Source organism: Pontibacter arcticus (assembly GCF_003284895.1).
GTDB lineage: Bacteria > Bacteroidota > Bacteroidia > Cytophagales > Hymenobacteraceae > Pontibacter > Pontibacter arcticus.
On record NZ_QMDV01000002.1, the window covers coordinates 749,731 to 865,073 of the forward strand.

At 43.9% G+C, this 115,343-nt stretch carries 94 protein-coding genes and 2 tRNA genes (2 of these 96 only partly in view); 37 read left to right on the forward strand and 59 right to left on the reverse strand.

Annotated features, from left to right (window positions below; genetic code table 11):
- On the forward strand, positions 1 to 182 hold the final stretch of the coding sequence (locus tag DP923_RS08435; protein ID WP_112305383.1) for an acyl-CoA thioesterase. 340 nt of this gene lie to the left of the window's left edge; only the last 182 of its 522 coding nucleotides appear in the window; the start codon falls outside the window, past its left edge; it ends in the stop codon at positions 180 to 182.
- 12 nt (positions 183 to 194) lie between these two features.
- Positions 195 to 803: a hypothetical protein gene (locus DP923_RS08440; RefSeq protein ID WP_112305384.1), complete on the forward strand. Its 609-nt coding sequence runs from the start codon at positions 195 to 197 to the stop codon at positions 801 to 803.
- Between the two features lie 235 nt (positions 804 to 1,038).
- Here DP923_RS08440 and DP923_RS08445 read toward each other — a convergent pair whose 3' ends face one another.
- The 3 genes from DP923_RS08445 to alaS are packed head-to-tail and all read right to left on the reverse strand — an operon-like array spanning position 1,039 to position 6,314.
- Positions 1,039 to 2,151 (reverse strand): TlpA disulfide reductase family protein, encoded by a 1,113-nt coding sequence (locus DP923_RS08445; RefSeq protein ID WP_112305385.1) that lies wholly within the window; start codon positions 2,149 to 2,151, stop codon positions 1,039 to 1,041.
- Positions 2,152 to 2,160: 9 nt separating this feature from the next.
- Complete coding sequence (gene gatB / locus DP923_RS08450; RefSeq protein WP_112305386.1) at positions 2,161 to 3,618, reverse strand: Asp-tRNA(Asn)/Glu-tRNA(Gln) amidotransferase subunit GatB; 1,458 nt, start codon at positions 3,616 to 3,618, stop codon at positions 2,161 to 2,163.
- 59 nt (positions 3,619 to 3,677) lie between these two features.
- Positions 3,678 to 6,314 carry an alanine--tRNA ligase gene (gene alaS / locus DP923_RS08455; RefSeq protein WP_112305387.1) on the reverse strand — a complete coding sequence of 879 codons (2,637 nt, stop codon included), beginning with the start codon at positions 6,312 to 6,314 and terminating at the stop codon, positions 3,678 to 3,680.
- 200 nt (positions 6,315 to 6,514) lie between these two features.
- Between alaS and DP923_RS08460 the strand changes: the two genes are divergently transcribed.
- From DP923_RS08460 to DP923_RS08470, 3 genes are all read left to right on the forward strand, one after another.
- Positions 6,515 to 6,862: a MerR family transcriptional regulator gene (locus DP923_RS08460; protein WP_112305388.1), complete on the forward strand. Its 348-nt coding sequence runs from the start codon at positions 6,515 to 6,517 to the stop codon at positions 6,860 to 6,862.
- 20 nt (positions 6,863 to 6,882) lie between these two features.
- Complete coding sequence (gene dprA / locus DP923_RS08465) at positions 6,883 to 8,004, forward strand: DNA-processing protein DprA (RefSeq protein ID WP_112305389.1); 1,122 nt, start codon at positions 6,883 to 6,885, stop codon at positions 8,002 to 8,004.
- Between the two features lie 69 nt (positions 8,005 to 8,073).
- Positions 8,074 to 8,892, forward strand: a complete 819-nt coding sequence (locus tag DP923_RS08470) for an aminotransferase class IV (RefSeq protein WP_112305390.1) — start codon at positions 8,074 to 8,076, stop codon at positions 8,890 to 8,892.
- 10 nt (positions 8,893 to 8,902) lie between these two features.
- On the opposite strand, the gene pncA is transcribed toward DP923_RS08470, so the two are convergent.
- On the reverse strand, positions 8,903 to 9,532 hold the full coding sequence (gene pncA, locus DP923_RS08475) for a bifunctional nicotinamidase/pyrazinamidase (RefSeq protein ID WP_112305391.1): 630 nt from the start codon (positions 9,530 to 9,532) through the stop codon (positions 8,903 to 8,905).
- Between the two features lie 31 nt (positions 9,533 to 9,563).
- Entirely contained in the window at positions 9,564 to 10,358 is a 795-nt protein-coding gene (locus DP923_RS08480) for a thymidylate synthase (RefSeq protein WP_112305392.1), read from the reverse strand.
- A 195-nt stretch (positions 10,359 to 10,553) separates the two neighbouring features.
- Between DP923_RS08480 and DP923_RS08485 the strand changes: the two genes are divergently transcribed.
- The 3 genes from DP923_RS08485 (at position 10,554) to DP923_RS08495 (ending at position 13,887) form a co-directional block, all read left to right on the forward strand.
- Positions 10,554 to 11,168: a hypothetical protein gene (locus DP923_RS08485; RefSeq protein WP_239020975.1), complete on the forward strand. Its 615-nt coding sequence runs from the start codon at positions 10,554 to 10,556 to the stop codon at positions 11,166 to 11,168.
- A 152-nt stretch (positions 11,169 to 11,320) separates the two neighbouring features.
- The gene (locus DP923_RS08490; protein WP_112305638.1) at positions 11,321 to 13,258 is read left to right on the forward strand and encodes an AAA domain-containing protein; all 1,938 of its coding nucleotides are present in this window, start codon (positions 11,321 to 11,323) and stop codon (positions 13,256 to 13,258) included.
- Between the two features lie 116 nt (positions 13,259 to 13,374).
- Positions 13,375 to 13,887, forward strand: a complete 513-nt coding sequence (locus tag DP923_RS08495) for an FKBP-type peptidyl-prolyl cis-trans isomerase (protein ID WP_112305394.1) — start codon at positions 13,375 to 13,377, stop codon at positions 13,885 to 13,887.
- A gap of 156 nt (positions 13,888 to 14,043) precedes the next feature.
- On the opposite strand, the gene DP923_RS08500 is transcribed toward DP923_RS08495, so the two are convergent.
- Complete coding sequence (locus tag DP923_RS08500) at positions 14,044 to 14,631, reverse strand: acyl carrier protein phosphodiesterase (protein WP_112305395.1); 588 nt, start codon at positions 14,629 to 14,631, stop codon at positions 14,044 to 14,046.
- A gap of 144 nt (positions 14,632 to 14,775) precedes the next feature.
- Here DP923_RS08500 and DP923_RS08505 point away from each other — a divergent pair, with 144 nt between their 5' ends.
- Together DP923_RS08505 and DP923_RS08510 are read left to right on the forward strand one after the other, a co-directional pair.
- The gene (locus DP923_RS08505) at positions 14,776 to 15,276 is read left to right on the forward strand and encodes a pyridoxamine 5'-phosphate oxidase family protein (protein WP_112305396.1); all 501 of its coding nucleotides are present in this window, start codon (positions 14,776 to 14,778) and stop codon (positions 15,274 to 15,276) included.
- A 110-nt stretch (positions 15,277 to 15,386) separates the two neighbouring features.
- Positions 15,387 to 16,121 carry a spheroidene monooxygenase gene (locus DP923_RS08510; protein WP_165838166.1) on the forward strand — a complete coding sequence of 245 codons (735 nt, stop codon included), beginning with the start codon at positions 15,387 to 15,389 and terminating at the stop codon, positions 16,119 to 16,121.
- Position 16,122: 1 nt separating this feature from the next.
- Here the strand turns inward: DP923_RS08510 and DP923_RS08515 are convergent, their stop codons facing one another.
- Complete coding sequence (locus DP923_RS08515; protein ID WP_112305397.1) at positions 16,123 to 16,782, reverse strand: DsbA family protein; 660 nt, start codon at positions 16,780 to 16,782, stop codon at positions 16,123 to 16,125.
- A 180-nt stretch (positions 16,783 to 16,962) separates the two neighbouring features.
- Here DP923_RS08515 and leuS point away from each other — a divergent pair, with 180 nt between their 5' ends.
- Complete coding sequence (gene leuS, locus DP923_RS08520) at positions 16,963 to 19,731, forward strand: leucine--tRNA ligase (protein WP_112305398.1); 2,769 nt, start codon at positions 16,963 to 16,965, stop codon at positions 19,729 to 19,731.
- A gap of 339 nt (positions 19,732 to 20,070) precedes the next feature.
- Here leuS and DP923_RS08525 read toward each other — a convergent pair whose 3' ends face one another.
- From DP923_RS08525 to DP923_RS08545, 6 genes are all read right to left on the reverse strand, one after another.
- Positions 20,071 to 20,571, reverse strand: a complete 501-nt coding sequence (locus DP923_RS08525; RefSeq protein ID WP_112305399.1) for a MarR family winged helix-turn-helix transcriptional regulator — start codon at positions 20,569 to 20,571, stop codon at positions 20,071 to 20,073.
- A 278-nt stretch (positions 20,572 to 20,849) separates the two neighbouring features.
- Entirely contained in the window at positions 20,850 to 21,200 is a 351-nt protein-coding gene (locus tag DP923_RS08530; protein WP_112305400.1) for an MmcQ/YjbR family DNA-binding protein, read from the reverse strand.
- Between the two features lie 5 nt (positions 21,201 to 21,205).
- Positions 21,206 to 21,376 carry a DUF6728 family protein gene (locus DP923_RS16680; RefSeq protein WP_165838167.1) on the reverse strand — a complete coding sequence of 57 codons (171 nt, stop codon included), beginning with the start codon at positions 21,374 to 21,376 and terminating at the stop codon, positions 21,206 to 21,208.
- A 103-nt stretch (positions 21,377 to 21,479) separates the two neighbouring features.
- The gene (locus DP923_RS08535; RefSeq protein WP_112305401.1) at positions 21,480 to 22,535 is read right to left on the reverse strand and encodes an acyltransferase; all 1,056 of its coding nucleotides are present in this window, start codon (positions 22,533 to 22,535) and stop codon (positions 21,480 to 21,482) included.
- Between the two features lie 90 nt (positions 22,536 to 22,625).
- Positions 22,626 to 24,599, reverse strand: a complete 1,974-nt coding sequence (gene ispG / locus DP923_RS08540) for a (E)-4-hydroxy-3-methylbut-2-enyl-diphosphate synthase (protein WP_112305402.1) — start codon at positions 24,597 to 24,599, stop codon at positions 22,626 to 22,628.
- 201 nt (positions 24,600 to 24,800) lie between these two features.
- Entirely contained in the window at positions 24,801 to 26,993 is a 2,193-nt protein-coding gene (locus DP923_RS08545; protein WP_112305403.1) for a glutamine synthetase III family protein, read from the reverse strand.
- A gap of 282 nt (positions 26,994 to 27,275) precedes the next feature.
- On the opposite strand from DP923_RS08545, the gene DP923_RS08550 reads away from it, so the two are divergent.
- The 3 genes from DP923_RS08550 (at position 27,276) to DP923_RS08560 (ending at position 31,596) form a co-directional block, all read left to right on the forward strand.
- Positions 27,276 to 29,117 carry an LTA synthase family protein gene (locus tag DP923_RS08550; protein WP_125047686.1) on the forward strand — a complete coding sequence of 614 codons (1,842 nt, stop codon included), beginning with the start codon at positions 27,276 to 27,278 and terminating at the stop codon, positions 29,115 to 29,117.
- A 437-nt stretch (positions 29,118 to 29,554) separates the two neighbouring features.
- Complete coding sequence (gene mtaB, locus DP923_RS08555; protein WP_112305405.1) at positions 29,555 to 30,874, forward strand: tRNA (N(6)-L-threonylcarbamoyladenosine(37)-C(2))-methylthiotransferase MtaB; 1,320 nt, start codon at positions 29,555 to 29,557, stop codon at positions 30,872 to 30,874.
- Positions 30,875 to 30,963: 89 nt separating this feature from the next.
- The gene (locus DP923_RS08560; RefSeq protein ID WP_239020976.1) at positions 30,964 to 31,596 is read left to right on the forward strand and encodes an OmpH family outer membrane protein; all 633 of its coding nucleotides are present in this window, start codon (positions 30,964 to 30,966) and stop codon (positions 31,594 to 31,596) included.
- Between the two features lie 112 nt (positions 31,597 to 31,708).
- On the opposite strand, the gene DP923_RS08565 is transcribed toward DP923_RS08560, so the two are convergent.
- A complete protein-coding gene (locus tag DP923_RS08565) occupies positions 31,709 to 32,950 on the reverse strand; it encodes an ABC transporter permease (RefSeq protein WP_112305406.1) in 1,242 nt (413 codons plus the stop codon).
- A 139-nt stretch (positions 32,951 to 33,089) separates the two neighbouring features.
- Here DP923_RS08565 and DP923_RS08570 point away from each other — a divergent pair, with 139 nt between their 5' ends.
- Positions 33,090 to 34,355 carry an asparagine synthetase B gene (locus tag DP923_RS08570; RefSeq protein ID WP_112305407.1) on the forward strand — a complete coding sequence of 422 codons (1,266 nt, stop codon included), beginning with the start codon at positions 33,090 to 33,092 and terminating at the stop codon, positions 34,353 to 34,355.
- A 195-nt stretch (positions 34,356 to 34,550) separates the two neighbouring features.
- Here DP923_RS08570 and miaE read toward each other — a convergent pair whose 3' ends face one another.
- The 3 genes from miaE to lpxK all read right to left on the reverse strand — a co-directional run bounded on the left by miaE (position 34,551) and on the right by lpxK (position 38,320).
- Positions 34,551 to 35,159 carry a tRNA-(ms[2]io[6]A)-hydroxylase gene (gene miaE, locus DP923_RS08575; RefSeq protein ID WP_112305408.1) on the reverse strand — a complete coding sequence of 203 codons (609 nt, stop codon included), beginning with the start codon at positions 35,157 to 35,159 and terminating at the stop codon, positions 34,551 to 34,553.
- Positions 35,160 to 35,268: 109 nt separating this feature from the next.
- Complete coding sequence (locus DP923_RS08580; protein ID WP_112305409.1) at positions 35,269 to 37,179, reverse strand: putative porin; 1,911 nt, start codon at positions 37,177 to 37,179, stop codon at positions 35,269 to 35,271.
- 79 nt (positions 37,180 to 37,258) lie between these two features.
- A complete protein-coding gene (gene lpxK / locus DP923_RS08585) occupies positions 37,259 to 38,320 on the reverse strand; it encodes a tetraacyldisaccharide 4'-kinase (RefSeq protein WP_239020977.1) in 1,062 nt (353 codons plus the stop codon).
- Between the two features lie 126 nt (positions 38,321 to 38,446).
- Between lpxK and DP923_RS08590 the strand changes: the two genes are divergently transcribed.
- The 10 genes from DP923_RS08590 (at position 38,447) to groL (ending at position 49,218) form a co-directional block, all read left to right on the forward strand.
- Positions 38,447 to 39,547 (forward strand): Nif3-like dinuclear metal center hexameric protein, encoded by a 1,101-nt coding sequence (locus tag DP923_RS08590; RefSeq protein WP_112305642.1) that lies wholly within the window; start codon positions 38,447 to 38,449, stop codon positions 39,545 to 39,547.
- Between the two features lie 5 nt (positions 39,548 to 39,552).
- Positions 39,553 to 40,284, forward strand: a complete 732-nt coding sequence (locus DP923_RS08595; RefSeq protein WP_112305410.1) for a zinc ribbon domain-containing protein — start codon at positions 39,553 to 39,555, stop codon at positions 40,282 to 40,284.
- Between the two features lie 148 nt (positions 40,285 to 40,432).
- Positions 40,433 to 41,719 carry an anthranilate synthase component I family protein gene (locus DP923_RS08600; RefSeq protein WP_112305411.1) on the forward strand — a complete coding sequence of 429 codons (1,287 nt, stop codon included), beginning with the start codon at positions 40,433 to 40,435 and terminating at the stop codon, positions 41,717 to 41,719.
- A 184-nt stretch (positions 41,720 to 41,903) separates the two neighbouring features.
- On the forward strand, positions 41,904 to 43,334 hold the full coding sequence (miaB, locus tag DP923_RS08605) for a tRNA (N6-isopentenyl adenosine(37)-C2)-methylthiotransferase MiaB (RefSeq protein ID WP_112305412.1): 1,431 nt from the start codon (positions 41,904 to 41,906) through the stop codon (positions 43,332 to 43,334).
- 104 nt (positions 43,335 to 43,438) lie between these two features.
- On the forward strand, positions 43,439 to 44,722 hold the full coding sequence (locus DP923_RS08610) for a sigma-54 interaction domain-containing protein (RefSeq protein ID WP_112305413.1): 1,284 nt from the start codon (positions 43,439 to 43,441) through the stop codon (positions 44,720 to 44,722).
- Positions 44,706 to 45,233 (forward strand): LPS assembly lipoprotein LptE, encoded by a 528-nt coding sequence (gene lptE / locus DP923_RS08615; protein WP_112305414.1) that lies wholly within the window; start codon positions 44,706 to 44,708, stop codon positions 45,231 to 45,233. The genes DP923_RS08610 and lptE overlap by 17 nt, the downstream gene beginning before the upstream one ends.
- Before the next feature lie 24 nt (positions 45,234 to 45,257).
- Positions 45,258 to 46,607 (forward strand): hypothetical protein, encoded by a 1,350-nt coding sequence (locus DP923_RS08620; RefSeq protein WP_112305415.1) that lies wholly within the window; start codon positions 45,258 to 45,260, stop codon positions 46,605 to 46,607.
- Position 46,608: 1 nt separating this feature from the next.
- The gene (gene secG, locus DP923_RS08625; protein WP_112305416.1) at positions 46,609 to 47,001 is read left to right on the forward strand and encodes a preprotein translocase subunit SecG; all 393 of its coding nucleotides are present in this window, start codon (positions 46,609 to 46,611) and stop codon (positions 46,999 to 47,001) included.
- 249 nt (positions 47,002 to 47,250) lie between these two features.
- Positions 47,251 to 47,541, forward strand: coding sequence for a co-chaperone GroES (groES, locus tag DP923_RS08630; RefSeq protein ID WP_207801954.1), 291 nt, complete (start codon positions 47,251 to 47,253; stop codon positions 47,539 to 47,541).
- 36 nt (positions 47,542 to 47,577) lie between these two features.
- A complete protein-coding gene (gene groL / locus DP923_RS08635; protein ID WP_112305417.1) occupies positions 47,578 to 49,218 on the forward strand; it encodes a chaperonin GroEL in 1,641 nt (546 codons plus the stop codon).
- A 96-nt stretch (positions 49,219 to 49,314) separates the two neighbouring features.
- On the opposite strand, the gene DP923_RS08640 is transcribed toward groL, so the two are convergent.
- Both DP923_RS08640 and DP923_RS08645 read right to left on the reverse strand, forming a co-directional pair.
- Positions 49,315 to 49,914, reverse strand: a complete 600-nt coding sequence (locus DP923_RS08640) for a hypothetical protein (protein WP_112305418.1) — start codon at positions 49,912 to 49,914, stop codon at positions 49,315 to 49,317.
- A 174-nt stretch (positions 49,915 to 50,088) separates the two neighbouring features.
- The gene (locus DP923_RS08645) at positions 50,089 to 51,504 is read right to left on the reverse strand and encodes a peptide MFS transporter (RefSeq protein ID WP_112305419.1); all 1,416 of its coding nucleotides are present in this window, start codon (positions 51,502 to 51,504) and stop codon (positions 50,089 to 50,091) included.
- A gap of 228 nt (positions 51,505 to 51,732) precedes the next feature.
- On the opposite strand from DP923_RS08645, the gene pckA reads away from it, so the two are divergent.
- The 3 genes from pckA (at position 51,733) to DP923_RS08660 (ending at position 54,909) form a co-directional block, all read left to right on the forward strand.
- The gene (gene pckA / locus DP923_RS08650) at positions 51,733 to 53,346 is read left to right on the forward strand and encodes a phosphoenolpyruvate carboxykinase (ATP) (protein ID WP_112305420.1); all 1,614 of its coding nucleotides are present in this window, start codon (positions 51,733 to 51,735) and stop codon (positions 53,344 to 53,346) included.
- Between the two features lie 151 nt (positions 53,347 to 53,497).
- Positions 53,498 to 54,214 (forward strand): 16S rRNA (uracil(1498)-N(3))-methyltransferase, encoded by a 717-nt coding sequence (locus tag DP923_RS08655; protein WP_112305421.1) that lies wholly within the window; start codon positions 53,498 to 53,500, stop codon positions 54,212 to 54,214.
- An 8-nt stretch (positions 54,215 to 54,222) separates the two neighbouring features.
- Complete coding sequence (locus DP923_RS08660; protein ID WP_112305422.1) at positions 54,223 to 54,909, forward strand: DUF4159 domain-containing protein; 687 nt, start codon at positions 54,223 to 54,225, stop codon at positions 54,907 to 54,909.
- 27 nt (positions 54,910 to 54,936) lie between these two features.
- On the opposite strand, the gene DP923_RS08665 is transcribed toward DP923_RS08660, so the two are convergent.
- Positions 54,937 to 55,446 (reverse strand): hypothetical protein, encoded by a 510-nt coding sequence (locus DP923_RS08665; protein ID WP_112305423.1) that lies wholly within the window; start codon positions 55,444 to 55,446, stop codon positions 54,937 to 54,939.
- Between the two features lie 255 nt (positions 55,447 to 55,701).
- Here DP923_RS08665 and smc point away from each other — a divergent pair, with 255 nt between their 5' ends.
- Positions 55,702 to 59,238, forward strand: coding sequence for a chromosome segregation protein SMC (gene smc / locus DP923_RS08670; protein ID WP_112305424.1), 3,537 nt, complete (start codon positions 55,702 to 55,704; stop codon positions 59,236 to 59,238).
- Positions 59,239 to 59,300: 62 nt separating this feature from the next.
- Here smc and DP923_RS08675 read toward each other — a convergent pair whose 3' ends face one another.
- The 5 genes from DP923_RS08675 to DP923_RS08695 form a co-directional block, all read right to left on the reverse strand.
- Complete coding sequence (locus tag DP923_RS08675; protein ID WP_112305425.1) at positions 59,301 to 59,645, reverse strand: MmcQ/YjbR family DNA-binding protein; 345 nt, start codon at positions 59,643 to 59,645, stop codon at positions 59,301 to 59,303.
- A 32-nt stretch (positions 59,646 to 59,677) separates the two neighbouring features.
- A complete protein-coding gene (locus DP923_RS08680) occupies positions 59,678 to 60,229 on the reverse strand; it encodes a 1-acyl-sn-glycerol-3-phosphate acyltransferase (RefSeq protein ID WP_112305426.1) in 552 nt (183 codons plus the stop codon).
- A 117-nt stretch (positions 60,230 to 60,346) separates the two neighbouring features.
- Complete coding sequence (locus DP923_RS08685; RefSeq protein WP_112305427.1) at positions 60,347 to 61,123, reverse strand: patatin-like phospholipase family protein; 777 nt, start codon at positions 61,121 to 61,123, stop codon at positions 60,347 to 60,349.
- Between the two features lies 1 nt (position 61,124).
- The gene (locus DP923_RS08690; protein WP_112305428.1) at positions 61,125 to 61,967 is read right to left on the reverse strand and encodes an MBL fold metallo-hydrolase; all 843 of its coding nucleotides are present in this window, start codon (positions 61,965 to 61,967) and stop codon (positions 61,125 to 61,127) included.
- 106 nt (positions 61,968 to 62,073) lie between these two features.
- Positions 62,074 to 63,024: an acetyl-CoA carboxylase carboxyltransferase subunit alpha gene (locus tag DP923_RS08695; RefSeq protein WP_112305429.1), complete on the reverse strand. Its 951-nt coding sequence runs from the start codon at positions 63,022 to 63,024 to the stop codon at positions 62,074 to 62,076.
- Between the two features lie 210 nt (positions 63,025 to 63,234).
- On the opposite strand from DP923_RS08695, the gene DP923_RS08700 reads away from it, so the two are divergent.
- Both DP923_RS08700 and DP923_RS08705 read left to right on the forward strand, forming a co-directional pair.
- Positions 63,235 to 63,308: transfer RNA gene (locus DP923_RS08700), tRNA-Asp, on the forward strand.
- A 58-nt stretch (positions 63,309 to 63,366) separates the two neighbouring features.
- Positions 63,367 to 63,440 (forward strand) — tRNA-Asp (locus DP923_RS08705).
- A gap of 374 nt (positions 63,441 to 63,814) precedes the next feature.
- Here the strand turns inward: DP923_RS08705 and DP923_RS08710 are convergent.
- The 23 genes from DP923_RS08710 to DP923_RS08825 all read right to left on the reverse strand — a co-directional run bounded on the left by DP923_RS08710 (position 63,815) and on the right by DP923_RS08825 (position 91,438).
- Entirely contained in the window at positions 63,815 to 65,140 is a 1,326-nt protein-coding gene (locus DP923_RS08710; protein WP_112305430.1) for a nucleotide sugar dehydrogenase, read from the reverse strand.
- A gap of 31 nt (positions 65,141 to 65,171) precedes the next feature.
- Complete coding sequence (locus tag DP923_RS08715) at positions 65,172 to 65,915, reverse strand: glycosyltransferase family 2 protein (RefSeq protein WP_112305431.1); 744 nt, start codon at positions 65,913 to 65,915, stop codon at positions 65,172 to 65,174.
- An 81-nt stretch (positions 65,916 to 65,996) separates the two neighbouring features.
- Entirely contained in the window at positions 65,997 to 66,566 is a 570-nt protein-coding gene (locus tag DP923_RS08720; protein ID WP_394341172.1) for a WcaF family extracellular polysaccharide biosynthesis acetyltransferase, read from the reverse strand.
- Positions 66,567 to 66,569: 3 nt separating this feature from the next.
- Positions 66,570 to 67,730 carry a glycosyltransferase gene (locus DP923_RS08725; protein WP_112305432.1) on the reverse strand — a complete coding sequence of 387 codons (1,161 nt, stop codon included), beginning with the start codon at positions 67,728 to 67,730 and terminating at the stop codon, positions 66,570 to 66,572.
- Positions 67,717 to 69,597 carry an asparagine synthase (glutamine-hydrolyzing) gene (asnB, locus tag DP923_RS08730; protein WP_112305433.1) on the reverse strand — a complete coding sequence of 627 codons (1,881 nt, stop codon included), beginning with the start codon at positions 69,595 to 69,597 and terminating at the stop codon, positions 67,717 to 67,719. The genes DP923_RS08725 and asnB overlap by 14 nt, the downstream gene beginning before the upstream one ends.
- A gap of 113 nt (positions 69,598 to 69,710) precedes the next feature.
- Positions 69,711 to 70,763 carry a glycosyltransferase family 4 protein gene (locus DP923_RS08735; protein ID WP_112305434.1) on the reverse strand — a complete coding sequence of 351 codons (1,053 nt, stop codon included), beginning with the start codon at positions 70,761 to 70,763 and terminating at the stop codon, positions 69,711 to 69,713.
- 48 nt (positions 70,764 to 70,811) lie between these two features.
- Complete coding sequence (locus DP923_RS16685; protein WP_165838168.1) at positions 70,812 to 71,675, reverse strand: O-antigen ligase family protein; 864 nt, start codon at positions 71,673 to 71,675, stop codon at positions 70,812 to 70,814.
- Between the two features lie 514 nt (positions 71,676 to 72,189).
- The gene (locus DP923_RS08745; RefSeq protein WP_207801955.1) at positions 72,190 to 73,287 is read right to left on the reverse strand and encodes a glycosyltransferase family 4 protein; all 1,098 of its coding nucleotides are present in this window, start codon (positions 73,285 to 73,287) and stop codon (positions 72,190 to 72,192) included.
- A gap of 64 nt (positions 73,288 to 73,351) precedes the next feature.
- Entirely contained in the window at positions 73,352 to 74,275 is a 924-nt protein-coding gene (locus DP923_RS08750) for a glycosyltransferase family 2 protein (RefSeq protein WP_112305437.1), read from the reverse strand.
- A gap of 536 nt (positions 74,276 to 74,811) precedes the next feature.
- A complete protein-coding gene (locus DP923_RS08755) occupies positions 74,812 to 76,002 on the reverse strand; it encodes a glycosyltransferase family 4 protein (RefSeq protein ID WP_112305438.1) in 1,191 nt (396 codons plus the stop codon).
- A complete protein-coding gene (locus tag DP923_RS08760; protein ID WP_112305439.1) occupies positions 75,999 to 76,928 on the reverse strand; it encodes a glycosyltransferase family 2 protein in 930 nt (309 codons plus the stop codon). Before DP923_RS08760 ends, DP923_RS08755 begins: the two co-directional genes overlap by 4 nt.
- Positions 76,929 to 76,936: 8 nt before the next feature.
- Positions 76,937 to 77,746, reverse strand: coding sequence for a glycosyltransferase family A protein (locus DP923_RS08765; RefSeq protein ID WP_112305440.1), 810 nt, complete (start codon positions 77,744 to 77,746; stop codon positions 76,937 to 76,939).
- A gap of 23 nt (positions 77,747 to 77,769) precedes the next feature.
- Positions 77,770 to 78,675, reverse strand: coding sequence for a glycosyltransferase (locus DP923_RS08770; protein WP_112305441.1), 906 nt, complete (start codon positions 78,673 to 78,675; stop codon positions 77,770 to 77,772).
- A gap of 52 nt (positions 78,676 to 78,727) precedes the next feature.
- Positions 78,728 to 79,897: a TDP-N-acetylfucosamine:lipid II N-acetylfucosaminyltransferase gene (locus DP923_RS08775; RefSeq protein ID WP_112305442.1), complete on the reverse strand. Its 1,170-nt coding sequence runs from the start codon at positions 79,895 to 79,897 to the stop codon at positions 78,728 to 78,730.
- Positions 79,898 to 79,950: 53 nt separating this feature from the next.
- A complete protein-coding gene (locus DP923_RS08780) occupies positions 79,951 to 80,958 on the reverse strand; it encodes an ATP-grasp domain-containing protein (protein ID WP_112305443.1) in 1,008 nt (335 codons plus the stop codon).
- 66 nt (positions 80,959 to 81,024) lie between these two features.
- Entirely contained in the window at positions 81,025 to 81,480 is a 456-nt protein-coding gene (locus DP923_RS08785) for a GNAT family N-acetyltransferase (RefSeq protein ID WP_112305444.1), read from the reverse strand.
- Positions 81,481 to 81,551: 71 nt separating this feature from the next.
- The gene (locus DP923_RS08790) at positions 81,552 to 82,634 is read right to left on the reverse strand and encodes a DegT/DnrJ/EryC1/StrS family aminotransferase (RefSeq protein ID WP_112305445.1); all 1,083 of its coding nucleotides are present in this window, start codon (positions 82,632 to 82,634) and stop codon (positions 81,552 to 81,554) included.
- A gap of 64 nt (positions 82,635 to 82,698) precedes the next feature.
- Positions 82,699 to 84,480, reverse strand: coding sequence for an ABC transporter ATP-binding protein (locus DP923_RS08795; RefSeq protein ID WP_112305446.1), 1,782 nt, complete (start codon positions 84,478 to 84,480; stop codon positions 82,699 to 82,701).
- A gap of 74 nt (positions 84,481 to 84,554) precedes the next feature.
- On the reverse strand, positions 84,555 to 85,667 hold the full coding sequence (gene gmd / locus DP923_RS08800) for a GDP-mannose 4,6-dehydratase (RefSeq protein WP_112305447.1): 1,113 nt from the start codon (positions 85,665 to 85,667) through the stop codon (positions 84,555 to 84,557).
- A gap of 196 nt (positions 85,668 to 85,863) precedes the next feature.
- On the reverse strand, positions 85,864 to 86,826 hold the full coding sequence (gene fcl / locus DP923_RS08805; protein ID WP_112305645.1) for a GDP-L-fucose synthase: 963 nt from the start codon (positions 86,824 to 86,826) through the stop codon (positions 85,864 to 85,866).
- Positions 86,827 to 87,301: 475 nt separating this feature from the next.
- On the reverse strand, positions 87,302 to 89,674 hold the full coding sequence (locus DP923_RS08815) for a GumC family protein (RefSeq protein WP_112305449.1): 2,373 nt from the start codon (positions 89,672 to 89,674) through the stop codon (positions 87,302 to 87,304).
- Positions 89,675 to 89,698: 24 nt separating this feature from the next.
- Positions 89,699 to 90,481 carry a polysaccharide biosynthesis/export family protein gene (locus tag DP923_RS08820; RefSeq protein ID WP_112305450.1) on the reverse strand — a complete coding sequence of 261 codons (783 nt, stop codon included), beginning with the start codon at positions 90,479 to 90,481 and terminating at the stop codon, positions 89,699 to 89,701.
- Between the two features lie 141 nt (positions 90,482 to 90,622).
- On the reverse strand, positions 90,623 to 91,438 hold the full coding sequence (locus tag DP923_RS08825; protein WP_112305451.1) for a DUF481 domain-containing protein: 816 nt from the start codon (positions 91,436 to 91,438) through the stop codon (positions 90,623 to 90,625).
- A 211-nt stretch (positions 91,439 to 91,649) separates the two neighbouring features.
- On the opposite strand from DP923_RS08825, the gene DP923_RS08830 reads away from it, so the two are divergent.
- The gene (locus DP923_RS08830) at positions 91,650 to 92,306 is read left to right on the forward strand and encodes an HD domain-containing protein (protein ID WP_112305452.1); all 657 of its coding nucleotides are present in this window, start codon (positions 91,650 to 91,652) and stop codon (positions 92,304 to 92,306) included.
- Between the two features lie 86 nt (positions 92,307 to 92,392).
- Positions 92,393 to 94,384, forward strand: a complete 1,992-nt coding sequence (locus DP923_RS08835) for a cation:proton antiporter domain-containing protein (RefSeq protein WP_112305453.1) — start codon at positions 92,393 to 92,395, stop codon at positions 94,382 to 94,384.
- A gap of 9 nt (positions 94,385 to 94,393) precedes the next feature.
- Here DP923_RS08835 and DP923_RS08840 read toward each other — a convergent pair whose 3' ends face one another.
- On the reverse strand, positions 94,394 to 94,987 hold the full coding sequence (locus tag DP923_RS08840; protein ID WP_125047688.1) for a DUF4136 domain-containing protein: 594 nt from the start codon (positions 94,985 to 94,987) through the stop codon (positions 94,394 to 94,396).
- A 189-nt stretch (positions 94,988 to 95,176) separates the two neighbouring features.
- Here DP923_RS08840 and DP923_RS08845 point away from each other — a divergent pair, with 189 nt between their 5' ends.
- The 4 genes from DP923_RS08845 (at position 95,177) to DP923_RS08860 (ending at position 103,899) form a co-directional block, all read left to right on the forward strand.
- Positions 95,177 to 96,466, forward strand: a complete 1,290-nt coding sequence (locus tag DP923_RS08845) for an acetyl-CoA hydrolase/transferase family protein (protein ID WP_112305455.1) — start codon at positions 95,177 to 95,179, stop codon at positions 96,464 to 96,466.
- Between the two features lie 67 nt (positions 96,467 to 96,533).
- Complete coding sequence (locus DP923_RS08850) at positions 96,534 to 97,355, forward strand: DUF1206 domain-containing protein (RefSeq protein WP_112305456.1); 822 nt, start codon at positions 96,534 to 96,536, stop codon at positions 97,353 to 97,355.
- A 368-nt stretch (positions 97,356 to 97,723) separates the two neighbouring features.
- Entirely contained in the window at positions 97,724 to 99,082 is a 1,359-nt protein-coding gene (locus DP923_RS08855; RefSeq protein ID WP_112305457.1) for a sigma-54-dependent transcriptional regulator, read from the forward strand.
- Between the two features lie 167 nt (positions 99,083 to 99,249).
- Entirely contained in the window at positions 99,250 to 103,899 is a 4,650-nt protein-coding gene (locus tag DP923_RS08860; RefSeq protein WP_112305458.1) for a PAS domain-containing hybrid sensor histidine kinase/response regulator, read from the forward strand.
- A 54-nt stretch (positions 103,900 to 103,953) separates the two neighbouring features.
- Here the strand turns inward: DP923_RS08860 and DP923_RS08865 are convergent, their stop codons facing one another.
- From DP923_RS08865 to DP923_RS08910, 10 genes are all read right to left on the reverse strand, one after another.
- Positions 103,954 to 104,775, reverse strand: coding sequence for an ion transporter (locus DP923_RS08865; protein WP_112305459.1), 822 nt, complete (start codon positions 104,773 to 104,775; stop codon positions 103,954 to 103,956).
- 96 nt (positions 104,776 to 104,871) lie between these two features.
- The gene (locus tag DP923_RS08870) at positions 104,872 to 106,224 is read right to left on the reverse strand and encodes a DUF2254 domain-containing protein (protein ID WP_112305460.1); all 1,353 of its coding nucleotides are present in this window, start codon (positions 106,222 to 106,224) and stop codon (positions 104,872 to 104,874) included.
- 140 nt (positions 106,225 to 106,364) lie between these two features.
- Complete coding sequence (locus tag DP923_RS08875) at positions 106,365 to 107,081, reverse strand: sulfite exporter TauE/SafE family protein (RefSeq protein WP_112305461.1); 717 nt, start codon at positions 107,079 to 107,081, stop codon at positions 106,365 to 106,367.
- Between the two features lie 3 nt (positions 107,082 to 107,084).
- Positions 107,085 to 107,552: a FixH family protein gene (locus DP923_RS08880; RefSeq protein WP_112305462.1), complete on the reverse strand. Its 468-nt coding sequence runs from the start codon at positions 107,550 to 107,552 to the stop codon at positions 107,085 to 107,087.
- 26 nt (positions 107,553 to 107,578) lie between these two features.
- Complete coding sequence (gene ccoG / locus DP923_RS08885; RefSeq protein WP_112305463.1) at positions 107,579 to 108,982, reverse strand: cytochrome c oxidase accessory protein CcoG; 1,404 nt, start codon at positions 108,980 to 108,982, stop codon at positions 107,579 to 107,581.
- Between the two features lie 243 nt (positions 108,983 to 109,225).
- On the reverse strand, positions 109,226 to 110,422 hold the full coding sequence (locus DP923_RS08890; protein ID WP_112305464.1) for a c-type cytochrome: 1,197 nt from the start codon (positions 110,420 to 110,422) through the stop codon (positions 109,226 to 109,228).
- Between the two features lie 2 nt (positions 110,423 to 110,424).
- Positions 110,425 to 110,619, reverse strand: a complete 195-nt coding sequence (locus DP923_RS08895; protein WP_112305465.1) for a hypothetical protein — start codon at positions 110,617 to 110,619, stop codon at positions 110,425 to 110,427.
- An 86-nt stretch (positions 110,620 to 110,705) separates the two neighbouring features.
- The gene (gene ccoN / locus DP923_RS08900) at positions 110,706 to 112,892 is read right to left on the reverse strand and encodes a cytochrome-c oxidase, cbb3-type subunit I (protein ID WP_112305466.1); all 2,187 of its coding nucleotides are present in this window, start codon (positions 112,890 to 112,892) and stop codon (positions 110,706 to 110,708) included.
- 180 nt (positions 112,893 to 113,072) lie between these two features.
- A complete protein-coding gene (gene ccoS, locus DP923_RS08905; protein WP_112305467.1) occupies positions 113,073 to 113,255 on the reverse strand; it encodes a cbb3-type cytochrome oxidase assembly protein CcoS in 183 nt (60 codons plus the stop codon).
- Between the two features lie 25 nt (positions 113,256 to 113,280).
- Positions 113,281 to 115,343, reverse strand: partial view of a heavy metal translocating P-type ATPase gene (locus DP923_RS08910; protein WP_112305468.1) — the 3' portion only. It continues 343 nt past the right edge of the window; 2,063 of the gene's 2,406 nt are visible here — the last part of the coding sequence; its start codon lies off the right edge, out of view; its stop codon occupies positions 113,281 to 113,283.

Consider the following 115,343-nt stretch of genomic DNA (forward strand, 5'->3'; position numbering starts at 1 on the left):
TCGTGGCCGTAGATCAGCTGGGCAACCCGATCGATGTACCGGAAGCGATACCGGAAACTGAAGAAGAGATCAAACATTACGAAGGGGCGCTGCGTCGTCGCCAGTTACGCCTTGTTTTGGCCGGCCGCATGAAACCAAGCGAAGCGAATGAACTGAAATCTATTTTCGATATCAAAGAATAAAACCACCTTTACATGGCAGGCTTGCAGGCAGATATTTTAAGCGAAGATTTTCTGAAGAACTTTCTTCCGGAAACGGTTTACCTCGTGCCCGAAGATGTAGCAGTTTATACTTCGGTTTCTGCTGCTATGCCAGCGCCAGATGCAACTCCTGCGCCAGTGCCGATCGTTTCTGAAGAAAAGGCCACGCCGGTTCTTCCTAAAAAGCCGGAAGTAGAAAGAATAACGCCAAAGGCTTTTGATGTAACCGGCCAGAACCGTAAAGGCATTGTAGTACTGGTTACGCTGCCTGACCATGAATTTAAAACGTTACCCAAACTTGAGTTTCTGCAGAAGATATTAACTGCGATTGGCCTGCAAACAGAAGATGTGGCATATGTCAATAATATTTCCGGGCAAATTGCTGTGTTTGAAGAACTGCACCAATTATTGCCTGTAAACTACATCATCAGCTTTGCCAGCCGCATTAACACTTACCTGCCACACGATAAATTCACCTTATACACGCCCGTAAAAGTGGCGGATGTACCGGTGGTTTTCTCGCAAAGCCTGGCAGTAATAGAAAGTGATGTGGAACAGAAAAAACAGCTCTGGAATTCGTTGAAAGCGACGTTTGCTTTGTAGTTTGATTTTAATAAATTGAAGTTGTTGAGAGCTTAATAGAAATTGTTTCGGCAACCCTTGCTGCGTGTTTTCATCAGCAAGCGCCAATCAGTTAATGTATAGTTGTCCGTGAAAACACCAACAACGGCGGGTTCAGGTGAAGTATCGTTTGTTGCCTATTTCATTCACCAAAGTATAAAAAGAAAGCCTGTGCAAAAAATGCACAGGCTTTCTTTTTATACTTTAAACTCAGTTTTTACTTCAATAGCGAAGCCAGTTTTGCTTCCAGCTCTTCGCCGCGCAGGTTTTTTGCAATTATTTTACCGTTCGGGTCCAGCAGAATTGTTTGCGGAATAGCTGTTACATTGTACAAACTCGCAGCAGCACTTTCCCATCCTTTCAGATCCGAAACCTGTTGCCAGGTAAGACCGTCTTTTTCGATAGCTCCCAGCCATTTTTCTTTCGATTGATCCAGAGAAACACCGTAAATCTCGAAGCCTTTGCCTTTATACGCATTGTACATGCGCACCACGTTCGGGTTCTCTTTGCGGCACGGTCCGCACCAACTCGCCCAGAAATCGATCAGCACATACTTGCCCTTCAGGGAAGAAAGCGTTTTGTTTGATCCGTCCGGCGATGGCAGGTTAATATCCGGTGCTGTAGCGCCAATAGCTGTGCTGCTGTAAGGTGCCAGTCGGTTGGTTAACATTTTGGTATACTTCGATTCCGGCATTTTTTCCTTGAACAAAGTTGCCATGCTATCGGCAAAAGCAAAATCGTTAACCGGATCGATCAAAGTAGCCGTACCGAAAGCAGATACTACAGAACCAGGATGGGAAGCGATGAATTTTTTCACGCCTTTCTGTATATTCATATATTCTGCTCTGGCTACTTCTGCTTCGGCCGTTTTACCCTCCGACATCGCCTGATTAAACTGTTGCTCCAACTGCGATTGCTTCAGTTGCGATTCGTTCACGAGCTTATTCAGTTCCTGAAACAGGATAGATTCTTCGGAGCCTTCGATCTTAGCAGTGCCATTCATGTCTTTTGCATCTGCCTGAAATCTGATCGTGCCATTTTCAAGTACCAGCATTACGCCGTTGCGCTCATCTGTAGAAACACGATAAAGCGTTGGCTCCGTTACAGTTCCTTCAAACTTAAAGCTGCCATCTTTGCCAATTTCTGCGGTGTCGCGGGCTACCAGTTGTTGCTCGCCCAATTCGTGCAGGTATACTTTGCCTTCGGTCTGGTTCTGCAATTTACCTTGTATGATATAGCCATCGCCGTTCGCGGATGTGGACTTATTTCCCTGACAACCGGCCAGTATACCGGTGGCTGCAAAGGCTAAAACTAGATTATTATACTTCATGATCTTAAATTAAGCGTTAAGGGCATCGCGCAGCAACTGGTTTGTTAACTTCGGATCTGCTTTGCCCCCTGTTTTTTTCATGATCTCGCCCATAAACATACCAACTAAGGATTGTTTACCGGCTTTATACTCCGCTACCTTAGCCGGATTTCCAGCTAAAACTTCCTGCACAAGCTGTGCCAACTCACCCGAATCAGATTGCTGTAATAGGTTTTGTTCTTCGGCTACTTCCTGAGCTGTTTTAGTTGGATGCTCCAGTAAGTATGGGAAAATCTGCTTGGCTGCCACCGAGTGGCTTACCTTATTTTCATCTACCAACGCGATGATCTGTGCGATTTGTTCAGGTGCCAGCGGGAAATCGTGCATGTGCAACTGCAGCTCGTTCAGGTAGGATTTTACAGGACCCATTACCCAGTTAGAGGCAGCTTTATAGTTTTTTGTCTCCTTACATACTTCATCAAAGTATAAAGCGATCTCTTTAGCATCTGTTAAAACCGCAGCATCGTACTCCGGCAAGCCGAATTCGTTTACAAAACGCTTATAAAGTTCCTGTGGCAAAGCAGGCATTTCTTTTCTGATGTTTTCGAGCCACTCCTGCTCAATAACCAACGGCGGCAAATCCGGCTCCGGGAAATAGCGGTAATCGTTCAGGGTTTCTTTGGAACGCATGGCGGTTGTCGTACCCGTATTTGCATCAAAGTTTCGCGTTTCAGAATCAATCACATTTCCGTTCTCAAGTTCCATGATCTGACGCTCGATTTCGTGCTCTATAGCGCGCTGCACGTTACGGAAGGAGTTCATGTTCTTCACCTCCACTTTTGTGCCCCATACTTTCGCATCTTTCAGCATCACCGAAATATTGGCATCGCAACGCAGCGAGCCTTCTTCCATGTTACCATCGCAAATGCCCAGGTACATCACCAGCTGCTTTATCTGCGACAGGTAATTATAGGCTTCCACCGAATCACGGATATCCGGCTCCGATACAATCTCGATCAGGGCTACACCGGCACGGTTAAAATCTACCAGCGTTTCGATCTCACCGGGTAAGTGCATCGATTTACCGGCATCTTCTTCCATGTGGATGCGCGTAATTCCGATCTGCTTCTCGTTGCCTTCCGCATCTTTTACCATGATGTGGCCTTTGGTACAGATCGGCGTTTTATCCTGCGTGATCTGGTAACCCTTCGGAAGATCGGGATAGAAATAGTTTTTACGGGCGTAAATGTTATGCTTCGTGATTTCGCAGTTAGTTGCAAGGCCCATCTTGATCGCCATTTCCACTACCGTTTTGTTCACGCGCGGCAACGTGCCCGGATGGCCCAAGGTAATTACACTCAGGTTGGTGTTCGGCAACATGCCATACTCCGTCGAATCCGAAGAATAGGCTTTGCTTTCGGTTAACAACTGTGCGTGCACTTCCAGGCCGATAATTGCCTGGTATTTGTCTCTAATGCTTTTATCCATCTTATATCGTAGTATAAATCCCAGTTAAAAAATATACTTAGGGAGGCTATACTTTCTGATTATCCGTTGATAATTGATTTTACTAATTCCACTGCTTTGGCAGGTACAGCCTGCAAGCCGGCTACATTTTTCCCCCCTGCTGTGGCATAGAACGGTTGTCCGCCGCCGCCGCCTTGAATCTCTTTTGCCAGTTCGCGTACCAATTGGTTCGCATTCAGCTTTTTATCTGAAACCAGGTTATCCGAAAGCATGACCGCAATTTGTGGTTTCCCTTCAATTTCGGCAGCCAGCACCAGTACCAGATTATCTACTACCTGACGAAGATCGAAGGCCAGTTTTTTCAGATAATCGGCGTTGCTTACCTCAACCTTTTCAGCGATTAGGTTAATGCCGTTCAGTTGCTGTACACGTTGCGCCAGGGTATCTTTCAGGCTATTTACTTGTTTCAGTTCGAATTGCTCCAGTTGCTTTTGTAGCAGCTTATTATCATCCTGTAGTTTTTGAACAGCTCCAGATACATTGCTTTGCGTGTTTAAAACTTCTCGCACGGCATTTAACTCGTTTACCTGCTGCTGCATAAAATCATCGGCAGCTTGTGCTGTTACTGCTTCGATACGGCGTACACCTGCTGCTACCGAGCTTTCTGCTACGATTTTGAAGTAACCGATATGGCCTGTGTTGAACACGTGCGTGCCGCCGCAAAGCTCCACCGAGTACTCTTTATCGAAGGTAATCACGCGAACAAACTCGCCATACTTTTCGCCGAACAAGGCAGTAGCTCCCATTTCTTTGGCCTCGGCAATCGGTACGTTGCGGCTTTCGCCTAACGGGATAGCCTGGCGGATGCGTTCGTTCACAATTTGTTCTACTTCACGCAGTTGCTCGTCTGTAACTTTAGCAAAGTGTGAGAAGTCGAAACGCAGGATTTTTTCATTTACCAAAGAGCCGCGCTGCTGTACATGGTCGCCTAATACTTTTCTTAAAGCGGAGTGCAGTAAGTGTGTAGCTGAGTGGTTTTTACGAATAAAATCACGACGTGCTTTATCGATCTCGCTTCTGAAACCAGCCTCTAAATTCTGAGGAAGTTTGGTAGTGATATGAAGTATAAGATCGTTCTCTTTTTTGGTATCAATTACCTCGATCTGCTCCGAATCGGAAATAAGGTAACCGGTATCGCCCACCTGTCCGCCGCTTTCGGCATAGAACGGGGTTTTATCCAAAATAATATGGTACTCGCTTTTCGCTTTGGTTTTCACCTGGCGGTAACGCACAACATGAGAATCGGAAGCGTCGCTGTCGTAACCAATAAACTCGTTCACAATATCCGGCTGCACAATTACCCAGTCGGTTTGCTCGGAAGCAGATGCGTTGCGTGAGCGGTTTTTCTGTTGTTCCATCTCCACGCCAAAACCGGCTTCATCTACAGCCAGGCCTTTTTCGCGGGCAATAAGCGCCGTTAAATCCAGCGGGAAACCAAACGTATCGTAGAGTTCGAAAGCAGTTTTGCCGTCAATGGTATTGTTGTTTTCTTTGAATTTAGCTTCCAGCGCATCCAGTCTTTTCAGTCCATTCTCCAATGTACGTAGGAAAGCATTTTCTTCTTCTTCGATCACGCGCTGCACAAAACCAAGCTGCTGCTTCAGTTCCGGGAATACGTTTGCCATCTGATCAGCGAGAACTTCAGCTAACTTGTATAAGAATGGTTTCTTGAAGTTAAGGAACGTAAAGCTGTAACGCACTGCACGGCGCAGGATTCGACGGATTACATACCCGGCTTTGTTATTGGAAGGCAACTGTCCGTCGGTAATAGCAAAGGCAATGGCGCGGATATGGTCGGCCATCACGCGGATAGCGATGTCTACCTTTTCGTGTTCGCCATAAGTTACGCCGGCTTCTTTGGCAATAAACTGGATCAGCGGCTGGAAAACATCGGTATCATAGTTGGAACGCTTGCCCTGAATGGCCATGCACAAACGCTCGAAGCCCATGCCTGTATCTACGTGCTGCGCAGGCAGTTTCACCAGCGAGCTATCCGCCAGACGGTTAAATTCCATGAATACGTTGTTCCAAATCTCCACTACCTGCGGGTGGTCGTTGTTCACGAGGCTTTTGCCATCCACAGCGGCGCGTTCTTCATCCGTTCTAAGGTCAACATGTATCTCAGAGCAAGGACCACATGGACCGGTATCGCCCATCTCCCAGAAATTATCCTTTTTGTTACCCATCAAGATACGGTCTTCTGAGATCATACCTTTCCAGATATCAAAGGCCTCCTGGTCCATCGGCAGGTTCTCAGACTCATCCCCCTGGAAAACAGAAACATACAGCCTGTCCTTTGGCAATTTGTATACTTCCGTCAGCAGTTCCCACGACCAGGCCAGCGCTTCTTTCTTGAAGTAATCGCCAAACGACCAGTTGCCCAGCATTTCGAACATGGTGTGGTGATAGGTATCATAGCCTACTTCTTCCAGGTCGTTGTGCTTGCCGCTTACGCGCAGGCATTTCTGGGTATCAGCCACACGCTTATAAGGCGCTGGTTTATTGCCCAGAAAATAATCTTTAAAAGGTGCCATGCCCGAATTGATAAACATCAAGGTAGGGTCATCTTTAACAACCAAAGGGGCGGAAGGCACTACCTGATGTTGCTTGGAAGCGAAGAAATCCAGGAACTGTTGTCTAATTTCAGCTGAGTTCATGTATGATTATTAAGCCTTTAGATACTAAATGCTGTACTTGTTGTTTAAGAACAAAAAATAACGAATTTTTGCCTTTCAGAAATATACTTTTGCAGCACAACCAGTAGCGTTACGTGCGTGCAAATTAGCATTTTTTAGCCGGAATATAGTGCATCTGGCTAAAATAAGCGCACTTTCTGATTCATGTTAACTAGAAAAGTATGCCTTATAAAGACAAAGAAATAGAAAAACAGTATTACAGCATTGGTGAAGTAGCTGCCATGTTTGAGGTAGCACCCTCACTAATCCGCTTTTGGGAAACAGAATTTGAGCAGCTTCGCCCACGTAAAAGCAAGAAAGGCAACCGCCAGTTTACGCCGAAAGATATTGAAATACTACGCACAGTATACCATTTGGTAAAAGAGCGCGGCTATACCATACAAGGTGCCCGCGAAATGCTTAAGAACAAGCCTGTGCAGACAAAAGACAAAATGGAGATGATCCAGTCTTTAGAGAAAGTACGCGCGTTTCTGGTAGGTATAAAGCAGCAACTGAACACCAAAGCCTAAAACCTGCGTAAGCCTTGCTTATGACGGAAGAGCAGAACCTGTACGAAGTAGCCCTGACCAAACTGCCCGGAATCGGCGCGCAACTTACGCGGCTGCTGGTTAGTTACTGTGGCTCTCCAAAAGCTGTTTTTCATGCTCCGCCGGGTAAGCTTCTTAAAATTCCCGGGTTCGGAAGTATAACCGTTAAAAATATTCAGGAAAATGCGAAAGCTGCACTCCGGGAGGCCGAAGTCATTGTAAAAAAAGCGGCAGAACAAAACGTACAGCTACTTTTTTATACTTCGCCCCACTACCCCGACCGGCTAAAACAGATTGCGGATGCACCGGTCCTTTTATACTTCAGAGGCAATGGCAATCTGAACCAACGGCGCATCATCAGTATAGTAGGCACCAGGCAAATTTCCAGTTACGGCCAGGCGGTCACAGAACGCATTATTGAGGAGCTGACACCTTATAATGTACTGATTGTAAGCGGACTGGCCTATGGCGTGGATGTGGTGGCGCACCGTGCGGCACTACAGGCGGGTTTACCAACTATCGGCGTTATGGCCAACGGACCCGACAATATCTACCCGGCTGTGCACCGCAAGTATGCCGAACGGATGCTGACGCAAGGCGGCATTCTGACTGAAAACAGTTTTGGTACCAAGCCTGATGCACCCCGTTTTCCGGCCCGTAACCGCATTATTGCCGGCATGTCTGATTGCACGCTGGTTATAGAAGCGGCGCTTAAAAGTGGCACCCTCATTACCGCCGACATTGCCCATAGTTATGACAAAGAAGTCATGGCTGTGCCCGGCAACATCACCTCACCTGTTTCGAAAGGCACCAATTACCTTATCAAATCCCTGAAAGCGGCGGCTTATACTTCGATTCAAGACCTGGTAGAACTACTGAACTGGGACCTGGAAGATGAACAGCTCGCAAAAAAACAAAAACTAATCGCTTATACTTCTGAAGATTTTACTGAAGAAGAACTGAAAATCCTGCAGCTGCTACAACAATCAAAAGAAGAACTGATGGATAACCTGAGCTGGAAAACTCAGATTCCGGTTAGCCAATTGGCTTCGCTCCTGCTTGGCCTTGAGTTCAGAGGCGTGATCCGGCAGTTGCCCGGCAAAAAGTTTGTGCTGGTGCGTTGAGGTTAAATTTATATTTTCATTTGGAAGCGAATCTATACTTTTACAAAGTATAAACCCTGACCTTAGTTTATGAAACTCCTTTACAATGGCCAGCTCCTGAACGATGATGAAGTACAACTCTCTTTAAGCAACAGGGCTTTCCAGTTTAACGACGGCTTTTTTGAAACGGCAATTATAAAAGATGGGCAGATCAGGTTTTGGCCTGACCACCTGCAACGCCTGCACGATGCCGCTAAAACTCTGCAACTAGCGCTCCCGGAAAGTTTATTTCATATTTTAAACGGCACCGCTATACTTGATCTGGCTCAGCAAAATATAGCGTTTAATCATGGGCGCATCAAACTGAAAGTATGGCGTAGCGGCTCCGGTTTATACACTCCCGAAACCAACCATGCAGACTGGCTTTTAACTGTTACGCCAATAACTTCATCAGCACAAACGCCACTTAAAGTTGGCATTTGCGAAGCGGTTTTTACTAGCTATACTTTCTTCTCTCATTTTAAAGGACCTAATTCGCTGGTCTACGTTTTGGCAGGGCTGGAGAAAAAAAAGCGAGGATATGACGATATGCTGGTGCTAAGTCGGGATGGTTTTGTTTCGGAACTGATCTCCTCGAACATTTTCTGGATCAAAGACAAGGAGCTGTATACACCGGACTTACAGACAGGCTGCATCAATGGCATACTTCGCCGGAATATTTTGCGCTGGTGTGCCGCTAAAAATATAAATGTGCATCAGGTACAGGCAAACTTAGAAAACTTGATTACTGCTGAAGCTGTATTTGCTACTAACGTAACCGGCATCCGGTTTATCAAAGAAATAAACGAGTACCAGTTTGCCGGTATGCATGAGTTAATCGGTGCTATTCAGGAGGAATGGCAGCTTTAAACGTATAGGTTTATACTTTTGTAGGCGTGGTGGTTATAATATCCTGGCTTTGGATAATTTTTCCTCCTTTAGCAATGATCTCTTGTTTGGCGAGCTCAAAGTTTTCCGGGCTTAGCGGGCGGCAGGCATCCTCGATCAGGTAAGTATTAAAACCAGCCTCCAGTGCATCAATGGCCGTAAAGTAAACGCAATAATCTCCGGCAAGACCAGCAATGTATATTTCCTGCACTTCGTGTTCGCGCAAAAAATCTGCTAAACCAGTAGTTTGCAGATGGCCGTTGTCGTAAAAGCCGCTGTAACTGTCAATCTCCGGGTTGGTCCCTTTCCGGATAATGGTGCGAATCAGTTCTGTTTGCAACTCCTCCGATAAGTCCGCTCCGGGCGTATTCTGCACACAATGGTCCGGCCAAAGCACCTGTTGTATCCCGTTCAGATCAATTACATCAAAAGCATTCTTGTTAGTATGGTTGGATGCGAAGCTTTTATGGTTCTGCGGGTGCCAGTCCTGCGTAGCTACTACCAGATCAAAACCTGGTTGCAACTGGTTTACCAGCGGAATAACCTTATCGCCATCAGGCACAGCCAACGACCCACCGGGCAAAAAATCATTCTGTATATCGATCAGTAAAAATGCTCTCATGTGTAGCTTATACTTGATACCAGCCTATTTGTTATATAGCCACCACTGCTTTAATGCCCGGGTGCGGGTTATAATCTACGAGCTCAAAATCCTCAAATTTGAAATCGAAAATGCTTTTTACCTCCGGGTTCAGTTTCATGGTGGGTAATGGGCGTGGTTCGCGGGTTAATTGCAACCTGGCTTGATCCAGGTGGTTGGTGTACAGGTGCGTGTCGCCGCCAGTCCAGATAAATTCGCCGGGCTCCAGGCCGGTAACCTGCGCCATCATCAGCAACAGCAACGCATACGACGCAATATTAAAGGGCACCCCCAGAAAAACATCGGCGGAACGCTGGTACAATTGACAAGAAAGTTTGCCGTCGGCTACATAAAACTGGTAAAAAGCGTGGCAAGGCGGCAGTTTCATGTTTTCGATCTCCGCTACGTTCCAGGCGCTAACAATAATTCTACGGGAGTCCGGATTGTTTTTAAGCTGATTTACAACTTGCGTGATCTGATCGATGTGGCGGCCGTCGGGTGTTGGCCAGCTGCGCCACTGCGAGCCGTAAACCGGGCCAAGGTCGCCGTTCTCGTCCGCCCACTCATCCCAGATCGAAACGCCATTTTCCTTTAAGTACGCAATGTTCGTATCGCCTTTCAGGAACCAGAGCAACTCATGGATGATGGATTTAAGGTGCACTTTTTTGGTGGTAACCAACGGAAAACCATCGGCCAGGTTAAAACGCATCTGGTAACCAAACACACTCAGGGTGCCTGTTCCGGTTCTGTCTTCCTTTTTTGCCCCGTTGTCGAGGATGTGCTGCATTAAATCCAGGTATGCTTTCATGGAGTGAGATCGCTTTTGAATTTCAAATTTAGAAATTGAATTTCAACTTACGACTTATCTTTTAATAAATTAAACGCCATTCATTTTAAAGTATACTTTGGTGCAGTTAAACGTTAATTCTACTCCTAAATCACTTAAACCTGAAAATCAAAGGTTATATTTGTGAGTTAAATGAGATAAAAATTTAGAAGTATAATGATGCATAAGCTAATCCTGCTCGCCTTTTTCTGCCTTTCCGTGTTTGGTGCACAGGCCCAAACAACAACGGCACAGCCTGAAACAGCCCAGAAAACCACGCCGTCGCCGGCCGATGAAAAACTGAACAGGCTGATGAACGAGCGCGAGCAACTTGTTTTGGAATACCAGTTTTATAACCAGCAGAACAGCAACTTCTGGGGGAAAAAATCGAAAAATGACCTGCTGGCCATTATCGAAACGCTGAAGAAAATCATCAATACCGATTCTGATTTAATTGCAGCCGTAAAAGAAGCCAGCATCCGTAAAATTGCCGAAAGTACGGTAGAGAACCAGCGCAATGGCAAGATCATACTTGGCGACGAAAGCAACATCAGTGCTCAGATTGCTGATTACCAGAGCCAGATCAGAACGCTGCAAAGCAATCAGAAAAAGCACGACCGCAGCCTGAAAGACCTTCAGGACCAGTTGGATGCAGCAAACGAATTGCGTTACGGCAAAGATAAAGTAATAGCTATACTGGCTGTGGGCGCATTTATACTTTTGCTTTATGCTGTGTTCCTGCAAGTACGTTTACAAAAGGCTGGCGCTAAGTCAAAAAAGAAAAAAGCCTGACATTTTATACTTTAGATTAAAGTTTAGTCTGGTATTCCGAAGTTATTTAGACATAATTTTTTTTATACTTTGCTTACCTTAGAGTAAGGTTTTAACAGCTAATAAAAAAAATGAAAGGGCTGGTTTTCGTATCCAGCCCTTTTTTGATACACATGAGCGAACTTTTAGATGAATTAAAGCTGGTACAGGAACTGCTTAAAATTGAGCAGGAAGAAGACCGCCAGCAATACAAAATCAAAAGCCTGAAAAGCACCATCGCCGAGCGCAAGGAAATGGGCTTTTGCTGGTACCCGGTATCGGTAATTAAAGAAGAAATAGGTTTTGGCAGCAAAGTAGTAATTGAAGTGGAACGCACCCGCGACCACGACCAGCTCCACCTTTTCCAGACTGGTAAAACAGCTGCCATTTTCAGTAATAATGGCGAGCGTCAGAACCTGAGTGGTGTGATTGTGGGCCTGAGCCGCAACAGAATTCAGCTGGCTACAAACAAAGAAGACATTCCGGACTGGATCTACGAAGGCCGCCTCGGCATCGATCTCACCTTTGATGAGATGAGCTACCGTGAGATGGAAATCGGCCTGAAAAAAGTGATGGAAGCCAACAACTCCCGCTTAGCCGAACTTCGTGATATATTGCTTGGTGCTGCACCTGCTACTTTTACGGAAGATGCCGTGGCTGACATTCCGGCACTGAACGATTCTCAGAACGAGGCTGTGCGTAAAATTGTGCAGGCAAAAGATGTAGCCATCATTCATGGTCCTCCGGGCACTGGCAAAACAACCACGCTGGTACAAGCCATTCTTAAAACACTGGAAAGTCAGAAACGCCTTTTGGTTACGGCTCCATCTAATACGGCTGTGGATTTACTGACGGAGAAACTGGCAAACGAAGGCGTCAATGTGATCCGGATCGGGAATCCGTCGCGGGTATCAGATGTGTTGCTCGAGCACACGCTGGATGCGCAGATCATGTCGCACCGTTCGTACAAAAACCTGAAAGAGTACCGTAAATCGGCCCAGGAGTATAAACGCATGGCTTCGCAGTTCAAGCGCAAATTCGGACACGAAGAACGCATGCAACGGCAAATGTTTAAAGCCGAAAGCCACCGCATGCTGGAAGAAGCCGACCGCGTAGAAGATTATATCACGGAAGATCTGCTGAACCATGTGCAGGTGATAACGTGCACGCTGGTTGGTGCGGCCAACAAAGCCATTCGCCACTTAGAGTATGATACCGTTTTTATTGATGAAGCGGCACAAGCACTGGAACCCGCCTGCTGGATTCCGATTTCCAGAACGAAACGCGTAGTGCTGGCCGGCGACCATTTCCAGCTGCCTCCTACTGTTAAATCTTTTGAGGCGGAAAAAGGCGGACTTGGCAAAACCTTGTTTGAAAAATGCATTGAGCGGCAACCGAAAGTCGCGGTCATGCTGAAAACCCAGTACCGGATGCACCACCATATCATGGAGTTCTCGAACCAGCAGTTTTATGGCGGCGAGCTGATGGCGCACGAAAGTGTACATAGCTCGGATCTGCATACCTTTAACCCGGTTTTTGCAGCTGGCTTGGCTGTGGAGTTTATTGATACCGCCGGTTGTGGTTTTAACGAAGCTGTGCGTCCCGAAAGCCAGAGCTCTGCCAACCCCGAAGAAGCTGATCTGTTGGTTTCGCACCTGGTAAACCTCCTGAAAAGTTACGAGCCAACTGAAATGGAAGAACACCTGAAGATTGGTGTGATTGCGCCGTATCGTGCCCAGATCAATTATTTACAGGATAAAGTGGAACATACGCCTTTGCTAAACGAGCTGCGCCAAAAACGACATCTTACCATCGGCACCGTAGACAGTTTCCAGGGGCAGGAGCGCGACATTATCTGCATCAGTATGGTGCGCAGCAACGACCAGGGCGAAATCGGTTTCCTGGGAGACCAGCGCCGCATGAACGTAGCCATGACGCGTGCCCGCAAAAAACTGATTGTGGTAGGCGATAGTGCTACATTAAGTCAGCATGAGTTTTACGCTTCGTTCCTGAATTACGTGGAAAGTATAAATGCCTACCGCAGCGCCTGGGAATTAACTGAAAGCGACTAAAAACAAGTATAAATTCATAAAATTGAAGCAAGGCTGGTCAAGGTTTTAGAGAACTGATTTACTTTATCTGTATCATTATTCCTTAACTTTCCGTTTCTTAATCAAAAATACACCGCATGAAAATCGAAAAGAACAAAGTAGTTACGCTCACATATGAGCTCAGAATACAAAACGAACAAGGAGAATCAACGTTAGTTGAGGTAGCCAGCGAAGAGCAACCGATGGTATTTATTTACGGGTTAAGCGGCTTGCCTGAGCAGTTCGAAGAACACCTGGATGGAAAAAACACAGGCGATGATTTCGACTTTAAACTGGATGCAGAAGGCGGCTACGGCGATTTTGATCAGGATGCTGTGGTAGAGTTGCCTAAAAGCGTTTTTGAAGTAGAAGGCAGCGTGCCTGAAAATATGCTCGAAGAAGGTAACTTTATTCCGATGAGCGACAGCGAAGGCAACCAGTTACAAGGCCGTGTAGCCGAAGTAAAAGAAAACGCCGTTGTGATGGATTTCAACCACCCGCTTGCCGGCAAAGAGCTTCACTTCAAAGGCAAAGTTGTAAGCGTTCGCGATGCATCACAGGAAGAACTGGACCACGGCCACGTACATGGCGAAGGCGGCCATCACCATTAATATTAACTATTTTATACTTTAAAAGAGCAGCTTTCGGGCTGCTCTTTTTGTTTGTAGCTTATCTTAAAAGATAAAATTTTTAATTGATCTAAAACTCGATTTACCCGCCCCTGCTGAGTGTTTTCACCAGCAAACACGAAGAGATTAAAGTATAAATTAAAGCAGCGTCTTCCGGAAAGCTTCCGAATAAGTAACCAGTTCCGGGAAAAAAAGCGCGAATTCCTGCTCGTACAAGGCATAGTTTTCCTGTAGTTCATACACCGCTGTTTCCATCCCGGAATTAAAGGTGGTGCGTTGGCTCATACCAGTCAGCGCCTGCCCGATGCCGCTCAATTGGGCGTAACTTAACAGCCAGTTGTGCTGTTTCATGTGCGCAAAAAGGTGCTGCACACGCGCCGGCAAAATAGCCTGGTACGAAGTGATAAGCTTGTATACTTCCGAAGTATAAATCTCCAGCGGCACATCGGCATACAGCTCAAAGCGGCTCGCCAGAAAATGATCGTAATACATATCCGCTATAACGGGTGCATACTTTTTATACTTGGTGCGGAGTCGGTTTTTTGTTTCGGCTACTACGGGGTGCGTATCGGTAAAGGCATCGATGGCGCGGTGCAGCGCAATGCCATTGATAATGCCAGGGCTAAATGCCTGCGCCTGTTTTCCGCGTACGCCATCAGCAATAAAATTACCAATAAGCAGTTCATCATCGTTTCCGGATAAAAAAGTATGGGCCAGGTAGTTCAAGCAGTTGGGGTTAGGTTAGCAAGTATAAACCGAAAGCAGAAGATAATGTTTTACCAAAATTCGATGCGCAAAAAAGCGATCAGCCAAGTATAAACCCTACGTACACCTGCACCGTAATCTAAGTCAGAAACCAAAACTAATGCTATGAATAACGATCAGAATACACAAGAGAATCTAGATAAATTAATTGATAAAATCAAAGATATAGACATCGCCATGATGACCACTATGGACGATGACGGCTGCCTGAGAAGCCGCCCGATGCGTACCATGCAAACAAAAGATAACGGCGTTCTGTGGTTCTTTACAGGGTATGAGTCGGCTAAATCGCATGAGTTACGCCATGATGCGCATGTAAACTTAAGCTACTCCAAACCATCAGATAACTTGTATGTATCGGTATCAGGCAAGGCAACGTTAAGCAAAGACAGAGCAAAGATTGATGAACTCTGGAACCCGGCCATGAAAGCGTGGTTTCCGGAAGGCAAAGAAGACCCGAATGTAGGCTTGATAAAAGTGACCATCGAAAAGGCCGAATACTGGGATTCGCCGAACAGCGCGGTGGTGCATTTATACGGCATCGTGAAGGCAGCTTTAACCGGCGAGCGCGCTGACCCGGGCGAAAACAAAAAGATCAATCTCTAAAAGTATAAACCTTCAGCAAGAGAACACCTGCCAAAACTTTTTAAGCTGGCAGGTGTTTTTGTTTTCCGGATACTTTATACTTTCGTTTATCTAAAACTTAACTGCGCAACGTGCAAACCACTACACCCCCAGCCCGCCTGACAACCCTTACCTTATTTGGCATTAAAAGCGGGCACCAGCGCTGGGGTCTGGCACAAATGGGCACTTCCGGCCCGCACCTGAAAAAAGTACCCGGGTTGTTATTCTTTAAATTACTGGGCACCGGCCACGGCAAAGGCTTCAGTATAAAACCTAACTTCAGGCGGTACGGGTTGCTTTGTACCTGGGAAAGTGAAGAAGCAGCCGATCAGTTTCTGGAACTTTCCGGGTTGATGCAGGAATACCACAAGCACTCCGATGAAGTATGGACCGTGAAATTAAACCCGCTGCAATCGCATGGACTCTGGGACCAGCAAGCACCCTTCGCACCTGTTTTAACTGAAAAGTATACTTCCGGACCGATAGCGGTTTTAACGCGGGCAAGTATAAACTGGCGCGCGCTTCCCTCCTTCTGGAAATTTGTACCGCAGGCCAGCCAGGCCCTCGACGAAGCCGAAGGATTAATCTGCTCTATCGGTTTAGGCGAGCTGCCGCTCATCAGGCAAGCCACTTTCAGCGTCTGGGAATCTGAGGAAGTTATGAAAAAGTATGCCTACAAAAACCAGAAACACCAGGAAGTTATGCGCCGCACCCGCTCCGAAAAGTGGTACAAAGAAGAGCTTTTTGCCCGCTTTGTGCCGCTTACCAGCTCTGGTTTATGGAACAATACAAACCCGTTGGCCGAAATAAATACAGGAATTAGCTGATCTAAGATTGCGGATTAGGGAGGTTACGAAGCGCGTTCTGTAGTAACAGGTGCATGGCATCGTACATGCGGTAACCACGGCTCAGTAAATTTACATGGTGGCCGTTCAGTAAGTATAAACTCGGGAAAGCGGTTGCCTGCAAATGGCGCGCAATCACAAAATCCTGCTGCGTTTTCTCTTTAAGTAAATCCGAATTAAATTTCTCCAGAAAAGTCTCTTCTTCTATACCAAATTTAAACGCTATACTTGCCAGCACTTCGGGGTTAGTAACGTCGTTGTTTTTGGCATAAAACGCTTCCTGTATCGCTTCAGCCATGTCCAGTTCGACTTCCGGTTTCAGGTAACGCATGGTAAGCACAGCCCGGCAGGCAGGTTCGGTATCATATACAAAGTTTTCGCGCTCAAAAAAAGTATAATCAAACGGCTGGCTAGCGGCGGCTTGTACCTGTTCCCAATGTTGCCTGGTAGCGGCTTTCATATCAGAACTCATAGGTTCGGTGGTGCCGGGGCGCAACCCGCCGATCACCATTTTAAACTTGATTTTATCGCCTTGTTCTGCTTTTAACTGCTTTATAACCGGGGCAAATCCATAACACCACGAGCACATCGGGTCCATTACATAGATCAGGTGCGGCACATCCAGCAAATCGTAAGTTTCCATACTTTGTTTAAATCGTTTGAGGGGCAAAGTTACTATTGATTGTTGAATTGCTAAATTGTTTGATGGCAGATTGTAATTTGAGCGCACAAATAGCCATTTAGCTAATCATCAATTTAACAATCCAATAATTAACAATTATCTTAGCGGTTTAAGTTAGAACAAGCGAACAGCGTAAAAACTATGTCAGAGTATAATTTCAACCAGATCGAGAAAAAATGGCAACACTACTGGGAGCAAAACCAGACGTTTAAAGCCACTGCCCCCAGCGATAAACCAAAATATTACGCCCTGGATATGTTCCCGTATCCGTCTGGTGCCGGTTTGCACGTAGGTCACCCGCTCGGTTATATTGCCTCTGATATTGTGAGCCGTTACAAGCGCCTGAAAGGTTTTAATGTGTTACACCCTATGGGATTTGATGCCTTTGGTCTTCCTGCTGAACAATATGCCATCCAGACCGGCCAGCACCCTGCCATCACCACCGAAGAAAACATTACCCGTTACGTAGAGCAGCTCAAAAACATCGGCTTCTCTTTTGACTGGGAACGCGAAGTGCGCACCTCAGACCCGGGCTATTACAAATGGACGCAGTGGATCTTCATGAAGCTGTTCAATAGCTATTACAATTATACTTCGGGCAAAGCCGAACCAATCGAGAACCTGGTGCAGGAATTTGAAACAAACGGTAACTCGGGTGTTTTTGCTGCCATGGATGAGGATACGCCAACTTTTACTTCGGATGAGTGGAAGGAAATGAGCGAGCAGGAAAAATCAGTGCTTTTGCTAAAGTATAGATTAACGTATGTAGCTGATGCAGTTGTGAACTGGTGCCCTGCCCTGGGAACTGTACTGGCGAACGATGAAGTGGTAGGCGGTGTTTCGGAACGTGGCGGATACCCGGTAGAGCGTAAAAAAATGCGCCAGTGGATGATGCGCATCACCGCTTATGCTGAGCGTTTACTGCAAGGCCTCGAAGAAATCGACTGGCCGGAACCGATCAAAGACATGCAACGCAACTGGATCGGAAAATCGGTTGGTGCCGAGCTGGACTTTGCTGTAGAAGCTTCAGAAGAAAAAATAAAAGTATTCACAACCCGCATCGATACGATCTATGGTGCTTCGTTTGTAGTGCTGGCCCCAGAGCATGAACTGGTAGAACAAATTACAACATCGGACCAACTGGACGAAGTAAATGCCTATGTGCAGGTAGCTAAAAACCGTTCGGAGCGCGACCGCATGACGGATGTAAAAACTGTTACCGGCGTGTTTACCGGCGCTTATGCCATCAACCCGATCTCACAGGAAAAAGTACAGATCTGGATTGCGGATTATGTGCTGGCAGGTTACGGTACCGGCGCTGTAATGGCCGTTCCGGGCCACGATACCCGCGATTATGCTTTTGCCAAGCACTTTAATCTGCCTATAAAAGAAGTAGTAGCCGGAGGAAACCTCGAAGTAGAAGCCTATGCAGCCAAAGAAGGCCGTATCATCAACTCTGAATTCCTGAATGGGTTAAGTGTGAAAGATGCGATCAAAGCAGGTATTGCCAAAGCTGAAGAATTGGGCGTAGGTAAAGGCCGTGTGCAGTATCGTATGCGCGATGCCGTGTTCAGCAGACAGCGTTATTGGGGCGAGCCGGTTCCGGTATACTTCGAGAACGATATTCCACAACTGATACAGGAAAGTAAATTACCGCTGGAGTTACCAAAAATTGATGCGTACTTGCCAACCGAAACCGGAGAGCCGCCACTGGGCCGCGCCGTGGATTGGAAGTATAACGGCCAGCACGAATATGAACTAAGCACCATGCCGGGTTGGGCTGGCAGCAGCTGGTACTGGTACCGCTACATGGACCCTCAGAACGATGCCGCTTTCGCCGACGATGATATTATCAAATACTGGCGCAATGTAGATTTATATATTGGTGGTTCTGAGCATGCTACGGGTCACCTGCTCTACTCCCGCTTCTGGAACAAGTTTATGTTTGATCTGGGCCTGGTGCCGGAACATGAGCCGTTCAAAAAGCTGATCAATCAAGGTATGATCCAAGGACGATCTAACTTTGTGTACCGCCTGAAAGACTCCAATACGTATGTATCTTTTGGTTTGAGAGATCAGTATGATACCACGCAGCTGCATGTGGATGTAAATATTGTAGAGAACGATATCCTTGATCTGGAAGCCTTTAAAAACTGGCGACCGGAAAACGCGGATGCCGAATTTATTCTGGAAGACGGCAAGTATGTTTGCGGCGTTGAGATCGAGAAAATGTCGAAATCGAAGTATAACGTCGTAAACCCGGACGACATTGTAGCTAAACAAGGCGCCGACACGTTGCGCATGTACGAAATGTTTTTGGGCCCGTTAGAGCAGTTCAAACCCTGGAACACCAATGGCATCGACGGCGTAAGCAAGTTTCTGAAAAAATACTGGAAGCTGTTCCATGATAACGAGGGCAACTTCGCAGTTTCTGATGCTAAACCAACAGATGAAGAGCTTAAGGTGCTGCACAAAACCATCCGTAAAGTGGAAGAAGATATTGAGCGTTTCTCGTTCAACACATCGGTTTCAACTTTCATGATCTGTGTAAACGAGCTGACGCAGTTTAAAACGAACAAGGGCGCTATTCTGGAGCCGTTAACGATTATTTTAGCACCTTACGCACCGCACATCACCGAAGAGATCTGGGAGAAACTGGGTTATACGGAAAGTATAAGCAATGCTGTTTTCCCGCAATGGAACGAAGCTTATTTAGTTGAAAGCACGTTTGAGTACCCGGTTTCCATCAACGGGAAAGTACGTACCAAGCTTTCTTTCGCGTTGGATGCACCGCGCGAGGACATGGAAAAAGCCGTATTGGCAGATGAACAGGTCATCAGATTCCTGGAAGGCAAAGCGCCGAAGAAATTCATTATTGTGCCAGGCAAGATCATTAACGTTGTTGCGTAGAAACTATTATATTTCACTAAAAAAGCCGCTCCCAAGTTTTGGGTGCGGCTTTTTTATATGAAGCTGTTTAGAATTCTTTAACAAATTAAAATCCGCGGCCCTTGCTGTGTGTTTTCACCAGCAAGTTCCTGTTGGTGGAAGTATAGTTGTCGGTGAAAACACCAACAACGGCGCGTTAAGGCGCTGTAATTAAAAACGCTGAACAGCTTCTACTTCTAAAGTATAGATTTGTTCTTGGCCAAGTATAAATCAGCGCAAATTCAAAAGTATAATTATAAAAAAAAGTGATGCGCATAACGGGTATGGCATCACTTCTCACTAGATTAGTTTCGGTAGGTATTAGGCGTGTACTTGTTCTTCAGTAACTGTATTATCATAGGTTGATTTTAAACTGTTTCTGACTTTGTAAAGCAGCGAGGTTAACTGCACAGCTTCTTCTTCTGTAATTCCATTCATCAGGTCATCCAACTTATACAAATCGCTGTCGATGTCGCTGATGAGTTGGTGCCCTGTTTCAGAGATCAGGATATTAACAAGGCGCTTGTCAGTTGGGTTCTGCGTAACTACCACAAGCCCTTTGGCGCTCAGCCTGCTAACCAGCCGTGATGCGTCCGACATTTTATCCAGCATTTTCTCGCGCAGGAAAGATGTGGAAACCGGTTTCGGGTATTGGTCGCGCAAAATCCGAAGGGCATTATACTGCTGGTTGGTCATTCCATGCATTTTGTAAAACTGTTCATAACAATTTGCTAAAAAGCCATAGGTATACAAAATACTGATACTTGCTTTTTGCCTTTCGTTACGAAAAGAACTGAGTCCAATTTCGTTCTCTAAGATCATAATGTTGTTTTAGGTGAGGTTGCGAGTCTAATTATAACCATTATAAAACACATTTCATAGATAGAAATCTAACTTTTGTCGATAAAAAAAGCTTTTTTGCAAATTTCAGGTCATTTTTTTCAAATATTAGTGTTCAAACCTTTATCTGTCTAAACAAATGTTTAGCAAGCAGCCCGAAAAGAATAGTTGAAATTATCTGTGCCAAACCTAAAAATAAATTATCCATTTAAACAAAAAGCCACTCCGGTCAGAGTGGCTTTTTGTTTAATGTGGCTTTACTAATTAAGTAATAATTTTTCTTTTTTTGTCAGCTTGGAAAACACCAGGTTATAAGAATCATCAATCCATTGGCGCAGCAGCCGGTCTGGCAAACCGGCCTCAGGCAAAACCGTGTTCCAATGAATTTTACTCATGTGGTATCCGGGTGTTACCTGATCGTATTGTTCACGCAGCTCAATGGCTTTTTCCGGATCGCATTTCAGGGAGATGCCTTTTTCGAAATCGGCTAAACTGCAAAGCGTAAACATCTTGCCGCATACCTTAAATACAAGCGTATCTTCATCAAAAGGCAGGCATTCAGTTGCTCCGGGCTTTGCCAGGCAATATTCCCTGAAATCTTCGATGTTCATCCCCGCTAAATATGATTCACCACAAAGTATAAAATCCCCGCCAGAAACATCAGTATCGAGATTCTATTGATCACATGCATGGTACGCAAATTAAAGTTCGTTTTTCTGTTAGGGTCTTTTTTTCTGAAAAAGTAGGTAGCTACTTCCGTGAAATCAAACAATCCTTTCTCTTTCATAGGTATTTATATGTGAGATGAAGCAATAATTAAAGGTATTAAAAAATTTGCAAGATGCTTCTAGTTAACAAATTAAAGATAGAATAGATTTGCCTGTGCGGTATTAATTTACATAACGCCCGATAAAAGGCAGTTTGGTAAGCAGATAGATAAGCAAGGCAGAAATAACCGTACAGGCCAACGCAGTGACCGGTATACCGATAACCGGATGCACAAACATATAGTTAATGTTAAACGGCTGCAAAATTTTATCCAGTACCAGTATATGAACCAGGTAAATGCCATAACTATACTTAGCCAGAAACCCACCTGTTTTACTGAATAAGGAAGTTGAACTGAAAGGAAAGTTTCTGTAGAAGATAAAAATCCCGGCGGCCATCAAGGCAACATTCACTGTGAGGTAATCATAAAGATGGCCTGTAAAATATCCCATCCAGCGGGTCAGGTAGTGCGTGCCCAAAAACGTAAGCAGAAAACCGGTCACAAAAAGGCCAGTTGCCAGTACCAATGGAGAGCCCTTCAGTTTAAAAGTAGACAGATAATATCCCAGAATTAAGTACCCCAGAAACCCTGAAAAATACGTCAGGTCTAAGGGCATTTTGAATTTTGTATCAACCAGCGGCACAAAAAGAAGAGCTACCAACCAAATAAACAGAAAGTATAGAATTTCGTTTTGCATGCTATGCCTCACCCATTTTAGAATGATGGGAATAAAAAAGTATAACCCGATGAGCATGTACACATACCAGAAATGAAAGGAACTCCCCTGCCACAGGTTTTTCGCGATCAGCCTTAGATTGATCTCACTTAGCTCGTTATACAGGAAAATGTAGAGAAAGCTCCAAAGCAAAAACGGAATGAGGATGCGGGTTAATCTTTTATGAACAAAAGCCTGAATAGAAGGTATATCCCTGGTTAAAAGAAAAGCGCCGGAGAGCATGACAAAAATGGGTACACAGGCACGTACCAGCGAATCGTAAAAATTACCCGTGATCCAGATCATACCCGGAACCTGGCCATATTTACTCAGAATACCCGCCCCGACATGAAGTAAAATCACGGAAACTGTCGCAAGTGCCCGGAGGTTATCCGCCCATACGACGTTAGCATCCTTCCTGATCTTGCCCTCTCCCGAAATTATACTTTCTGATACTGACATCCACTAGCCCTTTATACTTGCTTATCTAAGGTTACAAGTATAAATGCAATCTGCAACTGTTAAAAGCTTTAATGCCATTAAACCAAAGATTTATTCTTCCAGTTGAATCGGCTCTATCCACTTATCATCTTCACGGATCAGGTCAATGAGTTCGTCTACGGCACGGTCGGCGGGTACGGCCTTTTTGATAACGGTCTGGCCGCGATATAAGGCAATTTTGTTTACGCCAACACCTACGTAGCCATAATCTGCATCAGCCATTTCGCCGGGGCCGTTTACGATGCAGCCCATAATCCCGATTTTAACGCCTTTGAGGTGGTCAGTGCGTTTCCGGATCATGGCAGTTGTTTCCTGCAAATCGAATAAAGTACGGCCGCAGCTTGGGCAACTGATATATTCGGTTTTGCTCATGCGCGTGCGGGCAGCCTGCAAAATACCAAAACTCAGTTTATTCAGTTGATCAATCGTTGCCAGCCACGCTCCTTTTTCGAGTTCAGGTAGAAGTTCGGTGCCCAGCATAATGCCATCTCCCAGGCCATCAATTAACAACCCGCCTACATCAGTAGATGCATATAATTGTATCTCATCTGAAGTGAGCGCGCCGTATGCACGTTTAATGATGCATGGGTTCTGAACGCCGTTTTCAATCAACTTAAAGAAAGCCCTTCTAAGCTCTGGCATAGCATGTTCATTGTCCGTCTGAAGCAATAAAACAACCGTTTGGTCTGCTTTAACACGCGCTACAAAATCAGGTGTGATATCCTGAAGGTTGGTTTCTACTAAATTAAGCGTAGCATGAAGTTGAGTTGCCTGTAGATATTGTGCAGCTGTCAGTAACGGGTGTCGGTTTTCCTGCTGCTCGTTTAGTTGCCAGGGTACGTAATTCACGATTTCCTTCAGGCCGTTCGGCAGCATAAACGAGATGGGGTTAGCGCCTGTGTAAATGTAATCGGCTCCCAGGTCGTTCATGTTAAATTTATCGAGCAGCATGGAATACAGATGGCCCACGCACTTCAGGTCAGCATACTTTACATCGGTTAAGCGGCTAAGGTCAGCCACCACGCGAGGTACATTCAACGCACCAAAATTGGCGATCTCCATTGTATCACGGCGATGGTATTTAAACGGATCGATCGGTAAAGTATAAACCGGCTCAATTTCAAAAGCTTTCTCTGCGCGATTTGTATAACGATCGATCAACGCTTTGGCCACGGGCGCTTCGGCCTCTGGGGCTTCGGTTAAGGAAACACGTACCGTATCACCCAGACCATCTTCCAGCAAGGTACCAATTCCAACCGCCGATTTGATGCGGCCATCTTCTGCTTCGCCGGCTTCGGTTACACCCAGGTGCAGCGGGTATGGCTTTAGTCCTTCTTCTTCCAATTTCTGAACCAGCAAACGGTAGGCCTGCACCATTACCTGCGTGTTAGAAGCTTTCATCGAAATAACGATGTTATAGTAATTTTCGGCTTCGCAGATACGTAAAAACTCGAGCGCACTTTCTACCATGCCCAACGGTGTATCGCCGTAGCGGCTCAGAATTCTATCCGATAACGAACCGTGGTTGGTACCGATGCGCATGGCAGTGCCGTACTCTTTACAGATCCTTACAAGCGGAACGAAGCGTTTTTTAATACGGTCCAGCTCGGCTTGGTAGGTAACATCGTTGTACTCTATAACTTCAAATTTTTTCTTATCGGCGTAATTGCCCGGATTCACGCGCACTTTTTCTACAATGCGGGCAGCTACTTCGGCTGCGTTCGGTGTAAAGTGAATATCAGCTACCAACGGCACATTATAACCGCGCTTTAGGAGTTCGTCTTTAATGTTACGCAGGTTTTCGGCTTCTTTTATACTTGGTGCCGTAATCCGGATATACTCGCAACCGGCCTCAATCATGCGGATACATTGCTCCACTGAGCCTATCGTATCCATGGTATCCACTGTCGTCATGGACTGCACCCGGATCGGGTTATTTCCGCCCATTGGTACATCACCAATAGTTACAACTACAGTTTCGCGGCGTTTATAGGCGGTTAGGCTCGGGCAATAAGATTTGTTCATATGTATAAGTGGCTTCTGCTCGCTCCTCTAACTAAAGTATAAGTGGCTTTGTTCAAAGGAAAACTTCGTAAAAATAACAGTTTTAACTGATACTAGCTCATCAAGTTTGATGCTGCAACGTATTGCTTATTTCTGAAAAGTATAAAACAAAAAAGGCGGCCCGTTTAAGAGGCCGCCTTTTTTGCTTTTTTAAAGTATAAATTATCTTCTGAACATTAGTTCACGGTATTTTACCAGTGGCCAATCTTCATCGGTTACCATTAACTCCAGTTTATCTACGCTGTATCGGATAGTATCAAAGTAACTGAACACCTGCTCGCGGTACATAATAGCGCGCTCACGGGCATCTTCGATCTTGTTTGCTACCTTACGTGCGTTAACCATCTCATCCACATTGCGCTGAATAGAGGTAATGTGGCCCGACATTTTCTTGATGGATTCCAAGGTAGTTTGTGTGTATTCATCTTCCAGGCCAAGCTCTTTTAAGCCACGGATGTTCTGGATCAGTTTATTCTGGTACTCTACCGCCGTCGGAATTACGTGGTTTACAGCCAGATCGCCTATCACACGCGATTCGATCTGGATTTTCTTGATATAATCTTCCAATAAAATTTCGTGGCGGGCAGTTAATTCTATTTCTGATAAAATACCATACTTCGTGAACAGCTCCCGCACATCTTCGCGCTCGTACACATCCAGTGATAATGGCGTAGATTTGATGTTTGACAAGCCTCTTGTGGCTGCCTCATCTTCCCACTCTTTTGAATAACCGTTGCCTTCGAAACGAATTGCTTTGGAAGCAGCTACATACTCGCGAAGCACCTGGATAATGGCAACTTCTTTTTTAACGCCCTGTACTTCGATCAGCTCATCTACAGTTTTAGAGAATTTCTTTAACTGGTCTGCTACGATGGTGTTCAGCACCGTCATGGATGAAGATGAATTAGCCGAAGAACCTACAGCGCGAAACTCGAATTTATTACCTGTAAAGGCAAATGGCGAGGTACGGTTACGGTCTGTGTTATCTCTCAGGATTTCAGGGATCTTATCTATGCCGAGCTTCAGGTACATGTTATCGCCTTTCTCGATCGGAATTTTAGCCGTGCGCTCCAGCTCATCCAGCACTGCGGTTAGTTGCTGGCCCACAAACACTGACATGATAGCCGGAGGTGCTTCGTTGGCGCCCAAACGGTGATCGTTGCTGGCTGAGGCAATGCTGGCGCGCAACAGGTCGGCATGGGTATAAACCGCCATCACCGTGTTGATGAAGAACGTCAGGAACTGCAGGTTTTCTTTTGGTCTTTTGCCCGGAGCCAGCAGGTTTACGCCGGTGTTGGTGCTAAGTGCCCAGTTGTTATGTTTACCACTGCCGTTTACGCCTTTAAATGGTTTCTCGTGCAGTAATACTTTAAAGTGATGGCGTTCCGCAACGCGGTCCATAATATCCATCAGAAGCTGGTTATGGTCTACAGCCAGGTTGGCATCTTCAAAAGTTGGCGCGCACTCGAACTGGTTTGGCGCTACTTCGTTGTGGCGGGTTCTTAACGGAATGCCCAGCTTTAAACCGGCCTTCTCGAAATCAACCATAAAGGCGTGTACTCTGCTTGGGATCGATCCGAAATAATGGTCTTCCAACTGCTGTCCTTTTGCCGGTGCGTGGCCGAATAAGGTACGGCCGGTCATAACCAAATCCGGGCGGGCTTCCCAAAGCGCACGATCTACCAGGAAATACTCCTGCTCAATACCAAGCGTTGTGTTGATCTTGGTTACATCCTTATCAAAATATTGCGCTACCGTTAAAGCAGCATCGCTTATCAAGTTCAATGATTTTAAAAGCGGTGTTTTATAATCGAGGGCTTCGCCGGTATAAGATACAAATATGGTCGGAATGCAAAGCGTGCGGGTTCCGGCATTTTCGATCAGGAAAGCAGGCGAAGACGGGTCCCAGGCGCTATAACCGCGGGCTTCGAAGGTATTACGGATACCACCGCTCGGGAAAGAGGATGCATCCGGCTCCTGCTGTACTAGGGCGCTGCCTTTAAAATTTTCGATGGCCTCCCCATCGCCCGTCAGGTCGAAGAAGGAATCGTGTTTTTCGGCGGTTGTACCGGTTAGTGGCTGAAACCAGTGCGTATAGTGTGTCGCACCTTTGCTCATAGCCCAGGTACGCATGGCAGAAGCAACGGCATCAGCCAGGTTACGGTCTACTTTCTCGCCTGCCTCAATAGCTCTGCGCAGTCGCTTAAAATTATCAGACGACATAGTGGCTCGCATGGCATTAGTGCTGAATACGTTTTCGCCAAAATAATCTGAAATGATGTGTGAAGAAGGAGTTACCTCACAAGGTGTACGCTGACTTACAATTTCAAGCGCTTTAAATCGAAGTATGGCCATTGGGTTATTGTTTAAGGACGCAACAAATATAAAGCACAGAATTCATACTTTATACATTTACCCTATTAATTTTTAAGGGGTGTTGAAACATTTTTATACTTTATACTTTGTACCCCTGTACATTTTAAACCCATTTTAAAGAATTCACTATTCAAACCACTCAAAGCAGGTTTAATTTTGAACCCTTGTACTTTTTAACCTTCCTTAAATTAGTTGATCAGTTTCCGTGTTTAAACTAAAATGCTTTCTGGCAGCACCTAACTTATCGTTTATATTTGTACCGTGAAACGACGCATCTATTTTCAGCCGCTATACTTCCTTTTCTGGGTACTCTATTTTATGAGTGCCCGCGCCATTTTTCTGGGCTACCACCTGGATAAAACACAGAAACTAACGGCTTCCGAAATTCTGAACACGTTTTTGTACGGCCTCCGGCTCGACATTTCTTTTACCTCTTATATATGTGCGTTGCCGTTTATAGCGGTTTTGCTCTCGGCTATCTGGCCACGCATAAAGTCAGTTAAGTTTGTCTGGGGATTTACCTGTATCTGGCTGGTTATTATTTCTACGCTGCTGGCAATTGATCTGGAGCTTTATACTTTCTGGGGTTACCGCCTAGATGCCACGCCTTTACAGTACCTGAACACACCTGGTGAGATAGCCGCCTCTGCTGCAGCCGCGCCGTTTTTGCTGCTTGTATTTGTGATTGTTATACTTAGCGGTGCCTTTATACTTCTCTACCAGCTTGGCTTCGATCTAGCTAAATTCAATGTATTCCAGCAAAAATGGGTAATGGTACTTTTATCGTTTGTTTACCTGATTGTGCTGATCTTACCCATGCGTGGCGGCTGGCAACAGATTCCGATCAACCAGAGTGTGGTATACTTTTCCAATACGCCGTATGCCAACCATGCCGGCCTGAACATGCCCTGGAACCTGATGCACGCACTTTTAAAGTATGGCAAGGAAAGCAGTAACCCCTATCAGTTTATGCCTGCAGAGGAGGCTGAGCAGAAAGTGGCCGAATTGCATGCTGCACCAGAAACGGATACGACCGCTTCGCTCTTAAATACGCAAAAGCCAAACGTACTTTTCATCATCCTGGAAAGTTATACCGCTAAATTTGTAGGCAGCCTGGGCGGTGAAAAAGGTGTAACGCCTAACCTGGATAAACTGGCCGCCGAAGGCATCAGCTTTACCAAACTATACGCCAGCGGCGACCGAAGTGAAAAAGGAATGGTTTCGTTGTTGAGCGGCTACCCCGTACAGACGATTACTTCGATCATCAAAACGCCTAAAAAAACAGAGCGTTTGCCACAGCTAAGCAAGGTTTTTAAAGAACAAGGCTACGCGACCAGCTTTTTTTATGGCGGAGAACTGGAGTTTGCCAACATCAAATCCTTCCTACGTAATGGCAGCTATGAGAAGCTGATTGATAAAGCTGATTTTCCTTCGGAAAGTTACAACTCCAAGTGGGGCGCACACGACCATGTGTTGTTTGAGCGTGTTTTAAAAGACCTGAACCAGGAAAAGAAACCATTTTTCTCTACGGTTTATACGTTGAGCAGCCACGAGCCCTATGAGATTCCGATTCCGGCTAAATTCCCGGGTACCACAAACGAAGCCAAATTCCGGAACAGCGTATACTACACCGATTATGCGCTAGGAAATTTTATAGCGGAAGCCAAAAAGCAAGCCTGGTGGCAAAACACGTTGGTTGTGTTAGTGGCAGACCACGGCCATCCCTTACCCGGCGAAGATGCGAACCACGAACGAAGCAAATTCCATATTCCGTTTATACTTACCGGAGGCGCTGTTGCTCAGAAAGGCCTTAAAATAGATGCGCTGGGCTCCCAAACCGACATTGCACCTACCCTGCTGGCTCAACTTGGCTTGCCTTACCAGGACTTTAAATGGGGCCGTAACCTGCTGGCACCAACTGCCTATCCGTTTGCTTTCTATGTGTTTAACGATGGCTTTGGTTTCCTGACGCCGCAAGGTAGTTTCCTCTTTGATAATGTAGCCAAACGACCGATTGCAGAAGAAGGCACCGTAACTGAAGCCCAACGCACCTACGGGAAAGCCTACATGCAATATTCTTTTGAGGATTTCCTGAAAAAGTAAGTTGAATTGTTGATTGTGAATTATTAAACTAACAGCTACCGCGAGTTTGAGCGAAGCGGTAACTTGTGCTTTTGCAAAGCATAGAAGTTTCCAACTTCTATGCTTTGCAAAAGCAAGTATGGCAGGGCCTTATACTTTGGAGATGGCTTTCGAAGTATGAAAAGGCTTTTCCTGTGCTGCCATACTTATCTGGTTGATAAAACGCAATCACCGTTTCTGCAAGCGTTGTTTTCCTGCTCTCGCAGAAAGCAAGTAGAATACTTGCGTCATGCACAACCACAAGTTACCGCTGCGCTCAAACTCGCGGTAGAATTCTATACTTCAGAATTCAACAATTTAATCATCTAACATTTTAACTATTACGCCTTCAACTATTTAACAACCCTCCCGTCAACCTTACCCATTCAGAATTTTATTTTGTACCTTTGTGCTTACTTATGAAAAGAGTTGCATTTTATACGTTAGGCTGTAAGCTGAACTACTCCGAAACAAGCACCATCGGGCGCATTTTCCAGGAGCGTGGTTTCGAGAAAGTGGAGTTTACCGATTCGCCTGATATTTATGTTATCAATACCTGTTCTGTTACCGATAATGCCGATAAAAAGTGCAGGAAAATAGTAAAAGAAGCGCTGAAGCATTCCCCGGACGCGTTTATTACCATTCTGGGTTGTTATGCACAACTTAAACCAAAAGAAATTTCTGAGATTCCGGGTGTGGATGCCGTACTAGGCGCTGCCGAAAAATTTCAGTTAGTTGATATACTGGAAGGCTTCACTAAAAAAGGAAAGGCCGAGATTTACGCCAGCCCAATTTCAGATGCCAACACATTCCATAACTCGTACTCGTTCGGCGACCGTACCCGTACCTTTCTAAAAGTACAGGATGGCTGCGATTATTCCTGCTCGTTCTGTACCATACCGTTGGCGCGTGGCAGCAGCCGTTCCAATACTATTGCCAGCGTAATTAAATCTGCGGAAGAAATAGCGGAATCAGGCGTAAAAGAAATCGTTTTGACCGGCGTAAATACCGGCGACTTTGGTTTGCAGGATGGCAAGCGCGAAGAAACGTTTTTCCAGTTGGTACAAGCCCTCGATCAGGTTGAAAGTATAGAGCGTTTCCGCATCTCCTCCATTGAACCAAACCTGCTGCACCACGAGATAATAGAATTTGTAGCCAACAGCAAGCGCTTTATGCCGCATTTTCATATTCCGTTGCAGTCGGGCTCTAATAAGATTTTAAAACTGATGCGCCGCCGTTACCAGCGCGAACTGTACGCGGAGCGTGTGGAAGCCATTAAAACCCTGATGCCGCATTGCTGCATTGGCGTGGATGTGATCGTAGGTTTTCCGGGCGAAACAGAAGAAGATTTCCTGGAGACGTATAATTTCATCAATAACCTGGATGTGAGTTACCTGCACGTTTTCCCGTATTCGGAACGCGAGAACACGCTTGCGCCAGCCATGCCGGGTAAAGTGCCGGTTAAAGAGCGTAACCGCCGCGCCGATATGCTGCGCATTCTGTCAGAGAAAAAGAAACGCCATTTCTACGAGCAACACATCGGCAACGAGTTTAATGTTTTGTTTGAAGATGACGTGAAAGATGGCGTAATGGAAGGCTGGACAGAGAATTATATCCGGGTGGCTGCCAAGTATGACCCGATCCTGGTAAACGAAACAAAACACGTGCGCCTGACAGGTATAAGTACAACCGGGCTGATGGAAGCAGAAGAAACCTACAAAGAAATTCTGCAGCATTAAGAGCCGCAGTAAGCTGGAAAAACAGAAAATAACCTTATATTTCCTCTTTATTCAGACAAATCACCTTTTAAAACTAATCCTTACAACACGTGAAAGTATCTAAATTGGTTTGGGGCGTAGCCCTTTTTGCCCTGACAACGGCCTGTAGCCAAGAACAAAAGCCTGGTGCTAAAACTACTGCGTCTACAACAACTTCTTCGGATGGCGCAACTACTGCGGCAGTTCCTGAAATCGTTTATGTAAATTCGGACTCGTTACTGGCTAACTACGAATACTTTAAAGAAGCCCGTACCCGTTTGCAAGGCAAATCGCAGAAAGCTGAGCAGGACCTTCGCGCAAAAGCAGAAGCCTTTCAGAAAGAAGTAAACCGCTACCAGCAGTCGGCACAAGGTATGAGCGCCGAGCAACGTGCCTCTACCGAACAGCGTCTTGGCCAGAAACAACAGCAATTAGCTGCCCTGAACCAGAATGCCGGAAACGACATCGCTGCTGAGGAATCAGAAGAAATGAAGAAAATCTACGATAAAGTAGAAGACCACCTTAAAGCTGTAAGCGCAGAAAAAGGCTACAAAATGGTACTGACTTACTCACGTGGTAACAGCGCCATACTTTACAGCGATGCTTCCCTGGATATTACAGAAGAAGTTTTAACTGGCCTGAACGAAAAGTATACGGCTGACAAAGCTGCAACACCAAAAGCAACCACAGAGAAAAAGAAGTAATTTCTAATAACTGATAAGTATAAAAAATCCCGCTGTCTTATCTGGCAGCGGGATTTTTTATGTGATTCATACTTCAGATTGAAAGTATAAAACTGAAGTATAAAAGTATAACCTACTCGTAACGCAACGATTCGATCGGATCCAATTTAGAAGCTTTAAAAGCCGGATAATAACCGGAAATTACGCCAACAACCACGCAGATGGTTAGGCCCACAATCACCCAGAGCCACGGAATAATAAAGCCGCCCTCGCCTATCAGCGAAGCAATGCCGTTGCCCATCATAATACCAAGTACAATTCCGACAATGCCACCTATCAAACAGATCACCACCGCTTCGATCAGGAACTGCTGACGTATTTGTACGGCTGTGGCGCCCAGTGCTTTTCTAACACCAATTTCGCTGGTACGCTCTTTTACCGAAACCATCATAATATTCATCAAACCAACCGAAGCGCCCAATAACGTTATAAAACCGATCACGAAGCCGCCTGCTTTCAGATAACCGGAAATCTCGTTCAGGCTTTGCAGCGCCGAGTCGCTTCTTCTGATTTCAAAAGATTCTTCCTGGTTCAGTCTGTCCTGGCGCACGCTGCGCATGGTGCCCGTTGCTTCGCCCATCACATAATTCAGTTCTTCGGGTTTAGTAATGGCGGTTTTAATATCGAAAGTAAGGGATGAATTATTGGTTTGCGGAATCTGGCGGCCGGTTTCCAGCGGAATAATAATACGTCGGTCGCTGCCACCGCCCATGCTGCTGCCTTTTTCTTCAAGCTTTCCTACAATTTTAAAGCGCCTACCCAGAAACGTAATATTCTGGCCGATGGCAGTTGTTTTAGGAAAAAGCGTTTTTGAAATCTCACTTCCTACAATGGCTACATTTACGCCAAACTCGTGCTCATAATTCGAAAAACCACGGCCTTCTGCCAAATTCAGGCTTTGTAGCTGCATGTAGTTTTCGTCGCCACCAATTACGCTGATGTTCGGGTTGGTCTTTTCTTTGTCGCTTTTCACCACCGTTGCTCCCGAGATACGCGCAGATAAACTCACCACAGCACTTTCCTGCATCAGTTCTTTATACTTTATAGCTTGTTCGTAGGTAATATCAGGGTATACTTTTTCGGTAACGCCTCCCTGGCTACCGCGGTTGTTAAAGCCTTTTTTACGGATATCAAACGAGTTGGCACCCAAACTGGAAAAGGTCTGTGTCAGGGAATATTTCATACTATCCACGGCTGTTAAAATACCAACTAACGACATAATGCCAATCGAAATGATTAGGCCCGTTAGCACCGTACGAAGCATATTGCCCTTAATTGCCCGCAAGCTTTCCAGTATGTTCTCTATCAGATTCATCTATCCTATAAAAAAATGTGCGCTGTCCGGCTAAAATTTCGTTACTTATAACGTAGGGCAGCTATGCTTCTAAGATAACTGCATTTTCTGAAAAAAGAATGAAATTTATACATTCCCTCATATTTTGAAGACGAACAGTATGATTCTCCGTATCGCACTCTTTTTTATACTTGGTTTTACGCTATCCTTTAAAAGTATAGCCAGTACCTTGCTTATACCAATGGATGAAACGCAGAAAGACCACCTTAAATCCTATGGGCTGGCTTACTGGGTTTTATCAAAAGATGTGCAGGTAGACTGGCTCCTTAATTTTAAGGGCGGAAGTTTTGCGTTTAACCATGCGCCGCAGTTCGAGAACGAGCTGATTGTGCGGGGCATCAGTTACCAGGTAATTTCGGATGCGCAGTATAATGGCATTTTGCAGCAGATAGCCGAGCCGGAAGCGAATATGGATGTGATGAAGCTGGAAAAAGTGCCCAAAATTGCCGTGTATACCCCTAAAACTAAAATGCCCTGGGATGATGCTGTGACGCTGGTTTTAACGTACGCAGAGATTCCGTATGATATTGTGTACGACGAAGAAATCATGCGCGGCGACCTCCCAAAGTATGATTGGATACACCTGCACCACGAAGATTTTACGGGCCAGTACGGTAAATTTTATGCCAGCTACCGCCATTACCCGTGGTACCAGGAGCAGCAGCGGGATGCAGAAGCGTCTGCCAAAAAGTTAGGGTTTACGAAAGTGTCGCAGCTAAAACTGGCGGTTGTGAACAAGATAAAGGATTTTTGTGCCGGCGGCGGTTTTCTGTTTGCGATGTGCTCTGCCACCGATACCTATGATATTGCGCTGGCCGCCGAAGGCCTCGACATTGCAGAAAGTATGTATGATGGCGACGCCGCCGACCCAAGCGCACAACGCAACCTGAACTTCAGTAAAACATTTGCCTTCAAGGATTTTATACTTTCCAGAGACCCGTTGGAGTACGAATATTCGAACATCGATATACAACCGCAGGAACGGCCTGTTTTAGAGGCAAACGATTATTTCCAGCTGTTCACGTTCTCCGCCAAATGGGACCCAATCCCGACGATGCTCTCGCAGAACCACGCTAAAACAGTAAAAGGGTTTATGGGCCAGACCACTGCTTTCCGCAAAAACCTGGTGAAGCCGGAAGTAATTGTGATGGGCGAAAACAAAGAATTGGGCGAGATACGCTACATGCACGGCACTTTTGCCAAAGGCACCTGGACGTTTTACAGCGGCCACGACCCAGAAGATTACCAGCATTTAGTTGGCGAAGAACCAACCGATCTGGCCCTGCATCCGAACTCGCCGGGCTACAGACTCATCCTGAACAACATTCTTTTCCCGGCTGCTAAAAAGAAAAAACAGAAAACGTGATTAGAGTTACGAGTTATGAGTCTTGAGTTATGAGTTTAAGTAAAGTATAAATCTCAAATCAGACAGCATTCAAAGTATAAAGTATACTTCTTTTATGAGATTCTGTAAATGCTGTTCTACGAACTAAAATTTTATCCCAAAGTATAAATCATACTTTAAAAACTCGAGACTCAGCACTCGTAACTCAGAACTCAGTTAATGTATTCTGTCGGGGCGGTGCTCGAGGTTAGCGATGATGTTGGCTTCGATGGCGAGCAATTCTTTCAGGCGGGCATCTACTACTTCTACAGGCATGTATTCTTTTGCCAGCTTCACAAAGCTCACGTAGTGGCCAGCTTCTGATACCATCAGTTCGTAGTAAAATTTCTGAAGGTCTTCGTCCTGCAGGTTTTTCCAGAGCAGTTTAAAGCGTTCGCAGCTTCTGGCTTCAATCAGGGCATTTACCAGCAAATGGTCCATTAACTGCCGCTCGCGCTTATCTCCTTTTCGAATGTGCTTACTCAGCTCCACTACATACTCATCGGGCCGGTTGCGGCCTAGCGCAAAACCTCGTTTCTTGAGTTCTGCGAGCACGCGCTCAAAATGGCTCCATTCTTCGGCCACCAGTTCGGTCATTTCCTCTACCAGGCGGGTTTTATCCGGGTACTTTACAATCAGCGAAATGCCGGACGTGGCAGCTTTTTGTTCGCAGTACGCATGGTCTACCAGAATTTCCTCGATGTTTTTTTCAGCGATATTTACCCACCGCGGATCCGTAGGCAGCTCCAGGCGAAGTATAGTTTTGGTAGGTTGAAAATCAGACATAATAATTCTGAATGAAGGTTGAAGGCAAAGTTGCCAGCTAATTAAATTGTTGCGTGTTTAGTTCCCAGAACACGATTCAACAATTATAACCATCCAGCCATTTAACAAATTAATCGAAGAACATCCACTTGATACCAAACACAAAGCTACGGCGCATGCCTGGGTAATAAGGAGTTTCTAAATATCCTGGCTCCCAAAGCTCTGAGTTGATGTGGCTCATCTTCAGGAAAATATTCAGTGTTTTGATATCGGCCGTCAGGAACACATCCAGTACCGGGTAGCCAGCTGTTTTTAACTCGTTCTGAATATAAAAATGCTGAGTTACCGGCATGTAACCATCGCCATAGTAACTGCTTGGCAAATAGGCCTGAACCCCGAACTGGCCATAAAGTGCTTTCTTAAACAACGAGCCTTCAAAGTATAACTTCGAATCCAGGAGCCATTCCGGTACTCTGATTTTGTCTGCATCTGAGGTATTGGTGTAGGCGATAAAATTCTCGAAATGGATGGAGCCAAAACGGATATGATGTTGCAGTTCTGCTCCGAATAGGCGTTGCCTGTCTTCCTGCTGCGGCGTAAACTGTTCGTCAAAATAAAAATAACGCTTAATGTTATTGAAGTGGCCGGTTACGCGCAGAAACTGCCTTTCCCCGAACTTGCTGGCGTAGCCCACTTCCAGGCGGTCATAGACAGAGTTATTGAACCTGTCTTCGTTGTCCCAGTCAAAGTGGTTGCTAAGTATAAACGTCTCGGTTAACGACGGCGATTGCAGCACACGCTCTATCGAACCATACGCGCCACCTAAGCGCGCTAAGGCCTTTACGCGGTAATCGCTGGGCACCTGCACCTCGCCGTTTAAAACAACTTCTGCTTTTTTATAGAAACCACTCAGTTCGCCGCCCACAAAAACCTGGTTATACGATCTGGACTGGGTTAACGTGGCCGCAATAGAATCGGCATTTGGGCGGATGGTTTGCGCAGCTTTATAGGTTAATTTCGAGTTACGGAGCTTGGCGTATACTTTGTATGAAGAAATTTTAGTGCGGCCCGTAAAACCAACAATATTTTCGAGTTCGCGGTATTTGCTCTGGTCTCTGGTCAGGCGGGTGCTGTAAAGGGCGCGCGGGTAAAAGTATACCGATGTATCGTTTGTAGCTGTGTTGATAAGCAACGGAATGCCATCGTCGGTAAAATCATCTTCCTGAAAACCAAGATCGAACTGATGGTATACTTTCAGGTTTTCCTGGGCCAGTTTGTACATGTGCAGCAAATGGTAGGTGCTGCGTTTTTCCTGTGTTGTTGCCTGCTGCAGGTTAATAGTGCCGTTTTCGTACAGAAACAGATTATCCCGCAGGCCTTCTTCCTCGGGTCTTCGCACGCCGCCCTGCTCTACCTGCTCGTGCCTGAACAAAGTAAAGTTGGCAAACAAGTCATATTTCTTATCTTTTGAAGTATAGTGCGAGAAAATCTTAGCACCCCGGCCGCTGATTAAACCGTTTTCCTGGGGCGAGGTGGCCAGTTGTTTTTCCGCTGAAATGATCTGGTAAGCTGCCCCGATGTTCCAGTTTGGCGTGATGTTGCGGGCATAAATTGCTTCAAAAACCTGTTCGCCTCGTCCGCCCTGCACATAATATAAATGCGAGTACGGCGAGCGGGTATCATAATAATTAATATTTCTGGGGTTGTAAGCGTACCTGTCAAAAGCGTGGCGGCCCAAACGCACTCCGATCTTGTTGGGCATCCGGAAAAGCAGCGGTTGCGAAGCTGTGCCGATGTTGCCCAAATGCTGGTAATAAGCCGAATCCTGGAACCAGAAGCGTTCGTTGTGGGTGTTCTGAATAGATGTATCGATTCTGGTTTCTACGTAACGGCCATTCAGCACATCCTGCTCAAAAAGCTGCAAAGTGGTTTTGGGGCTATAAACAACCTCAGTGGAGTCGTCGATTATCTGCGCTGTAGCAACCTGGCCACTGAAAATGCCAAGTACGAGAAGTATGCGGAAGAGTAGCTTTTTGTTCACAGGTCAAAAATAGTCATTTTAACGCAACTACAGTAAGGTAACGCCGGGTTATAGCTTCCAGATTTGCTGCCAGGCATTTTTAAACGGTTTCTGTTGCCTGAAAAGTCTGTACGTGTGCCAAAAGTTGTTGATCAAAACCGGCAGCATCATCCAGGAAAACCACTTCAACCGGAATATACCCAATCGGAAGTTGCGAAGTCCGGCTAGCCAAGGCGCTGTCCTGCATTTTAACGGCATCTTTCCGCGTGGTAAGTATACTTGCGTTTCGATATGCTGGCTGTTGCAGCAATTGTTTCAGGTCAGTTAAGTTCTGCAACGTGTACGTATGATGATCCGGGTAATTAAGATGTTGAAGTATGGAATAGCCCTGCCCCTGCAAATACGTAACGAGCGGCGCAGCATTGGCAATCCCGGTTAAAAGTATAATCTCCTTTCGTGCCTGGAATTGCGTGCTCATCGCTACCGGTTTACCATATCCGAATGTTGAAAAATACACCGGCGTATCTTTACTTGTATACTTTAAGACATTTGCTTTAATGCGTTTTAGTTCAGCTATTTCTATACTTCTGGGGCACTTGGAAACGATCACGGCATCGGCACGTTTGGCGCCATACTTCGGCTCGCGTAAAAGTCCGGCTGGCAGTACAAAATCCTTGTAAAACAAGCGGGTATAATCGGTCAGTAGAATGTAAAAAGAAGCTTGCACAGCTCTGTGTTGAAAGGCATCATCCAGTAAAAAAACCTGCGTTGCCGGTACATGTTCCTGCATTTTAGAGATGCCTTCTACCCTGCTTTCGGCCACGGCCACGGTTACCTCCGGAAAATCGCGGTGGTACTGAAATGGCTCGTCGCCAAGTATGGCCGGCGTGGATTGGGCATCGGCAAGTATAAATCCTCTTGTTTTTCGCTTGTAGCCCCGGCTTAGCACTGCCAGTTTATAGTTGTGTAATAATCGGATCAAATATTCTACATGCGGCGTTTTGCCTGTACCGCCCACTGTTAAGTTACCTACCACAATTACAGGTACTTTAAACCGCCTGGATGCAAGTATACCTTTAGCATAAAACCAATTGCGCAAAGCCATAATACCGCCATAAAGCAGCGCAAAAGGCCAGAGCAAAAGTTTAAGATAATGCAGCATTATTTAGTTTTGATACCTCAATAAAAGTTAAATCAGAAAAGCTTAATCCAAGATTAAAATAGAAGCCTTTACTTTTTTGTAAGCAAATTTAGAATAATTTTATTGCCGACCCGCAAACAAACAAAAATGGCCACTATACAGGAAGTAATTAACGTACTGGAGCAACTCGCCCCCCCCGTTTACCAGGAAAGCTACGACAACGCCACCTTGCAAACCGGTGATGCCAGCCAGCAAGTAACAGGCGTGCTCGTTACCCTGGATTGTACCGAAGACGTGATCGAAGAAGCCCTGGAGAAAGGCTGTAACCTGATTGTAGCGCATCACCCGGTTATCTTTAAAGGCCTAAAGCAGCTTACGGGCCGTACCTATGTAGAGCGTACCATTATAAAAGCGATCCGGCATAATATTGCCATTTACGCCTCACATACGAACCTCGACAGCGTATTAAATGGTGTAAATTCTAAGATTGCCGCCAAACTGGAGTTAAAGAACCAAACCATCCTTTCGCCGAAACCCCATACGCTCATGCAGCTGGTAACCTTTGCTCCTGTACAAAATACAGAACAGGTATTGGCAGCACTGCACAAAGCCGGAGCCGGCCAGATAGGCGATTACAAAGATTGCAGTTTCCAGGTGCAGGGTACAGGCCGTTTTTTACCAACCGGCAATGCTGATCCTACCATTGGCCAGCCTGGTAAACCGGAACAGGTACAGGAAAGCCGCATCGAAGTCATTTTTCCGGCGCATTTGCAGCACAAAATTCTGGCGGCACTTTTTAAAGCGCATCCCTACGAAGAAGTCGCGCATTACCTGTATACACTCGAAAACACGAACCAGGAAGTAGGCCTTGGCGTGATCGGGGAACTGGAAACGCCGCTTACAGAGTATGAGTTTTTAGGTTATCTGAAAGAGAAAATGCAGTTGCCAGGCGTGCGTTATACTTCTGTGGGCACTAAAAGTATAAAAAAAGTGGCCGTGTGCGGTGGAGCCGGAAGCTTTCTGCTGAAAGATGCCAAACGCAAAGGCGCTGACGCGTTTGTAACCGCCGATTTAAAATACCACGAGTTTTTTGATGCCGAAGGCCAGCTTTTACTTGCTGATATCGGCCATTATGAAAGCGAGGTATTTACAAAGGAGATTTTTTATGACACGATTTCCAAAAATTTCCCTAATTTTGCAGTCTGTTTATCAACAGTGAACACTAACCCAATCAGATACACTTTTTAATATACATGGAAAGTACTGTAGCCAACAAATTAGAAGCTCTTCTTAAGCTTCAGACCATCGATTCGCAGCTTGATGAAATTAGACGCGTAAGAGGCGACTTACCCGAAGAGGTTCAGGACCTGGAAGATGAAATTGAAGGCTATGAAGTAAGGGTTCGTAAGTTTGATGACGAAGTTGCCAACCTGAATGAGTCGATCGTTCAGCGCAAACAAGCCATCAAAGATGCTGAAGTTCTCATCCGTAAGTATGAAGAGCAGCAAACGAACGTACGCAATAACCGCGAGTACGATGCTATAACGAAAGAAGTGGAGCTTCAGAAGCTGGAAATTCAGATCGCTGAGAAAAAAATCAGGGAAGCCATTTACCAGATCGAGCAGAAAAACACGGACATCGAAGGCACAAAGCATAAACTGGAAGAGCGCCGCAAGGACCTTGAAAACAAAAAACAGGAACTGAACCAGATCGTTTCTGAAAGCGAAGAAGAAGAAACCGCCCTTGAAAAAGACCGCGAAGCTGCTTCAGGCCAGATCGAAGAGCGTTTGGTAAGCGCTTACAACCGTATCCGTAAAAATGTGCGCAACGGCCTGGCTGTTGTTCCGGTTAAACGTGATGCGTGTGGTGGTTGCTTTAACACCGTTCCTCCGCAGCGCCAGGCTGATATTGCAGCTCAGAAAAAAGTGATTGTTTGCGAGCACTGCGGCCGTATTCTGGCTGGTGTGGAGCAACGCGTTTTCTAAGAAGCCGATCGCTTACAACTTATATTAAAAAAGGATGGCTAACCCCATCCTTTTTTTGTTGCCAACAAACTGTAATGCATACTTACAAAGTATAAATTTGAAGCTTTCCAAAGTATAAGCTGCGCTGCCCGCCTTAACTAATACATATATGTTTTCCGCCACCTTTGCTGCAACAGCGCTTCCTTTTTCTATTCCGGAGTTAAAACAAAAAGCGCTGGCCTGGGCAAATCAGTTTAGGTTAGTTGCTTTTTATACTTCCAACCAGATCGACTATCCCTTCGGCGGTTTTGAGGAGTTACTGGCTGTATCTTCAGATGAGCCCATTCCGTTTGATGCACAGGAAACATTCGAAAGCCTGCGGTCGAACTTACAGGCACAACAGACAACTTGGTGTGGTTTTTTGAACTACGATCTGAAAAACCAAACGGAAAAACTTAGCAGTAATAACCCCGACCATATCGGTTTTCCAAGCATTTTTTTCTTTGAACCGGAAGTATATGTATACTTTAACACTGACATCATAAGTATAAACAGCTCAGCTAATAACATCAACTTTATACTTTCGTCTATACTTCAAACGGAGCCGGCTACACCATCTGCTAATCTAAGTATAAATGTGCAGCAACGCGTGTCTAAAGAAAAGTACATCGCTAACGTAGAGCGTGTGCGGGCGCACATTCTAGAAGGCGATGTGTACGAGCTGAATTACTGCATGGAGTTTTATGCAAAAGAGGTTACCATCCAACCTTTGGCTTTATACCAGGCTCTGAACGAAGCTTCGCCCACTCCTTTTTCCGGGTATTTAAAGTATGAAGATAAGTATCTGCTGTGCGCTTCGCCGGAGCGGTTTTTAAAAAAAGATGGTGCGACGCTTATCTCCCAACCAATCAAAGGCACTATCAGGCGCGGCGCAACGCCCGAAGAAGACCAGCAACTCCAGCACCAGCTACGCCACGACGAAAAAGAACTGGCAGAAAACATGATGATCGTGGATCTGGTGCGCAACGACCTGAGCCGCTCCTGCGCAACCGGCACGGTAAAAGTTACGGAAATGTTCGGTATTTACGGTTTCCGGCAGGTTTCGCAGATGATCTCCACCATCACCGGCCAACTGCGGCCTGAGAACGACTTAGTTGAAGCTTTGAAAGGCACTTTCCCGATGGGAAGCATGACGGGCGCACCAAAAATAAGCGCCATGCAGCTGATCGAAGAACTGGAAGATACCAAACGTGGACTTTATTCCGGGGCTTTTGGCTACATCAAACCAAACCAGGACTGCGATTTTAATGTGGTGATCAGAAGCATCCAATACAACGCCTCCACTAGTTACTTGTCTTTCATGGTTGGCAGCGCCATCACTTTCGACTCCGACCCCGAACAAGAGTATGCCGAATGTTTACTGAAAGCGCAGGCCATACTAAAAGTGCTTAGCTAAACCTTTTAATGGCCTTCATCTCAGAATTTGTATCATCAAAAAGTATAAACTTTAAAGTTTTAATACTTACAAAAGTTAATGTATTCGATTTTCTAATTCTTAATTCTTAATTCTTAATTCTCTCCTGCCATTCTGTCACGGCTTAAAATCTTCTTTGTATATTTGCAGTTGAAACAGTAGAAGTATGGAGCCAATAGTAGACTTAGATTTTATAGATAATCGCACGCCAGAACAAGCCGCTGCCTGCGATACCAAAGTAACCATTGATAGCAACACCGGAAGATCCCGTAAGTTATACATTGAGAGTTATGGTTGCGCCATGAATTTCTCTGACAGTGAAATAGTTACCTCTATCCTATTCGACCAGGGCTTTGATACGACAGCTGATATTTCGCTGGCCGATGTCGTGCTTCTGAACACCTGCTCTATACGCGAAAAAGCGGAACAAACTGTCCGTAACCGTTTAGGCCAGATCAATTACCACAAAAAGAAAAAGCCCGGAATGGTGGTTGGTGTGCTGGGTTGTATGGCCGAGCGCCTTAAAAAATCATTACTCGAAGAAGAGAAAATTGTAGACCTGGTTGTTGGCCCGGATGCTTACCGCGACCTTCCTAACCTGATAAACGAAGTAGATGGTGGCCAGAAAGCTGTAAACGTACTTTTATCCAGGGAAGAAACCTATGCAGATGTTACGCCTATTCGCCTGAACAGCAACGGCGTAAGCGCTTTTATCTCGATCATGCGTGGCTGCGATAATATGTGCTCTTTCTGCGTGGTACCATTTACACGTGGCCGTGAGCGTAGCCGCGATGCCCATTCTATTGTTCGGGAAGCGCAAAACCTGGTAGACCAGGGCTACAAGGAAGTTACCCTGCTTGGCCAGAACGTAGATTCGTATAAGTGGACCTCAGAAGACGGATTGGAGTTTGTAAACTTTGCGCAGCTTTTAGAAATGGTTGCGCTAGTTAGCCCTAATTTGCGCGTTCGTTTCTCTACTTCGCATCCAAAAGATATTTCAGACGAAGTATTATACACCATCAAAAAGTATGATAACATCTGTAAGTATATTCACCTGCCGGCGCAAAGCGGTAACTCCCGCGTGCTGGAACTGATGAACCGTACCTACGACCGCGAATGGTACCTGAACCGCGTAGATGCTATCCGGACTATATTGGGCGAAGATTGCGGTATTTCTTCTGATATGATTGCTGGTTTCTGCACCGAAACTGAAGAAGAACACCAGGATACGCTTTCGCTGATGGATTATGTGCAGTATGATTACTCATACATGTTCTTTTATTCGGAACGCCCTGGTACGCTGGCAGCCCGCAAACTGGAAGATGATATTCCGTTGGAAGTTAAAAAACGCCGCCTGGATGAGATCATTAACAAGCAGCGCGAAACCTCATTGGCCCGCAACAAGCGCGATATTGGCAAAGTACACCGCGTGCTGGTAGAGAACTTCTCAAAAAAATCGAAAGAGCAGTTAAGCGGCCGAAACGACCAGAACAAAGTAGTGATCTTCGATAAAAAGCATTTCAAGAAAGGTGATTACGTGGATGTGCTGGTGCATGATTGCAGCGTAGGCACTCTTTTCGGGGAAGCGTTAGATTAATGTGCTGATTAATTAATTTGATAATGTGCTGATTAATATATTTTCAAAACAGCACATTTAACAATTTTCACATCAGCACATGAACACATTAGCACATTAAATCTATGCGCAACATCGATATTCAAAGTATAAAACAGCGTTTCGGGATAATCGGCAACTCGCCTGTATTAAACTATGCGATACAGGTGGCAGTGCAGGTAGCGCCCACCGATATGACTGTGCTGATAACCGGTGAAAGCGGCAGCGGAAAAGAATCATTTTCTAAGATCATTCACCACCTGAGTCCGCGCAAGCATGGGCAGTTCATAGCCATTAACTGCGGCGCTATTCCGGAAGGTACCATAGATTCTGAACTTTTCGGCCACGAGAAAGGCTCTTTTACCGGTGCTACCGAAACACGCAAGGGCTATTTTGAAGTAACTGATGGCGGCACAATTTTCCTGGATGAGATCGGGGAAATGCCGCTGGGCACGCAGGCCAGGCTCTTACGCGTACTCGAAAATGGCGAATTTATTAAAGTAGGTTCTTCCAAAGTACAGAAAACCGATGTGCGCGTGGTAGCAGCCACTAATGTAAACCTGATCAATGCGGTGGAGAACGGGCGTTTCCGCGAAGATTTATATTACCGCCTGAACACAGTGCCAATTACGGTTCCGGCTTTGCGCGAGCGTGGCGAAGATGTATACCTGTTGTTCCGCAAATTTGCTTCTGATTTTTCGGAAAAGTATAAAGTAAAGCCTATCACGCTTACGCCGGATGCAGTACAGGAATTGCTGAATTTCCGTTTTCCGGGCAACATCAGGCAACTCAAAAATATTGTAGAGCAAATCTCCGTGCTGGAATACGACCGTGAGGTTGATGGTGAAAAGCTGCGTAATTACCTTCCGCGCGAGCAAAGCAGTTCTTTACCGGCACTTTTAAAAAGAGAGTCGAACGCTGAGCAATCTTTTTCGGAGCGCGACCTGCTCTACAAAGTATTGTTTGATATGCGCCACGACATGGCTGATCTGAAGAAACTTGTTTTCGAGATGATCGCACATCAGCCAAATGATAAAGAAATATTAAAAGAGCACAGCCACCTTTTCGAAAACATTGAACCTGCTTACCAAAGCCGTGGTTTCCAGACCCATGAGCCAAAACCCAAGCATTCTGAGCCTTATTACCTGGCTGTAAAGCAAGCCGAACAGGAAGAATACGAGGAAGAGAAAGTAGAAGATATTCCGCACGAGGCAGCCGAAGAAAGCCTATCTTTAGAAGATAAAGAAAAAGAAATGATTCTGAAGGCGCTTAAAAAACACCATAACAAACGCAAGTATGCCGCACAGGACCTGGGCATATCGGAGCGCACCCTTTACCGAAAATTAAAGCAGTATGACATTGAAGATTAATTTCAGGCTTTTCAATCTAGTTCTGGGGCTTGCAAGCTTAAGTTTGAGCGGTTGCGGTGTCTATTCTTTCTCGGGCACTACCCTCTCTCCGGACATCAAAACGATCTCGATCCAGAATTTTGAGAACAGCACCGGCGAAGGCCCTGCTAACTTAACACAGCTGGTTACGAATAATTTTAAGGAGTTTTACCGCCGGAATACAAACTTAACCATACTGCAGCGCGAAGGCGATTTGCAGTTAGAGGGGCAGATCGTTAGCTTTACCTTTACGCCCGCTGCTATAGAGCGGGATGGTATTAACAACCAGGCTGCGCTCAACCGCCTGACCCTGGGTGTACAGGTACGGTTTACAAATACCAAAAATCCGGAAGAAAGCTTTGAGCAGCTGTTTTCTATTCCGCAGGATTTCCCGGAAAACGTGGATGTTACCCAGCTTTCGCCCGCTCAGATTAACCAGCTAACCGAGCGCCTGGTTACCGATGTATTTAATAAAACAGTAGCAAACTGGTAGGTTTTGCTTCCCCCAAACGACTACATGAATAAATCAGCTTTTTTAAAACTGATACAACAGGTATCGAACATCTCTGACCAGCAAACAGAAGAGCTGGAGAAGGTGGCCGCTGCTTTTCCTTATTGCCAGACTGCCCATTTGCTTTTAGCTAAATCTGCGCACGATAAAGGAAGTATGCTTTCGACGCAACGCCTGCGCCGCGCATCTTCTTATGCCACCGACAGGCAGTTGCTAAAACGCATTATTTATACTTTGCCTGATCCTACTTCAGAACAGGAAGTTAACGTTCCTGAACCACAGCTTGCTGTAGTGGAACCGGTACAAACAACTGAAGTAACAATTGAATCTGAGGAAACTATCATCATAGAGAATCAGGATGTTACATTTTATACTTCTGATCTTCAGACTGAAGTAATAAATTTAGAAAATACAGCGCAACAAGAAAACGTACTACCGGAGGTTGAGCCCCAGGTTTATACATTACAGGATCATTTGGCAGATTACGCATTTGATGAGCCGGAGCCTGATTCTGAGTTAAGTTCGTTGCTCCAGATAAATAGCCTGAGCCCTACGTTTACTGATCTGCTGGCACAAACGCCGGAAGTAACTGAAGACCCAACAGCAGCCAGTGAACCTGAACAGGAAAATCATACGATAGCAATTCCGGTTTCAGAACTGCCATTTGATACCAGGTATGAACTGATCGAAGAAGAAACTGAAGATGAAACCGGTTTGGCACTGTCGGATGTGCTGGACTGTACCTTCCAGAGTATAGATAACCGAATGGCTGTGGCAGCCGGCCAAATACCTACCGAGGATCTTGCAGAAACCGAAGCACCACAGCAACCTGAGCCAGAACCTATAAAGGATGATGCTGAAGAGCAGGCTGAGATCAATTATTCTATGGATGAAATTGATCGCTTGTACGCAGAAGATGTGCTGGGTTACTGGATGTCGTCGAGCCGGATGGGCGAAGTGCTGCAACTAAAAGACGAGTATACCCGCCAGAAACCGCAAAGTTTCCATCCTGAACTGATACTGGAGTACAGCAAAACCCACGAGCTGGAAAAAGCCGTGCAGCCCGGAAAGCATATTTTAAGCCAGCAGCTTAACATCATAGATCAGTTCCTGAAGCTGAACCCGCGCCTGAAAACCATGGCTAACATGAAAATAAAGTCTGAACCTCAGGAAGACTTATCGCTGAAGGGCACCAAGATCAAAAAAGGAATTGCTTCCGAAAGTTTAGCCGCCATTTTCCTGAAACAGGGCAAACCGAAAAAAGCTATTAAAATATATGAGTTGCTCATTTTGAAATATCCGGAAAAAAAGAGTTACTTTGCCGAACAGATAGAAAAATTACAAAACCAAATTTAACATGTATATCGCCCTGATCAGTATTATCATTTTTGTTTGCGTACTGCTTATATTGGTTGTTCTTTCCCAAAACCCAAAGGGAGGCGGACTTTCAAGCCAATTTGGCGGCGGCGGTGCCAGCCAGTTAATGGGTGTTAAACGTACAGGCGATCTGCTTGAAAAACTTACCTGGGGTTTCGCTATTGGTCTTGTTGTTTTAACGTTAGGCACGCACATGATAGTTGATACTTCCGGTTCTGACAATGTAAACCGCAGCGTAAATGAAGAACGTGCTCGTCAGTCTGCTTTACCGGCTGCCCCGGCTACGTTACCAGGCGCTAACACTGATACAACTGCTGCTATCCCTGGTGCTGCTGAAATTCCAGCCATGATCGATACAGCAAAAGCTAACTAAGCAACGCAACTTAAAGTATAAACAAAGCCGGTCTTATTAAAGACCGGCTTTGTTGTTTAAAGCCATCTTTGGCAGATTCATACTTTAACCTCCTATTTCCTGTCAGCCACTGACAAAAATGTCAGACCGGATAGCCAAGCCAACTGAAAAATTGGCTTAAAATGGCAGAATAACTCTATTGGCACAGGAAGTGATAGTAGCTCCTTGGTTTCAAATTAACATAACCTAAACCAAAAAATATAACAAACTATGTCAATCAGCATTAAACCATTAGCAGACAGAGTAATCATTGCTCCTGCTGCCGCAGAAGAAAAAACAAAGTCTGGTATCATCATTCCTGACACTGCTAAAGAGAAACCACAGCGTGGCGATGTAGTAGCAGTTGGCGAAGGTAAAGTATCTGAGCAAGGCACGTTGATGCAGCCGCAGGTTAAAGTTGGCGACCAGGTATTGTATGGCAAGTATGCCGGCACTGAAATCTCAGTAGATGGTAATGATTACCTGATCATGCGCGAATCTGATATTCTGGCAGTTCTATAATCAATTCAATTTAAAAGAATCATTTAAAATATAACTATGGCTAAGAACATCACATTTGATGCCGATGCACGTGGCAAAATTAAAGCCGGTGTTGATAAACTGGCGAATGCTGTTAAAGTAACTTTAGGCCCGAAAGGCCGCAACGTAATCATCGATCGTAAGTTTGGTGCGCCAAACATCACGAAAGATGGTGTTTCTGTTGCAAAAGAAATTGAGCTGAAAGACCCTATCGAAAACATGGGTGCACAGTTAGTAAAAGAGGTTGCCTCTAAAACTGCTGACCAGGCTGGCGATGGTACTACAACTGCAACGGTATTAGCGCAGGCTATTTACACAGCAGGTATCAAGAACGTAGCAGCTGGTGCTAACCCAATGGACCTGAAGCGTGGTATCGACAAGGCAGTTACGGCTGTTGTTGCTAACCTGAAATCTCAGTCCAAGAAAATCGAAAACTCATCTGAGATCTCTCAGGTAGGTACGATCTCTGCTAACAACGACGCTGAAATCGGTAAAATGATTGCCGATGCGATGGATAAAGTTGGTAAAGATGGCGTTATCACGGTAGAAGAAGCAAAAGGAACTGAAACTGAAGTAAAAACAGTGGAAGGTATGCAGTTTGACCGCGGTTACCTGTCTCCATACTTTGTGACCAACGCAGAGAAAATGGAAGCTGAGTTCGAGAATCCATTCATCCTGATTTACGACAAAAAAGTTTCTACCATGAAGGAATTGCTTCCGGTATTGGAGCAGGTTGTTCAGACTGGCAGAGGCTTGATCATCATCTCTGAAGATGTAGACGGCGAAGCGCTTGCAACTTTAGTTGTAAACAAACTGCGTGGCTCGCTTAAAATTGCTGCTGTTAAAGCTCCTGGCTTTGGCGACAGAAGAAAAGCAATGCTGGAAGATATCGCGATCCTGACGGGTGGTACGGTAATTTCTGAAGAGCGTGGCTACAAGTTAGAGAACGCGACACTGGAGTACTTAGGTAACGCTGAAAAAGTGATCATCGACAAAGACAACACAACCATTGTAAATGGTGCTGGCCAGAAAGATGATATCGTAGCGCGCGTAAACCAGATCAAATCTCAGATGGAGACGACTACATCTGATTACGATAAAGAAAAATTACAGGAGCGTTTAGCTAAATTATCTGGCGGTGTTGCGATACTTTACATTGGTGCTTCTACGGAAGTAGAAATGAAAGAGAAGAAAGACCGTGTGGATGATGCCCTGCATGCTACCCGCGCTGCCGTGGAAGAAGGTATCGTTGCCGGTGGTGGTGTTGCCCTGATCCGTGCATTGGATGCGCTGGAGAACCTGGAAGTTTACAATGCGGATGAGCAGACTGGAGTTCAGATCATCAGAACAGCTTTGGAGGCTCCGCTTAGAACAATTGTATCTAACGCTGGTGGCGAAGGTTCTGTAGTAGTACAGGCTATCCGCGAAGGAAAAGCTGATTTTGGCTACAATGCCCGTGATAACCGTTACGAAAACATGTTCGCAGCAGGTATCATCGACCCAACTAAAGTAACGCGTCTTGCGCTTGAGAACGCAGCTTCTATAGCCGGACTTCTGTTAACAACAGAGTGTGTGGTTTCTGAAGATGCAGAAGAAGACAAAGGCGGTGCTGGTGCCGGCATGCCAGGTGGCATGGGTGGTATGGGCGGCATGATGTAAGCTGCATTTCCCTTCTATTTATAACTGAAAATCCCCTGAGCCAAGTCGGTTCAGGGGATTTTTGTTTTAAGTACCTTTGTAAAGTATAAATTTGCTTTACTTCAGCTCCATGAGCTCGATAGTAATATCGTGCGGGGCAAATTCATCGCCGCCAAAGTATGGAAAAAGCTGGTACCGCTCCACATCACTGTTGCAGCCTCTGGGAAGTATAACTTCTTTCCCGTCAAGTATAAATGTATACTTTCCCTCTCCCATTCTTAATTCATACGTACTTGGTTTGTTTAAATCTACACAGCCAATAAACTCAGACTTGCGCACTTTATTTATATAAGTATAAGCATGTATTTCGAGGCGGTTATTAAACCAGCGCCAGCCAAAACGCGCACTGTTGGTATGATGATCGTTGCCGCAATCTGATACGCCATACAATTTGTTAATGTCGGCTTGGTTTACGGGGTCTATGGTTTGGTAAACAGCTGACTTATCAAAAGTTGCTTTAAAACGCATGACGGAACCTGTCGCTTTCTTATACTGCAATACGGCATGCTGCTGCCCTTTTTTGATCGTGTAAATTGTTGCTTTAGGTTCAGGAAGTTGGTCTGTAGTAATTTCTGAGGTAACCTCGCATGCTGAGAACATAAAGGTAATCAGGACAAAGTATAGCAGTATACTTTGCTTGTAAAAAGTGGTAAACATTTGGCTATAAAATTGAATTAAGTTAATAAAAAAGTATATTTATTTGGTAGTGTAATAAATAGGATAATAATACATAGAATCAAGCTGTTTATACTTTAATCTCAAAAAATATAGGACAAAAAAAGCCCCGACTAAGTTTAGTCGGGGCTTTTTAATTTTCTACTTATTTTATACTTAGCCGCGGCCGTGCATCATGTGCATCAGCTTGCGGGTAAGCGCTATCAGAATAAGACCGGCTACAATTACGAATATACCGATTGCCATAAAGATATTGAAAGCACCCATCTCCTCTACGTAAGAAGCAATGTAGCCACCTGCAATTTGCGCAATGAACGGAGCCAGGAACCATACACCCATCAGCATCGATACCAATGTTACAGGTGCAAGACGAGTTACCATTGATAAGCCTATTGGTGAAAGGCACAGCTCACCAATCGTATGGAAGAAGTAAGTGGCGATCAACCAGGCAAGGCTGGCTTTCACAGTTTCGTCATCAACACCACCGCGCTCCATTACGGCACCCACCATAAAGAAGAAGCCAACACCAAGCAAGATCATACCAACACCCATTTTAGTTGGGATGCTCAGGTCTTTGCCACGCTTCGCCAGGAACAACCAAAGCTGTGCCGTTAGCGGCGCGAAGAGCACTATAAATAAGGGGTTAACCGACTGGAACCACGAAGTTGGGATCAGGAAACCGAAGAAGTTACGGTCGATGTATTTATCGGTGTAAACAGTAAGGGAGCTACCGGCTTGCTCGAAACCAGCCCAGAAGAAGATCACAAATACAGAAATAATAAAGATAACCGATACGCGGTCGATCTCTTCTTTTGTAAGTTTTGCAGAAACAGCTGGCTTGCCGGTTTCCGCATCGTTTTCAGCTTTAACAGGCTTCAAACCCAGATCACCTAATAAAGATGGCCCTAAGGTGTTGAATACGATCTGACCGATCACCATACCGATACCAGCAGCAAGGAAACCATACTGAAAGCCATAGTTTGTTACCGTTTCTACACCATCTATAACAGCTTTGGTTGCAAAATAATCTTCAGCCAGGTAACCGCACACAAGAGGCGCCATAAACGCACCAATGTTGATACCCATGTAAAAAATGGTGAAAGCAGAATCGCGGCGCGGGTCGCCCTGCGCATAAAGATTACCTACAATGGAAGAAATATTCGGTTTAAAGAAACCATTTCCGATGATTAACAGTAGAAGCCCCAAATAGGTCATTTCTACGCCTACATAAGGAGTAGAGAACAAACTGAACTGGCCTAATGCCATCAGCACACCACCTATCAGAATAGCACGACGATGACCTAAGAATTTATCAGCCAACCAACCGCCAATAATAGGCGTAAAATATACAAAACCAGTAAAGTATCCATAAATTAAAGCTGCATCGGCTACGCTATAACCCAGACCACCTTCCAAGGCAGTTTTTGTTAAGTATAGCATTAAAAGGCCACGCATCCCGTAATAACTGAAGCGCTCCCATAATTCTGTAAAGAACAAAAGGTATAACCCCTTTGGATGCTTCAGATTTTCCTGTGCCACCGCAGCTCCAGGGTTTTGTTGGTTAACAGACATAGAAATTAATTAGATTGAGTGTTTAGTTGAGACAAGTTAAGCAAACATAGGAGGTAAATATATTAGTTTGAGCCCATACAGCAAAATTTTTCTGGAATTGAAGCTATATCCTTCACCTGGCCTTTAATATTTGTACCTTACATTATAATGAGATACATTTTTTCATATTTTTGTGTCGCAATTGTGACACAAACAGTTCACTAACTAAAACAAACCCATAATTTTCAAATGAAAGAATCTGGAGATAAATCTAAAGCTGTTGGTCTGGATAGCTTAGGCATCAAAGAAGCAAAAGAAGTGCTTTGGAACCTGAGCCCTGCAGAGCTGGTGGAAGAAGCCATCAAAAACGGAGAAGGCGTACTCACAGACACTGGCGCTCTGATGTGCGATACCGGCAAGTTTACAGGCCGTTCGCCTAAAGACCGCTTCGTAGTGAAAGATGCCAAGACCGAAGAATCAGTTTGGTGGGGCGATATCAATATTGCCTTTGATCCTGAAAAATTCGACAAGCTGCAGGAAAAAATGATCGATTTCCTGAAAGACCGCAAGCTGTACGTACGCGATGCGTATGCAGGTGCTCATCCAGATTATCGCTTGAATCTTCGTATTGTGAACACACAGGCTTGGCAGAACCTTTTCTGCAACAACATGTTCCTGCGTCTTACAAAAGACGAAATTGCAAACCACACACCAGAATTCACGATCATCTGCGCACCTGAGTTCGAAGCTGACCCGGCTGTAGACGGCACACGCCAGTCAAACTTTGCCATCATCAACTTCACCAAGAACATGATCCTGATTGGTGGTACTGGTTATGCCGGCGAAATGAAAAAAGGCATCTTCGGTGTGTTAAACTATATTCTGCCTCACGAAAAAAATACGTTATCCATGCACTGCTCTGCCAACGTTGGCGCAGAAGGCGATACGGCTATTTTCTTCGGTCTGTCAGGTACCGGTAAAACTACGCTTTCTGCTGACCCTAACCGTGGCCTGATCGGTGACGATGAGCACGGCTGGACTTCTGACAGCGTATTTAACTTTGAAGGTGGTTGCTATGCAAAAGTAATCGACCTGACAAGAGAAAAAGAACCACAGATTTGGGATGCCATCAAATTCGGCTCTATTGTAGAGAACACCCGCTTTGTAGAAGGCACAAGAGAAGTAGACTATACAAACAACTCTGTAACAGAGAACACGCGTACGGCCTACCCTATTAACCACATCGATAACGCTATCGAGCCATCCAGAGCAGATATTCCGAAGAACATCTTCTTCTTGACAGCAGATGCATTTGGTGTGTTACCTCCGATCTCTAAACTGAATAAGAGCCAGGCCATGTACCACTTCATTTCTGGTTATACTGCTAAAGTTGCCGGTACTGAAGTTGGTATTACAGAGCCACAGACTACTTTCTCTGCTTGCTTTGGCGCAGCTTTCCTTCCATTGCACCCAACCAAGTATGCTGAAATGTTGGGCAGAAAGATGGATGAGAACAACGTAAATGTTTGGCTGATCAATACAGGCTGGACTGGCGGTGCTTACGGTGTAGGTTCACGTATGAAATTGCCATACACGCGTGCTATGATTACGGCTGCGCTTAACGGCGAACTGAACGAGGTAGAATTTACAAAGCACCCGATCTTTGGTGTGCAGATCCCGAATTCTTGCCCTAACGTACCGGCTGAAATCCTGAACCCACGTAACACTTGGGCTAACAAGGAAGAATACGATGCGAAGGCAGCTGACCTAGGTTCTAAATTCGTGAAGAACTTTACCAAGTATGCAGATTACGCGAATGAAGAAATCCTGGCAGGCGCGCCGCAGGTGGAAGCTATCGCTTAATTAAAGTATAAAGTACAGAAAGCCCCTTTACCTGAAAAGTGAAGGGGCTTTTTTTTATGAGTAATCGTTTTATACTTTCGTATAGTAATATAAAAAAGTGTCTTTTGGATTAATTCGTAATTCTTAACTCATAATTCGTAATTCTAAAGCTGTGCATATATTTTATACACCGGATATCACTTCTGAAAACTATACTTTGCCCGAAGAAGAATCGAAACATTGTACGCGTGTTTTGCGGCTACAGCAAGGCGATACCGTATACCTGACCGATGGCAAAGGCGGCTTGTATACAGCAATCATTCAGAATGCACACCAGAAAAAATGCCAGCTGCAGATTATAGACAAGCAACTGGAGTATGGTAAATTGCCTTTTGCGCTACACATTGCTGTGGCTCCTACAAAAAATATAGACCGCATCGAGTGGTTTGTAGAGAAGGCCGTTGAGATTGGAGTAAGTGAAATTACGTTTCTGCTTTGCGAACATTCGGAGCGCCGGCAGCTCCGGTTAGACCGCCTTGAGAAAATTGCCGTAAGCGCCATGAAGCAATCGCAGAAAGGCTTTATGCCACTGCTAAATGACCTTATGCCAGTAAACCGCTTTATACAGAAAGCAGCGCCAAACAATACATTTATCGCTCATTTAGAAGATGATGCAACCAAAGGTATAAAGGAATACTATAAGTATGGCCAGCCGCATTGTATTATGATCGGGCCGGAAGGAGATTTTTCTGAGCACGAAATTAAGGCTGCTTATGAAACTGGAATACGTCCTGTAACTTTAGGCCAGAGCAGGCTCCGCACCGAAACAGCTGCGCTTGTAGCCTGCCATACGTTGCATGTACTACACGATGTATTTGAACCTTTATAAGTATACCTATGCAGTTTCCGAGATTTCAGTTTGTAACCAGCGTGTTTATACTTTGCCTGCTGTTAGGTTTAAGTACAGGAGCATCTGCGCAAAAGTATAGCTTTAAAATTGCCAAGCTAAAGTATAACGGCGGCGGCGACTGGTACGCAAACAAGACCTCACTCCCAAACCTGATCCGGTTTTGTAACCAGCAACTTAACGCTAATATTGCCCCGGAAGAAGCTGTCGTAGAAGTCGGTAATGCCGAACTATTGAGTTACCCGTTTGTGCACATGACCGGCCACGGAAATGTCGTTTTCTCGGATGCTGAAGCCCAAAACCTGCGTACTTATTTAACGAGTGGCGGATTTCTACACATCGATGACAACTATGGGTTGGATAAATTTATCCGGAAAGAGATGAAAAAGGTTTTCCCGGAGTATGAATTTGTAGAAGTGCCTTACAACCATCCCATCTATAAACAGAAATTTTATTTCCCGAACGGCTTACCTAAAGTACACGAACACGATAGCAAGCCACCCCAGGGCTTCGGGATTATACATGATGGCCGTTTAGTTTGCTTTTATACGTTTGAAACCGACCTTGGTAATGGTTGGGAGGATGCCGAAGTCCACAACGACCCGGAACACATCAGGCAGCAGGCCCTGCGGATGGGAGCAAATATTCTGGCTTACGCCTTAACGGTTTTCAATTGATTTATACTTACTCAAATATAAAACCTGCTAATATTTGCGGTTGAATATCTCTGAAAGAATAAAAGCTTGTTTTGCACTATTAGGATTTTGTAACAAAGCGCGGTAAGGGTTCAGTCGTTTTTGCTGCTGTTGCATATAAGCTGCCGGCGTCTGGATCTCCTGTAGTGTACTCTTTCTTTTGCGTGGTTTTATCCGTTCATCCGGTATAGTTTCAAGCGAGCGAGCCTCGGTTTTGGTCTGCTCATAAGTAAAGACCGGCGTTGGTTGTTCGTAAACAACAGGTCTCGGGGTTACTTTCCGCTCCTGCTCGTTTGCCTTTTCCATTTTAGGTTGAAGCTCCCGCAAAATATCTTCAAAAGAAGTTTTCGGTGCAGCTGGCTTTGAAATTTCCTTTGTAACTGGTTTAGCTGTTACAACAGGCTTATCAGGCAGTGTATTTTCCTTTGTCGCGTCTGTTTTAAAAGCTTTCCGGAACGCATTAAAAACAAAATACGCTACTGCAGCCAGTATATAAAGTATAATTTTAAAATCTTCCATAATAGTGTGTCCTAACCAAAGATACTAAATTCAGGCAGATTATCCGGTCTAAAGTATACTTTATGCTGACCTGCGTTTCAGATAACTTCTGTTTATACTTTCCTGTTTACCGCTGATGCTCTCTCACGGACCATCAAACAAACTTTAGACTTATACTTCCGGAAAAGAAGGGCCATAAAATTGATTTTTGTAACGGATGATTGAAGATTAACTGTTATTTTTGAGTTTGGTTTACAGCGTTTCTCCCGGAAATTAATGCAAGTTTCAAGATTAGAAATTAAAGGTTTCAAAAGCTTTGGCGACCGCGTGGTCATCAATTTTGATGAAGGTATAACAGGTATTGTAGGGCCAAACGGGTGCGGAAAATCCAATATTGTGGATGCCATCCGTTGGGTTTTAGGCGAGCAACGTACACGTAATCTCCGCTCCGATAAGATGGAAAACGTGATCTTTAACGGTTCCAAAACGCGCCGTCCGGTGCAAATGGCGGAAGTATCCATCACGTTTACCAACAACAAAGGCGTGCTACCAACCGAGTACTCGCATGTAACGGTTACGCGCCGTTACCACCGCAGTGGCGACAGCGAGTACCTGTTAAATGGCGTTACTTGCCGCCTAAAAGACATCAACGAACTTTTCCTGGATACCGGCATCGGTTCTGACAGCTATGCCATTATCGAGCTAAAAATGGTGGATGAGCTCCTGAACGATAAGGAAAACTCGCGCCGCTTGTTATTCGAGGAAGCTGCCGGCATTTCTAAATTCAGGGTACGCAAAAAGCAAACGCTTAAGAAACTCGAAGAGACGGATGCCGACCTGGAGCGCGTGGAAGATGTGCTGTTTGAGATTGGCAAGAACATGAAAACGCTGGAGCGGCAGGCCAAACAGGCCATCCGGTATTTTCAGTTAAAAGACGATTATAAGAAGCATAGCCTCGCTTTTGCGCGCCGGAACATATCCCAATACCAGCAAGTTTTGCAGCGACTGGAGCAGGATATGCAACAGGAAACTTCGCTTAAAGATACGTATGTAGGTGCCGTAACAGCAGCTGAAGAGGCTATTGCAGACCAGAAAGAAGAACTGAACCAAACGCAGGAACAGCTTGGCGAAATGCAGAAAATGATGCAGATGCAAACTGCCAAACTGCACCAACTGGAAAACGACATTAAATTACGCGCCGAACGCAGCACTTTTCTAAAAGAACGCATGCTGCAACTGCGCCAGCAGATAAGCCAGGACACCGCCAACCTCGACCACACCCAGGAAAGTATAAGCCAGCTGCGCGAAGAACTGGAAACGGTACAGGATAGCTTTGCCACCGCTGAGGAACAGGTTACCAACCTGAAAGATGAACTGCAGGAAGCAAACGAACAAAAGCTGGAACTGCAGGAAGCATTTCAGGAATTGTCGCAGCAACAGCGCGAAAAGCAGCAGGCCGTTTTCCAGCTGCATAAATCGTTGGAGATAAGCCAGATCCAGATTCAGAACCTGAACCAGGAACTGGAACGTTTGCACCAGCAGCAGCAAACCGCTGATGAAGATGGCCTTGCGCTGCAGGAGCAACTCCAGGAAACACAGTTTATTGTAGAAGAGAAAACATCTGAACTGGTAAAACTACAGGCTCACGAAGAAACACTTTCAGAACAAATAACGGCTACCGAGCAGGAAATTGAAACGCAGAAAGCACAATTGGTAGAGCTGAACCGTAAACTTGATGCCAGGCAAAACCAACTGAACCTGACCCGATCGTTGGTTGAAAACATGGAAGGCTTTCCGGAAGCAATTAAGTTTTTGTGCCAGACAGACAGCTGGTCGAAGCCCGCTCCACTCCTTTCCGATATTATTGTTAGCAAGCCTGATTACAAGCCGCTTATAGAAAGTTACCTCGAGCCATACATGAACTTCTTTGTAGTGGAAACGCTACAGGACGCCATGGAAGCAACAGCTCTTTTAAAAGCAGAAAACAAAGGCCGCGCTAACTTCATCATACTTTCTGAAATTGAAGAACTAGAGCCAACTGCTACCTTTAACGATGGCAAACTGGTTGCAGCTTTCGAGGTTGTTTCCGGAGATAAAAAGTATAGCAACCTGCTCAAGTACATGCTCAGCAATGTGTACATCAGCGAGGGTTCTGACGATGATTTCTCTTCGGAAGATTACCGCACCATTATCTTAAAAGATGGCTCAGCCATTAAAAAGCCGCTTAGCTTATCAGGTGGTTCGGTAGGTTTGTTTGATGGAAACAGGTTAGGCCGCAAGCAAAACCTGGAGCAACTGCAGCAGGAAGTCGAAGCCCTCGCCCACCAGGTTGATCTGGCGCAAAGCCGCATCAATACCCAAAACCAAAGACTGCTGAATTATAAAGCCGAATCAGAAAAGGAAAGTATAAAACTGCTCGAAAAAGAAGTTACCAAACAGCAACAGGAACTGCTTACCGTACGCATTCGTTTTGAGCAGCACCAGCAAAACCTGCGCAACTTTGATCAGAAGAAGGCAGAATTGCATGAAAGGCTAACGGAGTTGCGCGAGCAAAGTATAACTATCTCGCCGCAGGCCACCGCCGACCAGCAGGAACTGAAGCAACTGGAAGAAGAACTGGCCGTTTATACTTCGCAACTTAACCGACAGCAGGAACAGATCACGGTTATTTCTGGCATGTATAACCAGGAAAATATCCAGTACCACCAGCTAAAAAACCGGTACGCCAGTTTGCAACAGGAAATCAGTTACAAGCAAAAAACGGTAGAAGCTAACCAGGAGCGCATCGAGGGTTTAAAACAGGAATTAGTTAAAGCGGAAGACGAAATTGCCCATACAGCTGCTTTCATCGACGAGAACGAGGCCGTAGTAGAAACCATGACGGCGGCCCGCAAGGAGTTTGGCTACGAATTGGAAGAAGTAGAAAAAGCATACTTTACGTTGCGTGGCGATCTGAATGAAAAAGAAAAAACGATCCGTGAGTTGCAGCGCAAACGCCAGAATGCCGATGAACTGCTCATGCGGATGCAGCAAACCATTAACGATACTAAAATAAAACTGGTTTCGGTGCAGGAGCGCCTGGCGGCTGAGTTTAATATTTCAGAGGAAGATTTTGCCTCGCCGGTACCGGAAACAGAGCTATTAATTGAACTGAGCAACGAAGAACTAAGCAGGCACATTTCTGAAGCTAAAACGGCACTCGATAAAATGGGTCCGGTAAATGCCATGGCCGCCGAAGCTTATACTGAAATTGAAGAGCGTAACAAATTTATAACCGAGCAGCGCAACGACCTGGTGAATGCTAAAACCATGCTGATCGATACGATTAACGAGATTGACACAGTAGCGAAGGAAAAATTCACGGAAGCTTTCAACCAGATAAAAGGCAACTTTAAACGTGTTTTCAGAAGCCTGTTTACCGAAGAAGATAACTGCGACTTGGTTATTGTAGACCCAAGCAACCCGCTGGAGTCGCGCATTGAGATCATGGCCCAGCCAAAAGGCAAACGGCCGCTCACGATAAACCAGCTTTCGGGCGGCGAGAAAACTTTAACGGCCATTTCGCTTCTGTTTGCTATTTACCTACTGAAGCCTGCTCCGTTCTGTATTTTTGATGAAGTGGATGCGCCGCTTGATGATGCAAACATTGATAAATTCAACAACATCATCCGTACTTTCTCCAACGACTCGCAGTTTATTGTGGTAACGCACAACAAACGCACGATGGCTTCAACGGATGTGATGTATGGCATCACGATGATCGAGGCCGGCATCTCAAGGGTAATTCCGGTGGACCTAAGGCAAATTGCTTAAAAGTAAAACGTATAAAAAAGCCGCTGTAAAAATTACAGCGGCTTTTTTATACTTCAATAGCTTTAGTTATCAATCTCCTTCTGTGTCTTTTTAGGAAGTTTATACTTTACCAACTCATAAGATTGGGTAACATAATATTTCCACTCTTCATCGGTCAGCCTATCCCATTGCTGCACCGAAATCCATTTATTGCGGGCCATATATGGTGCGGGTATAATCTGGAGTGAATTAGCCAACGAATCAAACTCTTCTGGAAGCACCTTAAAAGAAACCGCATGTGGCGGATCTATACTTGTAACACAGAACATTTTGCCGGCTACGGTAAAGCACAGGTCGGCTCCCCATTTTATATCTTCTTCAACACCCTTAAACGAAAGGCAAAGTGCATGCAAGTCTTCAATGTTCACTTTTTAAACCTCTAACTCTTCAACTTTCTAACTTATCTTACTCCGTTCTCAGGGAATTTTGCTGTCTTGGTTCTGTAGAAAGCAAGTATACTTTCCATATCTGCTTCAATATCGCCGGTTGGGTAAAAGGTCGGGCCGATGCCTGCTTCTTTTTTAGCGTAATCCAGGTAACCCAGTACAATCGGAACGCCTGCTCCTATTGCCACATGGTAAAAACCTCTGCGCCAGCGCGGCTGGTATTTGCGTGTGCCCTCGGGTGTCACCATCACGCACATATCTTCTTTATGCGTTTTAAAAATGTTGATCATCGCATCTACCATGCGCGTGTTCCTGGAACGATCGATCGGCAACGCACCCATACTTTTAAGCAAGCCGCCAAACGGGAAACGCATAAATTCCTTTTTGATCGTAAAGCGGATCGGTGCATCCATGAGGTAAAATGCGGCCCTGGCATAAATAAAGTCCCAGTTGCTGGTATGCGGTGCCGCAATCATCACACAACGGCGGTTGTCCGAAGTTAAATTACCTACCAATTTCCAGCCGCTGAGTTTAAAAAATAGCTTTGATATAATTTTACCAACCATGCGTAATGTATAAACGAAGTATAAATCCTTTCTGAAAGGGGCAAAAATGAAACTGTATATTTACATACAATTGCTCATATAGACAAATTATAAGCGCAATTGTAGGCAGGTTGCCGATTAAATCCGGGCGCTGGATTCGGCTAGCTTCCGTAAAGCGGTTTCATGTTTTAACGCATGCTGGTAACCAACCTCAAAAATTTCGTCGGCTTTTCTAAAACTCGTTAACCGATAATTAACCAGGGCTTCCGGCTCTAAAACGAGGTCGCATTGCGGAAGGCGCAGCTTTACATTATTGTTTACAGCCAGTTGCAACGTACGCTCGATCATCCCACGCATCGTGGTGATCTTCGCTTCTTTGTTGATCGGGTTAACATGTACCCCAATAATTTTGTCGCAGGATTCCCGGATGGGGTCTATAGGCATGTTGTTCAGTAAGCCACCATCCTGCAACACTTTATCTTCGAAAACAACAGACTTATAAATAATAGGTGCTGCTACCGATGCCAGTAGGGGTTGAATGATACTTCCTTCAGAAAAGTAGATAATCTCCGCTTTGTTAATTTCAGTTGCAGTAACTGTAACCGGAATACGAAGCTGCTCAAACGTGCGGTTTGCCCCCAGGTATTTACAGAAGAGTTTTTCTATTTCATCCAAATGCATAAACCCGACCTGCCTTAATGTAGGTCTTATAATCTGGAAAAGGCTCAGCTCTTTGATCAGTTTCAGGATTTCGGTCGGTTTGTAGCCGGCTGCATAAAATATTCCTGCTACTGCACCTGAGCTCACCCCGGAAATCGCATCTATTTTAATATTAAATTCATCGAGTGCTTTCAGAACTCCCAGGTGGGCTATTCCGCGAGCAGCTCCTCCGGAGAGAACAAGACCTATCCGCATACTATACTTCGCTTAAGGAGAATGTTTGGGCCAGTCTTACGCCTTTCTCGGTCTGCTGCACGGTGCAGCATTCGTTAACTGCATCATGTTCAAAGAAAAGGATATAGTCCTCAGCGGCAGCTTTATTCAGAAATTGAGACTTCTCTTCCAGCGTTATAAGCGGACGTGTATCGTAGCCCATCACATAAGGTAGCGGTAAATGGCCTACAGAAGGCAGCAAATCAGCCATAAAAGCAATTTTCTTGCCTTTATAAGGTATGATCGGCACCATCATCTTATCAGTATGGCCATCCGCATAAAAAATATCGAACTGCGAAAAAGGAGACGGTTGATTGGGATTGATGAATTGCAGATGTCCGCTTTCCTGCATCGGAAGTATGTTTTCTTTCAGGAAAGAGGCTTTCTCGCGGGCATTTGGTTCAGTAGCCCATTTCCAGTGGTCGGCATTAGACCAGTAGGTAGCGTTCGGGAACACGAGTTCCAGCGCACCATCGCCATTTTTATACTTAACACCGCCTCCGCAATGGTCAAAATGCAGATGGGTCAGGAAAACGTCTGTAATATCAGCTGCAGTAAAGCCAGCTTTTTTTAAAGAACCATGAAGTGAAGCATCACCGTTGAGGTAATAGTGGCTCATGAATTTAGCGTCCTGCTTATCTCCGATCCCATTATCGATCAGGATAAGCCTGTTGCCATCCTCTATCAGCAAACAGCGCATTGCCCAGTTGCAGAGATTATTCTCATCGGCTGGGTTAGTACGTTGCCAAAGTGTTTTAGGCACAACACCAAACATCGCACCGCCATCAAGCTTAAAAAAACCAGTATCTATTACGTGCAGCTTCACCGTTTTAAGAGTTAGAAAGTTAAAAGTTAGATAGTTTGGAAGTTTTGCAGGTGAAGTTAAAAAGTATAGAAGTTAAAACTTTCTAACTTCTATACTTTTTAACTTTTTAACCTTCCAGCACTACGCCCATATTCGAGAACTTCTCAATGCGCGTCATGATTCTATCCTCGCTATCCATTGCTTCAAGTTCATCCAACAGTTTGATCAGCTCTTTCTTTAACGTGCGAATCATTTTTTCAGGTTCTGTGTGCGCACCACCCAGCGGTTCCTTTATAATACCATCGATCAGCTTATTCTGAAGCATATCTTTAGCTGTCAGTTTAAGGGCTTCGGCAGACTGTTCTTTATAATTCCAGCTGCGCCAAAGTATGGTAGAGCAGTTTTCAGGAGAGATTACAGAGTACCAGGAGTTTTCCAACATCATTACTCGGTCGCCGATGGCAATACCCAGGGCACCACCGGATGCACCTTCTCCGATAATCACACAGATAACAGGCACTTTCAGCATGAACATTTCCTTCAGGTTACGGGCAATAGCCTCTCCCTGTCCGCGCTCTTCGGCTTCCAGCCCCGGGAAAGCACCTGGCGTATCGATCAGCGTTATGATCGGTTTACCGAACTTCTCTGCCATTTTCATCAGGCGAAGTGCTTTGCGGTAGCCTTCCGGGTTTGCCATACCAAAATTCCGCAGCTGGCGCTGTTTGGTGTTTCTGCCCTTCTGCTGGCCAATAAACATCACGCTACGGCCTTCGATCTCTCCGAAGCCGCCTACCATCGCTTTATCATCTTTCACGGTACGGTCGCCGTGCAGTTCGAAGAACTTATCAGCGATGCCGTTTATGTAATCTAACGTATAAGGCCTCTCCGGGTGGCGAGACAACTGCACGCGCTGCCAACGGGTAAGGTTAGCGTAAGTTTCCTTTTTAAGGATCTTGATCTTCTCTTCCAGAGCTTTTACCGCATCCGAAACATCTACCTGGCTATCCTGTGCCAGATTTTTCATTTCCTGTAATTTGCCCTCGAGGGCGGCAATTGGCTGTTCGAAATCTAAAAGCATAATCGTATCGCTAGTTTCTGATGCAAATTTAACAGTTTCCTTTATCTCTGCTGAAAAAGTATGGCTTAAAGATACGGATAAAAAATAATCATTTTGGAAATGAGCCTTTTACAGATTTATATCAAAAATATAGTAGCAAATAAGTACCCTACGCTTGCAGAATTCAAATTATCGCTCTACATTTGCATCACCTTAACAATAAGGATAAACGGTCCGGTAGTTCAGTTGGTTAGAATGCCGCCCTGTCACGGCGGAGGTCGCGGGTTCGAGTCCCGTCCGGACCGCAGATTATTCTGCGGTCATATCGTAAAAAGAGCAACAGGCTCTTATCTTAAAAATTTTGGTCCGGTAGTTCAGTTGGTTAGAATGCCGCCCTGTCACGGCGGAGGTCGCGGGTTCGAGTCCCGTCCGGACCGCAAAAGCCTGAGAAGTTATTCTCAGGCTTTTTTGTTTTATAGCCCTTCTCTACCTTCGAAACAATCTACCGTTTTCAATTTCATAGACTAAACTTGCTGTTGTTGGTGTTTCACCGACAACCATACTTTTACCAATTAGTGCTTGCTGGTGAAAACACGCAGCAAGGGCAAGATGTATTCTTTAAATTTAAGAGTGCTAATAGTCCCTTCAATAGGCTAACATTTAGTTATTGTGAAAACACCAAAAACTAAATGCCTGGTCAAAGTATAAAAATCTTAAAACTATACTTTAATACTTTGGACAATGCACTCTAAAAGTAAAAGGCCAGGCATTTAACATACCTGGCCTTTTACTTTTTATATTTAACTAACTATTACAATCTACCGTCTACCATTTCTCTGTCGAGGCAGGCTTTGGTATCAAAAATAACGGCGTTGTTATTGTCTTTATACTTTTTGAAATCTACCTTCTGGAACTCGTTATGCGCTACAGCTACAATGATGGCAGTATACGGTACGGTTTCATCCAGTTCAGGTATAATGTCGATGCCATACTCATGCTTCACCTCATCAGCATCCGCCCATGGGTCGTAAACATCTACATCCATACCAAATTGCTTTAGCTCATGGTAAATATCCACTACACGGGTGTTACGCACATCAGGGCAATTCTCTTTAAACGTAACCCCCATAATGAGCGCCTTAGCACCTTTGATTTTGTGCTCTTTGTTGATCATGAGCTTCACTACTTTGTTAGCTACAAATGACCCCATGTTATCATTTACTCTTCGGCCAGAAAGTATAACCTGCGGATGGTAGCCTAATGCTTCCGCTTTGTGCGCCAGGTAATATGGATCCACGCCAATGCAATGTCCGCCTACAAGGCCGGGCTGGTACTTCAGGAAGTTCCATTTGGTGCCGGCTGCGTCCAATACATCGTGCGTATCGATTCCGATCTTATCAAAGATCAGGGAAAGCTCATTTACAAATGAAATGTTTACGTCGCGCTGTGCATTTTCAATCGCTTTAGAGGCTTCCGCCACTTTTATACTTGGTGCTTTGTGCGTGCCTGCTTCAATAATGCTACGGTACAGGTCATCCACACGCGTTGCAATTTCTGGCGTAGAGCCGCTGGTAACTTTCTTGATCTTGGTCAGGGTGTTTACTTTATCGCCCGGGTTGATGCGCTCCGGAGAATAGCCGGCATAAAAATCCTGGTTAAAAGTAAGACCAGAGAATTTTTCCAGTACAGGTACACAATCTTCTTCCGTACAGCCCGGGTAAACCGTAGATTCATAAATTACAATGTCCCCTTTTTTAAGGACAGAACCCAGCATTTCTGAAGCTTTTAGCAACGGAAGCAGATCCGGCGCTTTAAACTGATCGATGGGCGTTGGAACCGTTACAATGAATGTATTATACTTGCGTAGTTCTTCTTTATCAGCTGAAAAATGCAGTCCCAGTTTATTTTCTCCGCTTTCATTTCTTTTGGAAATTACGAGTTGAAGGTCCTCAAGATTAGCTTCGCGCGTACGGTCTTTCGCTTCGCTGAGCTCCTGAACACGATCTGTATTGATATCGAATCCAAGTACATCATATTTCTTACCGAATTCGATGGCCAAAGGAAGGCCTACATAACCTAAACCAATAATAGCGATCTTTGCGTCTTCTACTAAAATATTATTCCCGGTAGTATTCATTTTATGCTTACTATAATTTATGGCAAAATTACTAAAAAAACTGACTTATTTTTCTGAGTGGCTTTAAAAACCGGGTGTAAAAGCGTGGTTGCAGCTTATTAATTACCCATGCCTGATAATCTTCTTTGTTTGCTCTGATTCTGTTCTTAAGCGTGACATTACTTTTACCTCCCACCCGCATTCTAACCAAATACTCAGGCAGATAGGCTGTGCTGATCTTATGCTTATACAGATAACGTAACATGAGTTCGTAATCTGCCGCACTCTTGAAAGTTGTATTATAAAGGCCCAGCTTCTGGTAAATCTCTTTTTTTACATAGAAAGTGGGGTGAGGCGGCATCCAGCCATTTTTAAAGCTGCTGTGCCTGTACTCTCCTGACTTCCAGTTTCGGATAACCTTATCCGGGTTCTGTCTGTCAACATAAACCAGGTCGGCATAAATACTATTGGTCTTATTCTGAGCGAACGCCTCTACTACAGAAGCCACGGCATTATCGTTGTAGAAAATATCATCCGAGTGCAGAAAACCGATCACATCGCCGGTAGCCAGCCGGACACCTTTGTTCAGGGCATCGTATAAACCGGCATCTTTCTCAGATACAAATGTGCTGATTCTATCTCCATAGCCTTTAATAATATCAATAGTGCCGTCCTTAGAAAGGCCATCCACTACAATGTATTCAATATTAGGGTACGTTTGCGCCAGCACAGAATCTATGGCATCAGCAATCGTATCACGGTTATTATAAACGATGGTAATGATAGAAACTTTCACGGAATTGACTGTTAGGTATTAGTTTTATATTAAGAAAAAGTAAAATAAACGGAAGTGACTCCCCATTTTATACTTTACTTTCTAAGCAATCATTTTGCGCTCACGTTTCGGTTCGGCCGGGTTCCCCTGGTAAATGGTATAGGGTTCCAAATCTTTTGTTGCGACCGATCCGGCTGCCAGCACACTATGGGTACCACACACTACACCCGGGCAAACAACGGCCTTCGCTCCTACCCAAGCACCTTCTGCTACTGTAATCTCACCTGTCAGGAGATCAAAGGTACTTCTTTTATAATCATGGCTACCGGTTAAAAGCATCGCTCCCTGCGATACGGTTGTATTGCTTTCCAGTTTTACTTTCACCAGGTTATCGATCCAGACATATTCCCCGATCCAGACATGATCGCCCACTTCCAATAGCCACGGATATTTTATATTAACAGAAGGCTTAATAACAACGCCTGCTCCAACTTTTGCCCCGAACAGGCGCAGCAGGACCACTTTAATTGAACTCACCGGGTTAAGCGGATTCAGGAAAAAGAGGATGTTCACGAAATACCAGATGGTACGCTTTAAAACTCCTGCCCCCGGGTTATACCAACTGTTGTTGAAAGAAGAAAGTTTAACTTTCAGTATCGGATCGATTGCCACTTTTTATACTTCAAACATCAGCCTGTTAAGCTGAACTGGTTCTGCGTTGTTAATAAATTTATTTCCGTAAAAATACGCTCGTTCTGACCAAATATTATACTCTTGCTGGTCCATTTGAGTTAACTGCTGTATGGCCTGCCTGAATTTGTTTGGTTCAGCAAGAGGGAGGTCAAAACCAAGTTTATCTTTTTCCAGGTTTCTCCAAGGAGTCTGATCACTTATGATAACCGGACAGCCTGCTGTAAAACTTTCCAGAATTATGTGGCCGAAATTCTCCCCTTGAGTAGGTAAAAACAAAGCATGATAATGAGAGAGTGTTGCTGCAACTTTATCGCTTTGCACGCTGCCTTTATACTTAACTTTTATATTATCCGGAAGCTGCCTGATCACTTCCTCACATGCCTGCCAGTAGTCGGCATTATAAACAGGCCCGTAAATATCAAAGTTTATATGCTCACTGCCTTTATAATCCGCTAACAACGCTAAGGCATACTTCGTATTTTTTTCCGGTGAAATCCGGGCGATAGAAACCAGGTTAAGCTGGCCGCGTTGCTTATTACGCAATACATGCGCAACCTCATCAGTCAATTTAGGCAGATTAGGAGCAATAACCACATTTGCTGTAGGGCTAATGGCATTACCTATTGCCTTTTCTTCTTCTTCATTTGTAGCATGAAAACGAATGCCTTTATATAAGCCTGAGGCCTTAATAGCTTTTAGAAACAACTTCTTCTTGCCACCTTTTACATTTATTGCACTTTGAGCTAGCATACCACGCGCTGAGACAATGATCTTTTGGTGGTTTAAACGCTTAAGGATGAAAAGAGGTAAAATGGAAAAGTAAAGCGAGTAAATCCCATTAATAAAAGCGACATCAGGCCCAACTTGTTTTATAACATTAAAAAGACTTTTATACTTGAGATGAGCGGCAGAAAAATAAAATACCTGCACATGGTCTTCTAGCTTGACCCAGGTATTTGGCTGTATATTTTGATACGGTACTGTTTCGCAATAATCCGTATCGCGCGTCAGTATATAAAAGTCGTAGTCCGGCTTCAGATGCTGTACCAGGTTGGCACAGGATTGTATCGGACCGCCGGCTTTATATCCAGGTAAAAACCAGTCGATTGTTACGAGAATCTTTTTCCGGTTACTCAATTTCATTCTCCTCTAACCAGTTTTCCAATACAACTAAATACCAGATGCGTGACCAGGTAACCGTAGCATCTCCCCTTCTGAATTTACTCCATAGTTCCTTTAGTTCATCAGCATTAAAAGCACTTCTATCTCCAAGGTTGTTAAGTTTCTGATCTGCAAAGCTAAACATCTCTTCTTTCAGCCAGTTTTGCCACGGAAGTACAAAACCCATTTTAGGCCTGTTTATAATATCCATCGGCAAAAGATCCCCCAATGATTCAGTTAAAAGTCTTTTGGGTGATGTTGGGTATTTATGCTCGTCTGGTACACCAAGCACATACTCGACCAGTTCATAATCCAGGAAAGGTACTCTTACTTCCAGGGCATGCGCCATACTCATCTGGTCTGTATCGCGCAGTAGCGTGTTCTGCATATACGTACCTATCTCAGCTATGGAAACCTGGCTGAGTAAGGGGAGCTTATGAGGCTGTAAAGCTTGTAACTGCCTGCTTTCCGCTACTAATTGCTGCACCCGGTTAGGCTCCAGTTTAGATTGGTTAGTTAATTTCTGAAGGTAAGCATCAGAAAGTACCTGCCTGGTAATCGGATACGTATAGTTCAGTTGCCAGGACGGTAGCCGAAGCAACTCATCAATCTTAGCGGAAGCCACAGAAGGTTTTAAAGTATGAATAGCCTGACCTGCCAGTTTACGGGCAGCTAAAGGTAATCCTGCAACCCACTGGTTTTTCTGTAAGGTCAGCATACGCTTAAAAACATCGTAACCGCCAAACAATTCATCTCCTCCCAAACCTGACAGGGCCATCGTGATACCGGCTTCTTTCGTTACTTTGGAAACGACATAGGTATTGGGACCATCGCCACTCGGGTGATCCATAGCTTTTAAAGCAGCTGGAATCAAACCAAGGAAATCGTTGGGTGTAAGCCTTATTTCTGTATGTTCTGTATTAAACTTTTTCGCGATGGCAGCCGCATACTTTGCTTCGCTGAAAGCTTCTTCTTCAAACGTAACGGCAAAAGTCTTCACCTTCTTTTTTGCCACCTGGCTCATCAAGCCTACAATGGCACTCGAATCAATGCCGCCAGATAAAAATGCGCCAAATGGTACATCTGCAATCAACCTTCTTTCTACAGCACTGAGCAACAGCTGCTGCACGTTCTGCTTTATCTCCTGGTAACTTTTGCCTTCCGCTTCGCGGCTGTAATTCTTCTCCGGAGACCAGTACTGGAAAAAAGTATAAGCTCCATTCTTTATATGGATACCATGCCCGGGCATGAGCATCTTTACCCCTTCCACCATTGTTTCGGGGGCATGTACCGTCTGGTAGCGCAGGTAATCTGAGAGAGCAGCTTTGTTTAATTTACGGGGAACGTACCCACTGGAAAGCAGCGCCCGCACTTCTGAAGAAAAAAGCAGCAGGTTATCGTGCTGGTAATAGTAAAGTGGTTTAATACCTAAGCGGTCGCGGAAAATAAAGATATCGCCGGCAGCTTTATCCCATAACACAAAGGCAAACATGCCATTGAAATGATGTACACATTCGCGGCCCCAGCGCTTATAAGCTGCCAGTATAACCTCTGTATCGGTTTGGGTTTGAAAAGGATACTCTTTCAGTTCCTGTTTTAGCTCCAGGAAATTATAAATCTCGCCGTTAAAGATCAGAACCAGATTTCCGTCTGGACTGATCATAGGCTGATGGCCGGCACAGGATAGGTCAATGATGGACAGGCGACGTTGCCCGAGGGCCACTCCTGCCTCCACAACACCCCCGCTATCATCAGGGCCACGGTGCGCAATGGCTTCGTTCATTCTATCGAGAACGGGACCTGCTTCTGCAGACGACTGGATTCCTATGATGCCACTAATACCACACATGGTTTGGGTGATTAGAAATTAAAAAATTATGAATTAGAAATTAAATACCTTTTAGTGACCTTGTGAAACGGGACGTCTTCTAACTGGTTTTTAAAGTATAAGTACGTATTATGTTAGACCAGTGCCATCAGTTTGGCTGCCCATTTAGAGGGTGTATTCTGTAGGGCTAACTCCACGCTTTTCTGTCCCATCTGGTAAAGCGCTTTACCGGGTAAATTCATGATGTTTGCCATCCCCTGTTTTAATGCAGGTATGTTACCGGCCTCAAACGTATAGCCATTTACGCCATTTTCAAGAAAAGCTGTAGCTGCGCCTACTTCCCGGCTGCATAACAATGGAAAGCCGGCTGCAGCAAACTCGTGTACCACCACACCCCAAGGTTCGTAAAAGGAGGGCAAAACGAAAACCCCTGCTTCCTGTATATACCGGCGCATTTCCTGAGGCTGCACAAAGCCAATATGTTTTATTTTAGGATGTTTCGTTGCGTTGCTTTCCAATGGGCCCGTGCCTAAGCACCACAATTCCCATTCGTTTGGCTTTTCTTCCTGCAACTGTACAAAAGCCTCCCACATGGTGTCAATACCTTTCTGAGGAATATAGCGTCCTACATAAATAAACCGCTTTGGAAAGTTTTGCTCCTTTAGAGCCTCAACTTCTTTTCCTGCTTTCCGGAATAAGTCTACATCAGCAGCATAATACCCTGATACTATCTTATTTTCTGGAAAGCCTAGTTTCCGGGCATATTTTTGTTGCGGAAGACCAGCAACAAACGCGTGTGTAAAGAGGCGTTGTAACGTAAAAGGCGCCACCAGACGAGCTATCTGTTGCTTCGCTGTACCGAACCAATGGTTATCCATTCCTACCAAAACAGGGATACGCTTCCTGAAAGAACGCACAACGGCCAGGTAATCTTTATCGATCCAGCCACTGCAGAATACCAACAAAGGTTGAATATCCTGACACAAACTAACCAGTTGTTCCCGGGTATAGTCCTGTTTCTCGTATAAGTTTATGTTTTCTGGAATTTCGAACTTAAAGGGCGCTTCTTTATTAACAGGCCAGCGTATAATATGAACTTCTGCCTGATGTTCTGCAGCAAGTGCCTTTACACAGGCCAGAAAATATTCAGCCAGTTCAGTGTATAAGAAAAGGATTTTTGGTTTCATTTATAACATTAGCCTTACAGCAAACAAAGGTAAGAAAATTATACTTACCTAAGACCGAAGAACAGGAAATGGCGCAGTTGCTTTGGGGTTGGCTTTTAAAACGGGCCCTGCTGGCTTATCTTTTACAATATAGATCAGGAGCGTCAGGATCATAAGCACTTGTATGGTAAACGGATTTAGAGAGGCCACCAACCAGGACTCTACCATATTAGAAGTAATAAGGGCAAAAGCTATGGGCAATGCCATATAAGAGTTTTTAGCTGCTTTGAAAAATAAAAATCCCCAACCAATAATAAATAACAGTAATCCAATTAAACCAGTATCCAGCCATACTGTTAAAAAAGCATTATGCGCATTTCCTTCATGCCCGCGCAGACTCAGTTCCCAATAATTTTGCCTGTAGATCCATTCGGTATAGCTAAAGCCACGCCCCACCCAAAAGTTCTTTTGTATCTGCTCCCAGGCAAATTCACGGGCTACTACCCTGCCACCACCTGCGTCCAACGTATCTACACGCAGATACTCCTCAAAACCTAAAGCCTGCGCAATGGCTACGATATCCAAATCAATACTAACCAGCATGATGCCTAAAAATGCACTAAGTACCAAGCCAACAATCTGATTTCTTTTTGATAGATATTGCGTTATCAGAAAAATTAAGACAGATAAAGATTGGCCGCGAGAACCGCTCCAAAGCAGCGAAGAAATAATAAGCGCAAAAATAACGATGTTCTCCCGTTTAGAAAACAGCGTCGGAAAATAGTGCCGGATAACAAAGTATAACAAAAAGAATAAAAAGCAAAACATCCCCAAACCATTCGGGTTACCTAATGCGCCAGAAGAACGGCCGCCTTCGTTGTACATCACAAGCATCGGGTTAGCCAGGTACATCAGATAACCGGCTATGAGCACAGCTACGCCCAGATAAATAATAGCTTTTAAAAAATAGGTATGGTAAGTTATATAAAGACTATAGAACAGAATAGGTATGATAATAAAGAGCAGTGAATAGGAAAGTGTTTTTTGAAAAGCTGTAAAGGGTTCAGGGCTAAAGACAATGCAGAAGAATGCAAATAAACTAAACGCTAGCAAAGGCTGCACAAGTGACTTTGTATTATCCACCCACAGTGTACTTCTTCTATTAAAAAGCAAAGGCACCAAAAGCAGAAGCATCATGACCGTCTTCAGATTTTGTGAAAAAGACAATGCATATATCCGGCTGTCTGAAAGGATAAGCGTAAAAAAGAAAACAATAAACAAGTATAAGTGCCGACCTTTATTCTGCAAATACAGGGCGAATAAAGCTAATAAAGGAATTGCGACAACACCCAGGGCCATGCCTGTAACCAGCCAGCCAACAAGAAGCAAAAACAGTTGTTTATAACTGGCTGCACTATAACCAGCTTCCGCTCGTGCCGATTCTATGTTATGTTCTTGATTTATTAACAATGGATTTAATTGTTTCTATTGTCGTGCTTATAACCGAATCCCAGGTATAAGAATTCTTAACTAACTGTAAAGCTGCCTCTTGCTTCTGTGCTAGTTCTTCCCCATCTATACTGATAGCTTTAACTATCGCTTGCTGGAGTGCGCTTTTGTCGGCTGCCGGAATGAGCCAGCCTGTCTCAACAGATACAAGCGCGCTAACAGCGCCCACATCCGTAGCAATTACTGCCAGACCGGAAGCCATCGCCTCTAATATCACCGTGGGCATTCCTTCTGAGTAGCTTGGGCATACCAACACATCACTTGTCTTTAGGATTGCTTTGATTTCCTGTTCATCTCTAATCAGGCCATGGTAATCAACCTCGTCGTACTTCAACTGCTTTTCAGCAGGTATAGGGCCAATAAAGCTAACCTTAAAATTATACTTTCCGGAAAGGTGCTTTATAACTTCCTGTAGTTCCTCTATGCCTTTGCGTCTTTCATAGCGCCCGATAAATACAAATTTCCTGATTTTATTTGCCTTTACCAACTGGCTTTGCTCTAACCAATGTGGCTCAATACCGATTGGGATTTCCAGAATTTGCTTTGTTGTAATACGCCTTTGAATGGGTGTTAATTTGCCTCCAAGTGAAAATACATAATCAGTATTATGTAGTATATACTTTACAGGCGGACCAAACAAAAGATGCTGAAGCTTAACATTGAAGTTTGGCGCCTGCTGAAACATTTCAACACCATGAAAATTGACGCCTATTGGTGGTAAAGCTTTGCCTTTCTTCTTTTCAATTATTGTTTTCCAGCCGGTAAAACCCTGTGCATACACAAAGTTTACGGGTTCATTTTCTCTGAACAGTTGGTATACTTTTGCGGAATATAAATAAGATTCAACTACATAGTGCCCAGGCAGCTTTCTTGTAGACGGAAATAATACATAATAAGGTGTTATATAAGAAAGCTCTTCTTCCGTAAAGTCTAATAACCGCGGTGTATCGGCATCTTTGCCTCCAGTGTGGTATAAATCTACATATACACCATTTCGCGCTAAATATTTAGCTAAATAGTAAGAGTGCTTTTGCATCCCGCCCAGCACATAAGGGTATATTCCGTCTGTTAGTAAGGCTATCCGCATGTAATAGAGCTAATCAATGTTTAAATTTATAATATAGTGCCCAGAAATTTACTGGATTTAATACCTGAATTGCTATCTTTTTGAATAAAGAAAAATCTCCCTTCCAGATATTGTATCTTCCTTCGCTATGATACATTTTTTTGGTTTCTATAAATCCTGCATTTAAATATAACTCCTCTAATAAATAGAAAAACCGTGTCGTTAGTAATTTTTCATATTGCTTAAAGTTATTCTGCTCGAGCAAATGCTGCTTAATTTTACCCAAAAAAATAATAAGATTGGATTGTCTATCCTTTCTCATTGTTGTATTGGATATTGATTGGTCATGAACATTTTTTTCGAATAAGGGCTCGTTTAATTGAGCATGTTTGTATCCTTTCACTAATAACCTAAATATTAGGTCTTTCTCCTGATTAGAATTAAGCAAAATATTAAACCCTCCTACATTCTCTAAAGCCTCTTTTTTAAAAAGAGCAGAACTGGTAATACCAATTGAACCAGTTATTAATCCTTGCCAAGTATCTTTAAAATCTCTTTTACTATATCTTTTTTCACCATTTATGATTGCAAAGTTTTCAGCTGTGATAAAATCAATCTCATGATTTTGCTGAAAGAAGTTTACTTGTTTTTCAAGTTTAGAATTTATCAAGAAATCATCTGAATCCAAAAATTGAACATAATCGCCCTTGGCAATACTGAGTCCAGAATTTCGTGCATAAGGAGCTCCCTGCCTATTTTCAGTTAAAATTTTAATATCCCAATTATGCTGAACTTTTAAACTTTTGATTATATCCACTGAATTATCCTTTGAATTGTTATCTACACATATAACTTCAAAGTTATTGTAAGTCTGCTTAAAAACAGACTTTAGCATTTGCTCTAGGAACTGAGCGGAATTGTATACAGGAATTATTACTGAAACTAGGGGAAACGACATTTCTAATATTTTAAATTTCAATTTAAAAAATTTAAAAGTTACTAATTAAAAGTAAGCTTATAAAACGTTAATATTCTTTGCTGTCAAATTCTGATGCTTTCCTAAATTAAAGTTCTCAATTCATTTTCTTTATTTATATAGCATATCATTTAGATCTAATGCTTTAACATAAAGAATTATAAGCTACATCAATAATATGATTATATTAAACATTAGAGAAAAGTCGTCTATTCAGTAGAAATAATCACTTTTAAAGAAGCAATGGTTTAATTGTCTAATTTAACGGGTGATGAGTTACAGTCTAATATAGGCTGTTCCTTTAAAAGTATAAATTATTCTGCAATTACTAAGTGTAATTTGATATCATTTGGTATTACATATTGTATATATATTTGCTCCTAATTATTCTATTAAACGATAAAATTAATTCGACTTAATGACATAAGAATAAGAAATTTAAGATTTGATATCATTTAGGATAGGTGGCTATTGCATCCCACCCAGCACATAAGGATAAATCCCATCTGTTAGTAAGGCTATCCGCAAGTAATAGAGCTAATCACCTTTTCCGCATTCTTAACCCAGGTATAGTTCGTTAACACCAGGCGCTTAAAGGCATGGGCACAAGATTCCCTGAGCGATTTATTTTCAATGAATTGATTTAAGGCAGTTTTTAAGCTATCTACATCAGGCTGAATCAATAATCCTGTGATTTGATCATGCATTACATCTTTTACCGGAATATTATCTGGAGCAATTACAGCTTTGCCCATCGCTGCATATTCAAATATTTTAACAGGAGAGCCATACCAGTTAGAAGTTGGCATTACACAGATATCCATACAGGCAATATAATTAAATACATCCTGATGCTTAATGTTGCCGGTAAAGGTAATAACATCCTGCAGCTGCTCCTGTTGAACCAGATTTTTTAAGAGCGGTAAAGTTTCTCCATCCCCAACAATAAGTAAATGCAGCGATGAATCTGAAGCTGATATTGTCTTAAATGCTTTTATCAGTAAATCTATTCCATGCCAGGGAAAAATGGAACCTACAAAGCCTATAACAGTTTTATGCGTAATTTTTAACGCTTCTTTTATATCTGAGGCCCTGTTAAGAGAGTAATTAATATGGGCAGGATTGATGGCATTCGGAGTTAAAATAAATTTATCAGCCTCAATGTGGTAAGTTGTTGACAAGTGCTTTTGAAGTGCACTCGATACAACAGCAATTTTAGTACTTCCTTTTAAAAGCTTTTTTTCTATCTCTACCCCTTTGCCTGCATAAAAGCTGTTCCCCTGCATCTGTACTCTTTCTTCAGCATATGGTGCATTAACTTCCAATACGTGCTGTATACGGTGCTTAACAGCGGCTTCAACGCCAGATGTCTGCAAATAAGCTGCCCTTTCATAAATTAAGTCAGGCTGAAATTGCTGTATTTCTTCTTCCAGAATTTCAGCAGCATATTTATCAAATTTAAGTAATTGATGATCTTTGGCTGTTTCCCATATAAAAGAAGGCACCATCGAAGCAGCCATTTGCTTTAAAGGGCTTCTGCCTTTTATACTCAGATCGCCTTCGTTTATAGTGGTACCCCCCATTATAACCGGTTTTACGTCATGGCCTAGTTGCCCAAAAGCATGTATCATTTCACGTATGTGCGTGCCATAACCTGCAGGACTAGCTAAATTGAGATGTGGATGTGAGGAGTAATAAAGGATTTTCATTTAATTAATTTCCTTAAAAAGTCTTTACCTGCTTCTGTATACTTAAAACCTATTAAGGAATAACTTATAAGATAGAATTTACCGGTTATAGCAGTTAAACCGGGTTTAAAACCAGCAGGTATAAGCTCATTGTATAATGCGATTCCCAGTCCAGCATCATAGGTATAAACTTCTCTTATTTTATTGAAGATAATCTGCAGAATAGCGTTTACCACCTTACTATCATACTTTATCTTAACTAGGTAAGTATAGATCGTGTGCCTTAACCTGATATAGCGTTCCAGATTACTGGTTATATTTAATTGAGAAATCGAACCCGATGCCCGTTCACGTATAACAGTTAGTGGTTTACCATCAAAAAACACGATAGCTCCACGCTGCAACAACCTGAACATCAAATCTGTTTCCTGGCTGCTTTGTAAAGCCTCATTCCAGCCACCTGCCCGCAACGCAGCATCTATCCGGAATAAATTAGCAGAAGTTATTCCCAGCTTGTTTGCACATAATGCAAACCATACATCTTCCTGCTTAACAATACTCTCTTGCCGGATGCCGCCCAAACTTAATTTAATAGAGCTAGCCGCAATAAAACTGATATCTGCATTGGAGAGAATCAAAGCAACCTGGTGCGCAATTTTCCCCGGTTCCAGCAAATCATCCGCGTCCAGAAATTGTACCCATTCCCCATTTGCTAATTGTAAACCTTTATTGCGCGCTGCATTTGCGCCTTTTTTAGTCTCAGTACAAAGTATAAGCTGCGGATACTTTTCCTGAAGAGTAAGTAACACGCTAGCAGTACCGTCTGTTGAGTTATTATCAATACAGATAACTTCTATACTTGGGTAAGTTTGCTTATAAACGCTTGCCAGGCAGTCTTCAATGTACGCCTCAACATTATAACAAGGTATCAGGACAGAGACCAGCATAACTGCAATTATAGTTTAGATTTAATTACAGATTTCAGCTTCATCCAGGGTGTTATTGGTTTGTAAAAAGCATAAGGCTGCCAACAATCATCAAGTTTAATTTTCTTAAGGCCATTGATGTATAAGCTAAAACTAGGCATCGTATTGTTTCTCCAATTGCCAAAGCTGCTTAGGTAAAGCTGATAAGAGCGGATAGCAACCGAAAAATCTGCATTATCTTTATTACTGAGACCTGCCGTTATGGAAGTAGGAGAAATAATCCTTAAATATAAGGGCTCACTTCCAGCTGGTAAATATGTTAACTTCTTATCCTTATAAAACAAGTGCCATGCACTATGGTCAGTAGACAGCAAGGTTCCCTTACTATTTACTGTAACAGCATATTCAAATTTGTGAATAACTGTATTTGGAATCCAGTCCCGCTTTTGCAAGGAGGTAAGTTCTGAAACCATATCATAGTAAGCATGATAGCGATCAGATAAACAATCAAACTCCAGCTTAGAAGCTGTTTCTAAAACAGAAGGATTTATGATATCATCATCATCTAACCGGATTACATAATCTGGCTTTTCAAGCTTATTACCTATCTGCTGTAAAGCATAAGTTACTTTTTCTCCTTTGCGGCGTGCAGCAGATTTTACATAGAGAATATTGCCTTCTTCGTGGTCAAAATCCGTCACAACTATTGCTCTCCAATTTGCATAGGTCTGATCCTGAAGCGATTTTATAGTAAGCTCAAATAACTTATCGCGCAGCGGAGTTCTAAATTCTTCAGGCGTATGCGGTATTATATATAGGAATGATGGAGAATGGATCATGTTGGTTCTGAAAAGGAAAGCGCTTATTTTAATTTAAATGAATGGTAAACTCCTCGGTAAAAATGAAGATTAAGGTAGGATCCGGCTAATTTCTTTTTTGAAAAAGTAAATAAATTTAATAGTAGAAACAGCACCTCTTTCAGAACAACTCTGGTAAACATAACTGGCGTAAAAAAACTTTTACTCTTTAAACCAGCACTAATTCCTGCCTTAAATTTTCTGTTTATTAACCAGTTAAATGTAGCTCTTTCTTTGGGCACGTAATGCCATACTTTTGCATCTTCTACATACCAAGGATTTATGCCCAGATTATCTAGCCTTACCATCATATCATGCTCCTGCCCGGTTGCACCGGTTGCAGAGTTAGGCCCAAAATTGATGTCAAAACCACCTGCTTTTTTTAGTTGTGAGCTATGAGCTGCCCAGTTGAATCCTATTAAATCGATGGGTGACAGTTTTTTGTTTTTTGCTTTTTCCCAGCCACTTGCTGAAACAGGCATAAAGTCTATATAGTAAGGCTCAGGGCGTAGCTCGTAGTCTACTTGATAAGGCCCTCCGTAAAAATAATCAAGCCCATACTCCTCAAAAGCAGAAGCGTAAGCTGTAATTACTTCAGGAGATACCCTGATATCGTCATCAAAGAAAATAATAAAAATATCATTCTCTATTGTATCCAGTGCTTTGTTAAGGGCATCGCTTTTATTAGCCTGTGCACTGTATTGATATTCGCAACCAATGTTTTTATACTTACTGCATACAATTTCAGCATCACCTTTCTCCCCATTTTCAATAACAATGGTTTTTAGATAGTTTGACGGAAAAACGCATTTGCTTAAACTTTCTAAAGTTCTGTTAAGCAGAGAACCCCTGCCATAAGTTGGTATGACAATGATAATACTATCTTTTTTATTTAAAGTCTCGGACCTCATACTTCCAGTCACAATCTAAAATGGTAAACGAATTGCCAGAATCCAATTTCTATTAAATTATGTTCTTCGTCTTTGCTTCGTGCTTATCTACAATGGCTTGGATATCTTTTATAAATTTATCATTATTTGAGATATCATTCAGCTTATTATATAAAGCCCTGTTATGCATACAATCCGCTAAACTTAGTTGAAGCTTATTATTTTTTAAATCATCCTCTAACTGGCCTTCTATTGAAAAAATAATAAACCCCAAGTTTTTTAACCATTTTAAAGATGGGTTCTTGACAGATAGATATACCTTAACTCCATTTATCAATGAAATTAAGACATTCCCTAAGGCCATCTGCCTATAAGAATTGAAAACAGCAGTTGAACAATTACCAATTAAATTGACATACTCATTGAAAGGGATGAAATCTTCAAGAAGTTCATAAGGGTTAGGTAAACTCATTAAGTTACTTTTAAGCTCATTCCCATAAGTTTCATTCCCCGGTGTATAACTATAGGGTATTATCAGAGGAATTTTATTATTACTGGCTAATAATATATCTAATATATCAAGATGATTATTACTAGGTGAACGCGAATTACCTAATATGATTCCTGATTTCTTCGGTTTTGAAAGATCAACTTTCGGAACAGGTATAGTTAAAGGAAGAGCTAAGAACTCTGGCAAATAATGAACCTTCTTCTTTAACATTTTATATTCATTATAATCAAATGCTAAAAAGAAATTAACTCTTTTAATGGCTCTTTCACTAATCTTATCTTCAGTATTTCTAATTCTGCCCGTAAGAACATCCTTGATAGTAGCTTTTGTTTCAATATAATTAAGCTCAAGTTTTTTAAAGAATACATTTTTTATACCTAATGCTTTTTTTGTTAAGTCTGAGTATATATCATATCTATACTTTATCATATGATAGACTTCAGCACCAAAAAAATGCCATATAACTTTGATATTAGGATCTAAACTGTTAATTAACTTCGCTTTAGTTAAGTCAAGGTGATAGATTATAACGCAATCAAATACCAAGGCCTTTTTCGCTAAAGCAGCTAGGCTTTCCGAAGTGGGTTTAATCCACTCAATGCTATTTATATATTTACCATTATAGGTAAATTCTTCTTTAAGAGAAACGATATGATTTTCGCAGGTGGTATACCTTAATAAGTGACCATCAATAAATTTATCATCACTAACGACATGAAGTATTTTGAGCATTATTATACTGAAGATTAAATTAATGTTGAAGCTAATTCTACTTTCAAAGCGGCTTATGCTCTTGTAATAGTTAAATCTTTCAAACCTTTCACGCCTATTTCCGGTTTGAAGTCATTTTCATTAATTTGTTTATCATTTAGCCAGGCTATAATTGCTCCTGGTAAATTTACGCCTGCTAAATGTGAAAATGGATACCCTCCACCAAATCGGGCATTCATTTCCAAAACATAAGGAACATTATCTACTAAAAACACATCGGTATCCAGGTTAGCGATATGCTGAAGCGCTTTACTCATTCTTTCACCCAGCTCTAACATAGCAGGTGAATGAACAGTTTCAGCACTATCTGTTTCTCCGGATCGCATGGCTATCTTCTTTTTCACTATAGTAGCCTGGTACTTTCCTTTAAGGTCATTAATAATATCCAGGCCATATTCCTGGCCTTTTAGTTTCTCCTGAATAAGGATACAGTTATCGTTATCCTGTTCTGATTCAAAGGATAAATAACTTCTAAAAATTTCCCGTTTTACTTTTGTGTATAAAATGGCAAGCTCTTCCTCATTATCAGCTTCCTGTACAGCAATAGAACCCATACCCCACCTTGGCTTGATGATAAGAGGGTAATTTATTTTCTTCTGAGCTATAGCTTCTACCGCATCAGCTACACTCAAAAATGTAGCTGGTGTATTAAACTTGTTTTTTACTAAGAATTGATATGTTTTCCATTTATCATTACAGATATCAATTACACGCTCATCCGAAACAATCACCTGCGTACCAATTACTTCAAAATCCTGCTTATGATTTGCTAAAATAGGTAAGTCAATATCAAAAAGTGGTATTATAGCCTTAATAGCGTGTTGCTGGCAGTATTCCAGCAGAAAACTTATATAATTGGTATCATAAATCAGGGGCGTAACGACAGCCTTGTCCGCTACTCTCAAAGCCGGAGCATCCGGAGAACTATTAGCTGCATGCACTTCACCAATACTTTTAAGTTCTTCTTTAAAATATTCGATTAAATAGCTTCTTCTACCAGAAGAAGTGAATAATATATTCATGATTAGCTAATTAGTTGATGTTATTAAATAACTTAAAGTGCTTTAAAAAATCGCTGAAGGTTTATCTTAAAATATAAGTGTCATGCGCGCAGTCATATCATTCTGCCTGTCGTTTACCAACTCCGTAACACGAAAACCCAATGAGTTATATAAATGTATTCCTGCAGCATTCCCAGCCCAGGTTTCTACTTTTATAGAATTCATATTAGCTTCTTGGCACTGCGCAATACAATTCGATAATAGTTTGCGGCCTAGTCCTTTACCTTTATGTAAATCATCTATAGCGAAGTATGAGATATAAGCTTGTTTGCTGTTAAAATCATTACAATAAAAAGCGATCATACCAGCAATAACATTTTCATTTACTGCAAAAGCCAAAGATGCTTGCTCCAGGAGCTTTTCGGAATACTCTTTTAAATTAACCTTTGAAGCGATTGCAGGTACAAAGAACTTTTCTTGATGAAGTATAAATACTTCAATTTGTTCTGCTGTCAGATAACTTTTATCAGAGCTTATTTTCATGTTAGCATTAAGAAACTTATACTTAATATATCAAACACCTATTAGAAATTTTAAAACAGCACTTTAAACAGCTAATTATTTTGAACTCGTAGTAAGTGTCTGCAAATCAAATCTACCTCTTCCACTGAAAGGTCAAAGTATAAAGGCAAACATAGCACTCGTTTTGCGATGTCGTCTGTAACTGCTAAAGATTGTGGCTCCAAATAAGGTAAAGTATTTGCCAGGGAAGGATAAAAATAGCGTCTGGTAAATATTTCCTTTGTTTTCAGGCTTTCGATACACTTTAACATCAACGCTTCGTTTTCAAAAACAAGTGGGTAATAAGCGTAGTTGTTTTCAGAAGCTTTATGCCATTGCGGCCGGCGTGCCTGAAAGTTTCTTAAATTATGATCGAACCGCTCTGTCAGGCTTTTTCTTTTTAAGTGAATCTCCTCTATATAAGCCAGATTAGTTAAGCCCATCGCAGCATGGAACTCAGAGTTTTTACCATTGATGCCTAATTCTGCAAAAGACTCCGGCCCATTAAAACCGAAATTACGGATATAAGCCAGTTTCTTTAAGAGTTCAGGCTCTTTTGTTATGATCAAGCCCCCTTCCCCTGAATGGTATAATTTAGTAGCATGCAGGCTGCAGGTTGTTATGTCACCATATTCAAAAATTGATTTTCCATTCACCTGTACTCCAAATGCATGAGCGCCATCATAGATTACTTTCAGGTTATACTTATTAGCAATCCCATCAATCGCTTCCACATCACAGGGGTTACCATACACATGCGTAGCTAATATGGCTGTGGTTTTATCAGTAATAGCAGCCTCAATTTTGGCAGCATCAATATTCAGGGAGCCCGGGTCAATATCTACAAACACAGGCTGGCAGCCCTCCCATACAATAGTGCTGGTAGTAGCCACAAAGGAGAAGGGTGTTGTAATAATTTCTCCTTTTAAATTCAATGCTTTTATAGCCATCTGTAAAGCTACCGTACCATTTGTTACAAATAATAAATGCTTTACACTTAAAAACGCTTTCAGCTGTAACTCCAGTTCATTCGCTAACGGCCCCATATTGGTTAACCACTGGCGTTTCCAGATACCGTCTAAATACTTGGTGTATTCTTCTTGAGGAGGTAAAAAAGGTTTGGTTAAAGGGATCATACAGAGGGGCAAAAAATGATTTGTTTAATTTAAATGCAACTTACACAAAATGATTACCAACCTCTCAGGAAGATAATGCTTTTTCCGAAAGGCTATCATAGCTATGCACCTGCTTTACTAAGCCATTCTCCAGTTCGATAATAGCGTTACAATATTTAAGCGTGGTATAACGGTGCGCTATAATCAGCATGGTAATATTTTCTTCTGAAAGGGCTTTGATGGACTCGGTGATCTCGATTTCGGTTTGTGTATCAAGTGCACTGGTAGCTTCATCAAAAACAAGAATCTTAGCACCCGAATAAATAGCCCGCGCAATGCCGATACGTTGCTTTTGGCCGCCTGATAAAAGGGAGCCCCTGTCGCCAATGCGGGTATGAATGCCATTCGGTAGTTGAGAAGCGAATGTAAGCATACTGGCAGATTTCAGAGCATGTTCCACTTTACTAAGATCAATTTCTGAAGCAGGAATACCGAAGGCAACATTTTCAGCTATAGTTGCATCCAACACATAAACATCCTGCTGCACATAGCCAATTAATTTCCGGAAGCTTTGTAAATTATCAGGGGTAACAACAGTATCATCAACAGATATATAACCTTCTTTCGGATACAGAAATCCTAGTAAAATATTAATTAAAGTACTTTTACCCGAACCTGAACGCCCTATAATACCAATAGAGGCCCCGATAGGAATAGATAAATTGATATGCTGTAAAACAGGCTTTTTGTTATCGTAAGCAAATGAAAGATCGCTTATCTTAATCTCATTCTGAAATGGAATGATCTGTTCAGAAACGGGCACGGCGGCCTCTTTTACTTCTTCCTGGTTAATTTGAGTAATAACCTCCAGCGTATACTGATAGCCTTTTATCCCTATCAGTGCAATCATCAGGCGGTTAACCGATGGCAGTACCCTGTAAGCTGCTAAGGCAAAAATGGTCAGCAAGCCGGTCAGGTGGCTTTGATTTTCAAGAAATAGGGTTCCGTATAAAGCTACCAATACAATAGCCGCTATCATAGCAGATTCTATCACTTTAGTTGGTGCCTGCTGTATGACCTTATCCTTCGCTTTTAACAAGGTGGCACGGTGCAAATACGTATCATGTATCTTTTTAAAATACAGTTCCGTGTTAGTCATCTGCACATCTACATAACCATAAATAGACTGGAACATATTTTTGCCAATCTTTGGGTTAAGCTCATTTAATTCGTTTTGTATGCTCGATGCTTTATTCTTGACAGAACGATACAAAATACCAAAAATGGGTACCACAAACACCAGCAGCAGTACAATTACCAAGGGATCGTACAGTAAAATCCCTATTACAATTAATATCAGGATCAGTAATTCATTGATAAAATTAAGTAAATTACTTACGAGGCTATTAGAGAACTCTGAAGGTATACTATTGATGTTGCGGGTAATTTTATTCGGATTGTTCGATTTAAAGAATAAAAATCCCTTCCGATAATAGTAACTGAATAAATGAGAGGAGAAATATTTATACAGACTTAAGGTATAGGAAGCTTGCTTCCTTATAATTAATAAGCTGGCAATATTTTTTAGTATGATAAAAACCAATACAAATACAGCCAGACTAACTATAAATGCTTTAATAGATGTAAATCCCAATATGTTATAAGCCATTGAGAGGTATTTACTTTCCGTAACAGCATTTTCCTGAAGCATGATCGTAATAATCGGAAAAATGGCTGCCAAACCAAGAAGCTCCAGTATAGAGTTTAGAAACAGCAGCACCATCACCCACAAAGATTGTTTTCTGAATGAAGGTGGCAGGATGTTATAAATTCTCTGAATAGTAGAGAAAATAATATTTCTGGACATAATATGGTATAAAAGGTGCTCTCTTTATCTATAAAAATCTAAAGAAAGCACCTAAGGAAAAAGCTTCAGAAAAATTACTCGTGATAATTGAGCACCCGGTGCCCGCCTTCTTTTAAATAAGTATCACGCTTAAACAATTCCAGGTCGGCCTGCATCATATCTTTTACCAAAGCCGGAAGATCATACTTTGGCTGCCAGCCTAATTTGGTATTGGATTTAGTAGCATCACCGATAAGCAGCTCTACCTCCGTAGGTCTGAAATAATTAGGATCTACACTCACTACTTCTCTGCCAATCTGGAGCTGGTATTCAGGATTGGTGCAGGCTGCGATATAGCCTTTCTCTTCTACGCCTTCTCCTTTAAACTCCAGTTCAACGCCTACTTCGGCAAAGGCCATCTTAATAAAATCACGCACGGTTGTGGTAACCCCAGTAGCAATTACAAAATCTTCAGGCTTATCCTGCTGCAATATAAGCCACATGGCTTCTACATAATCCTTGGCATGGCCCCAGTCACGTTTCGCATCCAGGTTACCCAGGTATAGTTTATCCTGCAGGTTAAGTGCTATACGGGCTGCCGCGCGGGTAATTTTACGGGTAACAAAAGTCTCCCCTCTCAATGGTGATTCATGGTTAAACAAAATACCATTGCAGGCAAACATATTATAAGCTTCGCGGTAGTTAACCGTGATCCAGTAAGCATACAATTTGGCTACAGCGTAAGGTGAACGCGGGTAGAAAGGCGTCGTTTCAGATTGTGGAACAGCCTGCACCAAACCGTATAACTCAGAAGTAGATGCCTGGTAAATACGGGTCTTCTCGGTCATGCCAAGTAAGCGAACAGCCTCTAGGATACGCAAGGTACCGATACCGTCTGCATTAGCCGTATATTCAGGCATATCGAAGCTCACTTTCACGTGGCTCATAGCAGCGAGGTTATAGATTTCATCGGGCTGCGTTTCCTGGATGATGCGGATCAGGTTGGTCGAATCTGTAAGGTCGCCATAATGCAGTTTGAAATTTATATTTTTCTCATGCGGGTCCTGGTACAGGTGATCTATACGATCTGTGTTCAGCATAGAACTACGACGCTTCAAGCCATGTACTTTATATCCTTTGCTTAAAAGCAGTTCTGCCAGGTAGGCTCCGTCTTGTCCGGTTACACCAGTTATGAGCGCTGTTTTCATTTTATGTCTTTTTGTAATTGATACTTTGTATTTTGTCCCTTTTGAAGACAGGGCCTTTATATTCTATTTTTTTGTCATCCTGAAAGGATCTTGTTTAAAGAGGGCCTCTACCCCCGCCAGTAGCGAAAGCTTAACTTCCCACGTACCAAGTTGCTTAACAGAATGACAATATTCTTTTAGCTTCAGATAGTAGAACTTAACAGCCCTTTCCAGTTTGGGATAGAGCTTGAATAGTGTGCTTCTCCTTAAAGTCGTTATAAGCCATGGCTATGCCCTCTCTAAGCTCTACTTTATGCTTCCATCCTAAGCTATGGAGTTTTGATACGTCCATTAATTTACGGGGTGTTCCGTCAGGTTTAGAGGTATCGAACACCAGCTCCCCTTCATAATCCGTTACTTCTTTTACCAACAGCGCAAGTTCCTTAATCGTTACATCTTCGCCTGTACCAATATTAACCAGTTCTCGTCCCGAATAGGCTTGCATCAGAAATACGCAGGCTTCTGCCAGGTCATCGGCAAACAAAAATTCGCGCATCGGGCTACCTGTTCCCCACACAACAACTTCCGGAGCATTGTTTAGCTTCGCTTCATGAAACTTACGGATCAGTGCCGGCAGCACATGTGAGTTGTTCAGGTCGTAATTATCATTATAGCCATACAGGTTAGTAGGCATCACACTGATAAAATCGCAACCATACTGATCGCGGTAGGCTTCGCAAAGCTTTATCCCGGCAATCTTTGCAATTGCATACGGCTCGTTTGTAGGCTCCAAAAGACCTGTTAGCAAATAATCTTCTTTTAAAGGCTGAGGTGCCATTTTCGGATAAATACACGACGAACCCAGAAACTGCAGTTTTGTAACGCCTGCCATATAAGCAGCATGGATCACATTTGCCTCCATCATCAGGTTGTCGTAGAGAAATTCTGCCCGATAGCTGTTATTTGCCTGTATCCCCCCTACTTTGGCAGCAGCCAGGAAAACGTATGCCGGCTTTTCTGTAGCGAAAAAATCTAAAACAGCCTGTTGGTTCCTTAAGTCGAGTTCAGAAGAAGTCCGTGTTACTAAATTGGTAAAACCGGCTGCTTGCAGGTTTCGGCAAATTGCTGAACCTACCATGCCTCTATGACCAGCTACATATATTTTAGAATTTTTCTGCATCATAATTAATATGCATTATACTTTACTTCTTTTTTATAAAGAACCCACCCCTAACCCCTCCGAGGAGGGGAATAAAATCTACGCATGCCGTAAGTTTAGCGATAGTGTAACTTCTGGCTACACTTTGAAGCCAGTTTAAAACTGGCGATTACCACTATCATACCTTCTCCAGCTACCTTGTCGCGGAGCATTTCGAGTAAACTTGCTGCCATACTAAACCACAAGTTACTGCTGCACTTATACATGCGATATATTACGAATGAAGCCATCTCTGGCATCTTCATTCGTTTAATTTCCTTCTTGGGAAGTACTATTAGTGAGTGAATAGCTACTAACTCCCATAACTTACTTAAAGGCTGTTTGCCGTTTTCGATTAAAGTCGCAAAACACGCAGCAAGGGCAACGACTAGAATTTTATTTTATAACGTTAAACAGCTCCTTTATGTCCTGCTTACTTCTAAGCAGGACATAAAACTTAAAATTTGAAATGCCACCACGGAGATTTTTCATTATCCTCCGCATAATAGCCATACCCGTAACCATATCCATAACCATAGCCGTAGCCATAATTTAACTTCTGATAATCCACGTCATTCAGGAGTATGGCTGTATTACTTATTTTTCCTTCTTCCACTTGCTTCTGGATGTTATTCAGGAAAAACTTTAATGTATAATTCTGGCGAACCAGGTAAATATTGGCGTCAGATTGTTGCATTAACTCCAATCCATCCGATAAAATTCCGATAGGAGGAGTATCTATGATTACATAGTCATATCTGCTTTTCAAATCCCCAATCAAATCTGTCATTCGTTTATGCAATAATAACTCAGACGGGTTTGGCGGAATATCACCGGAAGGAAGGATATGAAAATTATCCTGAATGGTAGGATAAATAACATCTTCGAGTGTCGCATAGCCTGCCAGCAAATTACTAAGGCCAATACCACTGTTAACACCAAAGTCCGTGTTATTATTTGGCTTTCGCATATCTGCATTGATCAGGATAGTGCGCTCACCGGAAATAGCGAAAATATAAGCCAGATTTTTTGCTGTAAACGATTTTCCTTCTCCACTTACTGAAGAAGTCACTACAAACAAGCGCCCGCCTTCCGTTTCCGAACTGGTCATGAAGCGTAAGTTAGAGCGAACAGTTCGGAAGGCTTCTGAAATAGCAGATTTCGGACTTTGGTCCATCAAGTTCATTTCGCCCTGCTTGTTATGCCCGATCATACCTAAAAGTGGTAAGGTAGAATGCTTGGCAATATCCTCTACCGAGTTTACTTTATTGTTTAATAACTCTTTTATAAAGATATAAGCGGCAGGCAGTAGTAAACCGATAAAGAGAGCGATCAGGTAATTCTGATTACTTTTAGGGGAAATCATCGCTTTCACTTCTGCCGTATTAACAAGCTTTGCATCGGCAGCTGCGGCAGCCGTCGAGATACCGGCCTCTGCTCTTTTCTGCATCAGGAAAACATACAGCCCTTCGCTTAAGGAATACATCCTGTTCAGGTTTATGAATTGTCTTTCTGCTGTAGGAAGCTGGCTAAGCGAATTGATTAATTTACTTATTCTGTTATTCAGGTCATTAATAGAAATCTGATTTGTTCGCTGCAGGTTTCGCACATTTTCAGAAATACCCGCCAGTAATTTCCTGGCCTGAGCTTTTAAAGCTTCAATCTGTGTTTTTACAATCGGGTTTTGAGCACTCTCCGCATTAAGAGCCGTGAGTTCCAGTTGAGCTTCAATCAGCTGGCCTATTAGATTACCCAGTACCGGGTCCGAAACGCCAAAGGAAGCAGGTGCTACAATACTTTCGGTTACATCTCCGGCAGCTATATAATCACTTAAGTAACTAAAGTATTTTGCATTCAGAAGAAGTAAGGCCTTTTCCTTTTCCAGTTCCTGGATCTGCGCACTTGTCTGAGAACCCTCATTACTCATGGTAAGACCGGTGTTTTTCTTTTTAAAAGCTTCCAGCCTGTTTTCTACCAGAAATAAGGAATCACTGATATTTTGTAACTGATTATCTATAAAGCTGATGGTATTAACAGCTGTCTCTCGCTTTTCAACCAATCCCTGGTTAATATAAGTCTGTACATGCTGGTTCAGGAAATCGATAGCTTTCTGCGTGTTATCGCTTGTGGTGCTGATCTCAAGAATTGAAGTTTCTTTTACGGGAGTGATTGTTAAACTTCCTTTGTAGCGGTTTACCAGCGTCTTTTTTTCATTGATCTGGAAAAAAACTTCTCCGGGTACAAATTGGTTCTGTTGTACCAGTTGAATCGTAAAGTTGAACCCTGCCAAAGCAGCCGGTTCTCCGAACGTATAAACCTTGTCATCATTCGCCAGACCCGGTATATCTGTTTCTGAACTTAGTTTATATGTTTTATCGCTTATTATTTCACACTTTATAAGCGCCCCATACGGTATATTGTTTGAAGTTGAATCCAATACAACTTCGACAGGACTTTCTTTGTATATCTCGGAAAACTTAATGTTACCTTCGGCAAAGTAAGCTACATCAAAGTTAAGGTTTGAAATAGTGATTGCGACAAGGTCTTTGGATTTTATGAAAATCGCTTCCGTGTTTAGATTTTTTGTGCTTGAAAAAACACCATTACCATAAAGCAGATTAGCTGCGTTATTCGAAGGGTCAGCCGGGTCTTTTACAAGCACAGTGGTGCTTACTTCGTACACGGGGATAGTATACCTGTTTATAAAAAAGGCAAGTGCAAGTGCAACTGGTACAGTGATGGCAAAAAGAAGCCAATACTGCTTCAGCTTTTGCAGTATATACTGTACATCAATCAGACTATCTTGTTGTGTAATTGGTTCTTGATTCACGCTTCGCTGAGCTGAAATATGAAATTATTGAGCTAATCTAGTAAATAGCAAAACTATAGTTGAAGCAATAGACAATGTAAGTGTCACATTCGCTAACATGTTTTCCCTGATATTTTTAGCCGGTAAGGGATCTACTACGATCATATCGTTTGGCTGCAGGTAAAAATTAGATAATGCTAAGGTATTATCATTCAGCACGCTGAAATTATATAATTTAGCTTGCCCGTTCTCGTAACGTACCAGCTTGATCTTGCCACGGTTCGAATAAGAACTAAAGCCACCGGCAGAAGCAAGTGCTTCCATTACGTTAATGTTATCCTGGTAGGTGGTAAACTGCCCTTGCCTGTTCACTTCCCCTAAAACGGTATACCGGAAGGTAAGTAAGCGCAGGTTTACAGTTGGGTCGGTCAGGAAGGGCTTAAGCGCTTCTGTTACTTTGATCCTGGCTTCCGGCATGGATAGGCCGTTCAGGTTTACTTTGCCAATGGCTGGTAATAAGATATTCCCTTCCGTATCTAAAGTATAACCATCCAGAACGGGGTCTGTCTGGCCGGCTGTAGCAATTCCAGTATTCAGGAAGTTATATTCTGCGGCTGTTGTACTTTGTACTTTAAGAGATAGGACATCACCTGGTTTTAAAGTATATATTTTTGGCTTCAGGTTAAAAGATCTCAGCAACTCATCTGCATTCCCCTGATCTTCTACTTTTGGATTATTTTGGAGCAATATCAGCTTTTTTTGCGGAACGCAGGAGCCAAAAGCCAATATACTTAATATGGCCACAAGGGCTGTCAAGGTGTTTCGCATCCTATTTTTTTAATTCTATGCTTTACAAACCAACGCGTTGCAATCCTTTTTAATTGCATTACGCATAATTCTGAAATGGCGAAATTATGAAATTAATCAGACTATACTTCTGAAACAGTTAAAATATATTTAATGCAGTTTCTAAAACTCAACCTGAATGCCATTTGTAACAGCATAAACAAACTTAGTGACAGGTACTAAAGGCCTGTCCTCGAAAGTACAATTAAACGTTGTTCTGAAACTTAGCCGGCCATTTAATTTTACCTGCAATGCCACATCGCCACTCACTCTGTTCCTGAAATTTTCTATTGTTTTGTCATAACCGGTTTGGTAATATACAATGGCTTCGGTTCCAACATAGTCATTAAACTTCACTTTTGTGCTGATGTAATTCGTCCACTTTATAAGGTCTGCCGTTTGGTTTACACCTTCCAGTTCGGGCTCTTCCCAGGTTTCATGTTCGTGCATCAATCCGCTTCCGGCAAACAGGTTAGCGTTTTCTGTTCTGAGTAAACGGTACCGAAGCCCTGCTCCTGCTAATGTTCTAAGATCAAGTCCGCGTGCTTTATCTGCCTGCACCTGCGCAAACGCCTCATAAGACAGCTTATTTGCTTTCAGAAAATTTACCCTGAAATGAGAATATCCGGTGCTGGCCACCGTGGTGCGTTCTTCAGAATTATAATTAACCAACATGTAATTAAAGTAGTTCAGAAGCAGGTAGGAATGCTTGCCCGAGATATAGGCTACATCGCCGGTAAAATTTAACTGGAGGTAATTATTAGGATTAGCCTTGCCTGCATTCCGGTTAAAGAGTGAGAAATTAAAGCCTGCCTTACCTGTCAGGAAGTTAACAGAATCTCTGTCTGCACGTGCACGCTCGATATTAAGGATCTGGGCATCGGCCTCGAAACAACCAACTATAAAAACAAAGGGAATAAGAATCAGGAGAAATCGCATGGGCAAAAGCTGGCAACCGTTAAAAGTATAAGTAGTAGAGACCGCTTTACAAAGATAACAGAACTGGCCAAACTATACTTTAGGGCTAAGTTGCTTCATCAGTAGAGCTACCAATTGTGCATATAAAGTTAAAAACAACCTGTAATTTACCATAAGACCATTTACCTTCGCTTTTAATCAAGAAACAAGCCCGTTAAAAACAAACCAAGGTATGCCTGCTAAAGAAGAAATTATCCGCGAAACCGAAGAATATGTGAAAGCTATACTGCAGGGCGAAGGCTCCGGGCACGACTGGTGGCATATTTACAGGGTATGGCAGAACGCCAAAAGTATCGCTGCAACTGAAAAAGCCGATCTATTTATTGTAGAACTGGCCGCGCTGCTGCACGACATCGGTGATCACAAATTCTATGACGGCGATGAAACAGTTGGCCCGCGCATGGCGAAAGAATGGCTTTTAAAGTATGACCTGCCGGAGCAAAGTATAAATCATGTTTGTACTATCATCAAAGAGCTTTCTTTTAAAGGAGCTGGCACCAGTTCAGAAATGAGCACGCTCGAAGGCTGTATTGTGCAGGATGCCGACCGGCTCGATGCCATCGGCGCAATCGGGATAGCGCGTACCTTTGCTTATGGCGGGTATAAGAACCGATTGCTGTATGATCCTGAGATTAACCCGGAGTTGCACCAAACCTTTGAAGCATATAAAAACAGTACGGCACCCACGATCAACCACTTTTACGAAAAGCTCTTATTACTGAAAGATCGTATGCATACAAATACGGCCCGCAAACAAGCTGAACAACGGCATGCATACATGGTAGATTACCTGGACCAGTTCTTTGCCGAATGGAATGTAACACGTTAACTTATTACCTGTGCAGGAGTTTTTGACTTAATTTTCTGCTGAAAAGCTTTTGCAAACTTTAACAACGCGTAACTAAAATTTAAACGATGGAAATACCTTTACTACCGGATGTGGTTATTATACTGAGCATGGCCGTGGCAGTTATCCTGCTTTTCCAACGCTTAAAACTTCCAACCATACTTGGTTTTCTGGTAACGGGTGTTATTGCAGGGCCTTACGGTTTCAGCCTGATTAAGGAAATTCATAACATTGAAATATTAGCAGAGATAGGCGTAATCCTGTTGCTTTTCATTATTGGGATGGAGTTTTCGCTGAAAAGCCTCTACCGGATAAAGCGTACTGTTTTACTTGGCGGCGCTACCCAGGTATTCGGCACCATCCTGCTGGTAGGCTTACTTATGCTGCTTCTGAGATTCAGTGTTTCCGATGCATTCTTTATGGGCTTCCTGATTGCGCTGAGCAGTACTGCCATTGTCCTTAAAATAATGCAGGACAAAGGCGAAATCAATAGTCCGCAGGGCAAGATTGTACTAGGTATACTTATTTTTCAGGATATCATTGTAGTGCCCATGATGCTGCTTGCTCCCCTGATGGCAGGAGGCGAACAAAACGTCGGCTCGGCACTTCTGATTATGGGCTTGAAGGGCATTTTTATTATTGTTTTTGTATTGGTAAGTGCCCGTTATGTAGTACCAAAACTTTTGTACCTGGTTGCTAAAACCAAAAGCAAGGAGCTGTTTATACTTTCGGTGGTGGTTATTTGCTTTGCCGTGGCATGGCTCACCTCCAGCATGGGTTTGTCGCTGGCGCTAGGCGCGTTTATGGCCGGGCTTATCATTTCCGAATCAGAATACAGTCACCAGGCAACCAGCAATATTCTTCCCTTCCGCGAAATATTTACCAGCTTCTTTTTTGTTTCGATCGGGATGCTACTCGATTTTGAATTTATGCTACAGCACTTACCTGCCATACTTGGTTTTACGGTAGCCGTTTTCTTTCTGAAAGGTGCTGTGGCTACGCTGGCAGCCAAGGTGCTGCGCTACCCCCTGCGGGTATCTTTGCTGGTCGGTTTAGCTATTTTCCAGGTAGGTGAGTTCGCTTTTATACTTTCTAAAACAGGTATCCAGCATCAATTGCTTTCGCAGGAAGCCTACCAGTATTTCCTTTCCGTATCTATTTTAACCATGGCTGTAACGCCTTTTATACTTGGCCCTTATCACAAAATAGCCGAAGCGATTACCTTCAGGCTTTACAAAGGCAAAATTGCACCTGAACCTAAAGAAATAAGCGAAGAAACCGCTGTTAGCCTTGCAGCGCTGGATGATCATATCGTTATCATCGGCTATGGTATAAACGGACGTAATGTGGCCAAAGCGGCCCGCCATGCCCAGATTCCTTATATAATCATCGAGATGAACCCGATCACCGTGCGGGAGGAAGCAAAACTTGGCGAACCGATTATTTACGGCGATGCCGTACACAGTATGATCCTGACGCATGTGCATGTACAGCTGGCCAGGGTGGTTGTAGTTGCCATATCAGACCCGGAAGCGACAAGGCGGGTAATTGCCAGCGTCCGGAGTGCCTCCGAGAAGGTGCATATCATTGTGCGTACCCGCTTTATTCAGGAAATGGAAGAAAATTTTAAACTGGGCGCTGACGAAGTGATCCCCGAAGAGTTTGAAACATCCATTGAGATTTTTACGAGAGTCCTGTCAAAATACCTCATGCCGCGCGACCAGATCGAACAGTTTACAGAGATGGTGCGCGCCGACAATTATGACCTTTTCAGAAGCTTAAAACCAACCGGAAGCGTACAAAACAGGCTGACATTTGATCTGCCCGATATTGAAGTGGCTACGCTGAGAATGCATACCGATGATGAAACCATCATTGGTAAATCTTTACTGGAGGCAGACATCCGTAACCGCTTCCAGATCACTATTGTAGCTATTAAACGGAATACTGAAACTATACTTGATATTAACGCCAGAACCTCACTCGAACTCGGGGATCTGGTTTATGTAGTTGGCAAACCTGGCCATGTCATGCGTTTTAGTAATTACATGAAAGGGTAACGTATACTTTTATCTGTTCGGGTACTTATTCAAGACGGCTTCCACCTGCTTCTGAACCGGCTTGTAACCGCTGTCAAATTTAGTGATGGCCCCTTCCGTCCAGGCTCTCCAGACTAACTGGTTATTAACAGGGTTTACCAGATCTATGATGAGCGTGCCCTGCTTAAAAAGATCGACGTTGCGGTAACCGGTAATATAAGAGTTGCTATAATTATAGCGGTAACCTGCCATATACGCATAACTATAGCCAAACCCCGGGCTGAAGTTCTCCGGTTTGTCTTTCTCTTCCGGTACGGATACACTCATATCATAAGCCACCAGTATATCAGGTCTGGAAGTTACTTTTTCAAATCCTTTTTCGCGGAGCTCCTCCTCTATTGCCTGCCGTATATGCTTATCCAGGTTGGGGCTAAAGCCTTTGTCGTAACTTGGCTGTGCTTGGGCTTGCTCCTGGTACCAGGCATAGGTTTTATACTTGTTAAGGCCGGCGTTTGGTGCAACTACTGCATTGGTATGCACCACACCCGATGCCACCACACAGGCGCTCAGCAGTAAGACCATCAGAAAGGCAGCGCCTGTAAAGTATATATTAGAATTTTTCATAGTAATTTTGCGTATTTGGGTTTGTACGGCAAACACTTTATAAAATGTTATGCAGCCGGTTTTCAAAATTAATAAGATAACTGCGCATAATCATTTATATGTACCTAAAATTGCAGTAGCATTGCACCCATAGGGTTTTAAAACACAAACAACAGCCTATCAGTATAGCTAAAAAACCAATTCATCGCTATGATCCACCATACGCCCGTTTATACTTCAGCAGAAGAAGCGCTTTCAGTTATTAAATCAGGCAACAGGGTTTTCCTGCATGGCAGTGCCGCCACGCCGCAATATCTTATCCGTAAACTGGCAGAGCGTGCACACGAGTTGCGCCAGGTAGAGCTGGTAAGCATCAGTACATTCGGCGAAATGCCATGTGCCGAAGAACAGTATGCCGAGTCTTTTTACATCAATTCGCTTTTCGTATCAGCTAACGTTCGGGAGGCCGTAAACAGTGGCCGCGGAGATTATGTGCCGATCTTTTTAAGTGAGATTCCTCAGTTATTCAGGTTGGGCATTATGCCGCTGGACGTTGCCATTGTACACGTTTCGCCACCCGACAGGCATGGGTATTGCTCGCTCGGCGTATCCGTGGATATTGCCCGCGAAGCCGTTAAGTCGGCGAAGCACGTTATTGCGCAGGTTAACCCGCAGATGCCGCGCACCCATGGCGATGCCCTTATCCATATTCGCCGGTTCCATAGTATGGTGCAGGTAAACGAAGCGCTGCCCGAAGTAGATTACAGCCAGAAGATCACAAGTGTAGAGGAAACCATTGGCCATAATGTGGCCGGTCTGATCGAAGACAGGGCTACGCTGCAAATGGGCATTGGCGGCATACCGGATGCTGTACTAAAAAGCCTGACCAACCACAAAGGCCTCGGCATCCATACCGAAATGTTTTCTAACGGCGTATTACCCCTGATCGAAAGCGGCGTGATCACCAACGAGCACAAACATATTCTGAGAGGCCGAATTGCCACCGCCTTTATTGCCGGCAACCGAAGCCTGTATGATTTTGTAGATGACAACCCGTTGATCACCATGCTCAGCACTGATTTTGTAAATGATGTGGCCGTGATCAAACAAAACCCGAAAGTAGTAGCCATCAACAGCGCCATCGAAATAGATTTAACCGGGCAGGTAGTTTCAGATTCGATCGGCACTTATCATTATTCCGGCATCGGCGGGCAGATGGACTTTATCCGGGGCGCTGCCTTATCGGAAGGCGGCAAACCAATCATTGCCTTGCCATCTGTTACAGCAAAAGGGGTTTCCCGGATAACGCCTTTTATAAACCAGGGCGCAGGTGTTGTTACCACCCGGGCGCACGTACACTATGTGGTAACAGAATATGGTGTGGCCTATCTGTTTGGTAAAAACCTGCGCCAGCGTGCCAGCGAACTTATCCGCATCGCTCACCCGGACCACCGTGAAAGGTTAGAGCAGGAAGCTTATAAACGATTTAAAACGTTATAACAGCGATTATTTTAAAAAACAATATATCATACTTTCAGTAAGCATATACCTAAACTTACTATGAAAGATGGATATAACTTCACACGTTCCGGATGCGCCGCCCGCCTGGGTTAAGCGTTTTGCAAAGCTAGGCCTCTCGGCAAAAGGTATTGTTTACTGCCTGATTGGTATACTGGCGTTTATGGCCGCTTTTGAACTGGGCGGTAAAAATAACCAGGACACAGATAAAGCCGGTGTCTTCAGTTTTATACTTGATCAGCCTTTCGGCAAAATCCTGTTAGGGATAGTAGCCCTTGGTTTGTTGTGTTATACTTTGTGGCGTTTGATACAAGGCATAAATGATACAGAACAGAAAGGCTCGGATGCCAAAGGTATAGCTGTACGTGCAAGGTATATTTTTAGTGGCCTGGTGTATGGCGGTTTTGCCTTTTTGGCGCTGCAACTTATACTTGGCAACGGCGGTGGCAGCGGCGGAGACTCCAGAGAAACGCTCGCCAGCGAACTGCTGAAACAACCTTTCGGGCAATGGCTGGTGGGTTTGGTAGCGGTGGGCACCATTATAACCGGGCTGTACCAGATCTATTACGGACTGTCTGAAAAGTATAAAAAGAAGATTCAGAAATCTGGTTTTAAATCGCAGATAGAGCATACCATGATAAGGGCCGGTAAAATTGGCTATGTGGCGCGTGGCGTTGTTTGGGTGATCATCGGGTACATGTTTTTGCAGGCTGCCCTTAAATCCAATGCCCAGGAAGCAGGCGGAAGCCAGAGTGCATTTGCCTTTTTAGAGAATTCATCCTATGGCTCTTACCTGCTTGGTGCCGTGGCACTTGGTTTAATCTGTTATGGTGTTTTCATGTTTATGCGCGCCCGGTATCAGGAAGTATAAAAACAGATCATTCATACTTTAAAAAGAGGTAGATTTCCGGCTATGTGGCTACGGGATTTGCCTCTTTTTTTATTTACTGTTTATACTTTTAAAAGAAGCCGCTTTCTGTGTATTTTGAATAAATCTAACTTGCCTGGTTTATACTTTAAACGCCTTTCATTCAGGACTCAGTAAATATATAGCCCCTGTTTAATTTAAATGAAACCATTTTAGGATAACCTGCATTATAGGCATCGGTTACAGACCTTTATAAATTAGTATTATTTATATATTATTAAATACTATAAAAGGAATTTTTAGTTTAAACTTTCCGGGTTATCAATAAATCTTATATTTGGGGCTACCACAGTTCACAGGCCATCTGCTACATGAAAAACGCACCTTTTAAAATCTTTATTCTGGATGATGATGTTTGGTACAGCGAGCTTTTGGAATATCACCTATCCCTGAATCCGGATTACGAACTTAAGAAGTTTCATTCGGCCAGTTCCTGCATGGCCAGCCTGTACGAGCGCCCCAATGTAATTACCCTGGATTACTCTTTACCCGATAAAAACGGTGCTGAAGTACTAAGTAAAATAAAAGAGCAGAATCCGGATACGCAGGTAATTGTTATTTCGGGCCAGGAGGATGTGGCCACTGCTGTAGACCTGCTGAAAAAAGGCGCTTACGACTACATCGTAAAAGATGAAGATACGCCCGAAAGGCTCTGGAACACCATTAACAAGATACGCGAAAACGTATCGCTGAAGGAAGAGATAAACCAACTGCGCGAAGAGATCGGCCAGAAGTATGATTTCAGCAAAGTTATAATCGGGAACAGCGAAGCCATCAAACGTGTATTTAACATGATGGATAAAGCTGCCAAAACTAACATTACCGTAACGATAAACGGCGAAACCGGAACAGGTAAAGAACTGGTAGCTAAAGCCATACATTACAATTCAGTTAAAAAGAAGAACCCGTACGTAGCAGTAAACGTGGCTGCCATTCCAAAAGAGCTGATCGAGAGTGAATTGTTCGGCCACGAGAAAGGTGCTTTTACCGGTGCTGTTGCCCGCCGCTTAGGCAAATTCGAGGAAGCTAATAAAGGGACGATCTTTCTGGATGAGATAGGCGAACTGGATATCAGTTTGCAGGCTAAGTTACTCCGCGTACTCCAGGAAAAAGAAATTACACGTGTAGGTGGCAACACTGTTGTGCCTGTAGATGTAAGAATTATTGTTGCAACACACAAGAACCTGGCTGAGGAAGTTAAAAAAGGTAATTTCAGGGAAGATTTATACTACAGGCTATTAGGCTTGCCCGTTAATTTGCCACCTCTCCGCGAGCGTGGAAGTGATATTCTGGTGCTGGCTAAATTCTTTGTGGATGCCTTTGCAAAAGAGAACGGACTGGGCAAAAAAACGCTTTCTGCAGCTGCCCAGGAAAAACTACTCTCCTACTCTTTCCCGGGTAACGTCCGCGAACTGAAGGCGTTGGTAGAGTTGGCAGTGGTTTTAGCAGATGAAGAAGTAATACAGGAGCACGATATAAACCTGACTGCTAACAGTACGGAGAAAGATTTTCTGGCAAGAGAGCGCACGCTGAAAGCTTATACCATCGATATCATTCAGCGGTTTTTAGATAAGTATGATTCTAATGTTTTGCTGGTAGCAGATAAATTGGATGTGGGCAAATCAACTATTTACCGCATGATCCAAAGCAAAGAGTTAACCATCAAATAACTGCCTGCCCTATACTTTTTATAGTGTTTACCTGCTACCCCTTTCTTAATTTCAAAGTATAATTAGTCCTATCATTTATACTTTGAAACCTTAAATCCCTTAATTTTAAAGTATAGTGAATTTTAAATCGCACAAATGCATTATCTTGTTGGTTTAAAAATCACTCCATGGAATTAGTAGAGGAAGTTTCCTTACTCCGTCAGCAACTTGAGCAGGAACGCAAGGCCCGCAAGGCAGCCGAAGAGTTAGCTCAAAACCAGGCCCAGCTATTAGCAGAATTAAATGTAAACCCGGTTGGCCTTACTGATTTAACCCAGCAGGATGTTTGCAGTCTCCTGTTATCCTCTTTTTTTCAGGATCTCCAGACGGCCGGCCTTGCAACGGACAGCAAAAACCGTATTATTTTCCTGAACACGCCTTTTTGCCAGCTTTTTGAGCTTCCTAATCCGGTTAGTTATTACCTGGGCAAGCCAATCCATTACCTTGCTTCACTCCCCCTCTTTGCAGATGTACTGGCCAGGCAAACCTCCCAGGACTTCAGAATAACCGAATTTATACTTGCCAACGGTAAAATCATAGAAGCTGAACAACTGCTGGCTAGTAATGCCAATGCCTGGATTTACCGCAATATAACAGATAAGCGCACAGAACAAATGCAGGTCGAGTTAAGCTCGGCTTTTCAGCAGGAATACCCAAATCCGGTTTTCAGGTGTACTTACCAGGGCGAAGTAATCTTTGTAAATAGTGGCGCCTCACAATTACTTTCCACTTTTTCCGACATACGTGTCAGCAGTTTCAAACGCCTCCTGAAACGTAAGATTATTTTGCTTGAGGATTCGCTGACTCCCTTTTCATTTGAGTTAAAGATAAGCGGCCATTATTACCTGCTCTTCCTGGTACCATTGCCGGCTAAGGGTTATGTTAATATTTACATGACCGATATCACTATGCACAAAGAAGCAGAGTCAGCGCTTCAGGAAAGCCGTAATTTCGTTCAGAATATCATGCACACCATTCCGAGCATCGTTTATATCTACGATGTGGAATCGGACAACTGCATTTACCTGAACGATCGTATTTACGATGTATTAGGCTATACTGCCCAGGATATAGAGGCCATGAACCAGCAGTTCTTTACAACTATAGTTGTAAATGAAGACCTGGAAAAGTTGTATCACCATACCTATAAAATGCTGGGTACCCCAAATGGAAAAGTACACCAGGTAGAGTATCAGGTAAGAGATAAAGCTGGCAATCTTAAAAATATAAGCTGCCGCGAAAGTGTTTTTAAAAGAAAGCCAAACGGCGAAGTATTGCAGGTCATCGGCTCAGCAGAAGACATCACGCTGCTTCACAGCAAAAATCAGGAGCTTAAAATCCAGAAGGATTTTTACGAATCGATCTTAAACCATATTCCTTCCGATATAGCCGTTTATGATCATAACTTAAGATACCTCTTCGTAAACCCAATTGCAGTCAGCGACCCTGCCCTGCGAGAATGGATCATCGGTAAAACCAATGAAGAATACTGTACCTTCCGTAATGTACCATATGAGCGCATACAAAACAGAGAGGCTCAATTACAGAAGGTTTACAGAGAAAAAACGCCAGTCTCTTTCGAAGAAAAACAACCTGACCAGAATGGTGGTTACAATTACCATGTCCGTAAGCTAAATCCTGTTTTATCGGCTGAAGGCAATCTCGAACTGATCATCGGGCATGGCATCCGTATCACAGAATTGCGCAAGGCCCAGGAAGAAATCGAGTTAAGCGAAGCTAAAACCAGAGCCATTCTTGCCGCCATTCCAGACCTGATGTTCATCCTGAACAAAGAGGGCACTTTCCTGGATGTAAAAAATACTTCCATTGCGCACTTACCGCTCTCTGAGGAATATATCATTGGCCATACAATTTACGAGATTTTACCTGAACACCTGGCTGCTTCCCTGGAACGCAGGGTAACAGCGGTAATAGAGAGTGGCCAGTCTGCCACGATCGAATACGAACTTAATTTGCCAACGGGCACCAGGCATTTTGAAGGCCGTATTGTGAAGTATGAAGATAACGAGGTACTGATGATTACCCGTGATTATACCGAACAAAGAAAAGCTGCCCAGGAGATTGCAGAGAAAAATGAGTTTATCCAATTGGTGTTGGATAGCAGCCCAAGTATGATTTTCGTGAAAGACGCGGAAGGACGCTACATAATGGCCAACCATACTTTTGCTGAAAAACACGACCTGGAAGTAGACAATGTTCTTGGGAAAACGGATTTCGAGTTACGCTTGAACGAGGAAGAAAATGGTTTCTACAAAGATATTGACCGGAAAGTTTTACTGGATGGCAGCGAAATAAATGTACTCGAATACTTTACCCAGAAAAATGGAAACAAACTTTGGTTAAGCACTACCAAACGTCCCATATTTACCAAAAACGGCGAGATGAACATTCTCGGTATCGCCACTGACATTACCGAGCAACGCAAGGCTACTAAATTATTGCAGCAAAGCGAAAAGTTACACCGCCTGCTATCCGAGAACTCGCGCGATCTGATCTGTTTACACGACATAGAAGGAAATTACCTGTACGTTTCCAAATCATCACAGGAAATGCTGGGCTACGAGCCGGAAGAAATGGTTGGGCGCTCCCCATATGAGATGGTACTGCACCCGGATGAGTGTGACTTTGTGGTTGAGGAAGGCCAGAAACGCTCCATCACTGAAAAGAAGAATGTGATCATCCAACACCGCAAACGAAAAAAATCAGGTGAATATATCTGGGTTGAAACAAGTATAAAACCAATCCAGAAAGCGAATGGCGAGATATTTCAGATACAATCTTCTTCAAGAGATATAACAGAACGACGTCTGTCTGAAGAAGCACTCAAGAGCAGCGAAAAGAAATACAGAGAACTTATCAAATACAGCCAGGCTTATATCTGTACCCATGATATGAAGGGGCATTTACTGACTGTTAACCCTTACCTGATCGAAACGCTGGGGTATACCGAAGAAGAAATGATTGGCCAGAAGCTGAGCAATTTCTTCCCGATGCAACACCAGAAAAATTTTGTACATTACTTAGCACAATTCGAGCAAACCAACCTGATTAACGGGATATTATGCCTCTTAAACAAAGAAGGGAAAGAGCGCTTCCTGTATTATCAGAACTATAAAGTTGAAGAAATTAACAGTGAGCCCTACATTATCTGCATTGCCCAGGATATAACAGACAGGATGCTGGCAGAGCGCGAGCTGAAGAGGGCTATCGAAGCAGCTGAAGAATCGGCACGGGTAAAAGAAAATTTCCTGGCTAACATGAGCCACGAGATCAGAACGCCTATGAATGGTATTTTGGGCATGGCTGGCCTGCTGGCTAAAACAACGCTCGAACCTGTTCAGAAAGATTACCTGAAAATCATCCATCAATCGGCTGATAACCTGCTGGTAGTTATAAACGATATTCTGGATATAGCCAAGATCGAATCCGGCAAGCTGCAACTCGAAGCCATACCTTTTAATTTGTATGAAACTGCCCGTTCCGCTTTCCAGACGCTTTATTATAAAGCCGAAGAACGTGAGCTGGCCTATGAATTCAAGTCCCATGACCTGGAGCGGCCGATCCTGGTAGGCGACCCTTACCGGTTAAATCAAATCCTGATCAACCTGCTTAACAATGCCATCAAATTTACAGAAGAAGGCACAGTATCCCTCACCACCAGGGTTTTAGAGGAAACAGACAAAACCTTAACGATCGAGTTTTGCATCTCAGATACCGGTATTGGCGTTCCGGCATCTAAACATGCCTTTATTTTTGAAGGATTTACGCAGGCATATTCCAGCACGACCCGCCGTTACGGTGGCACGGGCCTGGGCCTGAGCATTTGTAAAAACCTTGTAGAAATGCATGGCGGAAAGATATGGGTCGAAAGTGAAGAGGAAAAAGGCAGTATTTTCAAATTCGTAATAACGTATGATAAGTACGAAGGCGGAGAACTTCCGGAGTGCCAGACAGAGAATATAGATTACAGCCGCCTGGGTGAGCTTAAGGTACTTTTGGCAGAAGATAACGAGGTGAATATATTCCTGGCGCAGTCAGTTCTGGAAAACTGGGGCTTCTTGGTAGATGTAGCCAGAAACGGGCGTGAGGCTGTAGATAAAACCAGGTTAAACGACTACGACGTTATTTTGATGGATATCCAGATGCCGGAGTTAAGCGGTATAGATGCCACACACGCTATCAGGGCATTCGAGGATAAGAAAAAAGCGAGTATCCCAATTATTGCGCTCACAGCAAACGCCCTGAAAGGAGATGCTGAAAAATACCTGAGCGGTGGCATGAGTGGTTATATTTCGAAGCCCTTTGAGGAAGAAAAGCTGTTCCTGAAGATAGAAGCTGTCTTACCGCATAAAATGCAAAGTATAAATGCTGTAAAAACTATTGTCCTTCCTGAAAAAAAGGCCGAACCCGAGCACCCTTTGTTTGATCTATCGGTGCTCTATAAAATGTCGAGAGGCAACGAGGCATTCATTAAACGAACCAAAGAATTGTTTGTGGAGACTGTGCCCCTGACCATGGCAGATATGCGCCAGAAAAGTATGGAACAAGACTGGACAGGCGTAAGCGCAGCCGCGCACAAACTGAAATCAACCATTGATACCATGCGGATCGAAAAGTTAAAAGCGGTGGTACGGCAAATAGAAACGGATGCCAAAGAGAACCATCAGTTCGCGTCTATTAAAGAAAATATTGCTGTTATGGACGATGTATTGAACAGGATCATCGATGAGTTTAAATCTGATCTTGTAATACATTAGCTATAAGTTTATTAACATATGAAAGGGCCTGTTTAAATAAAGCAGGCCTTTTTATTATAGCTGTTGTTCAGGAGTGATTCTGTAACCGCAGTTAAAACAGAAGTATGCTTCCGGCAAATGGCCTTCCTGGTGGCAATTAGGGCACATGCGCGTATTGGCAGCATTTTTTTCAGACCTTGCAAGTTCCACTGAAACGATTCCTGTTGGCACAGCTATTATGCCATAGCCCATGATCATAACCATACTTGCCAATATCTGACCCAGTGGAGTAACCGGTGCAATATCACCATACCCGACTGTTGTTAGCGTAACGATGGCCCAGTAAATACTGATCGGTATACTTGTAAAACCGCTTTCAGGGCCCTCGATAATGTACATTAGCGACCCTACAATTACAATCACGGTAATAACTGCTCCTAAAAAAACGAGAATTTTAGCCACGCTTGCCTTTAATGCTTTGGTAAGCACCTGCCCTTCGTTTATAAAACGGGTCAGCTTAAAAATGCGTGCAGCGCGTAATAATCTTAAAATCCGGATGATCAGCAAGAATTGAGTTCCTGTTATAAGCAGGCTCAGGTAACTGGGAAGTATGGATAGCAGATCAACAATCCCGAAAAAAGAAAAAATATAGCGAAGCGGGCGTGGTGTACTGTAAATGCGAAGTAAATACTCTACTGTGAAGATGATAGTAAATACCCACTCGGCAACCCGGAACCAGCTATAATATGCTGCATTCAGGCTGGGCATACTTTCAAGCGAAACGTTCAGGACGCTTAACAGGATGAGGACAAGCAAAACAATATCGAAGTTCCGGCCCGAGGGCGTTTCAGCTTCAAAAATGACCGTATAAATTTTTTGTTTAAGCTTTTTGCTCATCCTTGTAATTTTCTAAGCTTTAAACTGAAACCGGGTTTTACCCTATACCTGCGAGTATACGGTTAAACTGAAACGTAACGATAGCTTTGCCTGAAGTTACGCTAAAATTAAAGAAGGAGCTTTAAGATGTGGTAAAGGCTCGGGCAAAACTTCCAGTTGATTTAATGTTTTTACCGATTCGTTTATTTTTTCTCTATCGCCCGGGTTGCAGACTTCCTGGTCAGCATCAAAAAGGATAAGCATGGCCTGGCGTTGCAAAACAGGAAGTAAATGTGGGTAGGCCTCTACCTGGTATAAAAGGCTTCGCATCAACTGGAGCAATTGCACCACAATAGTACTACTCGATTTTCCGTACAAGCGGATGGGGGCCAGCGTCTGGTGCAGTATCTCATCGAATTTGTCTTTTGCAAAACGCAGCCTTGCTTCCCCGTTTTCATCGCATATAACTTTCTCATCGGTTAGCTGCATGCGCAAAGCCAGTAATGCAGACAAATAATCGATGGCTTTTTTGGCTGTACCCGGATCATTAATGCCCGGACTCAGGGCTTTGGAAGCACTTTCGGTTAAATGCTTTATCCCGAAAAAATAATTAAGGTCTGATCTTTCTTCGCGATAAAAATTCAAATGTGCCTGTAGCTCCTTCACCCATGCTACAGAATCAGGTAGTGGTCTGTTTACACGTGCAAACGGCACTCCCTGCAATACAAAATTGCCGAGAGGCTGAACAAAGTCCAATACCAGGTTATGCTTTCGGCAAAGTCTAGTCACTGCCTGCGTATCTATACTTTGCAGATAGCCCGTCTGAGGACTAAGTATCGGATACCAGGTTCCATGAGCAACTATAGTCTCCAACTGCGCTTTCGTATCCTCTTCTATTTCTCTTTTCAGACTAGCGGCTGCCTGCTCATAAATATCCTCCATCAGGGTTTCTATCTGAATGTTTTGCGAGATTCCCTGAATGAAGTAAACGAAAAAAGCCAGGCATACAATGGCCAGACACATAGCCAGGAAAATAGCAAAACCAGGTAAGGACTCACTGTAAGACTCTGAGCGAATATTTACCATGATGATCAACGTGTAAATAAGCGTGCCTAAGTACAGGCCCAGTACCACCTGGTTTGATTTCCGGGTAATGATGCCGGGTATAACGCGGGGCGTAAAATTTGCAGTTGCCTGGCTCAGCACAATCATCAGCATCGAAAAGCTGAAAACTGTAAGCGAAATAATACCGGTGCTAATAGTACTCAGGATCATATTGGCTGTGCTGCCCCGGGTTATGATCATAAAAGGCAGGTTATCCAGAAGCCGCTCGCTAAGGCCGTGCCGCTCCAGGTAGAGCAGGAAAAATGCCAGCAAGGAAAAGAAGACAGAAATTACAGTAGGCAGAAAGCCGATGCTGCTAACAATATACTGGTAAAGAAAACCGAACCTGGCCAGAATTTTATTCATGTATAGTAAGCTGATTTATACTTACTACTCGTACCTGGCTGGTTTAGTTTATCTTAAATGTTTTCAGGAGACAGAACGGTAACTTGTACTTGTAACGGCTTTGCAAAAAATTAACTTAACAGGTTAAAAAAAGAGTTAACCTATTGTGGCTTGGTGCAGCAGGTAATTTCCGTCGTATGGTGAGCTGTGTGTATTACTTTAGGGCTTATGTAAGGAATACCCAGTCCCAGCCCCCGGAAAATAAAAAGTATGGCCAGCACCATACCCACGTAAGGCACCAGGCGGTTCAGCGTATGGCGCACTTTAAATGTGATTAGCTTCCCGGATAGTGATACCAGGAACATCAACGGAAATGTACCTAACCCGAACAAGGCCATGTACCCCATCGCACCGGCTATACCCGGTGCACTGATGGCACCGGCTAAGGCAATGTAAACAAATCCGCAGGGCAGCAGGCCGTTCAGGAGGCCGACCATAAATAAACTTCCGAAAGATTTTTTGCCAAAGAAATAACCCAGTTTCTGCCGTACCCAATTCATCAGCTTATCAGTTCCTAAAACACTGGCTGCTTTCCCTTTAACTACGTTTGGTAAAACCAGCAGTAGAAGTATAAGTATCCCTGACACGATAGACACCGTTTGCTGTAGACCGGCCAGTTGCAGCGATTCTCCAAAAGCGCCGGCCAGTGCACCCAGCAGCGTATACGTTACAATTCTGCCGCCATTGTACAGGAGGCGACCGGCATAGTACTGCCAGCCGCTGCTCCCGCCAAAGGGTAGCGCCATCGCGATGGGGCCGCACATCCCAACACAATGAAGGCTACCGATCAATCCAAATAAAAACCCGGCCCAGATCATGGTCTACTTAACCTGAATAGTTTGCTTTGTGTAATATGTCTCCTCATCTGCGGTGAAATCGATGCGAACTTCCCACATGCCGGTTTGCAGTTCCTTCGTTTCTACCAGCTGGCTTCTGTCGCGGCCCAGTTGTAAAGGTAGTTGGTGGTCCAGTTTGTCATCGGACGGGCGGAACAATGTAATGTTACCATTTACACTTTTGCCTTCAAAGCTTGCAGGTAGCTGCAGAAGTATCGCCTTCGCCTCCGGTTTGTAGGTTATCGCTACTCCTCCGGCAGCCTGGGTTCTTCCCATCTTGTCAATATGATCCTGGTATTTGATTTCCTGCTCGTAGTAATCTTTGCTGACCAGATCCACATCCTGGTTCATGGCTTTGTAAACAAACATCGCGATGTAGCCCATGAACAGAATCATGGCTACCACAATCGCATAAGGCCAAAGTATAAACGTGCTTTTTTTATCAGTCGTCATTTTCGTAATCTTTAAATAAGTCTGTATTAATTTGCCGGAGCCAGAAACTTGGTATTTTCTGTTGTGATCAGCTCATCGCCGGCATATATGCCTATTTTCACCTCTGCGTTCATACTTTTTAATTGAACTTGTGGAATTTCAGCGAAGAAAACGCCTTCTACAATGCCCTGTGCCGGAAGTATGAGCTCTCTGCCTACCATTGTAATATTTCCTTCCTTATCCATCAGCTTCAGGCGCAGCGGCATGGTATGGTTGGTTTTGTTGATGATGGAAATGTTGTACAGGTTCTTGATGTTACCGTCCGCCGTTTTCTGATAGAGTTGTCCCGGCGTACGCAGAATAGTTGCTTCGGCCTCATCACGCAAAACAAGTAAAACAGACAGTGCTGCCAGCAATATGGCCAAAACGGTGGTATAGCCCATCACACGCGTTGTCAGGAACTTCCATTTTTTTCCTTCTGCAATTCCTTCTTCAGACTCAAACCGGATCAGGCCTTCCGGCTTATCGATCATGCGCATAATGTCGTTGCAGGCATCGATGCAGGCGGTACAATTTATACATTCCAGTTGCTGGGCACCGTTCCGGATATCGATACCGGTCGGGCAAACCTGCACACACTGGTTACAGTCAATGCAATCGCCTTCCGTGCGCTCCTGGTTTTTGCGCAGTTTGCCCCGTGGCTCTCCTCTTACATAATCATAGGCAACCACTAAACTTTTCTTGTCGAGCATAACGCCCTGTAAGCGGCCATACGGGCAAACAATAGTACAAACCTGCTCCCGGAAACTGGCAAAAACCCAGTAGAATACGCCTGTAAAACCGATAAGCGAAGCAAAACCTGCCGCATGTACGAGCGGGCCTTCAACCACAATCTTCTGTAATTCGTCTATGCCGATGATGTAGGCCAGGAAAATATTGGAAATCAGAAACGAGATCAGCAGAAATACGAGTGTCTTGCTTCCTTTTTTCAGAATCTTCTCTGTGTTCCATGGCATTTTGTTGAGTGCCTTCTGCTTTGTATAATCGCCTTCTATAGCATACTCAATGCGCCTGAAAACCATTTCAAGAAAAATGGTCTGCGGACAGATCCAACCGCAAAAAAGGCGGCCGTACACGATCGTAAAAAGTATGATAAAGACGACCAACGCCAGAAAGGCCAGCACAAGTATAAAAAAGTCCTGCGGCCAGAACAGCACACCAAAAATCACGAACTTACGCTCGACAATGTTCAGCATGAGCAGCGGCAGGCCATTTATCTTAATGAACGGCCCAATAGCTAGCAGTGCCAGAAACAGGTAGCTAACGTATTTGCGGTAGTTATATAATTTGCCTTTCGGCTTTTTCGGGTAAACCCATACGCGTTTCCCCTGTTCGTCTACTGTTGAAATGTGATCCCGAAACTCGTCGGTTGGTTTTGTTTTAGTTGCCATGGCAGTGATAAGCTGTGCGGATTTTATTCCTGCCTGTTAGTTAAAAGTATAAAAATCAGACCCGATACCGAAGTATAATCTGCCTTACAAAATTCCGGAATCCGGCCTTCTAAAAAGATGACCCCTGTCATTTATACAGGTGATCATCATCAATAATAAACCGTTAAAGCTGGCCAAAACAAAAAAAAGCCGGAGGTGCTTATACTTCACCTCCGGCTTTCCAGGAAAAACTAAACTGTATACTTATTCTTTTTCGCCCTGCGGCTCTTTTGCATTGGCCGGGTTAGAGCCCTTCAGAGATAAAATGTAACTGGATACTTCCAGCATCTGGTCTTTGGATAACTTGCCTTGCCATGGCACCATACCTTTTGCCGGCACACCAAATTTAACTGTCTTGAAAATTTCATTCACTTCGCCACCGTGTAACCAGTATTCGTCTGTCAGGTTAGGGCCAACGGTGCCCTGCCCTTCTGTACCGTGGCAGGCGGCGCAGTTTGCAGCATAAATCGATTTGCCGGACTCTAGTGCAACTGCATCCGTAAGCGGCTTGTAATCTGTTACGGCATTCGGATCATCTTCTGTTTTAGAAGCAAACAGCGCGGCTTCCTGCATTTCCATTTCATACTCTTCTGCCTGCAACGGTCCGCTCATAAACACATGGTAATGCAGCATGTACCCTATAGCAAACACAATAGTAACATAAAACATCGTCTTCCACCAAGGCGGCAGGTCGTTATCATACTCCTGGATGCCGTCAAAATCGTGTTGTGAGTGAATTTCGTTTTTAGCTTTGCCCGTTACCAGCGTCACGTCGCCGCGCATCAGGAATACCATTCGCCCAGCAAGCGAGTTGCGGAAATCCTCGTCATGGATCGAATCGCCCAGCATCGGCACAAATAACCGGAACAGCATAAACAACACAGCCATGGTCAGCAGTATGATGATCGCAGCAAGCACGAAGGTGAGCAGCAATACCGGCGGCAGATCCATAAAAGCGACTTCGGCTTCTGCGCCAGCAACAACAGCTTTTGCATCAGTTGGCGTAGTTGCCGGAACTTCGGCTACAGCTGGCTTATCACTTGCTTCTTTGATATAAGCAATTACATTGTTGATATCAGCTTCTGAAAGTGAGCCCCCGAAGGCCGGCATCGGTACTTTACCGAACTTTTCGTACACGACCACAGCATCTTTATCGCCTGCCTGAACCATTTCCTGGGAGTTCTTGATAAAGCTTACCAACCAGGCATCTCCGCGGCGTTTGTGCGCATCCTTCAGGGCAGGCCCTACTACATCGGCATCTATACTATGGCATGCCTGGCAGTTGCCTTCAAATATTTTTTTGCCTTCTACTGTATCCTGCGCCTGTGTTGTGCCCGCCAGAAGCAGGCCGGCCAGCAGCACAAAGCCAGCTTTCCTGATACTTTTAAAAGTTAGGTCCATGGTTATTTTCCTCCTGAAGTATGGGTATCTAAGTTGTCGCTGTCTTCGCAGGCGAAGGCGCTCATTTCTTCCACATAGCTTTTGTTCAGCACAAATACATATACCAGCAGCCCCAGGAAGAACAGGAAAAAGATGCCAAACGAGATCAAAGGATATATTTCGATGCCGTCTATGGCTTGTAAAACGTTCTTATACATTTTATCTTGATTTTTTGACTTCCGGACTATTTGACAAAAGAGTTCAGCTAGATTGTCTATCGTCAAATAGTCCTTTGTCAGGTTAATTATTCTTCAGTCTTTACTTTAATGTCGGTTCCCAGGCGTTGCAGGTAAGCGATCAGGGCTACGATCTCTTTGTCTGGTGCTACTTCGATGCCTTGCTTGGCTAAGTCTGCAGCTACCCCTTCGGCCTGTTTCATCAGTTCCTGGTTGGCATTGGCAATGTAATCATCCTCGTAAGGCACACCCAGTTGCTTCAGCACTTTCAGTTTATCTTCTGTTGTGCTCATGTCCACTTCCTGCTCAAACAACCAAGGGTAGGCTGGCATAATAGAGCCCGGCGACATGGAGGTTGGGTCCATCATGTGGTGGTAGTGCCAGCTATGCGGGTACTTGCCTCCGATGCGGTGCAAATCCGGACCGGTACGCTTAGATCCCCACAGGAAGTTGTGGTCATACACGAACTCACCTGCTTTAGAGTACTCGCCGTAGCGTTCTGTCTCAGACCTGAACGGACGAACCATTTGGGTGTGGCAGTTCACACAACCCTCTTTGATGTACAAGTCACGGCCCTGTAGCTCCAGCGAAGTATAAGGCTTCACGCTGGCGATGGTCGGCACGTTAGATTTGATAACGAAGGCAGGAATAAACTCTACCAGTCCACCGATCAGTATCGCAACGGTTGCCCAGATAGCCATTTGCATCGGGCGTTTTTCGATCCAGGAGTGCCAGTGGCCAGCGTTGTGACTTTGGGCTGTTACCATGGCAGGTGCCTCTACTCTTTCGTCTTTTTCCAGTTGGCCAGCTTTCGCCGTTTTGTATAGGTTATATACCATCAGGAACACGCCAGCCAGGTAGAAGATACCACCAATACCACGCATGTAGTACATCGGCACAATAGAAAGTACAGTTTCCAGGAAGTTAGGGTATTGCAACATACCTTCTGCGGTAAACTGTTTCCACATTAAGCCTTGGGTAAAACCAGCCCAGTACATTGGGATAGCATAGAAAAGGATACCCAATGTGCCTAACCAAAAGTGCGCATTAGCCAGTTTCGTAGAGTGTAGTTTTGTTTTATACAGGCGTGGGAACAACCAGTACAGCATCGCAAAAGTAAGGAAGCCGTTCCAGCCAAGTGCACCTACGTGTACGTGTGCTACGATCCAGTCTGTAAAGTGGGCAATAGCGTTTACGTTTTTCAAAGACAGCATCGGGCCTTCGAACGTAGCCATACCGTAAGCCGTGATTGCTACTACCATGAACTTCAGTACCGGTTCTTCGCGTACTTTATCCCATGAGCCACGCAGTGTAAGCAAGCCGTTGATCATACCACCCCAGCTCGGAGCAATCAGCATGATAGAGAAAGCAACACCCAGTGATTGTGCCCAGTCAGGCAAGGAAGTATAAAGTAAGTGGTGCGGACCGGCCCAGATGTAAATAAAGATCAGGGACCAGAAGTGGATAATAGATAATCTGTAAGAGTAAACCGGACGGTTAGCAGCCTTTGGCAGGAAGTAGTACATCAGGCCCAGGAACGGGGTTGTTAAGAAGAACGCTACCGCATTATGGCCATACCACCACTGTACCAGGGCATCCTGTACGCCGGCGTAACCAGAATAGCTTTTTAAGAAGTTAACCGGAATCTCGTAAGAGTTTACAATATGCAGCACTGCCACCGTCAGGAAGGTAGCGATGTAGAACCAGATGGCTACGTACATGTGTTTTTCGCGGCGCTTGGCAATAGTACCAAACATGTTCCAGCCAAAAACAACCCAGATCAGTGTAATAGCAATATCAATCGGCCACTCCAGCTCTGCGTACTCTTTTGATGTGGTGATACCTAGCGGAAGGGTAATAACTGCTGCTACAATAATTAACTGCCAGCCCCAGAAGTGTACTTTACTGAGTATATCATTATACATGCGGGCTTTGCAGAGGCGCTGCAACGAGTAATAAACCCCCATAAAGATGGCATTGCCCACAAAAGCAAAGATAACGGCATTGGTGTGCAGTGGCCTAACGCGGCCAAATGTGGTGTACTGGTTACCCATGTTCACATCCGGGTTTGCCAGCTGGAAAGCGATGATTACGCCTATCAGCATACCGGCTATTCCCCAGAATACAGTGGCTATTCCAAAATCCCGAACAATCTTATTATCATAAAAGAATGTTTCGGCGCTCCCTTTTCCCAGGGTCTTTGGTCGGACCTGGTCGGGATCTCTTTCTACGATTTCGGCTACATTAGTTGACATGTGCGGTGTCCTCCATTTGATTATGATGTATTTGTTTGATGTGTTGTGTTGCGATTTGTTTTATCAATTCAGCTCTGCAAAATTGAAAAAGTACAGCCGCGTAAAAGATGACCAAAGTCAGTTTCAGAAATGATAGATATCAGCGAGGCTATATTTAGAGTTCAAACTTTCTGAATCCGGCTAGCTGGCAGGTTCTGCGGGCTTTTCTTTTTTATCTGTAACGGCTTCATTATCAAAGAGCATCCGGATGGCCGGTGTGTAATCGTCGTCGTATTGGCCGGACCGAACAGCCCATAGGAAAGCACCCAGAAAACAGCCTGCTACCGTTACACTTACCGCGATCATTAAAAATATTATTACCATGGAAGTAGAATGTTATAGTATGAATTTATAGACCGGCGCGTTTGGCGGCTATTTTAACAGAAAGTGTTGCGAAAATGATGACACTGAGCGAGCTGATCGGCATCAGGATAGCGGAAACGATTGGTGAGAAAAGCCCCTGTACGGCAAGCGTTAAGCCCACCACATTATACACCAGCGATACCGCAAAGGTGGCCAGTATGATACGCATGGTAGTTTTAGAGAACCGCAGGAACAGGCCCAGCTTATCAAATGAGGTCGCATCCAAGATCGCATCGCAGGAAGGCGAGAAATTTGTAATACTGTTCGTCAGGGCAACGCCTACATCGCTTTGGCGCAACGCACCGGCATCGTTCAGGCCATCGCCTACCATCATTACCTGGTGATGCTGGTTTTTAAGCTGCTCCACATACTCCAGCTTCTGTACAGGGCTCTGGTTAAAATTTAGGGCCGCATGCTCACCGAGCAACTCCACCAGGCGGGCTTCTTCATGGCTGTTATCCCCGGAGAGCACGGCCAGCTTTCGGTCGTCCAGTTCACATAAAATCTGTTTCAGACCGCTGCGGTATACATTAAAGAATGTGTAATAACCAAGCAGCACACCATCCATGGTCACATACACAGTGGTATTAAGTAACGCTTTATCTCCAACAGGCTTAATACCAGTAAAAGAGGCAGAACCAATCAGTAAAACATGGTTGTCAACTTCCCCTGTTATGCCTTTTCCGGCAAACTCTTTAAAGTTTTCGACAGATTTTATATCACTGTTTATACTCTGGAAGATGCGCTGGCTGAGCGGGTGTGTGGAGTGGCTTAAAACAGATTTTATACTTTGCTCCTGCTCCGGCGTCAGCGTTTTACCCACATAAGAAACTTCAGCAGCGCTTGGCTCGGTTAGAGTACCGGTCTTATCAAAAACAACAGTATCTATTTTGGCCAGTGTTTCGACGACAGATGTATTTTTGAGATAAAACTTGTTTCGGCCGAATACGCGCACGGTGTGGCCATGCACAAAAGGCGTTGCCAGCGACAAGGCACACGGGCAGGCAATAATCAACACGGATACAAAAGCTTTCACCGCCATATCCGTATCGCGCGGAACCCAGTAAATAAGTGAGCCTGCTGCAACTATAAGCGTCACGATGATAAACCATTTGCCCGCGATGTTCGCATATGTACCTACGCTCTGGCTTTCATTTTTGGAGAAGATGGTGTTATTCCAGAGTTGCGTTAAATATCCCTGCGAAACTGCCTTCACCACTTCCAGTTCTATACTTTCGCCTACCTGCCTGCCGCCTGCGTAGATCACTTCGCCGGTCACTTTTTCTACCGGTTCCGATTCGCCGGAAACGAAGCTGTAGTCGATCATAGCCGTGCCTCTCAGCAGGATGGCATCTGCAGGTATAAGCTCCTGATTTCTAATACGAATACGGTTACCTACTTCAAGATTACGTACAGCAACAGCTTCCTCTTCCCCGTTCTCTTTGAGTAAGGTAACAGATACCGGAAAATAGGAAGTATAATCACGGTCGAAAGAAAGTGTATCGTAGGTGCGTTGCTGAAAGTACTTGCCAATCAGCATAAAGAACACGAGCCCCGTAAAAGAGTCCAGGTAGCCCGGGCCGGTTTCGGTAACGATCTGGTAAAGGCTTACAAAGAAAAGCGCCTGAAGACCCATTGCAATCGGCAGATCGATGTTTACCATGCGTTGCTTTATGCCTTCGTAGGCTGTTATAAAGAATCCTCTCGCACTGTAAATCAGAACAGGCAACGACAATATCAGGCTCAGGTAACCAAAAAACGACCCGAATGTACGCTGCAGGCTGTTGGCCACCGAAAAGTAATCCGGGAAGGCCAGTAACATTACGTTTCCAAAGCAAAAGGCCGCAATGCCTAGTTTGTAGATGATCTCACGGTTTGGTTTGGTTGTTTTTTTACCATCCGTATCGGCAAGGGTTATCTCCGGCTCGTAGCCGATACGGGCCAGCAGAGCTACTACCTCACGGAGTGAAGTTTGCCCGTGCAGGTAGGTTAAGGAAATCTCCTTTCGCAGGAAGTTAACAGTTGATTCGGAAATGCCCGGATTGAGTT

Bases quoted from the DNA above. Each gene is read 5' to 3' on its own strand.
- DP923_RS08440 (WP_112305384.1), top strand. From the start codon at position 195: ATGGCAGGCTTGCAGGCAGATATTTTAAGCGAAGATTTTCTGAAGAAC.
- DP923_RS08445 (WP_112305385.1), bottom strand. From the start codon at position 2,151: ATGAAGTATAATAATCTAGTTTTAGCCTTTGCAGCCACCGGTATACTG.
- gatB (WP_112305386.1), bottom strand. From the start codon at position 3,618: ATGGATAAAAGCATTAGAGACAAATACCAGGCAATTATCGGCCTGGAA.
- alaS (WP_112305387.1), bottom strand. From the start codon at position 6,314: ATGAACTCAGCTGAAATTAGACAACAGTTCCTGGATTTCTTCGCTTCC.
- DP923_RS08460 (WP_112305388.1), top strand. From the start codon at position 6,515: ATGCCTTATAAAGACAAAGAAATAGAAAAACAGTATTACAGCATTGGT.
- dprA (WP_112305389.1), top strand. From the start codon at position 6,883: ATGACGGAAGAGCAGAACCTGTACGAAGTAGCCCTGACCAAACTGCCC.
- DP923_RS08470 (WP_112305390.1), top strand. From the start codon at position 8,074: ATGAAACTCCTTTACAATGGCCAGCTCCTGAACGATGATGAAGTACAA.
- pncA (WP_112305391.1), bottom strand. From the start codon at position 9,532: ATGAGAGCATTTTTACTGATCGATATACAGAATGATTTTTTGCCCGGT.
- DP923_RS08480 (WP_112305392.1), bottom strand. From the start codon at position 10,358: ATGAAAGCATACCTGGATTTAATGCAGCACATCCTCGACAACGGGGCA.
- DP923_RS08485 (WP_239020975.1), top strand. From the start codon at position 10,554: ATGATGCATAAGCTAATCCTGCTCGCCTTTTTCTGCCTTTCCGTGTTT.
- DP923_RS08490 (WP_112305638.1), top strand. From the start codon at position 11,321: ATGAGCGAACTTTTAGATGAATTAAAGCTGGTACAGGAACTGCTTAAA.
- DP923_RS08495 (WP_112305394.1), top strand. From the start codon at position 13,375: ATGAAAATCGAAAAGAACAAAGTAGTTACGCTCACATATGAGCTCAGA.
- DP923_RS08505 (WP_112305396.1), top strand. From the start codon at position 14,776: ATGAATAACGATCAGAATACACAAGAGAATCTAGATAAATTAATTGAT.
- DP923_RS08515 (WP_112305397.1), bottom strand. From the start codon at position 16,782: ATGGAAACTTACGATTTGCTGGATGTGCCGCACCTGATCTATGTAATG.
- leuS (WP_112305398.1), top strand. From the start codon at position 16,963: ATGTCAGAGTATAATTTCAACCAGATCGAGAAAAAATGGCAACACTAC.
- DP923_RS08525 (WP_112305399.1), bottom strand. From the start codon at position 20,571: ATGATCTTAGAGAACGAAATTGGACTCAGTTCTTTTCGTAACGAAAGG.
- DP923_RS08530 (WP_112305400.1), bottom strand. From the start codon at position 21,200: ATGAACATCGAAGATTTCAGGGAATATTGCCTGGCAAAGCCCGGAGCA.
- DP923_RS16680 (WP_165838167.1), bottom strand. From the start codon at position 21,376: ATGAAAGAGAAAGGATTGTTTGATTTCACGGAAGTAGCTACCTACTTT.
- DP923_RS08535 (WP_112305401.1), bottom strand. From the start codon at position 22,535: ATGTCAGTATCAGAAAGTATAATTTCGGGAGAGGGCAAGATCAGGAAG.
- ispG (WP_112305402.1), bottom strand. From the start codon at position 24,599: ATGAACAAATCTTATTGCCCGAGCCTAACCGCCTATAAACGCCGCGAA.
- DP923_RS08545 (WP_112305403.1), bottom strand. From the start codon at position 26,993: ATGGCCATACTTCGATTTAAAGCGCTTGAAATTGTAAGTCAGCGTACA.
- mtaB (WP_112305405.1), top strand. From the start codon at position 29,555: ATGAAAAGAGTTGCATTTTATACGTTAGGCTGTAAGCTGAACTACTCC.
- DP923_RS08565 (WP_112305406.1), bottom strand. From the start codon at position 32,950: ATGAATCTGATAGAGAACATACTGGAAAGCTTGCGGGCAATTAAGGGC.
- DP923_RS08570 (WP_112305407.1), top strand. From the start codon at position 33,090: ATGATTCTCCGTATCGCACTCTTTTTTATACTTGGTTTTACGCTATCC.
- miaE (WP_112305408.1), bottom strand. From the start codon at position 35,159: ATGTCTGATTTTCAACCTACCAAAACTATACTTCGCCTGGAGCTGCCT.
- lpxK (WP_239020977.1), bottom strand. From the start codon at position 38,320: ATGCTGCATTATCTTAAACTTTTGCTCTGGCCTTTTGCGCTGCTTTAT.
- DP923_RS08590 (WP_112305642.1), top strand. From the start codon at position 38,447: ATGGCCACTATACAGGAAGTAATTAACGTACTGGAGCAACTCGCCCCC.
- DP923_RS08595 (WP_112305410.1), top strand. From the start codon at position 39,553: ATGGAAAGTACTGTAGCCAACAAATTAGAAGCTCTTCTTAAGCTTCAG.
- DP923_RS08600 (WP_112305411.1), top strand. From the start codon at position 40,433: ATGTTTTCCGCCACCTTTGCTGCAACAGCGCTTCCTTTTTCTATTCCG.
- miaB (WP_112305412.1), top strand. From the start codon at position 41,904: ATGGAGCCAATAGTAGACTTAGATTTTATAGATAATCGCACGCCAGAA.
- DP923_RS08610 (WP_112305413.1), top strand. From the start codon at position 43,439: ATGCGCAACATCGATATTCAAAGTATAAAACAGCGTTTCGGGATAATC.
- lptE (WP_112305414.1), top strand. From the start codon at position 44,706: ATGACATTGAAGATTAATTTCAGGCTTTTCAATCTAGTTCTGGGGCTT.
- DP923_RS08620 (WP_112305415.1), top strand. From the start codon at position 45,258: ATGAATAAATCAGCTTTTTTAAAACTGATACAACAGGTATCGAACATC.
- secG (WP_112305416.1), top strand. From the start codon at position 46,609: ATGTATATCGCCCTGATCAGTATTATCATTTTTGTTTGCGTACTGCTT.
- groES (WP_207801954.1), top strand. From the start codon at position 47,251: ATGTCAATCAGCATTAAACCATTAGCAGACAGAGTAATCATTGCTCCT.
- groL (WP_112305417.1), top strand. From the start codon at position 47,578: ATGGCTAAGAACATCACATTTGATGCCGATGCACGTGGCAAAATTAAA.
- DP923_RS08640 (WP_112305418.1), bottom strand. From the start codon at position 49,914: ATGTTTACCACTTTTTACAAGCAAAGTATACTGCTATACTTTGTCCTG.
- DP923_RS08645 (WP_112305419.1), bottom strand. From the start codon at position 51,504: ATGTCTGTTAACCAACAAAACCCTGGAGCTGCGGTGGCACAGGAAAAT.
- pckA (WP_112305420.1), top strand. From the start codon at position 51,733: ATGAAAGAATCTGGAGATAAATCTAAAGCTGTTGGTCTGGATAGCTTA.
- DP923_RS08660 (WP_112305422.1), top strand. From the start codon at position 54,223: ATGCAGTTTCCGAGATTTCAGTTTGTAACCAGCGTGTTTATACTTTGC.
- DP923_RS08665 (WP_112305423.1), bottom strand. From the start codon at position 55,446: ATGGAAGATTTTAAAATTATACTTTATATACTGGCTGCAGTAGCGTAT.
- smc (WP_112305424.1), top strand. From the start codon at position 55,702: ATGCAAGTTTCAAGATTAGAAATTAAAGGTTTCAAAAGCTTTGGCGAC.
- DP923_RS08680 (WP_112305426.1), bottom strand. From the start codon at position 60,229: ATGGTTGGTAAAATTATATCAAAGCTATTTTTTAAACTCAGCGGCTGG.
- DP923_RS08685 (WP_112305427.1), bottom strand. From the start codon at position 61,123: ATGCGGATAGGTCTTGTTCTCTCCGGAGGAGCTGCTCGCGGAATAGCC.
- DP923_RS08695 (WP_112305429.1), bottom strand. From the start codon at position 63,024: ATGCTTTTAGATTTCGAACAGCCAATTGCCGCCCTCGAGGGCAAATTA.
- DP923_RS08710 (WP_112305430.1), bottom strand. From the start codon at position 65,140: ATGAATACTACCGGGAATAATATTTTAGTAGAAGACGCAAAGATCGCT.
- DP923_RS08725 (WP_112305432.1), bottom strand. From the start codon at position 67,730: ATGAAATTGAGTAACCGGAAAAAGATTCTCGTAACAATCGACTGGTTT.
- asnB (WP_112305433.1), bottom strand. From the start codon at position 69,597: ATGTGTGGTATTAGTGGCATCATAGGAATCCAGTCGTCTGCAGAAGCA.
- DP923_RS08735 (WP_112305434.1), bottom strand. From the start codon at position 70,763: ATGAAACCAAAAATCCTTTTCTTATACACTGAACTGGCTGAATATTTT.
- DP923_RS08745 (WP_207801955.1), bottom strand. From the start codon at position 73,287: ATGCAAAAGCACTCTTACTATTTAGCTAAATATTTAGCGCGAAATGGT.
- DP923_RS08750 (WP_112305437.1), bottom strand. From the start codon at position 74,275: ATGTCGTTTCCCCTAGTTTCAGTAATAATTCCTGTATACAATTCCGCT.
- DP923_RS08755 (WP_112305438.1), bottom strand. From the start codon at position 76,002: ATGAAAATCCTTTATTACTCCTCACATCCACATCTCAATTTAGCTAGT.
- DP923_RS08760 (WP_112305439.1), bottom strand. From the start codon at position 76,928: ATGCTGGTCTCTGTCCTGATACCTTGTTATAATGTTGAGGCGTACATT.
- DP923_RS08765 (WP_112305440.1), bottom strand. From the start codon at position 77,746: ATGATCCATTCTCCATCATTCCTATATATAATACCGCATACGCCTGAA.
- DP923_RS08770 (WP_112305441.1), bottom strand. From the start codon at position 78,675: ATGAGGTCCGAGACTTTAAATAAAAAAGATAGTATTATCATTGTCATA.
- DP923_RS08775 (WP_112305442.1), bottom strand. From the start codon at position 79,897: ATGCTCAAAATACTTCATGTCGTTAGTGATGATAAATTTATTGATGGT.
- DP923_RS08780 (WP_112305443.1), bottom strand. From the start codon at position 80,958: ATGAATATATTATTCACTTCTTCTGGTAGAAGAAGCTATTTAATCGAA.
- DP923_RS08785 (WP_112305444.1), bottom strand. From the start codon at position 81,480: ATGAAAATAAGCTCTGATAAAAGTTATCTGACAGCAGAACAAATTGAA.
- DP923_RS08790 (WP_112305445.1), bottom strand. From the start codon at position 82,634: ATGATCCCTTTAACCAAACCTTTTTTACCTCCTCAAGAAGAATACACC.
- DP923_RS08795 (WP_112305446.1), bottom strand. From the start codon at position 84,480: ATGTCCAGAAATATTATTTTCTCTACTATTCAGAGAATTTATAACATC.
- gmd (WP_112305447.1), bottom strand. From the start codon at position 85,667: ATGAAAACAGCGCTCATAACTGGTGTAACCGGACAAGACGGAGCCTAC.
- fcl (WP_112305645.1), bottom strand. From the start codon at position 86,826: ATGCAGAAAAATTCTAAAATATATGTAGCTGGTCATAGAGGCATGGTA.
- DP923_RS08820 (WP_112305450.1), bottom strand. From the start codon at position 90,481: ATGCGAAACACCTTGACAGCCCTTGTGGCCATATTAAGTATATTGGCT.
- DP923_RS08825 (WP_112305451.1), bottom strand. From the start codon at position 91,438: ATGCGATTTCTCCTGATTCTTATTCCCTTTGTTTTTATAGTTGGTTGT.
- DP923_RS08830 (WP_112305452.1), top strand. From the start codon at position 91,650: ATGCCTGCTAAAGAAGAAATTATCCGCGAAACCGAAGAATATGTGAAA.
- DP923_RS08835 (WP_112305453.1), top strand. From the start codon at position 92,393: ATGGAAATACCTTTACTACCGGATGTGGTTATTATACTGAGCATGGCC.
- DP923_RS08840 (WP_125047688.1), bottom strand. From the start codon at position 94,987: ATGAAAAATTCTAATATATACTTTACAGGCGCTGCCTTTCTGATGGTC.
- DP923_RS08845 (WP_112305455.1), top strand. From the start codon at position 95,177: ATGATCCACCATACGCCCGTTTATACTTCAGCAGAAGAAGCGCTTTCA.
- DP923_RS08850 (WP_112305456.1), top strand. From the start codon at position 96,534: ATGGATATAACTTCACACGTTCCGGATGCGCCGCCCGCCTGGGTTAAG.
- DP923_RS08855 (WP_112305457.1), top strand. From the start codon at position 97,724: ATGAAAAACGCACCTTTTAAAATCTTTATTCTGGATGATGATGTTTGG.
- DP923_RS08860 (WP_112305458.1), top strand. From the start codon at position 99,250: ATGGAATTAGTAGAGGAAGTTTCCTTACTCCGTCAGCAACTTGAGCAG.
- DP923_RS08865 (WP_112305459.1), bottom strand. From the start codon at position 104,775: ATGAGCAAAAAGCTTAAACAAAAAATTTATACGGTCATTTTTGAAGCT.
- DP923_RS08870 (WP_112305460.1), bottom strand. From the start codon at position 106,224: ATGAATAAAATTCTGGCCAGGTTCGGTTTTCTTTACCAGTATATTGTT.
- DP923_RS08875 (WP_112305461.1), bottom strand. From the start codon at position 107,081: ATGATCTGGGCCGGGTTTTTATTTGGATTGATCGGTAGCCTTCATTGT.
- DP923_RS08880 (WP_112305462.1), bottom strand. From the start codon at position 107,552: ATGACGACTGATAAAAAAAGCACGTTTATACTTTGGCCTTATGCGATT.
- ccoG (WP_112305463.1), bottom strand. From the start codon at position 108,982: ATGGCAACTAAAACAAAACCAACCGACGAGTTTCGGGATCACATTTCA.
- DP923_RS08890 (WP_112305464.1), bottom strand. From the start codon at position 110,422: ATGGACCTAACTTTTAAAAGTATCAGGAAAGCTGGCTTTGTGCTGCTG.
- DP923_RS08895 (WP_112305465.1), bottom strand. From the start codon at position 110,619: ATGTATAAGAACGTTTTACAAGCCATAGACGGCATCGAAATATATCCT.
- ccoN (WP_112305466.1), bottom strand. From the start codon at position 112,892: ATGTCAACTAATGTAGCCGAAATCGTAGAAAGAGATCCCGACCAGGTC.
- ccoS (WP_112305467.1), bottom strand. From the start codon at position 113,255: ATGGTAATAATATTTTTAATGATCGCGGTAAGTGTAACGGTAGCAGGC.